The sequence below is a fragment of the Haloferax sulfurifontis ATCC BAA-897 genome (assembly GCF_000337835.1).
Lineage (GTDB): Archaea > Halobacteriota > Halobacteria > Halobacteriales > Haloferacaceae > Haloferax > Haloferax denitrificans.
Genome location: NZ_AOLM01000018.1, coordinates 163,644 through 259,129, shown reverse-complemented (window position 1 = coordinate 259,129; position 95,486 = coordinate 163,644). Strand labels below are relative to the sequence as shown.

At 66.5% G+C, this 95,486-nt stretch carries 94 protein-coding genes and 3 tRNA genes (1 of these 97 only partly in view); 67 read left to right on the top strand and 30 right to left on the bottom strand.

The features are described from left to right. Window positions 1-616: methyltransferase domain-containing protein (locus C441_RS10225; RefSeq protein WP_007275013.1), on the bottom strand; the 616-nt coding region annotated here is incomplete at its 3' end. Between the two features lie 155 nt (window positions 617-771). On the opposite strand from C441_RS10225, the gene ahaH reads away from it, so the two are divergent. The 11 genes from ahaH (at window position 772) to C441_RS10170 (ending at window position 12,266) form a co-directional block, all read left to right on the top strand. After that, the gene (gene ahaH, locus C441_RS10220) at window positions 772-1,104 is read left to right on the top strand and encodes an ATP synthase archaeal subunit H (RefSeq protein ID WP_004969021.1); all 333 of its coding nucleotides are present in this window, start codon (window positions 772-774) and stop codon (window positions 1,102-1,104) included. Continuing rightward, window positions 1,091-3,280, top strand: coding sequence for a V-type ATP synthase subunit I (locus C441_RS10215; protein ID WP_049920534.1), 2,190 nt, complete (start codon window positions 1,091-1,093; stop codon window positions 3,278-3,280). The genes ahaH and C441_RS10215 overlap by 14 nt, the downstream gene beginning before the upstream one ends. A 173-nt stretch (window positions 3,281-3,453) precedes the next feature. Next, the gene (locus tag C441_RS10210; protein WP_007275011.1) at window positions 3,454-3,711 is read left to right on the top strand and encodes a F0F1 ATP synthase subunit C; all 258 of its coding nucleotides are present in this window, start codon (window positions 3,454-3,456) and stop codon (window positions 3,709-3,711) included. A 21-nt stretch (window positions 3,712-3,732) separates the two neighbouring features. Further along, window positions 3,733-4,317, top strand: a complete 585-nt coding sequence (locus tag C441_RS10205) for a V-type ATP synthase subunit E (RefSeq protein ID WP_004969024.1) — start codon at window positions 3,733-3,735, stop codon at window positions 4,315-4,317. Beyond that, window positions 4,314-5,360: a V-type ATP synthase subunit C gene (locus C441_RS10200; RefSeq protein WP_004969025.1), complete on the top strand. Its 1,047-nt coding sequence runs from the start codon at window positions 4,314-4,316 to the stop codon at window positions 5,358-5,360. Before C441_RS10205 ends, C441_RS10200 begins: the two co-directional genes overlap by 4 nt. Then, the gene (locus C441_RS10195; RefSeq protein WP_004044608.1) at window positions 5,357-5,677 is read left to right on the top strand and encodes a V-type ATP synthase subunit F; all 321 of its coding nucleotides are present in this window, start codon (window positions 5,357-5,359) and stop codon (window positions 5,675-5,677) included. Before C441_RS10200 ends, C441_RS10195 begins: the two co-directional genes overlap by 4 nt. 6 nt (window positions 5,678-5,683) lie before the next feature. Beyond that, window positions 5,684-7,444, top strand: coding sequence for an ATP synthase subunit A (locus C441_RS10190; RefSeq protein WP_007275010.1), 1,761 nt, complete (start codon window positions 5,684-5,686; stop codon window positions 7,442-7,444). 4 nt (window positions 7,445-7,448) lie between these two features. Then, complete coding sequence (locus C441_RS10185) at window positions 7,449-8,855, top strand: ATP synthase subunit B (RefSeq protein ID WP_007275009.1); 1,407 nt, start codon at window positions 7,449-7,451, stop codon at window positions 8,853-8,855. A gap of 129 nt (window positions 8,856-8,984) precedes the next feature. Beyond that, complete coding sequence (locus C441_RS10180; protein WP_049920533.1) at window positions 8,985-10,964, top strand: bacterio-opsin activator domain-containing protein; 1,980 nt, start codon at window positions 8,985-8,987, stop codon at window positions 10,962-10,964. 134 nt (window positions 10,965-11,098) lie between these two features. Continuing rightward, the gene (locus C441_RS10175; RefSeq protein ID WP_007275006.1) at window positions 11,099-11,794 is read left to right on the top strand and encodes a V-type ATP synthase subunit D; all 696 of its coding nucleotides are present in this window, start codon (window positions 11,099-11,101) and stop codon (window positions 11,792-11,794) included. 88 nt (window positions 11,795-11,882) lie between these two features. Next, window positions 11,883-12,266, top strand: a complete 384-nt coding sequence (locus tag C441_RS10170) for a DUF6276 family protein (protein WP_007275005.1) — start codon at window positions 11,883-11,885, stop codon at window positions 12,264-12,266. 57 nt (window positions 12,267-12,323) lie between these two features. Here C441_RS10170 and prf1 read toward each other — a convergent pair whose 3' ends face one another. Next, complete coding sequence (prf1, locus tag C441_RS10165) at window positions 12,324-13,577, bottom strand: peptide chain release factor aRF-1 (RefSeq protein ID WP_049920532.1); 1,254 nt, start codon at window positions 13,575-13,577, stop codon at window positions 12,324-12,326. A 9-nt stretch (window positions 13,578-13,586) separates the two neighbouring features. On the opposite strand from prf1, the gene C441_RS10160 reads away from it, so the two are divergent. Both C441_RS10160 and C441_RS10155 read left to right on the top strand, forming a co-directional pair. Further along, entirely contained in the window at window positions 13,587-14,099 is a 513-nt protein-coding gene (locus C441_RS10160) for a hypothetical protein (RefSeq protein ID WP_007275003.1), read from the top strand. Continuing rightward, window positions 14,099-15,067, top strand: a complete 969-nt coding sequence (locus C441_RS10155) for a tyrosine-type recombinase/integrase (RefSeq protein ID WP_007275002.1) — start codon at window positions 14,099-14,101, stop codon at window positions 15,065-15,067. Before C441_RS10160 ends, C441_RS10155 begins: the two co-directional genes overlap by 1 nt. A 129-nt stretch (window positions 15,068-15,196) precedes the next feature. On the opposite strand, the gene C441_RS19525 is transcribed toward C441_RS10155, so the two are convergent. Beyond that, window positions 15,197-15,718 (bottom strand): hypothetical protein, encoded by a 522-nt coding sequence (locus tag C441_RS19525; protein ID WP_152420722.1) that lies wholly within the window; start codon window positions 15,716-15,718, stop codon window positions 15,197-15,199. Window positions 15,719-15,823: 105 nt separating this feature from the next. Continuing rightward, complete coding sequence (locus C441_RS10145) at window positions 15,824-16,633, bottom strand: hypothetical protein (protein WP_007275000.1); 810 nt, start codon at window positions 16,631-16,633, stop codon at window positions 15,824-15,826. Window positions 16,634-17,858: 1,225 nt separating this feature from the next. Between C441_RS10145 and minD the strand changes: the two genes are divergently transcribed. Next, on the top strand, window positions 17,859-19,634 hold the full coding sequence (gene minD, locus C441_RS10140) for a MinD/ParA family ATP-binding protein (protein ID WP_007274999.1): 1,776 nt from the start codon (window positions 17,859-17,861) through the stop codon (window positions 19,632-19,634). A 39-nt stretch (window positions 19,635-19,673) separates the two neighbouring features. Beyond that, window positions 19,674-19,811, top strand: a complete 138-nt coding sequence (locus C441_RS19910) for a hypothetical protein (RefSeq protein WP_004969033.1) — start codon at window positions 19,674-19,676, stop codon at window positions 19,809-19,811. A gap of 45 nt (window positions 19,812-19,856) precedes the next feature. On the opposite strand, the gene argS is transcribed toward C441_RS19910, so the two are convergent. Then, a complete protein-coding gene (gene argS / locus C441_RS10135) occupies window positions 19,857-21,620 on the bottom strand; it encodes an arginine--tRNA ligase (protein ID WP_007274998.1) in 1,764 nt (587 codons plus the stop codon). Window positions 21,621-21,831: 211 nt separating this feature from the next. Between argS and C441_RS20520 the strand changes: the two genes are divergently transcribed. The 3 genes from C441_RS20520 (at window position 21,832) to ribB (ending at window position 23,842) form a co-directional block, all read left to right on the top strand. Further along, entirely contained in the window at window positions 21,832-21,984 is a 153-nt protein-coding gene (locus C441_RS20520; protein WP_198526076.1) for a DUF7563 family protein, read from the top strand. A gap of 431 nt (window positions 21,985-22,415) precedes the next feature. Continuing rightward, complete coding sequence (locus C441_RS10130; RefSeq protein ID WP_007274997.1) at window positions 22,416-23,156, top strand: DUF120 domain-containing protein; 741 nt, start codon at window positions 22,416-22,418, stop codon at window positions 23,154-23,156. Further along, window positions 23,153-23,842 carry a 3,4-dihydroxy-2-butanone-4-phosphate synthase gene (gene ribB, locus C441_RS10125; RefSeq protein WP_007274996.1) on the top strand — a complete coding sequence of 230 codons (690 nt, stop codon included), beginning with the start codon at window positions 23,153-23,155 and terminating at the stop codon, window positions 23,840-23,842. Before C441_RS10130 ends, ribB begins: the two co-directional genes overlap by 4 nt. Window positions 23,843-23,881: 39 nt before the next feature. On the opposite strand, the gene C441_RS10120 is transcribed toward ribB, so the two are convergent. Next, window positions 23,882-24,772 carry an NAD-dependent epimerase/dehydratase family protein gene (locus C441_RS10120; RefSeq protein ID WP_007274995.1) on the bottom strand — a complete coding sequence of 297 codons (891 nt, stop codon included), beginning with the start codon at window positions 24,770-24,772 and terminating at the stop codon, window positions 23,882-23,884. A 90-nt stretch (window positions 24,773-24,862) separates the two neighbouring features. On the opposite strand from C441_RS10120, the gene C441_RS10115 reads away from it, so the two are divergent. Beyond that, window positions 24,863-25,801, top strand: a complete 939-nt coding sequence (locus C441_RS10115; RefSeq protein ID WP_004969041.1) for a branched-chain amino acid transaminase — start codon at window positions 24,863-24,865, stop codon at window positions 25,799-25,801. Between the two features lie 96 nt (window positions 25,802-25,897). On the opposite strand, the gene C441_RS10110 is transcribed toward C441_RS10115, so the two are convergent. Continuing rightward, window positions 25,898-26,545: a DUF502 domain-containing protein gene (locus tag C441_RS10110; RefSeq protein WP_007274994.1), complete on the bottom strand. Its 648-nt coding sequence runs from the start codon at window positions 26,543-26,545 to the stop codon at window positions 25,898-25,900. An 81-nt stretch (window positions 26,546-26,626) separates the two neighbouring features. After that, window positions 26,627-27,466 (bottom strand): proline dehydrogenase family protein, encoded by an 840-nt coding sequence (locus C441_RS10105; RefSeq protein WP_007274993.1) that lies wholly within the window; start codon window positions 27,464-27,466, stop codon window positions 26,627-26,629. Window positions 27,467-27,592: 126 nt separating this feature from the next. On the opposite strand from C441_RS10105, the gene C441_RS10100 reads away from it, so the two are divergent. The 6 genes from C441_RS10100 (at window position 27,593) to C441_RS10075 (ending at window position 33,473) form a co-directional block, all read left to right on the top strand. After that, complete coding sequence (locus C441_RS10100) at window positions 27,593-28,135, top strand: CDP-2,3-bis-(O-geranylgeranyl)-sn-glycerol synthase (protein ID WP_007274992.1); 543 nt, start codon at window positions 27,593-27,595, stop codon at window positions 28,133-28,135. 580 nt (window positions 28,136-28,715) lie between these two features. Continuing rightward, window positions 28,716-29,246, top strand: coding sequence for an orotate phosphoribosyltransferase (gene pyrE, locus C441_RS10095; protein ID WP_007274991.1), 531 nt, complete (start codon window positions 28,716-28,718; stop codon window positions 29,244-29,246). Between the two features lie 74 nt (window positions 29,247-29,320). Further along, window positions 29,321-30,034, top strand: coding sequence for a phosphoribosyltransferase family protein (locus C441_RS10090; protein ID WP_004969046.1), 714 nt, complete (start codon window positions 29,321-29,323; stop codon window positions 30,032-30,034). 186 nt (window positions 30,035-30,220) lie between these two features. Further along, entirely contained in the window at window positions 30,221-31,633 is a 1,413-nt protein-coding gene (locus C441_RS10085; RefSeq protein WP_007274990.1) for an NCS2 family permease, read from the top strand. Window positions 31,634-31,727: 94 nt separating this feature from the next. Then, window positions 31,728-33,116, top strand: a complete 1,389-nt coding sequence (locus C441_RS10080; RefSeq protein WP_007274989.1) for an aryl-sulfate sulfotransferase — start codon at window positions 31,728-31,730, stop codon at window positions 33,114-33,116. Between the two features lie 102 nt (window positions 33,117-33,218). After that, window positions 33,219-33,473 (top strand): glutathione S-transferase N-terminal domain-containing protein, encoded by a 255-nt coding sequence (locus C441_RS10075; protein WP_007274988.1) that lies wholly within the window; start codon window positions 33,219-33,221, stop codon window positions 33,471-33,473. Between the two features lie 58 nt (window positions 33,474-33,531). Here C441_RS10075 and C441_RS10070 read toward each other — a convergent pair whose 3' ends face one another. Next, window positions 33,532-34,506 (bottom strand): transcriptional regulator, encoded by a 975-nt coding sequence (locus C441_RS10070; protein WP_007274987.1) that lies wholly within the window; start codon window positions 34,504-34,506, stop codon window positions 33,532-33,534. Between the two features lie 142 nt (window positions 34,507-34,648). On the opposite strand from C441_RS10070, the gene C441_RS10065 reads away from it, so the two are divergent. Then, window positions 34,649-35,917 carry a tRNA(Ile)(2)-agmatinylcytidine synthase gene (locus C441_RS10065; protein WP_007274986.1) on the top strand — a complete coding sequence of 423 codons (1,269 nt, stop codon included), beginning with the start codon at window positions 34,649-34,651 and terminating at the stop codon, window positions 35,915-35,917. A gap of 24 nt (window positions 35,918-35,941) precedes the next feature. On the opposite strand, the gene C441_RS10060 is transcribed toward C441_RS10065, so the two are convergent. Beyond that, a complete protein-coding gene (locus C441_RS10060) occupies window positions 35,942-36,385 on the bottom strand; it encodes a DUF7382 domain-containing protein (RefSeq protein WP_007274985.1) in 444 nt (147 codons plus the stop codon). Window positions 36,386-36,460: 75 nt separating this feature from the next. Here C441_RS10060 and C441_RS10055 point away from each other — a divergent pair, with 75 nt between their 5' ends. Genes C441_RS10055 through C441_RS10045 form a run of 3 tightly spaced genes read left to right on the top strand, consistent with a single transcriptional unit; the run spans window position 36,461 to window position 38,219 of the window. Continuing rightward, window positions 36,461-37,510 carry an ATP-binding protein gene (locus C441_RS10055; protein ID WP_007274984.1) on the top strand — a complete coding sequence of 350 codons (1,050 nt, stop codon included), beginning with the start codon at window positions 36,461-36,463 and terminating at the stop codon, window positions 37,508-37,510. A gap of 20 nt (window positions 37,511-37,530) precedes the next feature. Continuing rightward, the gene (locus tag C441_RS10050; RefSeq protein ID WP_007274983.1) at window positions 37,531-37,866 is read left to right on the top strand and encodes a CrcB family protein; all 336 of its coding nucleotides are present in this window, start codon (window positions 37,531-37,533) and stop codon (window positions 37,864-37,866) included. After that, window positions 37,863-38,219 (top strand): fluoride efflux transporter FluC, encoded by a 357-nt coding sequence (locus tag C441_RS10045; RefSeq protein WP_007274982.1) that lies wholly within the window; start codon window positions 37,863-37,865, stop codon window positions 38,217-38,219. Before C441_RS10050 ends, C441_RS10045 begins: the two co-directional genes overlap by 4 nt. 260 nt (window positions 38,220-38,479) lie before the next feature. Here the strand turns inward: C441_RS10045 and C441_RS10040 are convergent. Then, window positions 38,480-38,552, bottom strand: a tRNA-Asp gene (locus C441_RS10040). 29 nt (window positions 38,553-38,581) lie between these two features. Then, window positions 38,582-38,654, bottom strand: a tRNA-Asp gene (locus C441_RS10035). Window positions 38,655-38,921: 267 nt separating this feature from the next. Here C441_RS10035 and C441_RS10030 point away from each other — a divergent pair. The 9 genes from C441_RS10030 to C441_RS09990 all read left to right on the top strand — a co-directional run bounded on the left by C441_RS10030 (window position 38,922) and on the right by C441_RS09990 (window position 49,374). Continuing rightward, the gene (locus C441_RS10030; protein ID WP_004044577.1) at window positions 38,922-39,149 is read left to right on the top strand and encodes a DNA-directed RNA polymerase subunit H; all 228 of its coding nucleotides are present in this window, start codon (window positions 38,922-38,924) and stop codon (window positions 39,147-39,149) included. Beyond that, on the top strand, window positions 39,146-40,711 hold the full coding sequence (locus C441_RS10025; RefSeq protein ID WP_004969057.1) for a DNA-directed RNA polymerase subunit B'': 1,566 nt from the start codon (window positions 39,146-39,148) through the stop codon (window positions 40,709-40,711). Before C441_RS10030 ends, C441_RS10025 begins: the two co-directional genes overlap by 4 nt. A 1-nt stretch (window position 40,712) precedes the next feature. Continuing rightward, a complete protein-coding gene (gene rpoB / locus C441_RS10020; protein WP_004044575.1) occupies window positions 40,713-42,542 on the top strand; it encodes a DNA-directed RNA polymerase subunit B in 1,830 nt (609 codons plus the stop codon). Window positions 42,543-42,554: 12 nt separating this feature from the next. Continuing rightward, a complete protein-coding gene (locus C441_RS10015; protein WP_007274981.1) occupies window positions 42,555-45,479 on the top strand; it encodes a DNA-directed RNA polymerase subunit A' in 2,925 nt (974 codons plus the stop codon). Then, window positions 45,472-46,731: a DNA-directed RNA polymerase subunit A'' gene (rpoA2, locus tag C441_RS10010; RefSeq protein WP_007274980.1), complete on the top strand. Its 1,260-nt coding sequence runs from the start codon at window positions 45,472-45,474 to the stop codon at window positions 46,729-46,731. Before C441_RS10015 ends, rpoA2 begins: the two co-directional genes overlap by 8 nt. Window positions 46,732-46,733: 2 nt before the next feature. Continuing rightward, complete coding sequence (locus C441_RS10005; protein ID WP_007274979.1) at window positions 46,734-47,153, top strand: NusA-like transcription termination signal-binding factor; 420 nt, start codon at window positions 46,734-46,736, stop codon at window positions 47,151-47,153. Window positions 47,154-47,207: 54 nt separating this feature from the next. Beyond that, window positions 47,208-48,101: a mechanosensitive ion channel family protein gene (locus tag C441_RS10000; protein WP_007274978.1), complete on the top strand. Its 894-nt coding sequence runs from the start codon at window positions 47,208-47,210 to the stop codon at window positions 48,099-48,101. 227 nt (window positions 48,102-48,328) lie between these two features. After that, window positions 48,329-48,757: a 30S ribosomal protein S12 gene (locus tag C441_RS09995; RefSeq protein WP_004044570.1), complete on the top strand. Its 429-nt coding sequence runs from the start codon at window positions 48,329-48,331 to the stop codon at window positions 48,755-48,757. Window positions 48,758-48,759: 2 nt separating this feature from the next. Continuing rightward, window positions 48,760-49,374 carry a 30S ribosomal protein S7 gene (locus C441_RS09990; RefSeq protein ID WP_004969062.1) on the top strand — a complete coding sequence of 205 codons (615 nt, stop codon included), beginning with the start codon at window positions 48,760-48,762 and terminating at the stop codon, window positions 49,372-49,374. 100 nt (window positions 49,375-49,474) lie between these two features. On the opposite strand, the gene C441_RS09985 is transcribed toward C441_RS09990, so the two are convergent. Next, window positions 49,475-50,230, bottom strand: a complete 756-nt coding sequence (locus C441_RS09985) for a DUF5781 family protein (protein WP_004969063.1) — start codon at window positions 50,228-50,230, stop codon at window positions 49,475-49,477. Between the two features lie 190 nt (window positions 50,231-50,420). On the opposite strand from C441_RS09985, the gene C441_RS09980 reads away from it, so the two are divergent. The 6 genes from C441_RS09980 (at window position 50,421) to C441_RS09955 (ending at window position 56,583) form a co-directional block, all read left to right on the top strand. Continuing rightward, entirely contained in the window at window positions 50,421-52,604 is a 2,184-nt protein-coding gene (locus C441_RS09980; RefSeq protein WP_004969064.1) for an elongation factor EF-2, read from the top strand. A gap of 364 nt (window positions 52,605-52,968) precedes the next feature. Further along, window positions 52,969-53,538 carry a hypothetical protein gene (locus C441_RS09975; RefSeq protein WP_004969065.1) on the top strand — a complete coding sequence of 190 codons (570 nt, stop codon included), beginning with the start codon at window positions 52,969-52,971 and terminating at the stop codon, window positions 53,536-53,538. Beyond that, window positions 53,535-54,488, top strand: coding sequence for a homoserine dehydrogenase (locus C441_RS09970; RefSeq protein ID WP_007274977.1), 954 nt, complete (start codon window positions 53,535-53,537; stop codon window positions 54,486-54,488). The genes C441_RS09975 and C441_RS09970 overlap by 4 nt, the downstream gene beginning before the upstream one ends. Window positions 54,489-54,679: 191 nt before the next feature. After that, a complete protein-coding gene (gene tuf / locus C441_RS09965; RefSeq protein WP_004969067.1) occupies window positions 54,680-55,945 on the top strand; it encodes a translation elongation factor EF-1 subunit alpha in 1,266 nt (421 codons plus the stop codon). A gap of 2 nt (window positions 55,946-55,947) precedes the next feature. Next, a complete protein-coding gene (gene rpsJ / locus C441_RS09960) occupies window positions 55,948-56,256 on the top strand; it encodes a 30S ribosomal protein S10 (protein WP_004044563.1) in 309 nt (102 codons plus the stop codon). 255 nt (window positions 56,257-56,511) lie between these two features. After that, a tRNA-Ala gene (locus C441_RS09955) sits at window positions 56,512-56,583 on the top strand. 406 nt (window positions 56,584-56,989) lie between these two features. On the opposite strand, the gene C441_RS19520 is transcribed toward C441_RS09955, so the two are convergent. Further along, window positions 56,990-57,235, bottom strand: a complete 246-nt coding sequence (locus C441_RS19520; RefSeq protein ID WP_152420721.1) for a hypothetical protein — start codon at window positions 57,233-57,235, stop codon at window positions 56,990-56,992. A 235-nt stretch (window positions 57,236-57,470) separates the two neighbouring features. Between C441_RS19520 and C441_RS09950 the strand changes: the two genes are divergently transcribed. Both C441_RS09950 and C441_RS09945 read left to right on the top strand, forming a co-directional pair. After that, on the top strand, window positions 57,471-57,845 hold the full coding sequence (locus C441_RS09950; RefSeq protein ID WP_007274976.1) for a hypothetical protein: 375 nt from the start codon (window positions 57,471-57,473) through the stop codon (window positions 57,843-57,845). A 96-nt stretch (window positions 57,846-57,941) separates the two neighbouring features. Beyond that, on the top strand, window positions 57,942-58,181 hold the full coding sequence (locus C441_RS09945) for a DUF7385 family protein (RefSeq protein WP_004969070.1): 240 nt from the start codon (window positions 57,942-57,944) through the stop codon (window positions 58,179-58,181). Between the two features lie 137 nt (window positions 58,182-58,318). Here the strand turns inward: C441_RS09945 and C441_RS09940 are convergent, their stop codons facing one another. Then, complete coding sequence (locus tag C441_RS09940) at window positions 58,319-59,638, bottom strand: RNB domain-containing ribonuclease (protein ID WP_007274975.1); 1,320 nt, start codon at window positions 59,636-59,638, stop codon at window positions 58,319-58,321. Window positions 59,639-59,758: 120 nt separating this feature from the next. Then, window positions 59,759-60,061 (bottom strand): DUF7562 family protein, encoded by a 303-nt coding sequence (locus tag C441_RS09935; RefSeq protein WP_004969072.1) that lies wholly within the window; start codon window positions 60,059-60,061, stop codon window positions 59,759-59,761. A gap of 161 nt (window positions 60,062-60,222) precedes the next feature. Between C441_RS09935 and C441_RS09930 the strand changes: the two genes are divergently transcribed. Beyond that, on the top strand, window positions 60,223-60,702 hold the full coding sequence (locus C441_RS09930) for an RNA-binding protein (protein WP_004969073.1): 480 nt from the start codon (window positions 60,223-60,225) through the stop codon (window positions 60,700-60,702). 43 nt (window positions 60,703-60,745) lie between these two features. Here the strand turns inward: C441_RS09930 and C441_RS09925 are convergent, their stop codons facing one another. Beyond that, the gene (locus tag C441_RS09925) at window positions 60,746-61,432 is read right to left on the bottom strand and encodes a DUF1028 domain-containing protein (RefSeq protein WP_007274974.1); all 687 of its coding nucleotides are present in this window, start codon (window positions 61,430-61,432) and stop codon (window positions 60,746-60,748) included. A 219-nt stretch (window positions 61,433-61,651) separates the two neighbouring features. Between C441_RS09925 and C441_RS09920 the strand changes: the two genes are divergently transcribed. The 3 genes from C441_RS09920 (at window position 61,652) to C441_RS09910 (ending at window position 65,627) form a co-directional block, all read left to right on the top strand. After that, window positions 61,652-62,008 carry a cell division protein SepF gene (locus C441_RS09920; protein ID WP_004969075.1) on the top strand — a complete coding sequence of 119 codons (357 nt, stop codon included), beginning with the start codon at window positions 61,652-61,654 and terminating at the stop codon, window positions 62,006-62,008. Between the two features lie 119 nt (window positions 62,009-62,127). Further along, complete coding sequence (uvrA, locus tag C441_RS09915) at window positions 62,128-65,076, top strand: excinuclease ABC subunit UvrA (protein ID WP_007274973.1); 2,949 nt, start codon at window positions 62,128-62,130, stop codon at window positions 65,074-65,076. A gap of 128 nt (window positions 65,077-65,204) precedes the next feature. Beyond that, on the top strand, window positions 65,205-65,627 hold the full coding sequence (locus C441_RS09910) for a hypothetical protein (protein WP_007274972.1): 423 nt from the start codon (window positions 65,205-65,207) through the stop codon (window positions 65,625-65,627). A 64-nt stretch (window positions 65,628-65,691) separates the two neighbouring features. Here C441_RS09910 and C441_RS09905 read toward each other — a convergent pair whose 3' ends face one another. Continuing rightward, window positions 65,692-67,644: a COG1361 S-layer family protein gene (locus C441_RS09905; RefSeq protein WP_007274971.1), complete on the bottom strand. Its 1,953-nt coding sequence runs from the start codon at window positions 67,642-67,644 to the stop codon at window positions 65,692-65,694. Between the two features lie 132 nt (window positions 67,645-67,776). On the opposite strand from C441_RS09905, the gene C441_RS09900 reads away from it, so the two are divergent. The 4 genes from C441_RS09900 (at window position 67,777) to C441_RS09885 (ending at window position 71,836) form a co-directional block, all read left to right on the top strand. Continuing rightward, the gene (locus tag C441_RS09900; protein WP_007274970.1) at window positions 67,777-68,781 is read left to right on the top strand and encodes an ABC transporter ATP-binding protein; all 1,005 of its coding nucleotides are present in this window, start codon (window positions 67,777-67,779) and stop codon (window positions 68,779-68,781) included. Then, window positions 68,774-69,577, top strand: a complete 804-nt coding sequence (locus C441_RS09895; protein WP_007274969.1) for an ABC transporter permease subunit — start codon at window positions 68,774-68,776, stop codon at window positions 69,575-69,577. The genes C441_RS09900 and C441_RS09895 overlap by 8 nt, the downstream gene beginning before the upstream one ends. Window positions 69,578-69,643: 66 nt before the next feature. Then, the gene (locus tag C441_RS09890) at window positions 69,644-70,678 is read left to right on the top strand and encodes a WD40/YVTN/BNR-like repeat-containing protein (RefSeq protein ID WP_007274968.1); all 1,035 of its coding nucleotides are present in this window, start codon (window positions 69,644-69,646) and stop codon (window positions 70,676-70,678) included. Window positions 70,679-70,753: 75 nt separating this feature from the next. Further along, window positions 70,754-71,836 carry a geranylgeranyl reductase family protein gene (locus C441_RS09885; RefSeq protein WP_007274967.1) on the top strand — a complete coding sequence of 361 codons (1,083 nt, stop codon included), beginning with the start codon at window positions 70,754-70,756 and terminating at the stop codon, window positions 71,834-71,836. Window positions 71,837-71,872: 36 nt separating this feature from the next. Here the strand turns inward: C441_RS09885 and ygfZ are convergent, their stop codons facing one another. Together ygfZ and C441_RS09875 are read right to left on the bottom strand one after the other, a co-directional pair. Then, window positions 71,873-72,970 (bottom strand): CAF17-like 4Fe-4S cluster assembly/insertion protein YgfZ, encoded by a 1,098-nt coding sequence (ygfZ, locus tag C441_RS09880; protein WP_007274966.1) that lies wholly within the window; start codon window positions 72,968-72,970, stop codon window positions 71,873-71,875. Between the two features lie 162 nt (window positions 72,971-73,132). Further along, window positions 73,133-73,432 (bottom strand): DUF6432 family protein, encoded by a 300-nt coding sequence (locus C441_RS09875; RefSeq protein ID WP_007274965.1) that lies wholly within the window; start codon window positions 73,430-73,432, stop codon window positions 73,133-73,135. A gap of 104 nt (window positions 73,433-73,536) precedes the next feature. Here C441_RS09875 and C441_RS09870 point away from each other — a divergent pair, with 104 nt between their 5' ends. The 9 genes from C441_RS09870 to C441_RS19025 all read left to right on the top strand — a co-directional run bounded on the left by C441_RS09870 (window position 73,537) and on the right by C441_RS19025 (window position 81,266). Next, window positions 73,537-74,592 carry a DUF7093 family protein gene (locus C441_RS09870; protein ID WP_007274964.1) on the top strand — a complete coding sequence of 352 codons (1,056 nt, stop codon included), beginning with the start codon at window positions 73,537-73,539 and terminating at the stop codon, window positions 74,590-74,592. A gap of 70 nt (window positions 74,593-74,662) precedes the next feature. After that, window positions 74,663-75,043, top strand: coding sequence for a DUF5611 family protein (locus C441_RS09865; RefSeq protein ID WP_007274963.1), 381 nt, complete (start codon window positions 74,663-74,665; stop codon window positions 75,041-75,043). A 192-nt stretch (window positions 75,044-75,235) separates the two neighbouring features. Next, window positions 75,236-75,694, top strand: a complete 459-nt coding sequence (locus tag C441_RS09860) for a universal stress protein (RefSeq protein ID WP_007274962.1) — start codon at window positions 75,236-75,238, stop codon at window positions 75,692-75,694. A gap of 79 nt (window positions 75,695-75,773) precedes the next feature. Next, window positions 75,774-76,451 carry a TIGR00266 family protein gene (locus C441_RS09855; RefSeq protein ID WP_004969088.1) on the top strand — a complete coding sequence of 226 codons (678 nt, stop codon included), beginning with the start codon at window positions 75,774-75,776 and terminating at the stop codon, window positions 76,449-76,451. A gap of 84 nt (window positions 76,452-76,535) precedes the next feature. After that, the gene (locus C441_RS09850) at window positions 76,536-77,504 is read left to right on the top strand and encodes an ROK family protein (RefSeq protein ID WP_007274961.1); all 969 of its coding nucleotides are present in this window, start codon (window positions 76,536-76,538) and stop codon (window positions 77,502-77,504) included. A gap of 430 nt (window positions 77,505-77,934) precedes the next feature. Continuing rightward, window positions 77,935-79,410 (top strand): LVIVD repeat-containing protein, encoded by a 1,476-nt coding sequence (locus C441_RS09845; protein WP_049920530.1) that lies wholly within the window; start codon window positions 77,935-77,937, stop codon window positions 79,408-79,410. A gap of 117 nt (window positions 79,411-79,527) precedes the next feature. After that, entirely contained in the window at window positions 79,528-79,860 is a 333-nt protein-coding gene (locus tag C441_RS20285; RefSeq protein WP_004969091.1) for a NifU family protein, read from the top strand. Between the two features lie 117 nt (window positions 79,861-79,977). Further along, window positions 79,978-80,241 carry a hypothetical protein gene (locus C441_RS09835; RefSeq protein ID WP_049920529.1) on the top strand — a complete coding sequence of 88 codons (264 nt, stop codon included), beginning with the start codon at window positions 79,978-79,980 and terminating at the stop codon, window positions 80,239-80,241. A 191-nt stretch (window positions 80,242-80,432) separates the two neighbouring features. Next, entirely contained in the window at window positions 80,433-81,266 is an 834-nt protein-coding gene (locus C441_RS19025; RefSeq protein ID WP_083874910.1) for a S8 family serine peptidase, read from the top strand. A gap of 25 nt (window positions 81,267-81,291) precedes the next feature. Here the strand turns inward: C441_RS19025 and C441_RS09825 are convergent, their stop codons facing one another. Then, entirely contained in the window at window positions 81,292-82,698 is a 1,407-nt protein-coding gene (locus C441_RS09825) for a DUF402 domain-containing protein (protein WP_007274957.1), read from the bottom strand. After that, on the bottom strand, window positions 82,695-83,069 hold the full coding sequence (locus tag C441_RS09820) for a DUF7532 family protein (RefSeq protein WP_007274956.1): 375 nt from the start codon (window positions 83,067-83,069) through the stop codon (window positions 82,695-82,697). Before C441_RS09820 ends, C441_RS09825 begins: the two co-directional genes overlap by 4 nt. 196 nt (window positions 83,070-83,265) lie before the next feature. Here C441_RS09820 and C441_RS09815 point away from each other — a divergent pair, with 196 nt between their 5' ends. Next, window positions 83,266-84,303, top strand: coding sequence for a PrsW family intramembrane metalloprotease (locus C441_RS09815; RefSeq protein WP_007274955.1), 1,038 nt, complete (start codon window positions 83,266-83,268; stop codon window positions 84,301-84,303). Between the two features lie 53 nt (window positions 84,304-84,356). On the opposite strand, the gene C441_RS09810 is transcribed toward C441_RS09815, so the two are convergent. Then, complete coding sequence (locus C441_RS09810; RefSeq protein ID WP_007274954.1) at window positions 84,357-84,968, bottom strand: riboflavin synthase; 612 nt, start codon at window positions 84,966-84,968, stop codon at window positions 84,357-84,359. A 328-nt stretch (window positions 84,969-85,296) separates the two neighbouring features. Continuing rightward, on the bottom strand, window positions 85,297-85,671 hold the full coding sequence (locus tag C441_RS09805) for a hypothetical protein (RefSeq protein ID WP_239640825.1): 375 nt from the start codon (window positions 85,669-85,671) through the stop codon (window positions 85,297-85,299). 149 nt (window positions 85,672-85,820) lie between these two features. Here C441_RS09805 and C441_RS09800 point away from each other — a divergent pair, with 149 nt between their 5' ends. Beyond that, window positions 85,821-86,555, top strand: a complete 735-nt coding sequence (locus tag C441_RS09800; protein WP_007274952.1) for a DUF502 domain-containing protein — start codon at window positions 85,821-85,823, stop codon at window positions 86,553-86,555. Between the two features lies 1 nt (window position 86,556). On the opposite strand, the gene C441_RS09795 is transcribed toward C441_RS09800, so the two are convergent. Then, the gene (locus tag C441_RS09795; RefSeq protein ID WP_007274951.1) at window positions 86,557-88,383 is read right to left on the bottom strand and encodes an SLC13 family permease; all 1,827 of its coding nucleotides are present in this window, start codon (window positions 88,381-88,383) and stop codon (window positions 86,557-86,559) included. 148 nt (window positions 88,384-88,531) lie between these two features. On the opposite strand from C441_RS09795, the gene C441_RS09790 reads away from it, so the two are divergent. Beyond that, the gene (locus tag C441_RS09790) at window positions 88,532-88,774 is read left to right on the top strand and encodes a DUF7533 family protein (RefSeq protein ID WP_007274950.1); all 243 of its coding nucleotides are present in this window, start codon (window positions 88,532-88,534) and stop codon (window positions 88,772-88,774) included. Here the strand turns inward: C441_RS09790 and C441_RS09785 are convergent, their stop codons facing one another. The 5 genes from C441_RS09785 to C441_RS09770 all read right to left on the bottom strand — a co-directional run bounded on the left by C441_RS09785 (window position 88,775) and on the right by C441_RS09770 (window position 95,177). After that, complete coding sequence (locus C441_RS09785; RefSeq protein ID WP_007274949.1) at window positions 88,775-89,953, bottom strand: M24 family metallopeptidase; 1,179 nt, start codon at window positions 89,951-89,953, stop codon at window positions 88,775-88,777. Window positions 89,954-89,959: 6 nt separating this feature from the next. Beyond that, on the bottom strand, window positions 89,960-91,810 hold the full coding sequence (locus C441_RS09780) for a UvrD-helicase domain-containing protein (RefSeq protein ID WP_007274948.1): 1,851 nt from the start codon (window positions 91,808-91,810) through the stop codon (window positions 89,960-89,962). Between the two features lie 156 nt (window positions 91,811-91,966). After that, the gene (locus tag C441_RS20570) at window positions 91,967-92,143 is read right to left on the bottom strand and encodes an HVO_0416 family zinc finger protein (RefSeq protein ID WP_007274947.1); all 177 of its coding nucleotides are present in this window, start codon (window positions 92,141-92,143) and stop codon (window positions 91,967-91,969) included. A gap of 91 nt (window positions 92,144-92,234) precedes the next feature. After that, the gene (locus C441_RS09775) at window positions 92,235-93,749 is read right to left on the bottom strand and encodes a carboxypeptidase M32 (RefSeq protein WP_007274946.1); all 1,515 of its coding nucleotides are present in this window, start codon (window positions 93,747-93,749) and stop codon (window positions 92,235-92,237) included. Window positions 93,750-94,082: 333 nt separating this feature from the next. Beyond that, window positions 94,083-95,177: a M20 family metallopeptidase gene (locus tag C441_RS09770; protein WP_007274945.1), complete on the bottom strand. Its 1,095-nt coding sequence runs from the start codon at window positions 95,175-95,177 to the stop codon at window positions 94,083-94,085. 163 nt (window positions 95,178-95,340) lie between these two features. Here C441_RS09770 and C441_RS09765 point away from each other — a divergent pair, with 163 nt between their 5' ends. Then, window positions 95,341-95,486, top strand: the start of a protein-coding gene (locus C441_RS09765) for a methyl-accepting chemotaxis protein (RefSeq protein ID WP_007274944.1). It continues 1,486 nt past the right edge of the window; only the first 146 of its 1,632 coding nucleotides appear in the window; it begins with the start codon at window positions 95,341-95,343; its stop codon lies beyond the right edge, outside the window.

Below are 95,486 nucleotides of genomic sequence, written 5' to 3'. Positions count from 1 at the left end.
CCGGCGCGCGCGCGATAGTCACGATGGCCCGCGGACTACCGGGTTGGCGCTGGAGGATGTGGTGTTCGATGTCGACGAAGCCGGCGGCCTCGAACATCCGGTCGGCCTCCTCCTCGTCGTAGAACAGCATGATGGCGTCCGCCAGCTTCTGGAAGACGCCGGACTTCGGGTCGTCGGGGCCGACGACGAGCACCTTGTTCCCCGGTTTCACCACGCGGCGGAACTCTTCGAGCGCGGTGACCGGGTTCGGCCAGTACTCGATGGAGCCGGACGACCAGATGACGTCGAAGGCGTCGTCCGCGAAGGGGAGCCGCTCGGCGTCCCCGCGGTAGAACCGGACCTCGTCGTTCTTGCCGAACTTCTCCCACGCCTTCTGCATCTGGTGGATGCTCTGGTCGAGGCCGTGGACGTCGTCGGTGTAGTGGAGCAGTCCCTCGGTTCCGAAGCCGGTGCCACAGCCCACGTCGAGGACGCGGTCGCCCTGCTGGATGTCGAGCATCTCCAGCGCCTCGTCGCGCATCTCCTCGTTCCAGATGAACGGGTTCACCCGGTCGTACACCTTCGAGAGGTACTTGTAGAACAGGCGGGCCCGCGCTTTGTTTTCGAGGACTCCCATCGCGCCGGGATTAGAACTCGCCGATGATAACGGTGCGGATTCGCCGCGCCGGTCGGCGTTCGAGGGGGGTAAACCGCCGCGTTTTCCGAGCGACTGTCACAGACTTTCCGCAAACACCTTATACAGCGCTTGTGCAACGTTCCTGTGATACGAGTATGCCGAGACAAGAGGTTCTCGAACGAATCAAAACGGCCGAGCAGGAGGCCGACGACATCGTTGAAGAGGCCGAGGCCGAACGTGAGGAGCTCGTCGCGGAGGCGCGTGAGGAAGCCGATGAGATTCGCTCCGAGGCCGAAGAAGAGGCCGCAGAGCTCGAATCCGAGCGTCTACAGGAGGGACGCACGGAGATAGAGACGGAGCGGGAACGCATCCTCGAAGAAGGCGAGGACGCCCGCGACGAACTGGTTGCCGAGGCGGAAGACCACATCGACGACGCGGTCGAGTTCGCCATCGGCAAATTCGAGGAGGCGGTGGATGCTCAGACCTGAGCAGATGAGCAAGGTCTCGGTGACCGGTTCCAGGGGCGTCATGCCCGAGGTCATCGAGGCCGTCCACGACCTCCGACTGCTGCACGTCACCGAATACGACGGCTCGTGGCAGGAGGAGTTCGGATTCGAGACGGGGTCGCCCATCGAAGGCGCCGAGAGCGCCTCCGATAAGCTCGTCACCGTCCGCTCGCTCAAGAGCATCCTCGGGGTCGAAGACACCGACTCCGGCCGACAGCGCATCGTCCCCGACGACGCGCTCGGCGAGCCCCTCGAAGAGATCCAAGCCGAGGTCAACGAACTGGACGACCGCCGCGCCGAGCTCGAAAACGAGCTTCGCGCGGTGGACGAAGAAATCGACGCGATGGAGCCGTTCGTCGACCTCGGACTCGACCTCGACCTGCTTTCGGGGTACGAGACCCTGCAGGTCGTCGTCGGACAGGGGAAGGTCGACCCCGTCGAGCGCGCCGTCGTCGACGCCGACGACATCAGCGCCTACGAGATCTTCTCGGGCGAGCGCACGCACGCCGTCTTCGGCCGCCCGGTCGATGGCGCCGACGAGATGGCGCTCGCCGACGCGCTCGTCGGCGTCGAGTTCGCCACGCTCGAAGTCCCGGACGCCTCGGGAAGCCCCGAAGAGCACATCCGCGACCTCGAACAGCAGAAACGCGAAGTCGAGTCGAAGCTCGAGACCGTCGAGTCCGAGCTCCACGACATCGCCGTCGAGGAGGGCGAGTTCCTCCTCGCCGCCGAAGAGCGCCTCGCAATCGACGTCCAGAAGACGGAAGCGCCGCTTTCGTTCGCGACGACGGAGAACGCCTTCGTCGCCGAGGGCTGGATTCCCAGCGAGCGCTACAACACGTTTGCGGGAACGCTCAAAGACGAGGTCGGCGAGCACGTCGCCGTCGAAGAGCTCGAACGCGCCGAGTTCTCGCGTGACGGGCACGACCACGCGCGCGAGGACGTCGCCGAGAGCGGCGGTACGGTCGCCGCCACCGACGGCGGCACGGTCTCGATAGCCAACGACGACCCGCCGGTCGTCCAGAAGAACAGCGGCGCGGTCAAGCCGTTCGAACTCCTCGTGCAGGCGGTCAACCGCCCGAGCTACTACGAGTTCGACCCGACCATCATCCTGTTCCTGACGTTCCCGACGTTCTTCGGGTTCATGATCGGTGACTTCGGGTACGGTGTCATCTACACCGCCATCGGCTTCTTCCTCTACTCGAAGTTCGACGACGGCGCGCTCAAGAGCATGGGTGGCGTCACCATCGCCGCGGGGCTGTTCACGACGTTGTTCGGCATCCTCTACGGCGAGATATTCGGCTTCCACCTCATCACCCAGTACTTCTGGGAAGGCTTGCTCGGGCTGTCGCACCCGCCCATCGAGAAGGGACTGTCGCCGGCCACCGCTGAGTGGGCCCTCGGTTGGCTCACCGTGAGCGTCGCCGTCGGTATCATCCACGTCAACGTGGGCTACGTTTTCGACTTCTTCGAGAACTACCAGCTCCACGGTCCGAAGGACGCGGTCCTCGAAAGCGGTTCGTGGATCCTCATGCTGAACGGGCTGTGGATCTGGATCTTCAGCGACGCGCTCGGTGGCGTGCCGCCGGAGTTCCTGTTCACCACGTTCGCGGCTGACGGGCTCATCCCGCTCGGTTTCTCCGGCTTCTCGTTCATCGTCGGCTGGGGTGGCTTCGGGCTGTACATCCTCGGCGCGGTGCTCCTCGGGATGGGCGAACTGGCCGAACTCGTCGAGTTCGCCGCCCCGCTTTCGAACGTCCTGTCGTACACGCGTCTCGGCGCGGTCCTCATCGCGAAGGCGTCGATGGCGTTCGCCGTCAACCTGCTCGTCTTCGGCGTGTTCGTCACGGGCGAAGGGAGCGAGGCGGAGTGGCACTTCGGCCTCGGCCACATGTACCACGTCGGTGACATGTACCACGGCCACGAGGTGACCGACGTCCTGTTCGGCGGCATCTTCCACTCGGGTGCCGCGGGCGTCGTGGGCGGACTGCTCGTCCTCGTCGTCGGTCACTTGGTCGTCCTCGCGCTCGGCGTCACGAGCGCCGGCCTGCAGGCCGTGCGTCTCGAGTACGTCGAGTTCTTCAACAAGTTCTTCGAGGGAGGCGGCCGCGCGTACAACCCGTTCGGCTACGACCGCGAGTTCACGACCGAAGACTAACGCTCGTCGCCGATTCTTTTTTGACTATTGTCCGCTCGGAGCGACTGCTTTTGCAATGACGACGATTCCGCCGTCGTAGACAGACCGCTCCAGACGTTTTGGGAACCTTTATGATACGGCTGACGCCACATGCAGACGTTCGGAGACGACAATCCGGTACTCAGGAACACACAATGATTGAAGCAATCGAACCCCTCATGACTGCACTGCAGAGTGAAGCCGCTTCCTCGCCCGCTATCACCGCCGACGCCGCGGCGGCCCTCTCCGTCGGTATCGCCGCCTTCGCCGCAGGCTACGCGGAGCGTGGCATCGGTTCCGCCGCGATGGGTGCCATCGCGGAAGACGAGGACCTCTTCGTCAACGGGCTGGTCCTTACGGTTCTCCCCGAGACCCTCGTTATCCTCGCACTGGTCGTTGTCTTCGCGGCCTAAGCACCCCCTCTCTTTCCCATTATGAGTTTGGACAACGTCGTTGAGGACATCCGAGACGAAGCCCGCGCACGCGCAGAGGACATCAGGCAGGACGGCCAGGAACAGGCAGACGACATCGTCGCCGAGGCCGAGGCCGACGCCGAAGAGCTCCTCGAATCGCGGAAGGCGGACGTCGAGCAACAGCTCGAACGGGAGCGCGAACAGGCGCTCTCCAGCGCGAAGCTCGAAGCCAAGCAGGCTCGACTCAGCGCCCGTCGTGACGTGCTCCAGCGCGTCCGCGAGCAGGTCGAACACGAACTCGCCGAGCTGGAAGGCGACCGCCGCGAGGAGCTGACCCGCTCGCTTCTCGACGCGGCGTCGGTCGAGTTCGAAGACGAAGACGAGGTCTTCGTCCACGGCCGCGCCGACGACGAGGAGTTGCTTTCGAGCATCCTCGAAGACTACGACGGCTACGAGTTCGCCGGCGAGCGCGACTGCCTCGGTGGCGTCGTGGTCGAGGGCTCGAACTCGCGCGTCCGGGTGAACAACACCTTCGACTCGGTCCTCGACACAGTCTGGGAGGACAACCTGAAGGAAGTGAGTGCGCGACTGTTCGACGACCAATGAGCACTACAGGCGGCTCGAATCCCGAATACGTCATCGCTCGTGTTCGAGCGCGACGTAGTGCCCTGTTCGGCGACGAGGAGTACCGCAAACTGGTCCGCATGGGACCGGCCGAAATCGCTCGGTTCATGGAGGAATCGGAGTACGAGACCGAGGTCAACGCGCTCGGGAGCCGTTTTTCCGGCGTCGACCTCATCGAGTACGCGCTGAACCGGAATCTGGCGAAGCAGTTCAACGATATCCTCGACTGGGCAGACGGCCGCCTCTACGACCTCATCGCGCGGTACCTTCGCAAGTTCGACGCGTGGAACGTGAAGACGATTATCCGCGGCGTCTACTCCGGCGCGCCACGCGATGAGGTCGAATCCGACCTCATCCGCGCCGGCGAGTTCGACGACCGCCTCATCTCGCGGCTTCTCGACGCGGGCGAGATGGAGGAGGTCGTCGACCTCCTCTCCGGTACCATCTTCGGAGACGGCCTCGCGGCCGCCTACGAGGAGTTCGAGGACGTCGGCGTCCTCGTCCCGCTGGAGAACGCGGTCGACCGCGCCTTCTACGAGCAGTTGCTCGACGGCCTGGTCGTCGGCGAAGAGGCAAAGCAGTACCGCGAGTTCCTCGAAGCCGAAATCGACTTCCGAAACGCCCGCAACGCGCTCCGCATCGCCCGAAGCGGTGCCGACCTCGACCCCGTCGACTACTTCATCGAGGGCGGTACGCTGTTCCGAGCGTCGGAGCTCGCGTCGCTGGCGGCCAGTCCGGACGAACTGGTGTCGAAGATTCGTGACAGCCGGTACGGCGACCGCCTCTCGACGGCCCTTTCGGACCTCGAAGAGGCCGACAGCCTCATCGGCTTCGAGCGCGCCCTCGACGCGGCGCTCTTGGAGTACGCGGACACGCTCGGTTACGTGTTCCCGCTTTCTGTCACGCCAATCGTCTCGTACATCCTCGCCAAGGAGCGCGAGGTCGACAACATCCGGGCCATCGCCCGCGGCCGCGAAGCCGGGCTGGACCCCGATGCAATAGAAGCGGAGCTGGTCATCCTATGAGCCAGGAAATCGCAGTTATCGGCAGTCCGGACTTCACCACGGGATTCCGGCTTGCGGGCGTCCGCAAGTTCGAGAACGTCCCGGACGAAGCGAAGGACGACGAACTCGACGAGGCCGTGACGCGGACGCTGGAGGACGAGGACGTCGGCATCATCGTGATGCACGAAGACGACCTCGACCACCTCTCGCGCAACGCGCGGCAGTCGGTCGAGCGAAGCATCGAGCCGACGCTCGTGACGCTCGGCGGTTCCGGCGGCGCGAGCGGCCTCCGTGACCAGATCAAGAGAGCAATCGGTATCGATCTGATGGACGAATAACCAAACATGAGTCAGGCAACACAAGATTCCGTTCGCGAGGACGGTGTCATCGCAAGCGTGAGTGGTCCGGTCGTGACCGCCCGTGGCCTCGACGCCCGCATGAACGACGTCGTCTACGTCGGCGACGAAGGGCTGATGGGCGAGGTCATCGAAATCGAGGGCGACCTCACGACTATTCAGGTGTACGAAGAGACCTCCGGCGTCGGCCCCAGCGAACCCGTCGAGAGTACGGGCGAACCGCTGACCGTCGACCTCGGTCCCGGGATGATGGACGCCATCTACGACGGCGTTCAGCGCCCCCTGGACGTGCTGGAGGAGAAGATGAACTCGGCGTTCCTCGACCGCGGTGTCGACGCGCCGGGTATCGACCTCGAAAAGAAGTGGGAGTTCGAACCCACCGTCTCCGTTGGCGACGAGGTCGCCTCCGGCGACGTCGTGGGCACGGTCCCCGAGACCGTGACCATCGAACACAAGGTCATGGTCCCGCCGGACTTCGAGGGCGGCGAGGTCGTCGCCATCGAGGACGGCGAGTTCTCCGTCACCGAGACGGTCGCCGAACTCGACAACGGCGAGGAGATCACGATGCACCAGGAGTGGCCGGTGCGTCAGGCTCGCCCCGCCGCCGAGAAGAAGACCCCGCGCGAACCGCTCGTGTCGGGACAGCGCATCCTCGACGGGCTGTTCCCCATCGCGAAGGGCGGTACGGCCGCGATTCCGGGACCGTTCGGCTCCGGAAAGACCGTCACGCAACACCAGCTCGCCAAGTGGGCCGACGCGGACATCGTCGTCTACGTCGGCTGTGGCGAGCGCGGTAACGAGATGACCGAGGTCATCGAGGACTTCCCGGAACTCGACGACCCGAAGACGGGCAACCCGCTCATGGCCCGGACGTGCCTCATCGCGAACACGTCCAATATGCCCGTGGCGGCCCGCGAGTCCTGTATCTACACCGGCATCACCATCGCGGAGTACTACCGCGACATGGGATACGACGTTGCGCTCATGGCCGACTCCACCTCCCGGTGGGCCGAGGCCATGCGCGAGATTTCGTCGCGTCTCGAAGAGATGCCCGGCGAAGAGGGGTACCCCGCGTACCTCGCCGCGCGTCTCTCCGAGTTCTACGAGCGCGCCGGCTACTTCACGACCGTCAACGGCGAGGAAGGCTCCGTCTCCGTCATCGGCGCGGTTTCGCCGCCGGGCGGCGACTTCTCCGAGCCGGTCACGCAGAACACCCTGCGTATCGTCAAGACGTTCTGGGCGCTCGACGCGGACCTCGCAGAGCGCCGTCACTTCCCGGCGATTAACTGGAACGAGTCGTACTCGCTCTACCAAGAGCAGCTCGACCCGTGGTTCGTCGAGAACGTCGAGGACGACTGGGCCGAAGAGCGCCAGTGGGCCGTCGACGTGCTCGACGAGGAGAACGAACTGCAGGAAATCGTTCAGCTCGTCGGTAAGGACGCCCTGCCGGAGGACCAGCAGTTGACCCTCGAAATCGCTCGCTACCTCCGTGAGGCGTACCTCCAGCAGAACGCGTTCCACCCGACGGACACGTACTGCTCCCCCGAGAAGACGTACGGTATCCTCACCGCCATCCACGCGTTCAACGACGAGGCGTTCAAGGCGCTCGAAGCCGGCGTCCCCGTCGAAGAGATTCAGGCCATCGAGGCGGCTCCCCGGCTGAACCGCATCGGTGTGCAGGAAGACTGGGAGGCGTACATCGAGGACCTCAAAGCAGAGATCACCGAGCAGCTCCGCGAGCTGTACTGAGACCATGAAGGAATACCAGACCATCACCGAAATCAGCGGCCCGCTGGTGTTCGCCGAGGTCGACGAGCCGATCGGTTACGACGAAATCGTCGAAATCGAGACGCCCCAAGGCGAAACCAAGCGCGGACAGGTTCTCGAATCCTCCGAGGGCCTCGTCGCGATTCAGGTGTTCGAAGGCACGAGCGGTATCGACAGGAACGCGTCCGTCAGGTTCCTCGGCGAGACCCTCAAGATGCCCGTGACCGAGGACCTCCTCGGGCGCGTGCTCGACGGGTCCGGCCAGCCAATCGACGGCGGCCCCGAAATCGTTCCCGACGAGCGTCGGGACATCGTCGGCGCGGCAATCAACCCCTACTCCCGCGAGTACCCCGAGGAGTTCATCCAGACCGGCGTCTCCGCCATCGACGGCATGAACACCCTCGTCCGCGGCCAGAAGCTCCCAATCTTCTCCGCGTCGGGGCTTCCCCACAACAACCTCGCGCTCCAGATCGCCCGTCAGGCGACGGTGCCCGAGGACGAAGAAAGCGGCGAGGAGTCCGAGTTCGCAGTCGTCTTCGGCGCGATGGGTATCACGCAGGAAGAGGCGAACGAGTTCATGGAGGACTTCGAGCGCACGGGCGCACTCGAGCGCTCCGTCGTCTTCACGAACCTCGCGGACGACCCCGCAGTCGAGCGGACGGTCACGCCGCGTCTCGCGCTGACGACCGCCGAGTACCTCGCGTTCGACAAGGACTACCACGTCCTCGTCATCCTGACCGACATGACCAACTACTGCGAGGCGCTCCGCGAGATCGGTGCGGCTCGCGAAGAGGTCCCCGGTCGCCGTGGCTACCCGGGTTACATGTACACCGACCTCGCACAGCTCTACGAGCGCGCAGGTCGCATCCAAGGTCGCGACGGGTCCGTCACGCAGATTCCCATCCTCACGATGCCGGGTGACGACGACACGCACCCGATTCCTGACCTGACCGGCTACATCACGGAAGGCCAGATATACATCGACCGCGACCTCAACTCGCAGGGCATCCGCCCGCCGATCAACCCGCTTCCGTCCCTGTCGCGTCTCATGGACGACGGTATCGGCGAGGGGCTCACCCGCGAGGACCACGCCGACGTGTCCGACCAGATGTACGCGGCGTACGCGGAGGGTGAAGACCTGCGCGACCTCGTGAACATCGTCGGCCGCGAGGCGCTGTCGGAGCGCGACAACAAGTACCTCGACTTCGCCGAGCGCTTCGAAGCCGAGTTCGTCAATCAGGGCTTCGACACGGACCGGTCCATCGAGGACACCCTCGACATCGGCTGGGACCTCCTGTCGACGCTCCCGAAGTCCGAGCTCAACCGCATCGACGAAGAGCTCATCGAGGACTACTACCGCGAAGACGCCGAGTCGGTCGAAGCGGAAGCCTAGACCGCGGCGAACGCCGCGTTCGTCCCTCGGTTCGATTCTCCTCTTCTATTCGCACTCCGAATCCTCCGAGCCGCGCGGCCGCGCGTCGCCCGCGAGAACTTCCTTACGTCTCGCCGTCTACGTCTCGGCATGGACGCCACTTCGTCTCCCGCCCGTGTTCTCGCGGTCGTCGGTCCCGCCGTCGACCGGGAGCGACTCGTGGACGTACTCTCGTCGCTTTCGGTGTCGGTCGCCGAGTCCGCCGCGGCCGTGGTTCGACGCGCCGAGGCCGAACGGGTCGACTGCGTCGTGCTCGCGACCGACCACCTCGCGGACATCGAGGCGGTCCACGGTGCAATCGCGGTCCCGCTCGTCGTCGTCGTCCCGCCCGACGGCGACCTCTCGGCGGCGGCCGCCCGCGACGCCGGCGCGGCCGACGTGGTCCCGGTCGTCGGTTCGAACCTCTTCGAGCGACTCCCCGAGCGCATCGAGAGCGCCGTCGCGTGGCGTCGCCGCGGCGCGGCGGCCGCGAGAAAGATAACGGAGGACCTGAAGGAACAGGCGATAGACGAGGCCCCCGTGGGTATCACCGTCGCCGACTGCTCGTTGCCCGACCGACCGCTCGTCTACGTCAACGAGGCGTTCGAGACGATGACCGGCTACTCGGCCGACGCGGCGCTGGGGCGGAACTGCCGATATCTTCAGGGACCGAACACCGACCCCGCGCGCGTCGCCGAACTCCGCCGCGCCATCGAGGCCGAGGAGTCGGCGTCGGTCGAACTGCTGAACTACCGCGCGAACGGCGAGACGTTCTGGAACCGGGTCGACGTCGCGCCGCTGAGCGGGCCGGACGGCGAGGTGACTCACTACGTCGGCTTCCAGACCGATATCACGGAGCGCGTGCGCGCCGAGGCGGCCGCCGAGCGGTACGCCGCCGGAGTCGACGAGGAGCGCGCGCGCCTCCAGACGCTCGTCGAGCACATCGAGGGGCTGTTGGGTGACGTGACGAGCGCACTCGTCCGCGCCGAGAGCAGACGGGAGCTCGAAGCCGCCGTCTGCGACCGGGTCACCGCCACCGGCTCGTTCGACTGCGCGTGGGTCGGTCACTGCGACCTCTCGCCGGCGGTCATCGTCCCGAACGAGTGGGCCGGAGCCGACGCGGGATTCCTCGACGACCTCGAAATCGACCGGTCGGACCCCGACGACCCAACCGCTCGCGCCGCCGAGACGCGGACCGTCCAGTCGGCGGCGGTCGGCGAGGGGGGCGCCGACGCCGAGCCGGTCGTCCCGTTCGACTCGGTCATCGCGGTTCCGTTGGTCCACCGAGAGACGCTCTACGGCGTGTTGACCGTCTACACCGACGCCGCGGAACTCGACGACGAAGTACGGGTGGTGTTCGGGACGCTCGGGCGGGCCGTCGGCGCGGCCATCGACGCCTTCGAGAGCCGGCGGTCGTTGCTGTCCGACGAGCGACTCGAACTCGAAATCGAGGTGCGCGACGAGACGCAACCGCTGGTCCGACTCGCCGTCGCGGGGGCGTGCGCGCTCGACTACGAGGGCGCGATTTCTCACGACGACGGGACGCTCAGCCTGTTCGTCTCGACGGACCCACCGACAGACGGACTCGCAGACGATGAGTTGAAATCGACCGGCGTGGCCGACGTGACTCGGCTCCCCCGCGGCGACGGCGTCGGGCTCTACGAGGTCGTCTTCGACGCGGGGTCGCTGACGCACCTCGTTGCCGACGCGGGCGGGCGGCTTCGCGGCCTCGAAGCCGACCGCGACGGCTGTCGGTTCACCGCGGTCGTCCCGGACCGCGGTGCGGGGCGGGCGCTACTCGACGACCTCTCGGCGGCGGCCGCCGGGGTCGAACTCCGGGCGGTCAGAGAGCGGTCGGCCCCGCCGCGGACGGGGCGGGGGTTCACCGCCGAGGTGAACGCGGCGCTCACCGACAGACAGCAGACCGCGCTCCAGCTCGCGCATCTCGGCGGCTTCTTCGAGTGGCCCCACGCCGTGACCGGCGACGAGCTCGCGGCGGCGATGGACGTCTCGCGGGCGACGTTTCACCAGCACCTCCGCGCGGCCCAGCGAAAGCTCGTCGCCGGCTTTTTCGAGGAGGGGACGCGGTAGCGCCGCGCCGACCGTCGGGAGGTGGCTCGACCACCCGGTGCTATCAGCGGACCGAGCGTTCCGACCGATTTCGGGCGGTCCGGCCGGCCAGACAGTAAAAGATTAACACCCCAGGCGAACAACCCCCGGCAACGATGGCCGAAGACGTCAAGCCGACCCGCAAGAACTTGATGGCGATCGAAGATCGCATCGAACTCTCCGAGCGGGGCCACGACACGCTCGAACAGAAGCGTGACGGGCTCATCATGGAGTTCATGGACATCCTCGACCAGGCCCAGGACGTGCGGGCCAACCTCAATCAGGACTACGTGCGCGCGCAGAACAAAATCAACATGGCCCGCGCCATGGAGGGAGACGTGGCGGTCCGCGGCGCGGCCGCCGCGCTGAAGGAGTACCCGGAAATCACGACGCAGTCGAAGAACATCATGGGCGTCGTCGTCCCGCAGATCGAGTCCTCGCGCGTGAAAAAGAGCCTCGACCAGCGCGGTTACGGCCTGCTCGGCTCCTCGGCCCGCATCGACGAGGCCGCGGACGCCTACGAGGAGCTCCTCGAATCCATCATCCTCGCCGCGGAGGTCGAGACGGCGATGAAGAAGATGCTCGAAGAGATCGAGACGACGAAGCGCCGCGTCAACGCGCTCGAGTTCAAACTGCTCCCGGAGCTGTACGAGAACCAGGAGTACATCGAGCAGAAGCTCGAAGAACAGGAGCGCGAGGAGATTTTCCGCCTGAAGAAGATCAAGGCGAAGAAGGAAGAAGAAGAAAAGGAAGAACGCGCCGCGGAGAAGGCGGCGGCCGAAGCGGAAGCGGAAGCGGCGACGGCCGACTGACCGGACTCGCCCGGTTTCTCTCTCGATTCCGTTTTCTCTCGGTCGGGTCTCCGACCGCTTTTCATCGCACCGGCGCGTAGGGACTCCCATGTCCTGTCCCGACTGCGACGGCGAGCTCGCCGTCTTCGCGGTGCCCGAACCGCTCGAAGCCCACGCGCCCGAGGCGGCGTTGACCGTCGGACTGTGCGCCGACTGTCTCGGGCTCCACCCGACCGACGAGCCGGTGACGGAGGGTGATTCGCGGCCGCTCGCGGGCGCGTTTCCCGAGGGCGACACGGGCGCGGCGGTCGCGCTCCTCGTCGGTATGCTCGACTCGCTGGCGCTCAACCGCGCCGGCATCGTCGACTGCGTGGAGTTCGCCGAGCGGTCCGGTACCGACGTGCATCTCACCCTCGACCGGCTCCAGCGGGCGGCGACAGACCCCCACTTCGACGTCGCCCGCCGGCAGAGCCAGTTGGACGCGTTCCTCTGAGCGCCGCCGCTCTGTGCTGTCGAAACCGTGGCGTGAAGACGCCGAGGAGGAGGTCGCTTAGACGCCGGTGGAGTACCGGAGGATGCCGGCGATGCCGCCGAACGCGTCGTAGAGCTGTTCGCCTTTCTCGAAGTCGGTGCTGATGAACTTCGTCTCGGTGCCGCGCTGGTCCGCGAGGTCCATGAGCCACTCGATGACGTCCTCGCGTTCTTTCAGTTCGGCCTCCGAGCCGCCTTCGCACTCGTGGGTGGGCGTGTCGCGACGGTGGTCGACGATTTCGTACTCCTCTTGGCCGTCGCAGTCGTAGATGGCGATGTCCTTTCGGAGGTCCTCGGAGATGAGGAGGCGGTCGACCGACCCCATCACGAGGTTCTTCCGGGTCGCCTCGAACCCGTAGGTGGACTCGTTGCCGCGGTGGAGCTTCTCGAAGAACTCCTCCATCTGCTTTTTGTCCTTGATGACCTCTTGGTCGGCCAGCGCGTCCTGACCGGCGTCGACGAGGTCGTAGAGGCCGGACTCGTCGGTGTAGGCCACGTCGAACTTCCCGACGACGAGGTCCTGCAGTTCGTGGTGGAGGTAGTCGCCGTCGAGGAACTCGTCTTTCGTCGGCGAGGGACCGCCCACGAGGATGCCGTCCATCTCGTGTCGCTTGGGGACGAACAGGTCGTTGGCCATGCCGGCGACCTCCTGATAGAAGTTGTCGATGGCTTCGAGGCGGAGGCGGGCGAAACGCTGGGCGGACTGACCACCTTTGCGCTGTTTGCCGGGGACGAGCGACGAGGCGCTCTTGACCGGCTCGACGCGCTTGCCCTTGAGCCAGCCGACGTTGGCCTCGCGGCGGTCGAGGACGATGAGGCCGAACAGGCCCTTGTCCATGAGCATGTCCTCGAGCGGCCCGGTGAGGAAGTTCGAGTCGCAGTGGTACCGGAACGACTGAATCGGCTCCGGCGGGCTTTCGAGTACCTTGGTGACCATCGTCGTCTGGCCGCCGCCGGCGTCGACCGCGCCGGAGAACATCACGATGCCGTTGTCCGGCGGGAAGTTCCCGTAGTACCGGAGCCGGTCCTTGATGCTCGTCAGGGCGTCTTGGACGTTCGTTCGCGTCTGCTTCGATTTGATGTTAGACGCTTCGCTGTGCTCCGTGATGACGTGTTCGACCACGTCGGAAATCTGCTTGTCTTCGGGGATGTAGATGGTGACGAGCTGAGTTCCCGACCCTTCGTACTCTCGCAGGTCCTCGATGACCTTCTTGAACTCGTACTTCCTCCTGTCTGAGTCTTCCATCGTATTACTTTTATCGTCGGAACTCATAGCAGTCTTATGGGCAAATCGGTGACGAAGACAGTTAAGGTACCGGAGTCAATGGCGGAGGAATGGGAAAGATACGTCGAGGAGAATCCTGAAGCAGATTCTATCAGCCACCTAATCCGCCAATCCGTCGAACTCAAGTTACAGGGGAAATTCTCGGAGCCTCAGACACGTTCCGACGACGGCGACGACGCCGCCGCTTCCGGTGAGATACTGACGGTCTTGAGGCAACTCCAGACAGGGATAAACGACTTAGAGGAGCGGATGAACGCGCTTGAGAGAGTCGGGGAAGCGGAAGCCAGTTACGACTTGCGGAAGGCTGTGTTCTCATTCCTTCCCGAAGAACGTCGCTCCTCGAAGTATGCGGATTGGGCAATCACCTGCGAGGAGTTGGCGCAAAAACTTGGGGCAGACGAACCAGCCGTTCAAGACACTCTCGACGATCTCGCGGAAGAGACGGGACAAGTGGCGAGTGTCTCGGGAGGGCCTGACGGGGAAACGTACTGGTTCAAGCGAGGGAAGTGATGAACGACGACGACTTTCAGCAGGTGCTTTCCCGAGTTGAACGGAACAAGTCTGATTCGACGGCGACTCAGTACCTCTCGAAAATCAAGAAGTTCCGCGATTGGATTCAGGAGCAGGGGAAGGACTTCGAGGAAGCCGACGCCATCGACGTCGAGGATTGGCTTGCGGAGTTGGACGAGTTTTACAGCAACGCCTCAAGTGTCGGGAAGGCGTCTGCCGCACTCGTAGCCGCCTATGAGGAGTTGAACAAACTGATTGAGGCAGGGAGAGTTGACGGTAGGGGCTGGGTTGGCGATACTCCTCCGCAGAGGGCGAGTTATACGCCGAAGGACACAGACACGCAGAAGGCGCGGGAGTCGAAAGAGGATTTGCACTTCCTCAAGCCGGAGCAGGTGGACGCTATGGCGAAGAAAGCCGAGAAGTTGCGAGACGAGTTGATAATCCGGCTCCTCTTTCAGACGGGGATGCGCGTCTCTGAGTTATGCGAAATTCGGGAGAAAGACGTAGATACTGACGACAGGAGCATCAAGATTCGAGGCAAGGGGCGGAAGAATCGCACCGTATACTACCAACCCTCTCTTGATTTATTGATCGACGTTTGGCAGAATGAGCGACGGCCTGCCGTCTTTCACGCAGAGGATTCCCCATACCTCTTTCCAACGTCACACTCGGTGAACATTACGAAGTATACCGTTGGTGAGATTGTACGTGAAGCCGCAGATGCCGCAGGGTTCCAAGAGGTATATGGGACGAACACGGAGGGCGTAGAACTTCACTCAGTTACGCCACACGTCCTACGGCATTCCTTTGCAATGGCGGCTATCTCGAACGATTGGGACGTATACACACTCTCGCAAGCCCTTGGACACGAATCCACGGAAATCACCACTTCGACGTACCTTCACGACGACGCCGATTCGGTGAGGGCGGCTTATCACGACCGAGGGCCTGCTGAATCTGCCGATTGAACCAGTTTATGGGAAGTGAATCCCCTAATAAGGCTATTCTCGGCAGTTTCAAGTGCCATACTCCCGTATTACCATATGTCGAGTAGTTCGGGTGAGTACGGGAATCATCTCGTTAGTTAGCCACGGGTATCAGTAGCACATCGTATCGTCATACTCACTCACATCAACGTCGATCCCATTTGGATTCACGTAGATACTTTCCACTTCCCACGAATCCGTACCGAGGTTGTAGCCATCCTCATCCGTGAATTTCTCAAGTACGAATGACTGCGTCTCTCCACCGTCGAGGACTACATCACTATATCGAGAGGCTTCCAGTATCTCCCCGTCATACGTTGAGCGAATGTCTGCCGCGTAGGACTCGACTTCGATTTGTCGAGCCGTCATATTCTTCACGGAGAAATACAGCACGTCTTCCTCAGTATCTGCTTCGACAGAAGTAATCTTGAAGATATATCGCCCGCCGTCACAAGATTCAGCACCCCACTTTTCCGAGGCCTCCGAAGTACTGGTTTCGGTAGGACTGGCTTCCTCCGTCGAGGTTTCCGAAGATTCCGTTTCGTCAGCAGTACCGTTGCCACCCGTACAGCCTGCCAAGCCACCGACGAAAGAGACAACCCCAACTTGCTTGAGGAGTGAACGTCTATCCATTATGCCAACCAATTCACCACCTCCGCTTAAACAGTTGGGAAATTAGATATTCATACTTCCCAGACTCGACTGATGACATACGGGTGGATCGTAACAGGATTTTGATTACTCCTCTACCCGCCCGACTCCGAATTTCCATTCACCTTCCGGCTTTGCTTCTTCGGCTATATCCCCGAATTTCCCCAATTCGTACTGCCGGATCCTGTCGTCGTACCAGTAGAAGGCGCACCAGATTCGAGCGAAGGCCCATTCCTGCGTCAGATTCCGCACGTCAGTAGCCGGTCCCACTTCTGGCAGGTTGTGGGCTATTTCTCCCGGCAAGGTGCGACACTCCTCACCTTCCCGTACCTGAATCGCCTTGTCGTAGGGATTCCCGTCAGAGGTAGCGGTAGGGTGATTCCGAACGTGAGCATCAATCACGGGATGAAAGGCTCCCTGCAACTTTCGACACCCGTAATCCGGAACGTCTAACCAGAAGGCGTAGTGCTTGTGCGAGTAGCCGGTTTTGCGAGGTGTCATTAGCCACATTCCGGCCCAATCCTCCACGTCGAGACGCTTCCTCACTCGATAGAGGGCTTGCTTGACGGAGTTAGAACGAAAGCCGTCATCGTGTCTCCTCGGATGCACCCATTTTCCGCCTACCTTCTCCTTTGCCGTGAGGGACAACCAGACGGTTGCGAGATTGTCGTACTCCTCTTCGCAGTACGTCTGTACGGCCTTGAGACGAGCGTAGAGGTATTCGCCGTGCGGTTGGGTGAATCTGGGCGTACTGTCTCCTAAGTGCTTGTGAGGGGCAGTCTCGGACAATTCTCGACTAAACGAAAGCTCAATTTCGTCCCAACGCTTGTCGTCGATCTCGATAGCGTCTCGGTCTTGATAGAGAGGTATCTCATCAGTCTGTGAACCTCGTACCATCGACCAAATACCTCGTTACTTCGAGGAACCGATAAATGGGTTGTCTTCGCCTTGAAGCGAGACACCGAGGTGAACGTCGTAATCCTTCGATTCGCTGGATTCTCGAACTTCACGTCCAGCGAGTTGATTTGCACGCTCTCGCCTCTGGCTCAACTCCTCCTGTTGCTCTGCGTGATATTCGAGATATGCATTTGCCAAGTACCGAAGGACCTCGTTTCGAGGAGTGTCTTCGTCCAACTCCTCGGAAGTACGTCGAACTCGTTTAAGCAGACTCCCCATCGACTCAGTCACGGACGTCCACCTCGTCAAGGAGTCGACCGATTACGAACCCGAGAGGGATTCCGTCGTCATAGTGGTTTGCTCGGTACTTCTTCAACGATTCAAGTTCTTCCGGGGATACCCGGACTGCTTTAGTTCTGTTCATTTCTTGTTAACCTCATATATACATAATGTGCGTCGGCACTTATAAAGGAAATAAATTACTTAAATTCGAGTATGTTCATGGACTATATCCCATATAGGACTATATGGAGAAATCGCATTTGCGTCCACTATTTTCACCCCATATTTTCAATAGGTGGTAGGCGAGGGTGAGGGACGCAAATATGTGATAGATTTTTAAAATAATACTTCCGGGATTGTACGTGATGACGAGGCGTCCTTGGTGCCGCAGGAATCCCCTCCCGAGTCTGTGGTTGTTCTAAATCAAGATTACCCATACCGGAATCCCAAATAACTGAATAAACCGATAGCAAGCAAGCCACCTCCAAGAATCACGTTCATTTGGAGTGTGCCAAGAACGGGAAGGGTCCGTTGTGCTACCATAATGGAGGTATCAAATTGGGAGTTAAGTACAGGAACGCCCACCCAAATGAAGATACCCGAGAGGAATATCAAGGAGTAACCAGTATCCCATTGAAGTGATGCCGACATTTAGGAAATGATTAGAGGGCGGTAATGAGTATCTTTCGTCAGTAGATCTCGGCAATGGGTATTACTATAGATTACTGAGTGAACAAGAACTCGTACTTTCGGCGGTCTTCGCTCGCCTCCTCGGCGTCGCTACTCATCACTCCACCTAGTCCCTCCAGCGGCTAAGTAACCTTTGACTGGGCACGCGCCGCGGTATCTCGCCGCACGAGGGACCGTATGACCCGACTGCGGAGACGGGCGCGGTCGGAGAACATTTATGTGGCTGTCACGGGTGGACTTCGACGTTGGAATTATGGCCCGGGTGTACGCAGTTGCCAGCGCGAAAGGCGGGGTTGGAAAGACGACGACCACGGCCAACCTCGGGACGACGCTCGCGATGGCCGGTCACGACGTCGTCGTCGTCGACGGTGACCTCGGGATGCCGAATCTCGCCGGCGCGCTCGGCGTCGACCCCGACGGGGCGACGCTCCACGACGTGTTGACAGGCGAGGCGGCGGTCGAGGCGGCCGTCTACGACGGACCGGCGGGACTCTCGGTGGTCCCCGGTTCGAACGCCCTCGAAGCGTTCGCGACGGCGAACGTGCGGGAACTCGACGCCGTCGTCTCGGCGCTCGAAGCCACCCACGACATCGTCATCATCGACACCGGCGCGGGGCTGAGCGACGACACCTTCGTCCCGCTGAAGCTCGCCGACGAGGTCGTCTTGGTCTCCACGACGGAGCGCGAGGCGCTCGGCGACACCGAAAAGACCCGACAGCTCGGCGACCGCATCGGTGCTGACATCGTCGGCGTCGTCCTCACGCGGGTCGACCAGTCGAACCCGAACGCCGAGGTGGTCGCCTCGCTCCTCGACGCCGGGGTCATCGCCGTCGTCCCGGAGGACCCGGCCATCCGCGAGGCGCTCAACACGCAGATTCCGGTCGTCGCCCGCTCGCCCGACAGCATCGCCGCCGCGGGCTACCGCGCGCTCGCCGAGGCGCTCACCGGCCAGCCGGTCCCGATTCCGGACGCCGCGGGGGACGCCGCCGAGTCGGAGACGGACGCGGCCGACGGCGACGCCGCCGAGCCGGAGACGGACGAACACGTCTCGGTCGTGCAGGCCGACGACGACCCCGCAGACCCCGCGGGCGAGTCGGCGTCGGCTCCGGCTCCCGAGACAGACCCGGATTTGGACCCGGACCCCGCCCCTGCACAGGTGTCGGCCCCCGAGGCCGTCCCCGACGACGTCGCCGCCGCGGTCGCGGACGAAGACCGGGTCACGGCGGAGCCGGAAGCCGAACCGGAACCGGAAGCCGAACCAGAAGCCGAGGAACGTGTGGAAGCTGACGCCGGCTCCGACGACGAGTCCGTGACCGACGACGAGCTCGCGGCGTCGGTCCCGTTCTCCGGAGGGTCAGTCGCGGACTCGGACGCGTCCGTCACGGAACCCGACTCGTCCCCCGCCGAAGGCGTGGACGACTCCGGCGCGGTCGAGGAAGTCGACCCCGCCGACCCCGTCGCCCCCGGTCAGGACGACGCGACGGACGCGCCGGCCGACCCGCTGGCCGCCGACGCGACCGACGATTCGGTGGTCGCCGCCCCCGAGCCGGTCGGCGACGACGAACCCGACACCGACCCGCTGGCGGCGGACCTCGAAGCGGTCACTCGCGGGACTTCGACGGCCGAAGAGGAGTCGGTCGGCGACGCCGACGGCGAACCCGTCTCGGATATCGACGCCACTCCCGGTCCGGATGTCGACGCCGACGCCGGCTCGACGGGTGCGGACCCGCTCGCGGAAGGGGCGGCCGAACCCGACTCGGGAGACGACGCACCCGCCCGCTCTGACGAGCCGTCCGAGGCGGCGGAACCGGAGGTAGACGCGCCCGACGCGGCCGAACCGCTCGTCGCCGAGGCCGAGCCGAGCGCGTCCGGGACCGACGCCGAAGCGGACGCGGACGACGAGGCCGACGAGGCCGACGACGGCGACGAGGAGGGCGTCTACACCACCTCGCTCGTCGAGGAGGTCGAGTCGTTCGACGACGACGGCGACGAGAAGAAAAAGGGCTTTTTCAGACGCTTCCTCGGCTAAACGGGAAGGCCTTTTACTCGCGTCTGCGGAATGGCCTCTATGGCAGAATCTGAGTCCGTTCCCTTCTGGTGGATAGTGCTGTTTCTCGTCCTTGCGCTCGGCAGTGGTGCCGCCGTCGTCTTCTCGGTCGGCGGGTCGCTCATCTCCGGGACCGCGGCGCTCCCGCTTTTCTTCTGAATCGCTCGAAAAAAGCCGTCGCCGAAGAACTCGCTTAGCCCGCGGTCACATCGACTCGGGCGCTTCCACGCCCACGATGGAGAGCGCGTTCGCCACCGCGTTCCGCGAGGCCTCGACGAGCGCGAGTCGGGCCGCGCCGATCTCCTCGTCGGCGTCGAGCACGGGGCACTCGCGGTAGAAGGTGTTGAACACCTCGGCGAGTTCGCGGGCGAACGTCGCCACGGTGTGCGGTTCGAGGTCGTCGGCCGCGGTCTCGACGACCGCGGGGAACCGCGCGATGGTCGCCAGCAGGTCGCGCTCGGCGTCGGTCGTCAGCACGGCGGGGTCGGCCTCGCTCGCGTCGAGACCGGCGGCGGCCGCCTCGTCGGCGATACCGCAACAGCGCGCGTGGACGTACTGGATGTACGGCGCGGACTGGGCCTCGAAGTTGAGCGCCTGGTCCCACTCGAAGGTGATGGTCTTCGTGGGCTGTTTGGAGACGATGTCGTAGCGGACCGCGCCGATGCCGACCTGCCGGGCGATGCGGTCGATGTCGGCCTCGCCGAGGTCGTCGTCGCGGGTGCGGCCTTCGAGTCGGGTCTCGACCTCGTCGCGGGCGCGGTCGATAGCCTCGTCGAGGAGGTCGTCGAGCATGACGCCCGTCCCCTTGCGGGTGGACATCGTCTCGCCGCCGGGGAGGTTGACCCACGAGTAGATGACGTTCTCCAGTTTGTCCACGTCGTTGCCGAGGATGTCGAGCGCGGCGCGGAGCTGGCCGGACTGGAGCTTGTGGTCCTCGCCGAGGACGGTCACGGCGCGGTCGTAGTTGTCGAACTTCCACTCGTGGTGGGCGAGGTCGCGCGTCGTGTACAGCGAGGTGTCGTCCGAGCGGAGGAACACGAGGTTCTTCTCGAAGCCGTAGTCGTCGAGTTCGAGTTGCCACGCGTCTTCCTCGTAGACGGCGTGGTCGGTCTCCTTGAGGCGCTCCGCGAGGTCGCGGGTGCTCCCGTCGAACATGAACCGCGTCTCCTTGACGAACTCGTCGAACTCCGCGGGGAGGCGTTCGAGGCACTCGCGCATGCCGCCGAGCACCTGGTCGACCACGGTCTCGACGCGGGCGTAGGTCTCCTCGTCGCCCTCCTCGATGCCCTGGAGGATCTCGGTGATTTCGGCTTCGGCCTGTTCGACTTCCTCGGGGTCGGCCGCTTCGAGGAAGGCGTTGCCCTTGCGGTAGTAGCGAACGAGGTCGTATTCGACGCGCTCGCGGGCGGGTTCGCTTTCGAGGTCGTCCTCGTCGAACGTCTCGTAGGCCCACGTGAAAACGGCCATCTGGCGGCCGGCGTCGTTCACGTAGTAGTGGCGCTCGACGTCGTTGCCGGCGAAGTCGAGCAGGTTGGCGACGGCGTCGCCGATGACCGGGTTGCGGGTGCGGCCGACGTGGACCGGACCGGTCGGGTTCGCGCTCGTGTGCTCGACGACGACGCTGTCGCCGGTCGCGGGCAGGCGGCCGTACGCCTCGTCAGTCGCGGCCGATTCGAGGGTGTCGTCGTAGTAGGCGTCCGAGACGTGGAAGTTGACGTACGGCCCCTGCGTGTCGACCGCGGCGAGGTAGTCGTAGCCCTCGACGGAGAGCTCCTCGGCGATGTCGGCGGCGATTTTCGGCGGCGGCGCGCCGACGACTCCGGCGAGTCGGAAGGCGACGCTGGAGGCGAGCGTCGCGGGTACGTCCTCCGGCGGCTCCTCGACCCCGAGGTCGTCGGTGGGCAGGTCGAGCGACGAAAGCGCCGCGGAGAGCGCCGTCTCGACCTCCTCACGGAACTGTCTGAACATGTACGCGGATTCTCGATAGGCGGCTAAAGGCCTTTCCGAACCGTCCGAGCGACCGCGGACCACGACGGGAAGGGACGTTCGTTTCCCCCGGTTCTGGGGGCGGTGTTAGCGCCAACCGCACCGATACCTTACCAGTTAGGTAATAGTGGTATATCGTACGCGGACGACTGTCAAACCACGGGCGGCGACCCGCCGCTCTCACCACCCACCCATGAGTCAATGCAACCACTGCGATGCGTTCGTGTCGAACAACTTCGTCCGCGTCTTCGGCGACGAGGACGGCAACGTCTACGCGTGTCCCAGTTGCTCGGCGAACGCGGGTATCTCACAGGTCAGCACCGAGCGGCGAGCGTCGTCTCTCTGAGGTCGCCGTTCGGTCGTCGACCCCGACGGATTCGGACGCGCGGAATCGCACGCACGGCGTCACGCCGTCACTCCCCCCACAGCGCCCCCCTGCCGTCCCTCACCGTCCCACGCGCTTCCGGCCCGTCCCACTTTGCCCCCAACTCGGCCCGACGCGCCCCGATTCGGTCCCGGTCTATCGCCCCCCGACCGCGGACCGCCACCTCGGCCATGAGCCGCACCCCGTCGATTTCAGCGGCTGACGCCCGCTCGTGGAATCGCGCGGTACGACCGCGTTTCCCCCCGGAACGACCCCTTCTCGCCGCGGTAGACTGACCGACGGACTTACCCGTCCGCGATTGGAACTATCGCGTATCTGTGGGGCCCCGCCTCGCCACCTCACTTCTCGCCAACCACCTCACTTTTGGAACGCATTCCACTTACGATACGCTTATGGGGCGCGCGTTCGAAGCCGAGGGTATGTCAGAATCGGCAGTCGCCGCGGCGGTCGGGTACGACGAGTTGGCCACGCTCAAGCTCGTCGCGCTCGACGGCGGGCGCTCCGGCCCGGTCAAGCTCTCCTGTTCCGGCGTCGCGAATCGGCTCGACGTGTCGAACCAGACGGCCTCGCGCCGCCTCCAACGCCTCGAAGAGGCCGACTTCGTCGACCGCGAGGTCGTCGCCGACGGCCAGTGGATAACCATCACCGACGCGGGTGAGTCCGCGCTCAGACAGGAGTACGCCGACTACCGGCGCATCTTCGAGACGCCTTCCGTGGTCGTCCTCGACGGCGAGGTCACCGGGGGGATGGGCGAGGGCCGCCACTACATCTCGCTTTCGGGGTACATGAAGCAGTTCAAAGACCGACTCGGCTACGAGCCGTTCCCCGGCACGCTGAACGTCCGCCTCGGCGACGACGCGGTCCGCGCCCGCGCCGGGATGACCGCCCTCGACGCGGTCCCGATAGACGGCTGGGAAGACGACGAGCGCACCTTCGGCCCGGCGACGTGCTACGCCGCCTCCGTCGCGGTCGGCGGCGACTCCTACGAGCCGGTCCACATCATCGTCCCCGAGCGGACCCACCACGACGAGTCGCAACTGGAGATAATCGCGCCCGACAAGCTCCGCGACGAACTCGACCTCGACGACGGCGACGCGGTCACGGTCCGCGTCGAGGAGGCGGCGTACGAATGAGCCGAACCGCCGAGTCGACCGGCGACTTCGACGCCGTCTCGCGCGTCCTCGACGCCTTCCGCGCCGGCGAGCCGGTGCTCGTCCACGACTTCGACGACCGCGAGGGCGAGACGGACCTCGTCTACCCCGCGGGGGCGGTCGGCCCCGCCGACGTGGCCCGGATGCGCAACGACGCCGGCGGCCTCGTCTGCGTCGCCCTCCCGAACGACGTGTCAGAGTCCCTCGGCCTCCCGTTCATCGACGACGTGCTCGACCACCCGGCGGCGTCCTCCCACGACCTCGCCTACGACTCGCGGTCGTCGTTTTCCTTCACGGTGAACCACCGCGAGTCGTTTACGGGCATCACCGACCGCGACCGCGCGATGACCATCTCGCGGCTCGCGCCCGTCGCCGAGGCCGCCCGTACCGGCGAGTACGACGCCGACGACTTCGGCGGCGAGTTCCGCGCGCCCGGCCACGTCCACCTGCTCCGCGGCGCGCCGAACCTGCTTTCGGACCGGCAGGGCCACACCGAACTCGGCCTCGCCTTGGCCGACGAGGCGGGCATCCCGCCCGCGGTCGTCGTCTGCGAGATGCTGGACGACGAGACCGGCGCGGCGCTCCCGAAGGACGCCGCCCGCGACTACGCCGACCGACACGGCTTCGCCTTCGTCGACGGCGACGGCCTCATCGACGAACTCGTCTGAGCGACCGAAGGGGTCGCCGGTCGCCCCCAACTTATCTTCTCACGCGCGCCCGTCGCGCCACGACCACGTCGGCTCCCACCCCAGCAGTCGCTCCGCCTTCTCGGTCGAGACGAGCGCCTCGTGGCCCGAAAGCGGCCCTTTGGTCTCCGCGCCGGGGTAGACCTCGCTGGCGAGCGTCGCCGACTTGACGGTCGTCGAGGTGTCGGCGGCCGCGGCCCAGAACACCTCGTGGCCCGTGAAGTCGGCTTCGAGTGCCCGCCGGACGAGTCGCGCCGCGTCCTCCCGACCCAGATACGCAAAGAGCGTGTTGCGCGCGGTGTGGAAGTGCCCGGCGTCCCGCAGTCCCGACAGCGAGCGGTCGGCCTCGGCGAACGTCTGTCTCGCCTCCTCCTCGCTCGGCATCCACGGGAACCGGAGGCTGGCGACCGCCTCCGGGGCGTCGTCGCGGCGGACCACCCCCGCGGCGGTCCGTTCGGCGACGTACTTCCCGAGGCCGTAGGGGTTCGAGGGCGTCGCGCGGTGGGTCTCGTCCACCGGGAGGAAGTCGATTCGGGCCGGGTCGGGCTCGAAGCTCCCGCCGATGGCGCTCATGCTGGAGGCGACGACCACGCGGTCGATGCCGAGCGCGGCGGCGACTTCGAGGACGACGTAGGTCGATTGGACGTTGCTCTCGAAGACGCGGTGGCCGGGGTCGTTCGTCGGCGTCGAGATGGCTCCGAGGTGGACGATGGCGTCGGCGTCGACGTCGCTGAGCGCCGCGGTGAGGTCGCCCGGGTCGAGCGCGCTCACGCGGTAGTCGTGGTCCGCGAGCGACGACTCGCTGTGCCGCGAGAGGTTCGTGACGGTGTAGCCGCTCGCGCGGAGGTGGGCGACGACGGTCGGCCCGAGATTCCCGGTCCCGCCCGTGACGGCGACGGATTCGAGGCTCATACCCCGTCATGGCGGCCCGCGGACAAAACCGCGGGGGCCGCGGTAGTCGGGTCGTCATGATTTTAGAGGGGGGCCGCCGAAGGCCACTACATGGGATTTGACGAGATGGATGTCTCGACGATCTGGATGAGTGGAGAATATACGGACTGGGAGGACGCGACGGTGCACGTCCTCACCCACGGTCTCCACTACGGAACGGGCGTCTTTGAGGGGGTCCGCGCTTACGACACCGACCGCGGCCCGGCCATCTTCCGCTGGGAGGAACACCTCGAACGGCTCTACAACTCCACGAAGCCCTACGACATGGAGATTCCGTACACGCGCGAGGAACTCACCGAGGCGACGCTGGAGGTCATCCGCCGCAACGACCTCGACGGCGGCTACATCCGCCCCATCGCCTTCTACGGCTACGACTCGCTCGGCGTCAGCCCCAAGGACAACCCGACCGAGGTCGCCATCGCGGCGTGGCCGTGGGGGACCTACCTCGGCGAGGACGCGCTCGAAAACGGCGTCGACGTGATGGTCTCGTCGTGGCGCAAGCACGCCTCCAGCCAGATTCCGACGAACGCGAAGACGACCGGGCTGTACGTGAACTCCATGCTCGCGGGAGAGGAAGCCCGCCGCAACGGTTACGTCGAGGCTATCGTCCTGAACAAGGAGGGCAACGTCGCCGAGGGCCCCGGCGAGAACATCTTCATGGTCCGCGACGGGAAGCTCTACACGCCCGGCCTCTCCCAGAGCATCCTCGACGGCATCACCCGCGACACCGTCATCACGCTCGCCCGCGAGCGCGGCTACGAGGTCGACGACAGCGCGACCATCAGCCGCGGCGAACTCAACACGGCCGACGAGCTGTTCTTCACGGGGAGCGCCGCCGAAGTGACCCCCATCCGCAAGGTCGACAACGTCGTCATCGGCGAGGGAACCCGCGGCCCTGTCACGGAGGAACTCCAGACCGCCTTCTTCGACCTCGTGGAGCGCCGCACCGACGACCACGAAGAGTGGTTCACCTACGTCGACGAGCAGTAACCGGAGACGGCCGCGAAAACGAGCTTTCTTTCTGTCGTCGCCCCGCCGCGAGCGATGGCGACGGCCGCGGGCGACGACCCGGTGGGAGCGCCTTCCTTACTCGTCGGCGACGACCCGCCTGTCGCCGGACTCCTCGGTCACTTCGATGTCGAACTCGTCGACGCCTTCCTGTTCGGCGAACCCGGCCGAGAGGACGCGCGTGAGGGCTTCTTCGACCTTCTCACCGGTCTCTTCGATGTCTTCGGGGTCGACCTCCATCACGAACCCGGTGGTGATGTTCGGCGCGGTCGGCATGAAGATAATCTCCCTCCCGTCTTTCGTCGTCTTCCCCGTCTTGAACGCGGTCATGCGGATGCCCGGCCACGTCTCCAGACGGACCGGCTTCTGGAGGTCTTCGGTGCCGGTGAGCGCGGTTTCGACCGCGAGCTTAGAAGCGTTGTAGACGATTCGGACGAGCGGGACCTTGTTCATCGCCGCGTCGATGCCCGATTCGAGCACGCGGCCGACGGTGGTCCGCATGAGATAGCCCACCGAGAGGACGAGAAGGAGAAAGATGATGATCGCAATGAAGAACCCGAGCACCTGCGATTCGGTGGTCGGCTCCTGCCCCGGCTCTAACAGGACCGTCGAAACGAACGGCAGCTGTGTGATGCCATTGTAAAATATCGAAAATATGTATATGATGACAATGAGCGGGACGAGGACCACGAGGCCGCTGGCGAAATCGCGTCTCCACGAGGACATTGATATCGGGTATGTGAACCCGCGGACATAAGGGGATTTCTAGTGGGAGACGAGAGGCACGCGCCGCGTTCCGGCGCTCGCTCAGACACCGACGACGGCGCGGAGCGCGAACAGCGCGTTTTCCTTGCGCTCGCGGACGCGCCGGTAGAAGTAGGAGAACCACTTGTCACCGTAGGGCGCGTACTGCCACACCTCGACGCCGTCGGCGGCGAGTTCGCGCTGGGCGACCTCGCGCACGCCCATGAGCATCTGCACCTCGTAGTCGCGGTCGTACTCCGCGCCGAGGTCCCGGGCGTAGGCTATCATCTCGGGGTCGTGGCTCCCGACGGCGATGCCGCCGTCGTACTCCCGGAACAGGTACGCCAGAAGCTCCTTGTACGCCTCGTTGACCGCCGATTTCTGCTTGTGGGCGACCGCGGCGGGCTCGTCGTACGCGCCCTTGACGAGGCGAAGCTTTCCCGGCACGTCGGCGAGGCGTTCGAGGTCGTCGGGCGTGCGCTTGAGGTTCGCCTGCACGCACAGCCCCATTCCGCCGTCGAACTCGCGGGCGAGTTCCTCGAAGGCGTCGAGGGTCACGTCGGTCGTCTCGTGGTCCTCCATGTCGCACCACAGGAAGACGCCGTGTTCGTCCGCCGCCTCGGCGATGCGCCGGTAGTTCTCCTCGAACACGCGGTCGCCCGCGTCGAGGCCGATTTGGGAGGGCTTGACCGACACGCAGGCGTCGATGCCGGTCGAGGCGATGTCCTCGACGAGTTCGACGTACGCCGCCGCGTCCTCGTCGGCGGGCGCGCGCTCGTCGTAGTGCTCTCCGAGGAGGTTGAGGATGACCGCCACGCCGTCGTCGTTCATCCGTCGGGCGTGGTCGAGCGCTCCCGCCGCGGACTCTCCGGCGACGAACCTGCTCGCGATGGGCGGAATCATAACGAACGATTGCGACCGTCAGCTATTGAGGGTTATCATCGATTCGGACGCGAAATCGAACGACTCCGGCGCGTCGAGCGGCGACGAACCGTCGGAACTTACATTCCTCGCCGCGGACGGGTCGGTATGGTCGTCTCTCTCGTCGCCACCGCCTTCTGGGCGATGTTGCCCGCGTACGTGCCGAACAACGCCGCCGTCCTCGCGGGCGGCGGTCGCCCTATCGACGGCGGGCGCACGTGGGGCGGGCGGCGCGTCCTCGGGGACGGAAAGACGTGGCGCGGTACCGCCGCCGGGACGCTGGCCGGGACGTTCCTCGCCGTCGTCCTCAACGCCGTCGGGCCCGCGGTCTCGGACCCGCTCGGCGTCGCGCTTCCGACGTTCCCGCTCGCCGCCGGGTTCGGTCTCGCGCTCGGCGCGATGCTCGGCGACATCGGCGCGTCGTTCCTCAAGCGCCGGTCGGGCCGGGAGCGCGGGGCCGCCTTCCCCGGTCTCGACCAACTCGACTTCGTCGTGGGCGCGCTCGCCCTCGCGTTCGTCGCCGCGCCCGGGTGGTTCTCGGCGACGTTCACCCTCCCCGTGCTCGCGGTCGTGCTCGTGATGACGCCCGTGCTTCACGTCGTCACCAACGTCGGCGCGTACCTGCTGGGACTGAAAAACGAGCCGTGGTGACCCACTTTTTTCTGCGTCGGGGTCGCCTCCGGCGACCCACTCCTTGAAAAACCTGGAGGAAAAAAGGCGGCGGGACTCGGCCTTCGGCCTCGCTCGCGGTACAGTAACAGAACGATTGCTGAACCGGTTCAACCGGACCTCGCCACGTCAGTTCTCCACGAAATGTCGAATATCGTCGGCAACGTCTCTCCTGTTCCTCAGGAACTCCTGCAAACCAGCTAAGCACCCGGTCTTCCTGTTTCTGTGTCTCCTCAATAACTACATCATCAGATACTGAAGCACGAAAGATCGCGTTGTGCATCGTGGTGCGTCCGTCGTCCTCGTCCGCGGATTGAAACTCGATACAGCGGACGAACTCAACCATCTCTAAGACGACTGAGGTATCGAGAAGTGACTCGGTTTCCTGTCGAGCCACAGCCAGCCAGTCTTTGCCGTGTTCCGCAGGTGGTCCGGGTCGGAGAACGAATTCATATCTTCTCTCACAGGTAGGATGATATATCTCTCGGGTACGGCCGACTATTTGTGCCGCTCACCCCGAACCAACCCGCTTAAGCGCCTCCCTGAACCCTCTCGAAACAAGATGGCGAACACAGCACTCATCGAGGCGCTCCGAGCCGCCGACGCGGTCCAGTTCGGCGAGTTCGAGCTCTCTCACGGCGGCACGTCGAGCTACTACGTGGACAAGTACCTCTTCGAGACCGACCCCCGGTGTCTGAAGCTCATCGCCGAGGCGTTCGCGGAGCGCGTCGCGGACGACGACAAACTGGCCGGCGTCGCGCTCGGCGCGGTCCCGCTCGTGGCCGCGACCGCGGTCGAGACGAACAAGCCGTACGTCATCGCCCGGAAGAAGGCTAAAGAGTACGGCACGGCCAAGCGAATCGAAGGCGCACTGGAGGAGGGCGAGGAGGTCGTCGTCCTCGAAGACATCGCGACGACGGGCCAGAGCGCCGTCGACGCCGTAGAGGCACTCCGCGAGGCGGGTGCGGTCGTCAACCGCGTCATCGTCGTCGTGGACCGACAGGAGGGCGCGGCGGAACTGCTGGCCGACCACGACATCGAACTGGAGTCGCTTCTCACCGCCGAGGACCTGCTGGCTGACGCCGACAGCTAATACACGCTTGTGACTAATTCACTCGGAATCGGTAATCGAAGTATTCATTTTTGTGCAAGTACGAAGGCGGAGGCATGAACAGAGCAGAGAAGGCCGCACTCCAGTTACAGGCTGTCTCCGTGCTCCGGATGCTCAAAGAGACCCGGACGTACGACGAGCTGGCCGAACTCACGGGACTGCCGGCCGGCGACCTCAACCGCTACGTCAACGGGCACGTCCTGCCCGGGGTCGAACGCGCCCGCGAGGTCGTCGAGGGCGTCGGCCGCGACGCGCTCGCCGACGAACTCGAAGCCCGCGTCCGATTCGACGACGAGGGCTACGTCGACAACTCCGGCGTCGTCTTCGACCAGTCGTTCCTCGACCTCGTCGCGCCCGTCGCGGCGAACACGCTGAACCTCGAACGCCCCGACGTGATTCTGACCGCGGCGACGGACGGCATCACTCTCGGCGCGGCGATGGCGAGCTACTTCGGCGCGCGCCTCGCGTACGCGAAGAAGTCGAAAGAGACCGCCGTCGAGGACTTCATCGAGTCGCGCCAGCGCCTCGCGTCCGGCATCGAACTCACCTACTACCTCCCCGCCAGCGCCATCGACGACGGCGAGCGCGTCCTCGTCGTGGACGACCTCATCCGCTCGGGCGAGACCCAGGAACTCCTCTTGGACATCGCCTTGCAGGCCGACGCCGACATCGCCGGCGTCTTCGCGCTCATCGCCGTCGGCGACGAGGGGACGAACCGCGCCCGCGAACTCACCGACGCGCCGGTCGGCGCGCTGAGCAGTTTCGACTGACGACCCGCGACCGCGCCGGTACACTGTTCTGAACTACTTAGTTCAATTACACGTGGTGTGAAAATGGGCACTTCTGTGCCGTTCGTTCACGTCGAACGAGTCGTTTAACCCACGTTTGTGGGTTAATTTCTCCGTCAGGATGGTAATGCTTATGTGTGGAATCATGGGTATGCTTAGTCGTGCATCATGGGGCTCTCTGAAACCCTCGCAAACTACTTCGACGTGCATAAACACGGGTCCACGGTCAGGACCGAGATTCTCGCGGGCTTGACGACGTTCCTCACGATGTCGTACATCGTGGTCGTCAACCCGTCGCTTCTCACAGACCAACCGTACATCGAGGGCGTCGACGGCATCGCCATCGCCGGCTACACGCCGGGTGAGGTCCAGTCGATGCTCGCCGTCGTCACTATCCTCGCGGCCGCAATCGCGACCACGGTCATGGCGTTCTACGCCAACCGACCCTTCGCGCAAGCGCCGGGGCTCGGCCTGAACGCCTTCTTCGCGTTCACCGTCGTCGGCGCGTTGGGCGTCCCGTGGCAGACGGCGCTCGCGGCCGTCTTCGTCGAGGGAATCATCTTCATCGCGCTCACCGCCGTCGGCGCGCGGGAAGCCATCATCAAGGTGTTCCCCGAACCGGTTAAGATGGCCGTCGGGACCGGTATCGGACTGTTCTTGGCGATTATCGGGTTGCAGGCGATGGGCATCGTCGTCGACGACACCGCGACGCTCGTCACGATGGGTAACCTCGCGTCGAACCCCGTCGCCATCGTCTCCATCGTCGGTCTGTTCTTCACGTTCGCCCTCTACGCGGCGAACGTCCCCGGCTCTATCATCATCGGCATCATCGGCACGTCGGTTCTCGGCTGGGGTCTCACCGTCTCGGGCCTCGTCTCGGCTGAGGCCGGTCTCGTCGCCGGTTCCTCGGCGGCCACCTACGACATCACGCCGCTGGCCGGGGCGTTCGTCTCCGGCTTCGGGAACGTCGAGGCGTTCAGCTTCGCCCTCATCGTCATCACGTTCTTCTTCGTCGACTTCTTCGACACCGCCGGCACGCTCGTCGGCGTCGGTCAGGCCGGGGGCTTCCTCGACGAGGACGGCGACCTCCCCGACATCGACAAGCCGCTCATGGCCGACGCGGTCGGCACCACCGCGGGCGCGATGCTCGGCACCTCGACGGTCACGACGTACATCGAGTCCGCCACCGGCGTCGAGGAGGGCGGTCGCACGGGCCTCACCGCGCTCGTCGTCGCGCTCCTCTTTCTCGCGTCGCTCGCAATCGTCCCGCTCGCGACGGCCATCCCGCAGTACGCCTCGCACATCGCGCTCGTCGTCATCGGCGTCGTCATGCTCCGCAACGTCGTCGACATCGAGTGGGACGACCTGACCTTCACCATCCCCGCCGGCATGACCATCCTCGTCATGCCGTTCACGTACTCCATCGCCTACGGCATCGCGGCGGGCATCGTCTCGTACCCGCTCGTGAAGGTCGCCGCCGGCGAGTACGACGAGGTCAGCGCCGGCCAGTGGGCGCTCGCCGTCGCGTTCGTCCTCTACTTCGTCGTCCGCACCTCGGGGATGTTGCAAGCGCAGGTCTGACTCCGGCTTCGACGACGCTCTCTCCGCGCTGATTTTCTCACGACCCGATGGGATTCATAAAGTATTGGGCAACCACGGTTCTAAGTCACTCCGTATGAACATTCCTACCGAGCGGCTCGCCCTCCGCGGAGCCGTTCTCCTCCTCATTATCGGCCTTCTCACGCCGTCTGCGGTCTCCGCGTTGACGTACGACCCCTCCCAGCAGACGAGCCTCGAACCCGGGACCGTCACCAGCTCCGCCAACGGCTCGACGCTGGTGAGCGTCCAAGGCTACACCTTCCAGGGCAACACGAACCCGAAGAAACCCGCTCGGGTCGTCTCGGTCGGCGAACGCGGGAGCCTCCAGTGGACGTACGACGACTCGGTCAACGGGAACGCGTGGTTCTTCGACGTCGACCCGCTTCCGAACGGGAACCTGCTGGTCTCGTCGCCCCGCGGGACCGACACCGTCGTCTTCGAACTCGACCCGGACACCCGCGAACGCGTCTGGGAACAGCGGTTCGACATGGAAGACACCCACGACGTCGACGCCTTCGGCGAGGACGAACTCCTCATCGCCAACATGCGCGAGTGGAACGACTCCGCCGGCGTCAGCGAGGACCGAATCGTCGTGTACAACCGGACCACCGACGAAATCACGTGGGAGTGGTACTTCAAGAACCACTTCCCCGCCGACACCGACGGCGGCTACAACGCCGACTGGAGCCACGTCAACGACGTGGACTACATCGGCGACGGCCGGCTCCTGTTGTCGCCGCGGAACTTCGACCAGGCAATCGTCGTCGACATGGAGTCGAAAGAGATCGTCGAACGGCTCGGGACCGACGACGACCACGGCGTGCTCAACGAACAGCACAACCCCGACTGGCTGGTCAGCGAGAACGGCACGCCGACCGTGCTCGTCGCCGACAGCGGGAACAACCGCGTCGTCGAGTACGCGAAGGAAGACGGCGAGTGGGTCCGAACGTGGTCCGTCGGGTCGAACACGCTCAGTTGGCCGCGCGACGCCGACCGACTCCCCAACGGGAACACGCTCGTCGTCGACACGCTCAACCACCGCGTAATCGAAATCACGCCGACCGGCGAGGTCGTCTGGGAGTACTACGCGACGTGGGGGCCGTACGACGCCGAGCGCGTCGCTCACGGCGACGAGTCCTCCGGGCCGACGATCCGGGACCTCAACGCCAGCGGGTCGTACCCAATCACCGGGAGCGCGAACCTCACCGCGGGCGGAAACGAGAGCGTCGGCTTCGCCGCGCGGGTCGAATCGACGTTCGCCGGGACGCCGCTCGAAGAGCCGATGAGCGGGCTTTCGACGCGACTGTCGCACGTCCTGCCGTGGCTCCGCCCGGTGTGGATGACGCCGTGGGACCTCTTTTCGGCGGCGTGCGCCGTCGGCGTCGGTCTCACCGCGACCGGCGGCGAACTCTATCTGATGCGCCGGCGGCTCCTCGACGCGCTCCGCGGGCTGTTCGAGTCGTAACCCGCTAACTCGCCCGCGACCCCCGGCGCTCCCGTCGGGGTCGTGTGGCGCGATTGCATAAGACCATGGCACTCATTAGCCGCGGCTCCATACCTCGGCGTGATGTCCGAGCTCATCCTCTACGAACTGCAAGGCTGTCCGTACTGCGCGAAAGTGAAAGACAAACTCGCCGAACTCGACCTCGAATACGAGTCGCAGATGGTCCCCAGCGCCCACGCCGAACGCACGGAGGTCGAAGAGGTAAGCGGCCAGACCGGCGTCCCCGTCCTCGTCGACGAGGAACACGGCATCGAGGGGATGGCCGAGAGCGACGATATCGTCGACTACCTCGAAGAGACCTACGGCTCGGCGGCGTAATCGCGCTCGTCACTGACTTTTCGACCGGCGGTACAGATAGCCGCGCACCCCGCGACGATTAGCTCTCGGCGGGGTCGCGGGTCCGCTCGCGAATCAGGTCGCGAATCTCGTCGGGGTCGTCGATGGCGGCGAGTTCCTCACAGCTGACGATGCCGGTGCCGTCGACCGACTCGCGCTTCTGCTGTTCCTCGACGAAGTACACCGAGCGCGTCCGCGTGATTTCGCCGAGCGACGACATGATTTGGGCGCGCTTTTCGGCGCTCCGGGTAAACGGCGAGTGTCCGGTGAGGACGTTCGTCTCCTTCTTACGTCCGGCGTCCTCGCTGACGGCCTTGAACGGCGCGCGGGCGGTCGGGTGGACGGTGAAGCCGGCGCGCGTCAGCACCGACAGGACGTGTTCGTCGTCGGGGTCCACGTCCGGGTCGTCCGGCGTCGGCTCGGCGTCGCGCACGTCCTCCGCGCCCGTGAGCACGTCGACCGGGTTCGAGAAGGGGCGGTCGAACAGCTCTTCGAGGTGAATCGCCACCTCGATGCTCGCGTTCATGCCGTTTTCGTACTTCGAGACGGTGCGCCGCGAGACGCCGAGCTCGGTCGCGAGCTGTCCGAGGCTCCATCCGCGTTCCTGCCGCTCTTCGGCGAGCACGTCGCCGTCGAGACTCACGTACAGCCCGCCGGGGGCGGCGTAGATGAGCGGGGGAACCTCCTCGACGAACAGGTCCATGGCGGTGTCGGGGTTCAACACCGGCACGCCGTGGCGGAAGTAGACGACGCCGGGTTTGAGGTCCTCGTCTCGGGTCCGAAGCCCGACGACCAACGGCGTGGCGTTGAGGTACGAGCCGAGGCGCCGCATCTCGGAGCCGGTGACGCCGTCGAACGCGTCGATGTTCCCCAGAATCTTGAGGAGCAACAGGTCCTCGCCCCTGCGAGCGGCGAGGTCGAAGCTCTTCGGCCGGATGGCGATGCGGTCGCTCACGACGAAGCCCGCGTCTTGGAGCATCGCGGCGACATTACCAACCAGCGCTGACCGGGACATAGGGGGCAATAAGCGATTCGGCCCATAAAGCGTTTTCCCCGATACCGCCGCCCTCGCCGTGATATATCCGTTCTCGATGCCGCATTTATATAGTCGCGACCGACCCGAAAGGCGTTACTGCGCCCTCCGGCAATCTCCGCCGATGACCGTCATCGGCCTCGACGACACCGACTCCCGCACCCTCGGGATGTGTACGACCTATCTGGCGACGCTCGTCGCCGAGGCCGTCGAGGCGCGCGGCGGGACCGTCGAGCGTCGGCTCCTCGTCCGCCTGAACCCCGCGGTCGAGCACAAGACCCGCGGGAACGCCGCGCTGGCGATTCACACCGACCTCCCCGCGGGCGCGGCGTTCGACGTCGCCCGCGAGGAACTCGACCGCTGGGCCGTCCTCGACGACGACCGAACCAGCCCGGGCGTCGTCGTCGCGCCGGGGTCTGCCGACACGGTTTCGACCGCCGTCGCCGAGTTCGCCCGCGACGCCGTCCGCGACTTCCACGACCTCGACGCCGCGGCCGACCTCGCCGAGCGCTCCGGGTTCCTGACCGAGGGCTGGCACGGCGGTCGCGGCCGCATCGGCGCGCTCGCGGCCGTCGGCGCGTGGGCCGCCTTCGACGAGTGGACCTACGAACACATCTCCTATCGAGAGTTCCACCGCTGTGGGACGCCCCGCGAGGTCGACTTCGACTCCGTCTTCGACGCCGCGGACGCGGCGTACCCCGAGGCGTGGGACACGGTGGACCGCGAGGAGGGCGAGGCCGTCTGCGTGCCGAACGCGCCGGGACCGATTCTCCACGGCATCCGCGGCGACGACGCCGACACCGTTCGCGAGGTCGCCGCCGCCATCGACTCGGAACCCGTCGACCGCTCGGCGACGTTTCTCACGAATCAGGGGACCGACGCGCACCTCCGCGACGGCGTCGTCTCGGACCTCCGCGACGGCCGCGCCTACCGCGTCGCCGGCACCGTCGCCACCGAACCGGAGACGCGCCCCGGCGGCCACGTCTTTTTCGACCTCGAAGCCGACGGCTCTGCGGTCTCCGTCGCCGCCTTCGAACCGACGAAGCGGTTCCGAGACCGAGTGCGTGCGCTCCGCGTCGGCGACGCCCTCACCGCCTGCGGCGAGGTCGGCGACGGGACGCTCAAACTGGAGAAGTTCGCGGTCCGCGACCTCGTGCGGACGGAGCCCGCGACGCCCGTCTGTCCCGACTGCGGGCGGACGATGAAAAGCGCCGGGAGAAATCAGGGGTATCGGTGCCGCGACTGCGGGACCGACGCGCCCGGGAAAGTCGAGCGAGCGGTCGACCGCGACCTCGAACTCGGCTGGTACGAGGTGCCGCCGTGCGCCCGCCGGCACATCGCCAAGCCGCTGGTCCGCGGGGGCTTCGACGCGGCGACGCACCCCGAACGCTGAGGCCGCGGCTCGGGCCTTCGGCGCTCAGTCTTGGACCACGAGGATGTTCGTGTTCTCGCGGCGGTCCACGAACGACCCCTCGGCGGGCGGTTTCACGTCCACGACGAGCGTTCCGTCTTCGCGGTTCGCGCCGAGTTCGGCGTCGACGCGAACGGTCGCGGACCCGCCGTCACCGCTTTTCGCCGTCGCCACGCCGTCGATTTCGGCGGTCCCCGATTTCACGATGACCGTCGCGCCCTCCACGGGGTTGCCCTCGTGGTCGACGACGGTGAAATCCAGCGCCTGTTCGCCCGGGCCGACCACGTCCGGCGTCGGCTTCACGTCGAGTTCCGAGGTGGCGAGTCCCTGCACGCCCGAGAGCATGTTGAGCATGACGCTCATGCTGGCGACGCCGACCACGAGGGCGATGACGAGGCGGACGGGGAGACCTTCGATAGCGCGCGTGTCTGACCGGAACATATCGAGCATGGACCGTCTGGCCGCGGGTTCGTATATAAACCCTCGTCCGGGGGTTCAAGTCGCATCGCGCGGCCAGTCCGCGCCATGCACACTATCGGCCGCAAGTCGGACGAGGACGGCCCAGTCTGTCGGTTCGGATGCTACCGTGCCCGCGACGGGAGCGACGGTGCGGCCGTCGGCCTCGACGTGAACCGCCCGCACGCGGCCGTCGTCGTCGGCAAGCGCGGGAGCGGGAAGTCCCACACGCTCGGCGTCGTGGCCGAGGGGCTGGCGCGGGCTGGCGGCGTCGCGCCGGTCGTACTCGACCCGATGGGCGTCTTCGGCGGTCTCGCCGAGTCGCCGATAGACGCGACGGTTCACGACTCGCCGAGCGTCCGCGCCGACGCACTCCCGCCGAGCGCGTGGCCGGACCTGCTCGGACTCGACCCGACGGCCCCCGCGGGGTCGCTCGTCTGGCGTCTCGCGGCCGCGGAAGAATCGCTCTCGGCGATGCGCGGAGCGGTCGCCGACGCCGACGCCGCGCCCGAGGCGCGCAGAGCCGCGGCGAATCACCTCGCGCTCGCCGACTCGTGGGACGTGTTCTCCCCCGACGGCCTCGACCCGCGGTCGCTCTGCGGCCCTGCGCCCGACGTGCTCGACCTCTCGGGACTGGACGCGACTCCCGCGAACGCCGTCGCCCGCGTCGTCGCCCGCGGCCTCTACGACGCCCGCGTCGCGGGCTCGGTCTCCCGCATCCCGTGGTTGCTTCTCGACGAGGCCCACGCGTTCGCCGGCGGACTCGCCGAGCCGGCGCTTCGAACGATTCTCACGCGCGGGCGAGCCCCCGGCGTCGGCGTCGTCCTCGCGACCCAGCGCCCCTCGGCGCTCCCCGAGGTCGCCGTCTCGCAGGCCGACCTTCGGGTCGTCCACCGGCTCACCGCCGGCCCCGACGTGTCGGCGATGGCCGCCGCCGACCCGACGTACTTCGACGAGTCGCTCCGCGCTCGGCTCCCGCGGGAACGCGGCTGTGCGCTCGTCGTCGACGACACCACGGAGACCGTCCACGACGTTCGAGTCCGTCCCCGCGAGACGCCCGACTGCGGCGCGACGCCGAGGGCGGTCCCCGAGCGCGACCGTTCCGAAACCGTGGAGTAGTCTGGCCGGAGAAGAGCCGTATGGACCGCTCGGAACTGGCGCTTGTCGCCCTCGGTGGCTTCGCCGGCGCGACACTGCGCTACGCCGTCTCCGTCGCGATTCCCGGCGCGGCCGGCACGCTCGCGGTGAACGTCCTCGGGAGCTTTCTCCTCGGGACGTTCATCACGTCGGTCTCCTCCCGCCGGGCGCAGTTGTTCTTCGGGACCGGCCTGCTCTCGTCGCTCACGACGTACAGCACGTTCGCCGTCCAGACCGCGTCGCTGTCGCCGATGGGCGGCGCGCTCAACGTCGGCGCGAACTACGCGCTCGGCTTCGCCGCCGCCGCGGTCGGCCTCGCGGTCGGAGGGCGGCGATGACTCCCTCACTTCTCTCGGCCGTCCTCGTCGGCGTCGGCGGGATGGCCGGCGCTGTCTCCCGGCACACCGTCGACCAGCGAATCGTCGGCAAGTGGAGCACCGTCACCGTCAACGTCCTCGGGAGCGTCGCGCTGGGTTTTCTCGCCACCGCGCCCGTCGGCGACGCGGCCGCGACGCTCGCCGGAACCGGCTTCTGCGGGGCCTTCACGACCTTTTCGTCGTTCGCGGTCGGCGTCGCGGAACTCGCCGAGACGGGCGACTACGACACGGCCGCCCGGTACGCCTTCGGGACGCTCGTGGCGGCGTTGGTCGGCGTGGCTGTCGGCGGGGCGCTCGGCGGGCTGGTTGGCTGAGTGGGTGACTCGGCGCTCAGTGAGTAATTCGTCGAAACGTACGCCCGAGGCGGGAGTTCACCGAACAGCGTGAGGTGAACTCAGGAACTCCCGTGAGTGAACGACGTGAACGAACGGGTGTGACGGGATTTGAACCTCAGTCGCTCCGCACGCTGACGCTCGCTTCACTCCTTGGTTCAAATCCCTCTGTCTGGCGGTTACAGCACGTAGGGGTCGCGACGCGACAAGACGCGTCGCTTGGCTTGTAACGTTCGGAAAAGCGCCCGAGGCGGGATTTGAACCCGCGTCACGACCGTGACAGGGTCGTATGATGGGCCACTACACCACCCGGGCTTACTGAAGTGAGTTTGCGGTACGGAGAGCGCCCGAGGCGGGATTTGAACCCGCGTCACGACCGTGACAGGGTCGTATGATGGGCCACTACACCACCCGGGCTCTCCGTCTGCACTCATTCGTAGCCGAGGTTTATAGATAAGACTTACCATCTGGGTTGCCCTTGGCCCGCGGTACCGCGATTCCTGCCCCGAAGACATTTATACTGCGATACCCCATGCCAAGGTGTGACGATTCGCGCATCTCCGGTGCGTGACTGCCGATAGCGTCGCCTTTCTTCGACGCAGTTGGCAAGTGTTAAATGGGTGCGTCCCAAAATCAGCCGTAGTATCCCGTGACAGCTTCTTCCAGCACCCAGCAGCACCATACATGGTAGACGTAAGCCAACACAAACTGGTTCCGGAACACACGAAACTCGACGACGAGGCCGTCGAGGACGTGTTACAGGAGTACAACGTCGAGAAGACGAACCTCCCGAAGATCAAGCTGAAGGACCCGGCGCTTCCCGAGGACGCAGAGCCCGGCGACGTCATCAAGATCGTTCGGAACTCTCGAACGACAGACAAAGCAGTCGTATACCGACTGGTGATTGAATGAACCGACAAGCGCGACGCGAGGTCTCTCGCAAGTACTTCTCCGAAGAACGGCTCGCTGAACACCACTTCCGCTCGTTTAACGCGTTCCTCGAACGCGGCATGATGGACGTCGTCGAAGAGAAGGCGACCATCGAGACCGACATCGGCGACAAGGAGGGCGAGGAACCCGTCTACGTCGAACTCGGTGGCGTCCGCGTGGAGACGCCCCGCGTCCGCGAGGCCGACGGCTCCGAGGAACTGCTCTTCCCGCAGGAAGCGCGCCTGCGCAACATCACCTACTCCGCCCCCGTGTTCATGGAGATGTCCATCGTCCGCGGCGGCGAGGAAGAAGAGGAAGTCGTCGTCGACACCGCCGAGACGAAGGTCGGCCGGATGCCCATCATGGTCGGCTCCTCGAAGTGCAACATCGCGGAGCTCTCCGACGAGGACCTCGTCGAAATCGGCGAGGACCCCGTCGACCCCGGCGGCTACTTCATCGTCAACGGCTCCGAGCGCGTGCTCATGACCTCGGAGGACCTGGCGCCGAACAAGATTCTCGCCGAGTACGACACGAAGTACGGCGACGAGATTCAGGTCGCGAAGACGTTCAGCCAGCGCCGCGGCTACCGCGCGCTCGTGCTCTGTGAGCGCAACCGCGAGGGGCTCCTCGAAGTGTCGTTCCCGTCGGTCTCCGGGAGCGTCAACTTCGTGACGCTCGTCCGCGCGCTCGGCCTCGAATCCGACGAGGAGATCGTCCACCGCGTCTCCGACGACCCGGAGATTGTGAAGTTCATGCTCGAAAACCTCGAAGAGGCCGAGGTGCAGACCCAAGAGCAGGCCATCGAGGCGCTCGGCAAGCGCGTCGCCGGCGGACAGGGCAAGAACTACCAGCTCAAGCGCGCCAACTACGTCATCGACCGCTACCTGCTCCCGCACCTCCACGAGGAGGGCGCGGAAGAAGAGGAAGTGCGCATGAACAAGGCGTACTACCTCTGTCGCATGGCCGAGGCGTGTTTCGAACTCGCACTCCAGCGCCGCGACTCCGACGACAAGGACCACTACGCCAACAAGCGCCTGAAGGTCTCCGGCGACCTCATGAAGGACCTCTTCCGGACGGCGCTCAACAAGCTGGCGCGCGACGTGAAGTACCAGCTCGAACGCGCCAACATGCGGAACCGGAACCTGACGGTCAACACCGTCGTCCGGTCCGACGTGCTCACAGAGCGGCTCGAACACCCCATCGCGACGGGCAACTGGGTCGGCGGCCGCTCCGGCGTCTCCCAGCTCGTCGACCGCACCGACTACATGGGTGTGCTGTCGCACCTGCGTCGCCTCCGGAGTCCGCTGTCGCGGTCCCAGCCGCACTTCGAGGCGCGCGACCTGCACGCGACCCAGTGGGGTCGCATCTGTCCCTCCGAGACTCCTGAGGGACCGAACTGCGGTCTGGTGAAGAACTTCGCGCAGGCGATGGAGCTCTCCCAGAACGTCGAAGACGAACAGTCGCTGAAACGAGAACTCGCGTCGATGGGTGTCGAGGGTATCCCCGGCATCGACAGCGTCGACGCCACACCCGCGGACGACTAACATGGCTCAGGCACAGCGAGAAGCGAAAGTATACGTCAACGGTAGTCTCGTCGGGACCCACCCGGACCCCAACCAACTCGCGGCACAGATTCGAGAGGCGCGCCGCCGCGGCGACGTGAGCCAGATGGTGAACGTCTCCGTCAAAGAGCGCACCCGCGAAGTCATCATCAACGCGGACGCGGGCCGCGCCCGCCGTCCGCTCATCGTCGTCGAAGACGGCGAGCCGCTCCTCGACGACGACCACGTCGAGGCGCTCGACAACGACGAACTCGACTTCGACGACCTCGTCGAGCGCGGGCTCGTCGAGTTCATCGACGCCGAGGAGGAAGAAGACATCTACGTCGCGGTCGACGAGGACGAACTCAACGAGGACCACACGCACCTCGAAATCGACCCACAGCTCATCTTCGGCATCGGCGCCGGGATGATTCCGTACCCGGAACACAACGCCTCGCCCCGCATTACGATGGGTGCAGGGATGATGAAGCAGTCCCTCGGGCTCCCCGCGGCGAACTACCGCATCCGCCCGGACACCCGCCAGCACCTCATGCACTACCCACAGCTCTCGATGGTCAAGACGCAGACCACGGAGCAGATCGGGTTCGACGAGCGACCGGCGGCCCAGAACTTCGTCGTGGCCGTCATGTCCTACGAGGGCTTCAACATCGAGGACGCGCTCGTCATGAACAAGGGCTCCGTCGAACGCGCCCTCGCACGCTCGCACTTCTTCCGCACCTACGAGGGCGAAGAGCGCCGCTACCCCGGCGGTCAGGAAGACCGCTTCGAGATTCCGTCGCAGGACGTGCGCGGCGCGCGCGGTGAAGACGCCTACTCGCACCTCGACGAGGACGGCCTCGTCAACCCCGAGACGGTCGTCGACGAGAACTCCGTCCTGCTCGGCAAGACCTCGCCGCCGCGGTTCCTCGAGGAACCCGACGACATGGCCGGTCTCTCGCCGCAGAAGCGCCGCGAGACCTCCGTCACGATGCGCTCGGGGGAATCCGGCGTCGTGGACACGGTCACGCTCATGGAGGGCGAAGACGGCTCGAAGCTCGCCAAGGTGTCCGTCCGCGACCAGCGCGTTCCGGAACTCGGCGACAAGTTCGCGTCCCGTCACGGACAGAAGGGCGTCGTGGGCCACCTGGCTCCCCAGGAGGACATGCCCTTCACCGCCGACGGCGTCGTTCCCGACCTCGTGCTCAACCCGCACGCCCTGCCGTCGCGCATGACGGTCGGCCACGTGCTGGAGATGCTCGGCGGGAAGGTCGGCGCGCTCGAAGGCCGACGCGTCGACGGCACCGCCTTCCAGGGCGAAAACGAAGAGGAACTCCGCTCGGCGCTCGAAGAGCGCGGGTTCATGTCCTCCGGCAAGGAGGTCATGTACTCCGGCGTCACCGGCGAGAAGATCGAGGCCGAAATCTTCGTCGGCATCATCTTCTACCACAAGCTGTACCACATGGTGAGCAACAAACTGCACGCCCGCTCGCGCGGTCCCGTGCAGGTGCTCACCCGCCAGCCGACGGAGGGTCGCGCCCGCGAGGGTGGCCTCCGTCTCGGGGAGATGGAGCGCGACACCGTCATCGGACACGGTGCCGCGATGGTGCTCCAGGAGCGCCTGCTCGACTCCTCCGACAAGGAGAAGGTCTACATCTCCGCCGACACCGGCATGGTCGCCGTCGAGGACCGCGACCAGCGCCGCATCTACGACCCGGTCACCGGCGACGAGGACAACATCCACGAAATCGAGATCAGCTACGCGTTCAAACTGCTTCTCGACGAGATGGTCGCGCTCGGCGTCCGCCCGCGAATCGAACTGAAGGACGCGGTCTAACCACTCATGTCAATGCAGACACCCAAAGAAATCGGCAGTATCCAGTTCGGGTTGATGGACCCGGAGACGTACCGAGACATGTCCGCGACGAAGGTCATCACCGCGGACACCTACGACGACGACGGCTACCCAATCGACATGGGTCTCATGGACCCGCGGCTGGGCGTCATCGACCCCGGTCTGCAGTGCCGCACCTGCGGCCAGCACTCCGGGTCGTGTAACGGGCACTTCGGCCACATCGAACTGGCCGCGCCCGTCATCCACGTCGGCTTCACGAAGCTCATCCGTCGCCTGCTCCGCTCGACGTGTCGAGAGTGCGGTCGCCTCTCGCTCACGCAGGAGGAGGCAGACGAGTACCGCGACAAGCTCGGTCGCACGAAGGAACTCGGCGACGACTGGAGCGACGTGATGAAGTCGGCGGTCCGGCAGGCCCGCAAGGCCCACCGCTGTCCCCACTGCGGCTCGCCCCAGCACGACATCAAACACGAGAAGCCGACGACCTACTACGAGGTCCAGAACGTGCTCGCCGGGGACTACTCCGAGCGCATCGCCGAAGCGATGCAACCCGACCCCGACGACGAGGACGACGAGGGCGTCGACCCCGTCACCCTCGCCAACGAGACCGGTCTCGACGCCGAGCGAGTCAATCAGGTGCTCGCCGGCGAGTTCCGCCCGGTCGGCGACGACCGCAAGGCGCTCGAAAAGGCGCTCGACCTCGACCTCACGGAAGAGGACATGAACAAGCTGATGCCCTCGGACATCCGCGACTGGTTCGAGGACATCCCGGACGATGACCTCGTCACGCTCGGCATCGACCCCGACCGGTCGCGCCCCGAGTGGATGATTCTGACCGTCCTCCCCGTCCCGCCGGTCACGGCGCGTCCCTCCATCACGCTGGACAACGGCCAGCGCTCCGAGGACGACCTGACTCACAAGCTCGTGGACATCATCCGCATCAACCAGCGGTTCATGGAGAACCGCGAGGCGGGTGCGCCACAGCTGATTATCGAGGACCTGTGGGAACTGCTCCAGTACCACGTCACCACGTTCATCGACAACGAGATTTCGGGCACGCCGCCGGCGCGCCACCGCTCCGGCCGCCCGCTGAAGACGCTCAGCCAGCGCCTGAAAGGCAAGGAAGGTCGCTTCCGCGGCTCCCTGTCCGGCAAGCGCGTCAACTTCTCGGCGCGTACCGTCATCTCGCCGGACCCGACGCTCTCGCTCAACGAGGTCGGCGTCCCGGACCGCGTCGCGTCCGAGATGACCCAGACGATGAACGTCACCGAGCGCAACATCGACGAGGCTCGGCAGTACGTCCGTAACGGCCCCGAGAGCCACCCCGGCGCGAACTACGTCCGCCGCCCGGACGGCCGCCGCCTGAAGGTGACAGAGAAGAACTGCGAGGAGCTCGCGGAGAAAGTCGAACTCGGCTGGGAGGTCAACCGCCACCTCGTCGACGGCGACATCGTCATCTTCAACCGACAGCCGTCGCTCCACCGGATGTCCATCATGGCGCACGAAGTCGTCGTGATGCCGTACAAGACGTTCCGCCTGAACACCGTCGTCTGTCCGCCGTACAACGCCGACTTCGACGGCGACGAGATGAACATGCACGCCCTCCAGAACGAGGAGGCCCGTGCCGAGGCGCGCGTCCTCATGCGCGTCCAAGAGCAGATTCTCTCGCCGCGCTTCGGCGAGAACATCATCGGCGCGATTCAGGACCACATCTCGGGCACCTACCTGCTCACCCACGACAACCCCGAGTTCGTCGAGACGCAGGCGCTCGACCTGCTCCGCGCGACGCGCGTGGACACGCTCCCCGAACCCGCGGGCGAAAACGAGGACGGCCAGCCTTACTGGACCGGCCAGCAGATTTTCTCCGAGCTTCTGCCGGACGACCTGAACATGGAGTTCACCTCGAAGGTCGGCGACACGGTCACCATCGAGGACGGCCAGCTCACGCAGGGCACCATCGACGAGGACGCCGTCGGCGCGTTCGGCGGCGAAATCGTCGACGCCCTCGCCAAGGACTACTCGAAGACGCGCTCGCGCATCTTCATCAACGAGATCGCCTCGCTCGCGATGCGCGCCATCATGCACTTCGGGCTGTCTATCGGTATCGACGACGAGTCCATCCCGGACGAGGCGACGGCGCAGGTCGACGAGGCCATCGACGCCGCCTACGACAAGATTCAGGAGCTCATCGAAATCTACGAGGCGGGCGAACTCGAGTCCCTGCCGGGCCGCTCCGTCGACGAGACGCTGGAGATGAAGATCATGCAGCGCCTCGGCAAGGCGCGCGACTCCGCCGGCGAAATCGCCGAAGACCACTTCGAGGAGGACAACCCCGCGGTCGTGATGTCGAAGTCCGGCGCGCGTGCGTCCATGCTCAACCTGACCCAGATGGCCGGCTGTGTCGGCCAGCAGGCGGTTCGGGGCGAGCGTATCAACCGCGGCTACGAAGGCCGCACCCTGAGCCACTACCAACCGGGTGACCTCTCGGCAGAGGCCCACGGCTTCGTCGAGAACTCCTACCGCGCCGGCCTCACGCCGCGCGAGTTCTTCTTCCACGCGATGGGTGGCCGCGAGGGGCTTGTCGACACGGCAGTCCGGACCTCGAAGTCCGGTTACCTCCAGCGTCGGCTCATCAACGCCCTCTCCGAGCTCGAGGCGCAGTACGACGGCTCCGTCCGCGACACGTCGGGGACCATCGTCCAGTTCGAGTTCGGCGAGGACGGCACGAGCCCGGTGAAGGTCTCGTCCGACGACGAGACGCCTATCGACGTCGAGAACATCGCCGACCGCGTCCTCACCTCGGAGTTCAGCTCCGCGGAGGAGAAAGAACGCTTCCTCGGCGAGCGCGAACCGCCGACCAACCTCTCCGAGCACGCCGAACCGCGTGTCGACGCCCGTGCGGGGGTCGAATCCGATGACTGAACACGACGCAACCGCCGACTACGAGTTCGTCGACGACGCCGTCGTCGACATCGTCGAGACCAAAGAGCTGTCTCGACGACTGAAGGACCGCATCTACCAGACCATCGAAGAGCGCGAGGGCGTCACCCTCGACCAGGCCGGCGAAATCGCGCAGGCCGTCGAGGCGCGCTACCTCGACACCCGCGTCGACCCGCTCGACCCCGTCGGGACGGTCTCGGCGCAGTCCATCGGTGAGCCGGGGACGCAGATGACGATGAACACCTTCCACTACGCGGGCGTCGCCGAAATCGACGTCACGCAGGGACTGCCGCGGCTCATCGAACTGGTGGACGCGCGGAAGACCCCCGACACGCCGATGATGACGGTGTACCTCGACGACGAGTACGCGAACAACCGCGAACTCGCCCACCAGGTCGTCTGGAACATCGAGTCCACGAAGATTCTGGCGCTCGGCGACATCTCGACGAACGTCGCCGACATGGTCGTGCAGGTCAACCTCAACGACGAGACGCTCCTCGAACGCTGGCCGACCTACGACGACGAGGGCGTCATCGCGAGCGAAATCGCCGAGACCATCGAGGACGCGCTCGGCATCAAGACCCGCCGCGAGGGGACGCTCATCGAGTTCGGCCCCGAGAGCCCGAGCTACCGCCGGCTCCTCCAACTCGTCGAGGAACTGCGCGACATCGTGTTCAAGGGCATCGAGGAGGTCTCCCGCGTCGTCATCCGCAAGGAGGACAACGAGAACACCGACGGCGAGGAGTTCGTCCTCTACACCGAGGGCTCGGCGTTCGGCGACGCGCTCGCCATCGAGGGCGTCGACGCCTCCCGGACCACCTCGAACAACATCCACGAGGTGCACAAACAGCTCGGCATCGAGGCCGCCCGCGAGGCCATCATCGACGAGACGATGAACACGCTCCGCGAGCAGGGTCTCGACGACGTGAACATCCGCCACCTGATGCTCGTCGCGGACATCATGACGAACGACGGGACCATCGAGTCCATCGGCCGTCACGGCATCTCCGGGTCGAAGGACTCCGTCCTCGCCCGCGCCGCGTTCGAGGTCACGGTCAACCACCTGCTCGACGCCGCCATCCACGGCGAGGAAGACGACCTCGACGGCGTCATCGAGAACGTCATCGTCGGCAAGCCGATTGCTATCGGCACCGGCGACGTGGACCTCCGCATGGGCTCGCTCGACGTCGAGGACGCGGACGCCAACGCGGCACCCGAACCGTCCGACGACTGACGATGAAAGTTACGCTGTCGGATACGGCCCGGCGCTTCATCGCGCTCTTCGAGGAGGAGACGGAGGCGACCGCCCACGACTGTCTCGTCTTCGACGACCGGGTCGTCTTCCTCGTCGCCGCGGGCGACATGGCGACCGCCATCGGCCCCGGCGGGCGGACCGTCCAGTCGGTCGAACGCCAACTCGGCCGGACGGTTGAACTGGTCGAGGACGCCGACACGCCCGAGGCGTTCGTCGCGAGCGCGCTCGCGCCGGCGGCCGTCCGACACGTGACTCTCTCGCGGCAGAACGACACCGTCGCGTACGTCGAGGTCGCCGAGGCCGACCGCGGCGTCGCCATCGGCGCGAGCGGGAAGACCATCGACACCGCCCGCAAGCTGGCGCGTCGCCACTACGACATCGACGACATCCAGTTGACGTAACGCGGCGGTCGACTCGACCACACGTTTTTGTCCCCGCCGAACGGCGAGCTACGCATGTCGCCGATACGACAGTCGTTGGGGGTCGCGGTCGGGCAACTCGACCCGACGCAGTTCTCGGAGTACGAGGAGCTCGCGAGCGCGACCGCGGGGTTCGCCGCCGCGGCGGTCGCGGTCTATCTCGTCGGCCGACTCCTGGTCGTCCCCGGCGTGACGCGACTCGTCAGCGCCCGGAACCGGAACAACCCGACGCTGAAGTCGGCGACGGAGACCTACGCGCACGCCTTCGTCATCGTCGTCGCCGCGCTCGCGGGCGTCGTCGGCGCGGGGTACGTCTCGGTGCTCACGGACACGGCGCTCGTCGTCGCGGCGCTGACGCTCGTCGTCGGCGTCGCCGGGCAGGAGGTCATCGGCGCGCTCATCAGCGGCCTCTTTCTCGTGGCCGACCCGGATTTCAACGTCGGCGACTGGATATCGTGGCCCGGCGGCGAGGGCGTCGTCGAGGCGGTCGACTTCCGGGTCACGCGCGTGCGGACGGTGAACAACGAGACCATCTCCGTGCCGAACACGGAGCTCACGACGAACGCGCTCACCCGGCCGTACGGCCGCGAACGGTACCGAATCACCGAGCGCGTCGACGTCGCGTACGCCGACGACACGGAGCTGGCGCTCCGCGAACTCGTCGAGACGGCGCGGGAGGACGACCGCGTGCTGGACGAGCCGGAGCCGACCGCGCGCATCCTCGAATTCGCCGGGAGCTCGATCGGACTGCAGGCGGAGTTCTGGGTCGCCTCGCCGATGGACGTGAGCCTCGTCGACGTTCGCTCGGGGTACCGACGGCGCGTCAAGCGGCGGTTCGACGAGGAGGGACTGACGCTCGGGCCGGCGTCGGGACGGGAGGTCAGCGGCCGCCTCGACGTGGACCTCGTCGGGGAGCGCGGCGGCGAGTGAGCCGGCGAACGGGGGCGAAAACGCCCAGTGTGACGACCGTTCACACGGAGGGGCGAAACGACACTATCTCCGGGCGGTTTAGTCGCTCTTCGACGCGGAGGGGCCGTCGTTCGAATCGGCGAAACGACCTCAGATTCCTCCTTAGGGGCCGCTAATCGCTCCTGAAGCCGTCTCGTCGGATTCGAAAAGGGAGGCTTAAGTAGCTCCATCTGGAACTGTTGTTCACTATGGCGAACGGCAAATACGCCGCGCGCAAGCTCAAGCAGGACCGGCAGAAGCGCCGCTGGTCCGACTCTGAGTACGCGCGCCGTGAGCGCGGTCTCGGCAAGAAGTCCGACCCGCTCGAGGGTGCCCCGCAGGGTCGCGGCATCGTCCTCGAGAAGGTCGGTATCGAAGCGAAACAGCCGAACTCGGCGATTCGGAAATGCGTCCGTGTTCAGCTCATCAAGAACGGAAAGCAGGTCACCGCTTTCTGTCCGGGTGACGGCGCGATTTCGTTCATCGACGAGCACGACGAAGTCACCATCGCCGGTATCGGTGGCGCGAAGGGTCGCGCGATGGGCGACCTTTCGGGTGTCAACTACAAGGTCGAGAAGGTCAACGGCGTCTCGATGATCGAACTCGTCCGCGGAAACGCCGAAAAGCCGGTGCGCTAACCATGTCGGAAAGCGACGCACCCGAGCCCGAGTCCCCCGCGAGTAGCGAGGAAGCAAAGGAGAACGCGCTTCTGTTCGGCGTCTGGGACGTCTCCGAGATGGAGTACACCGACCCCAGCATGAGCCGGTACATCAAGGCGACGCCCATCGCCCACACGATGGGTCGTCACGCCTCGAAGCAGTTCCAGAAGTCCGAAATCAGCATCGTCGAGCGGCTCATCAACCGCCTGATGCAGACCGAGGACAACACGGGACACAAACAGAAGACGAGCAAAATCGTCAAGGAAGCGTTCGAAATCGTCAACGAGCGCACCGAGGAGAACCCCGTGCAGGTGCTCATCCGCGCGGTCGAGAACGCCGGTCCCCGCGAGGAGACCGTCCGCCTCAAGTACGGCGGCATCTCGGTCCCGCAGGCCGTCGACGTCGCGCCCCAGCGCCGCGTCGACGAGGCGCTGAAGTTCATCGCGCAGGGAACCCTCAGCGGATCCTACAAGACGACGACCACCGCCGCCGAGTCGCTCGCACAACAGCTCATCGGCGCGGCCGACTACGACGTCCAGACGTACGCTATCTCCCAGAAAGAGGAGAAAGAGCGCGTCGCCGAAGCGGCCCGGTAATCTCTCCGCTCTCTTTCGTTTTTCACCGCGACGAGTGGCGACGCCGGACGGCGGGGTCGTTGGTTCGTTCGCCCGCCCTCCCGCGGTCGGCGCGCGGCGTTCAGTCGGCGGCCATCCCCGGGTTGACGACGTAGTGTTTCACCACGTCGACGAGCGTCCGGCGGTAGTCGCTTTTCGAGGGGTCGTCGGCGAGCGTTCGGAACCGCTCTTTGAACGTGTCGAGCGACACCGACGGCGCGTCGTCGGCCGCGGCGTGCGCGAGGTCGTACAGCCGGTGGTCCGGTTCGACGAGGTCGTGCCGTTCGACGAGCGCGAGGGCGAACGCGGCGTTCACGGCCGTAATCTCGGGGTCCGACCCGGCGGTGACGAGCCGGGACCCCGGCCGCCCGGACGCCTGCGGTCGGTCGGCGAGCGCCGCGGCCAGTTGCGATTCGAGGAACTGGACGAGTTTGTCCGCGGGCGCGACAGACAGCGTCAGGTCGTCGGCGTAGATGTCCTTGCAGTGGTTAGCGATCTGGTAGCAGTGCGCGAGCTTTCGGCGCTCGACGGTGCGCCCCGCGAGCGCGAGAAAGACCGCCTCGCGCGTGGACTGGTAGTGCGAGACGTGACCCTCCTCGTTTCGGGCCATGTGCGATAGCTCGTGGAGCGCAAGCTCGCGGGCCATCGCGCTGGTGGCGGCCTGCCGGGAGATGTTGAGGACGTGGCGGTCCTGATAGTGGCCGGCCCACGTGCGGGAGTCGGGGTCGTCGCGCACGCGCACGAACACGGGGTACGAAAGCTCGAACTCGGTTTCGAACAGGTCGGCGGCGCTCAAGAACGGGTCTGCCGGTGCGCCCCCGACGACTCGGAGGTCCATTCAACTTGAGAAATGTTATCAACCAACATGACTCTTGCGCCGAGCGCGGCGACGAGATTCGCGTCCGGCGGACAGTCGCGCCTATCGTGACAAAAATGCTCATACCCCGGCGGTAGGACGGCTGAAAATGGGAAATCCGCTCGGCAAAAACACTACTCTTTTGACCCTCCTGCCGGTAGACCCCTGTATAATGGGCCGACGAAAGAAGATCGTCCAGGAATGTGAGAAACTGATGGACAAGCCGGAGCAGATCCGGAACATCGCCATCGCCGCTCACGTCGACCACGGTAAGACGACCCTCTCCGACAACCTCCTCGCGGGTGCGGGCATGATCTCCGACGAGACTGCCGGCCAGCAGCTCGCGATGGACACGAAGGAAGACGAACAGGAACGCGGCATCACCATCGACGCCGCAAACGTCTCGATGACCCACGAATGGGAAGGCGAGAACCACCTCATCAACCTCATCGACACGCCGGGCCACGTCGACTTCGGTGGCGACGTGACGCGCGCGATGCGCGCCGTCGACGGTGCGCTCGTCGTCGTCGACGCCGTCGAGGGTGCCATGCCGCAGACCGAGACGGTCCTGCGTCAGGCGCTCCGCGAGGGCGTCAAGCCGGCGCTTTTCATCAACAAGGTTGACCGCCTCATCAACGAACTGCAGGAAGGTCCCGAGGAGATGCAGAAGCGCCTCGTCGACGTCATCTCCGACGTCAACGAGCTCATCCGCGGGATGACCGAGGAGAAGGACTACGACTGGACGGTCTCCGTCGAAGACGGGACCGTCGCCTTCGGGTCCGCCCTCTACAAGTGGGGCGTCTCCATGCCGTCGATGGAGGAGACCGGCATCTCCTTCGGCGACATCATGGAACTCGAGCGCGGTGGCGACCGCCAGGAACTCCACGAGCGCACGCCGCTTTCGGACGTCGTCCTCGACATGGTCGCGGAGCACTTCCCCGACCCGCTCGACGCCCAGCCCCGTCGTATCCCGACGGTCTGGCGCGGTGACTCCGAGTCCGACCTCGCGCGCCAGATGCGCGAAGTCGACGACGAGGGCGAAGTCGTCTTCATGGCGACCGACATCTCGATGGACCCCCACGCGGGCGAAATCGCCACGGGCCGCCTGTTCTCCGGTACCATCCGCAAGGGTCAGGAGCTCTACGTCTCCGGGACCGCGGGCAAGAACCGCGTCCAGTCCGTCGGTGTCTTCATGGGCGGCGAGCGCGAGGAACTCGACCGCGGCGTCCCCGCGGGGAACATCGCGGCCGTCACGGGTCTCCGTGACGCTATCGCCGGTTCTACCGTCTCCTCCGTCGAGATGACGCCGTTCGAGTCCATCGAGCACATCTCCGAGCCTGTCATCACGAAGTCCGTCGAGGCAGAGCGCATGGACGACCTGCCGAAGCTCATCCAGACGCTCCAGCAGGTCGCGAAGGAAGACCCGACCATCCGCATCGAGATTAACGAGGACACGGGCGAGCACCTCATCTCCGGTCAGGGCGAGCTCCACCTCGAAGTCATCACCCAGCGTATCCGCGACAACCAGGGCATCCCGGTCCGCACCGGTGAGCCGATTGTCGTCTACCGCGAGCAGGTCCAGGGCAAGTCCCACGAGGTCGAGGGCGTCTCCCCGAACCGCCACAACAAGTTCTACATCACGGCGGAACCCCTCTCGCAGGACATCGTCGACTCCATCAAGCTCGGCGAAATCTCGATGGACATGCCCGAACTGGAGCGCCGCGAGGCCCTCCAGGAAGCCGGCATGGACAAGGACACGTCCCAGAACGTCGAACACATCCACGGGACGAACATCCTCATCGACGACACGAAGGGTATCCAGCACCTCAACGAGACGATGGAACTCGTCATCGAGGGCCTCGAAGAGGCGCTCGACGACGGTCCGCTCGCCGCGGAGCCCGTTCAGGGGACGCTCCTGCGCCTCCACGACGCGCGACTCCACGAGGACACCATCCACCGCGGTCCCGCCCAGGTCATCCCTGCGACGCGTGACGCGGTCCACCGCTCGCTCATCGCGGGTCAGGTGAAGCTCCTCGAACCCATCCAGAACGTCCGCATCGACGTCGCCTCCGAATACATGGGCTCGGCCTCCGGCGAGATTCAGGGTCGCCGCGGCCGCGTCGACGACATGTATCAGGAAGGTGACCTCATGGTCATCGAGGGCATCGCGCCCGTCGAAGAGATGATCGGCTTCTCGTCGGACATCCGTTCGGCCACGGAAGGCCGCGCCTCCTGGAACACGGAGAACGCCGGCTTCCGCGTGCTCTCGGACAACCTCCAGCGCGAGAAGATCATGGAGATTCGCGAGCGCAAGGGCATGAAGCTCGAACTCTCGCAGGCTATCGACTACATCTAAGCGCGTCTCTCCGCGCCTTCTTTCGATTTTTCACCCGGACAGCGATAGCCCCGGTTCGTCGGCCCCTCCCCGCGCCGCCGGGTGTCCCTCCGTTTCGCCTCCGCCTCCATTACGGCTCAGTTCGCTTCGGCGGAGCAACCACGGCGTGCCGCCTCGACTCGCGGGCGTCACCGCCTGTGACATATGCCAGCACGCTCTCGGCGTCGGCAAACCGTGTCGCCTGCGAAGGCTTATACCGCGTGGCCGAATCACGGGTAGATATGCGTAAGGGCACGTCTCTCGACTCCTGGCGCGACGACGCGAAACCACGACAAAGCCGCGCGTCGCGGACAACAGCGTCGGGACGGCCCGCGGGGGTGGGGCGATGAGCGCACAGGACCTCGACGGCGGGAGCGACGCCGAGGCCGACGGGAGCGGCGAGATGCCGAAGCCGCACACGATTCGGCTCGAACTCGCCGACGAGCCCGGACAGTTGCTGGCCGCGCTCGCGCCGATCTCCGACAACGGCGGCAATCTCCTGTCTATCTTCCACGAGCGCGGGAATCTGACCCCGCGCGGACACATCCCCGTGGAGGTCGACCTCGAATGCCCGCCCGACCGCTTCGAGCGAATCGTCGACGCGCTCCGCGACGCCGGCGTCAACGTCATCCGCGCCGGCGCGGAGCACTTCGGCGAGGAGGTGATGGTCATCCTCGTCGGCGACACCGTCGACTCCGACCTCTCGGACACGCTCCATCGCATCGAGTCCTCGGCGGACGCGACGCTTCAGGACCTGTCGCTGTCCGCCCGCGAGGGGACCGACGAGGCGTCGAGCGCCCGGCTCCGACTCGCGGTCCGCTCGGGTCGCGTCGACGAGACGCTCGCGGTCGTTCGCGACCTCGCGGCCGAGAAGGGACTGCACGTCGTCGAGCCGCTCGCGGAGGGCTCCCAATGAGCCTCAGACTCGCCGTGCTCGGCGCGGGCGCGGTCGGCGGCTCCGTCCTCGACCTCGCGGGCGATTACGGCCACGAGGTCGTCGCGTTCGCGGACTCGTCTTCCTCCGCGGTCGACCCCGCCGGACTCGACCCGAGCGCGGTCCACGACCGCAAAGAGCGCGACGGCGCGGTCGGCGACGCGGACCCCGAGTCGGTGTTCGACGCCGACTACGACGTGTTGGTGGAAGCGACGCCGACGACGCTCGGCGACGCCGAACCCGGCTTCTCGCACGTCGAGCGCGCGCTGGCCGACGACCGCCACGTCGTGCTCGCGAACAAGGGTCCGGTCGCGGAACGGTACGCCGACCTGCGCGCGCTCGAAGCCGAAAGCGAGGGGACCGTCCAGTTCGAGGCGGCCGTCGGCGGCGCGATTCCCATCCTCTCGACCATCTCGGACCTCGGCGCGCCGCACGTGACCGCCGCGCGCGGCGTGCTGAACGGGACGGCGAACTTCATCCTCTCGCGGATGGCCGCCGAGGGTCTCGACTACGAGCACGTGCTCGCGGAAGCCCAAGACCTCGGCGTCGCCGAGGCCGACCCGACCTTCGACGTGGACGGCATCGACGCCGCGCTGAAGTTCGTCATCCTCGCCAACGTCCTCTCGGACGGCGAGACGGAGTACGCGCTCGACGACGCCGAGGTCGAGGGCATCCGCAACGTTCCGGGGACGGCGCTCGACCTCGCCGCCGAGGACGGCCGGACGGTCCGCCTCATCGGCGAGGCGACCGCCGACGGCGTCCGCGTGGCTCCGCGGCTGATTCCGCAGGGCTCCGCGCTGTCGGTCACGGGCACGCAGAACATCGTCCAGTTGGAGACCAAACACGCGGGGCAACTGAACATCAGCGGCCGCGGAGCGGGCGGTCCCGAGACGGCGACGGCCGTCCTGTCCGACGTGTCTCGTCTCGAATAGCCACACAGACGGCCCGTACCGCTCGTTTTCTTCGACTGTCGACTTCGACCGAGCGTCCCACTCCCGAGACCGTGGTATGGTTCCGCAAATCGCAGTACGGCGGTTAGACGGCCCGTAGCGCGTATCGAAATCGTTTTAGGGGTTTCAGCAAAAACATTCCCCACAGAGCGCCTTAGCGCGTGAACACACCAATGAGCGACAAACCCCACCAGAACCTGGCCATTATCGGCCACGTCGACCACGGTAAGAGTACGCTCGTCGGCCGACTCCTGTTCGAGACCGGCTCCGTCCCGGAGCACGTCATCGAGCAGCACCGAGAGGAAGCCGAGGAGAAGGGCAAGGGCGGATTCGAATTCGCCTACGTCATGGACAACCTCGCCGAAGAGCGCGAGCGCGGCGTCACCATCGACATCGCCCACCAGGAGTTCGACACGGACGAGTTCTACTTCACCATCGTCGACTGTCCTGGCCACCGCGACTTCGTCAAGAACATGATCACCGGTGCCTCGCAGGCTGACAACGCGGTCCTCGTCGTCGCCGCCGACGACGGTGTCGCACCTCAGACCCGCGAGCACGTCTTCCTCGCCCGCACCCTGGGCATCGGCGAACTCATCATCGCGGTCAACAAGATGGACGTCGTCGACTACAGCGAAGACAAGTACAAGGACGTCAAGGAGCAGGTCAACAAGCTTCTCAAGCAGGTCCGCTTCAACTCCGACGACGCGACCTACGTCCCGATTTCGGCCTTCGAAGGCGACAACATCGCCGAGCGCTCCGACAACACGCCGTGGTACGACGGCGACATTCTCCTCGAAGCGCTCAACAACCTGCCGGCACCGCAGCCGCCGACGGACGCGCCGCTGCGCCTGCCCATCCAGGACGTCTACACCATCTCCGGCATCGGTACGGTCCCGGTCGGCCGTATCGAGACGGGTACCCTCAACCCCGGCGACAACGTGAGCTTCCAGCCCTCTGACGTCGGCGGCGAGGTCAAGACCGTCGAGATGCACCACGAGGAAGTCGACCAGGCCGGACCTGGCGACAACGTTGGTTTCAACGTCCGTGGCGTCGGCAAGGACGACATCCGCCGCGGCGACGTCTGTGGCCCGGCTGACGACCCGCCGAAGGTCGCCGAGACCTTCAAGGCGCAGGTCGTCGTCATGCAGCACCCCTCGGTCATCACCGCTGGCTACACGCCGGTCTTCCACGCCCACACGGCGCAGGTCGCGTGTACCATCGAGTCGATCGACCAGAAGCTCGACCCCGCGTCGGGCGAGGTTGCTGAGGAGAACCCGGACTTCATCAAGTCCGGCGACGCCGCTATCGTGACCGTCCGTCCGCAGAAGCCGCTCAGCATCGAGCCGTCCTCCGAGATTCCGGAGCTCGGCAGCTTCGCTGTCCGTGACATGGGTCAGACCATCGCGGCCGGCAAAGTGCTCGAAGTCAACGAGCGATAACGATGCAACAGGCACGCGTTCGGCTCGCCGGCACGAGTCCGGAAGACCTCGACGATATCTGCGACGACGTCCGCGAGATCGCGAACAAGACGGGCGTCAACCTCAGCGGGCCGATCCCGCTGCCCACGAAGACGCTCGAAGTCCCCGCCCGCAAATCGCCTGACGGCGAGGGGACGGCGACGTGGGAGCACTGGGAGATGCGCGTCCACAAGCGTCTCATCGACCTCGACGCTGACGAACGCGCTCTGCGCCAGCTGATGCGCGTTCAGGTTCCGAACGACGTCAGCATCGAGATCGTCCTCGAAGACTAACGACGGCGCTGTCCGGGCTCTCCCGGACCGCCCGTTCGTGACGGCCCGCCCGTCACACTCGCGGCTGTCGAGGCGCGCGTCCGGAGGACTCTGCCTCCGAGCTGACCTTCAGCGCTAAGGCGCGTGTCATCTCACCTTCCGTTCGACACGCGAGCAGATGCCCGCAGAATCGCCCGACGGAACGGGATGCTATCGCATGCCCGACCGCGGACAAAACATAGGGTATAAGTGTATCCCACGACTCCGTGGGAATGAGGGCTCGTAGATCAGTGGCAGATCGCTTCCTTCGCAAGGAAGAGGCCCGGGGTTCAAATCCCCGCGAGTCCACTACCATTTTCGCGACGCAACTCAGCGAGTCGTGACTCCGCGAGGAGTCAGACGAGTACCTTCTGCGTCGCGTGATGTAGTGTCTGTTCGAGCGGGGATTTGAATCAGGGAGCGAGAGGTGAGCGAGCGTCGCGAGCGAACGGGAGCGACCGTGGTTCAAATCCCCGCGAGTCCATTTCCTTCGGTCGTTTCACTCCCTTAGTCAATGGACTCGCTTGCCCCCACTCGCTTCGTCTGCGGGCGACCCGTAAGTCGCCCGCAGGGCTAGCGAGACGACACGGTCGTCTCGCACTGCTCGTGGGGACCCCGCGAGTCCACTACTATTTTCGCGACGCAAGACTATGAGTCGTAACTTTAGGAGTCCGGCGATCACTACTGCGTTGCGGACAGATGCACGTCCAGTTTCTCATTTCTGTCCCATGCCGAGTTGATATGCCACGAAGTACGTACTGAACATTGATATAAGAAGTACGGTGCAGAACGTGCTTAGAAAATAGAAGAGTTCAACGATTGAATTTGGTGAGTTGACACCAAGAAACCGTGATACGACCGCAGAGAATCCAATAGGGGGTAGCGAAACAACCACCAGTACAAATTTACTGGACCATGCGCTGGACCGCCCCAGCATGAAGTCTTTTGCAGGGGTATCCATACTATAATCACACGCAAACAAATGTTTTTAAATCATCAATTTGTCTCACGGCCTGGGCTACTGCTATTTTCGTGACGCCACTCAACGTGGCGACCCCCGAGTTTAGCGCTCGCGGGGGACGCGTCGTCGCCGCGGAGTCGGTTGGCTTGCTGACACGCCTTCACTTCCGCCGAACCCGACACTTTCACTCCGCTCATGGCGGACTCTCTTACCATCTCGCTCCGAGGCCGTCGGTATGGAAACACGACGAGGCGAACCCCCGTCAGATCCGACGGCCCTCTTTCGAGCCATCGTCTCGAAACTCCGCGAGACGCGCGGTGGTGTCCACCAACACCGCATGGCGCAGGCGCTCCTCCAGCGGGACGCCAACGGCTCGCGGCTGGTCGGACTCGACGAGGCCACCGAGCGGGCGGTCTTCTTCAACCCCGCGTCGCGGACGCTCGAACTGATACCGTTCGACCGGGAGGGGACCCACGAGGAGCGCGCGGAGGTGCTGTCGCGTCGGCTGAGCGACCCGTCGTCGTGGGTCGAAGCCAACGCCGCGGGGCTGTCGTGGGTTCACCCGCACTTTCGGTGGGTCTGTGGGTTGGACGACGCCGGGCCACCGTGAGTCGGCAGTCGTGCGCCGACAATCCGTCGTCACGTCCGACCGCGGTCGGTGTCCGACCGTGAAGAATTATACGCACGCCCCGCGCACAACACGTCCATGAACGACGAGGAACTCGACGAACTCCGGTCGTCGCTCACGCCCTACGAGTCCAGCGGGGGCGTCACCACCTACCAGAACACCGTCTCCATCGCCTGTCCGGCGTGCGAGAAACCGTTCGACGACTTGGTCGTCTGCGAGAACGACTACAACAGTCTCGAACTGAGCATGATGCTCGACCTCTGTGTGACCCAGCACGACGGTGACGTGTTGCTGTTCACGCACAAACAGGAGGACTAGGCGGTCGCGGCGGGAGCGCAGTCGGCCGCTTCGCTCTCTCATTCGGTCGACTCCGTAGCTCCGCGGTCGTCTCGCCAGTCGCGGCTGGTGATTTTGTCGGTCGAAAGCGAGTCGGTCGAACGGGAGCGACCGCCCGGTTATTCGCGCGGCGGGAGGCCGTTTTCGTCGATGACCTCGCCGTCGTCGTCGACGGTGACGATGCCGCGGTTGTTGACGGCGTAGGGGTCCAAGCCGACTTCTTGGAGGAACTGCTTGTAGAGTCGCTCGGCCGTCTCGGCGTCCTTCTGGCGGTCGGAGGCGCGGTCACAGAGTTCCACGAGGTCTTCGGGCACGTCGTTTTCGTGGACGATCCAGTGGTTGATGAGGTCCGACAGCCGCCGGATGGGAGAGGTGAAGTGGCCGTAGATGTCGAAGTTGAGCGCGTAGTGGCCGCCGAAGGGGTCGTTCATGTACTTCGCGCGGGGCATGACCTTCAGCACGGCGCGCTGAATCTTGTTGAGCGTGCGGGAGTTCGCGCTCTCCAAGGCGTCGTTGACGGCCTTCCGGGGCTCGTCCCACGACGTGGACTTGATGCTCACGCCGTCGAGTTCGGTGATTTCGCGGAGCGCCTTGTCCCACTGGTCGGGAGTGGGTTGCGGGTGGACGCGGTACATCGCCTCGACGCCGCGGTTCCACATGAGTTCGTGCGTGACGGCCTTGTTCGCCTTCAGCATGCACTCCTCGATGATGGTGTGGGCGCGGTCGCGGCTCGGGTTGAGGACGAGCGAGCCGTCTTCCTTGCGCTGTTCGTGGAGTTGGTCGGCGAGGTCGAAGACCAGCGCGTTCTCCTCGTGGAGGGGGAGGTCGGGGTCTTCCAGCCGGTTTTCACACTGCGTGTAGGTGAGGCGTTCGTCGGAGTGGATGACGGACTTGTAGATGTCGATAGACTCGAACGAGAGCGTGTCCTTCTTGATCTCCATCTCGACGGTGTGGGCGAGGCGGTCTTCCTCGGGGACGAGGGAACACACTGTCTCGGCCAGCGCCGGCGGGAGCATGTGGATAGTGTAGGCGGGGAGGTAGACGGTGTTGCCGCGCTTGACGGCCTCGGCCCACATCTCCGAGCCGGGGTGGACGTAGTGGGTCACGTCGGCGATGTGGACCCACAGCGTGTACGTCTCCTCGTTCTCGCGGATGCTCAGGGCGTCGTCGAAGTCCTGGGCGTCGACGGGGTCGGTCGTCCACGTCGTGAGGTCTCGAAGGTCTTTGCGGTGTTCGAGCTCGTCTTCGATTTCCTCGTGGACGCCGTCGGTGCGCGCACGCGCCTCCGAGAGGACTTCCGGCGGGAACTTGTCTCGAATCTCGAACTCCTCGAACAGGTCCTCGCGCTTGTTCTGGAGGTGTCGCGCGAGTTCGGCGTCTATCTCCACCGGTCCTTGCCCTTCGGCGGTCCCGGCGTACGCCTGCGCGTCGTCTGACATAGCCCCGACTAGACGGGGCAGGGAGAAATGAGTGTCGGGCACGAGCCGCGACGTGCGAGAATCGATATCACTCGTCAGCGCGCGTTTGCGCGGTTCGGTGACGGACTGGTGGAGCCGACCTCAGCGACCGCGCTCGCCGGGCGATTCGTACCGCTCTTTGACCGCGTCGAAGTACCGAAGCAGGAACTCCTCGTTGGAGATGCCGTGTTCTTCGATGTCGACGAGGAGGCCTTCGAGCTCCTCGCGGGGCTGGTGACAGAGTCCCCGGTAACAGGCCTTACAGAGGTGTTCGAACCGCTTGCCGTGTCGTTCCCAGCGGTTCCCCTCTTTGTCGTACTCGCGCGCCGCCGACCGGAGGACTGCGTCACCGCATGCGATGCACACGACACGCTTCCGGTCCCGGTTCGTCCGGGAGCGCCACATATCGTTGGTGTGGACCCAATCGTACTTAGCAGTTTACCCCGATACAGTCTGCCGCGCGTCAGACGCCGGTCGGCCGCCGGTCGTCAGTCGCCGCGGTCGCCACCGTCGACCACTCGACGCGGAGCGGTCGATTTATCGGCCGTGAGCGTCCACGACCCGGTATGAAGGTCAAGTCCCGCCACCACCTCCGAAGCGACGAGATCGACGCGCTGTGCGACTCCATCGAATCGTCTCTCGGCGTCGCCCTCGACGGCGACGCGTTCGAGGCGGTCGAGTTCGCCGACGCCGACTACGAGGTCGTCCTCGTCGACGGCGAGCCGGCGGTCATGTACGTCGACGACCAGCCGTTCCTCACGGTCAAGGGCGCGAACCAGTTCCCGCCGACGACGAACGTCGTCACGGTCGACGCGGGCGCGGTCTCGTTCGTCTCCAGCGGCGCCGACGTGATGCGCCCCGGCATCACCGAGGCCGACGACACCATCGAGGCGGGCGACCTCGTCGTCATCGCCGAAGAGACTCACGGCAAGGTGCTCGCCGTGGGGCGCGCGCTCGAAGACGGGGCCGACCTCGTCGGCGACTCCGGCAAGGTCGTCGAGTCAATCCACCACGTCGGCGACGACCTCTTCGAGTTCTCGGTCTGAGCCCGCGGTCCAAGGCACGGCGCGCGCGGCGCGCTCCGCTCGGCTACTCTTCTGCGTACTTCTCCAGCGCCGCCTCGTACCCCTCCCGCGCCATCGAGAACGTCTCGCGGAGGTCGCGAAGGGGCGTCTCCGTCGCGTCGACGCGGAGGTCGTTGTAGTACGGCTCCGTCTCGCGGTCCTCGGTGGAGGTCACGACGACCGCCGCGCTCTGGATGGCGAGGTCGTCGCGCTTGTCGCCGCCCGCGGCGTGTCCCGCGCCGAGCGCGTCGATGAGCCGTTTCGCGAGCGGTTCGTCGGCGTCGGCGTCGGCGTTCCGCTCGTAGGCGTCGGCGGTGGCCTCGACGACGCCCTCGCCCGCGAGGAGGTTGCCAGCGACGGTGTAGTCGTCGCCCTCGCGGTGGCCCGCCCAGCCGAGGCAGTCGTCGCCGGTGAAGGCGAACGTCGCCTCGGAGCCGACGCCGTGGAGCTGTCGTTCCGCCCGGCCGTCGTCGGCGTTCAACAGCGCCCGCAGGGCGTCGTCGACGGCGAGGCCGTCTTCGAGGTAGTCCATGCCCTTCTCCCCGAGTTCGACGTTCGTCAGCGCCTGTGTCGCCACCGCGCCGTGTTCGCTTGCAAACGGGCAGAGCGCGCCGACGCCCGGCAGGCGGGTCGTCACGGCGACGCCGAAGCGGTGCTGGTCGTCGCCGTCGGCGTCGACGTACGGCTCGCGGACGCAGATGCTGAAGGTCATCGTGTTCGTCTCCCCCCGCGCGCCGCGAGGTAAAAACACCCGGCGAAACGCCGCGGCCGGCGCGCGCGTCGGGTGTCCGCCGGAATCGACGCCTCCCGCGACACCACCCTCGTGTGACGGTACTGCCGCCGATTCGGCGGGCCGCCGGGGGGAGAAATGTCTGAAAACCGATAGTCGTCTGACGTAAGAACTAACCCCGTTGTGGCCTCTCTACGTCCTATGGGTATCATGAGTAAGATTCTCGGTGGTGGTGGTTCCCGAACGACCGAGGACTACGTCGAACTCGACCTCGACGACTTCGACACCGCTCGCGGCGACGCCGGTCTCTCGGTTCACATCGCCGAAATCGGCGGCCAGCAGGACGTTATCGCCATCAAGGACGCCGTCTACGACGGCAATCTGGTCATCGCGGACATCACCCGCCACACGACCTCCGACAACACGATGGAACACATCATCGACGACCTCCGACAGGTCGCGCGCGAGGTCGACGGCGACATCGTCCAGAAGGGCGACGACCAGATCGTCATCACGCCCACGGGCATCTCCATCTCGCGGCAGAAGCTCAACGGCTGACGCCGGCGGACGACACCTCCCTTCCGCTCCGATTTCTCCCGACTCGCAGACGCGAGCGATGCGGTTCGAACGGCCCGAACCGATGGCTATTCGGTCCTCTCGTTCCTAGAGTCGTCCGAATGAGCAAGGACTACATCGAGGTTCGCGGTGCCGAAGAGCACAACCTCAGGAACCTCGACGTTCGCATCCCCCGCGAGACGTTTACCGTCGTCACCGGCCTGTCGGGGTCAGGCAAGTCCTCCCTCGCGTTCGACACCGTCTACGCGGAGGGCCAGCGGCGGTACATCGAGTCGCTTTCGGCCTACGCGCGGAACTTCCTCGGCCAGATGGACAAGCCGAAAGTCGAGGCCGTCGAGGGCCTCTCGCCCGCCATCTCCATCGACCAGAAGAACGGGGCCAACAACCCCCGGTCGACCGTCGGGACCGTCACCGAACTCCACGACTACCTCCGCCTGTTGTACGCCCGCGTGGGCACCCAGTACGACCCCATCACGGGCGAGGAGGTCGGCGAGCAGTCCGCACAGGACATGGTCGACCAGATTCTCGAACTCCCCGAGGGAACCCGCGCGAAGGTCGTCGCGCCGGTCGTCCGCGACCAGAAAGGCGAGTTCAAAGACCTGTTTTCGGAGCTCGTCTCCGAGGGCTACGCCCGCGTCGAGGTCGACGGCGAGGAGTTCGACCTCTCGTTCGAGACGCCCGAACTCGACAAGAACTACGACCACACCATCGACGTGGTGGTCGACCGCGTGAAGGTCGCCCCAGAGGCGCGCTCGCGCATCGCCGACTCCGTCGAGACCGCCCTCGAAGAGGCCGGCGGCGTCCTCAAACTCATCGTCCCCGACCCGCCCGAGGACCTCCCCTTCGCCTCCAACACCCGGTCGACCGGGTCGCTCGCGGGCGAGGGCGACGACCGCCTCGTCGTCGAGTTCTCCGAGGAGCTCGGCAATCCGAACTCGTCGTTCCGCTTTTCCGAAATCGAGACGCGGTCGTTCTCGTTCAACAGCCCCCACGGGGCCTGCCCGGAGTGCGAGGGCCTCGGCAAGGCCAAGGAGGTCGACCCCGACCTCGTCGTCACCGAGCCGTCGAAGCCGCTCAAGCACGTCTTCGAGCCGTGGAGCTACAACCGGACGTACTACCGCCGCCAGCTCGACAACGTCGCCGACCACTTCGGGGTCAGCGTGGACACGCCGTTCGAGGAGCTCTCCGACGAGGTGCAGGACGCCTTCCTGTTCGGGACCTCCGAGGACGTGGTGTTCGAGTGGACGACGAAAAACGGCACGCGCCACAAGGAACACCCCTTCGAGGGCGTCGTCGGCAACCTCGAACGCCGCCACGTCGAGACCGACTCCGACCGGACGCGCGACCACATCGAGGAGTTCATGGCCGTCACGACCTGCCCCGACTGCGGCGGCTCGCGGCTCAAAGAGCAGTCCCGCCACGTCCGCGTCGGCGGCACGACGCTCCCCGAGGTCAACCGCATGACCATCGCGGGCGCGCTCGAACACTTCGAGGGCCTCGAACGCGACCTCTCGGAGCGCGACCGCACCATCGCACAGGAGATTCTCAAGGAGATTCGCGCCCGCCTCGGCTTCATGACCGAGGTCGGCCTCGAATACCTCACCTTGGACCGCGAGGCCGCAACGCTCTCGGGCGGCGAGTCCCAGCGCATCCGCCTCGCCACGCAGGTCGGCTCCGGCCTCGTGGGCGTCCTCTACGTCCTCGACGAGCCGTCCATCGGCCTCCACCAGCGCGACAACGACAAACTGCTCAACACGCTCGAAGGCCTCCGCGACCTCGGGAACACCCTCATCGTCGTCGAACACGACGAGGAGACGATGCGCCGGGCCGACGAGATTATCGACATGGGCCCCGGCCCGGGCAAGCGCGGCGGCGAGGTCGTCGCGCAGGGCGACTTCGACGACATCGTCGCGGCCGACGACTCCATCACGGCCGACTACCTCTCGGGCCGCAAGGACATCGACGTGCCCGACACGCGGCGCGACGGCGAGGGCGAACTCGTCGTCCGCGGCGCGCGCCAGCACAATCTCGCCGACCTCGACGTGCCGATTCCCCTCGGGACGTTCACGGCCGTCACCGGCGTCTCGGGGTCGGGCAAGTCCACCCTGATGCACGAGATTCTCTACAAGGGACTGGCCCGCCGGATGAACGACAACACCTCCGTCGACCCCGGGGAGCACGACGCCATCGAGGGCTACGACGAAATCGAGACGGTGCGGCTCATCGACCAGTCGCCCATCGGCCGCACCCCGCGGTCGAACCCGGCGACGTACACCGGCGTCTTCGACTACGTCCGCGAGCTGTTCGCCGAGACGAAGCTCTCGAAACAGCGCGGCTACGAGAAGGGCCGCTTTTCCTTCAACGTCAAGGGCGGCCGCTGTGAGGCCTGCAAGGGACAGGGCAACGTCAAAATCGAGATGAACTTCCTCTCGGACGTGTACGTCCCCTGCGAGGAGTGTAACGGCGCGCGCTACAACGCCGAGACGCTCGACGTGACGTACAAGGACAAGACCATCGCCGACGTGCTCGACATGGAGGTCGACGAGGCGCTCGACTTTTTCGAGGCGAACTCGCAGATTCGTCGCCGCCTCCAACTGCTCCACGACGTGGGCCTCGGCTACATGCAGCTCGGCCAGCCGTCGACCACCCTCTCCGGCGGCGAGGCCCAGCGCGTCAAACTCGCGGAAGAACTCGGCAAGAAGCAGACCGGTGACACGCTCTACCTGCTCGACGAGCCGACGACGGGTCTCCACAAGGAAGACGAGCGGAAGCTCATCGAGGTGCTCCAGCGCCTCGTCGACAACGGCAACACCGTCCTCGTGGTCGAACACGAACTCGACCTCGTGAAGAACGCCGACCACATCGTCGACCTCGGCCCCGAGGGCGGCGCGGGCGGCGGAACTATCGTCGCCAGCGGCACGCCCGAGGAAGTCGCCGAGAACCCCGACTCCCACACGGGCCGGTACCTCCGCGACTACCTCCCCGACGTGGACGAAGAGGGCCCGCGTTCGGACCGCCGCAAGCCCGCGAAAGTGGCGAACGACGACTGAGACGGCCGCACTGCGGAGTTCTGTTTTTTCGACGCCCGTCTCGCACTAACGGTCGCTCGCAGGCGGCTTGCTTTCGCCAATCAAACTACTCTGGGAAAAGACATTTCCGACCGTTTCACATCAGGACCATGTGTATGTCTCGCATACTCAAAACGTCGGGGTTCCTCGGGCTCGCGACGATGATGGTGGTGGGGCTGTACCAGTACACGCTACTGGAATCGGGAGGCGTGCCGTCGTGGCTGGTGGGCGGCCACGCGCACTTGGGCGTGCTCTCGATTCTCGCGGTCGTGATGGGCTTTGCGGTCGACGCGTTCGCGCTGACGGGGCGACTCCGGGCGGCGGTGAGCGGGCTGTTCGTCGTCGGCCAGTGGCTGTTGCCGCTCACTATCTGGGTCGGCGTCGGCTTCGGACTGCTCTTTTTGATTCCGACGACGTTCCTGTGGGGGCTCTGTCTCATCGTCTCCATGCTCATCATGGCGTGGCAGGCGTGGGTCAGCGAGCCGACGACGCCCGGCGGGATGTCCGGTCCCGCGACGCCGGCCGACGACTGAACGCGCGCTTCGGCTTTTTTCGGCGACGACATCCTCAGCGCCGCCAGAAGCGTCACCGCTGGCCTCAGCGCCTCCGGTACCACCAGTAGCCGACGCCCGCGAGCGCGAGCGCCACGACGAGCGCCGGGAGGACGGGGAACGTCGTCGCCGGTTGGACCACCTCGACGGCGACCTGCTGGGTACCCGTCGAGAGCCGTCTGCCGGCGTCGTCCTCGTAGCTCACGTTGACGCCGACGACCTGCGTCTTCGGGACGGCGTCGCCGCTCACTTCGAGGTCGAAGACGACGAGCCGCGTCTCGCCGGCGTCGAGCCGGGGGACGAACGCCACGGCGTCCTCGCTCGAAAGCGGCTCCTCGACGACGAGTCTGACCGTCACGTCGGTCTGCGGCGTCGACTCGGTGTTCGTCACCGCGAGGACGAGCCGACCGGTCGAGTCCACCTCGAACGTCGCGTTCCGCGGTTCGACCGCGACGGCGGGGTCGTCGGTGCGCACCGCCGCGAGCACGTCGGTCCGGTCGGCCGCGCGCAGTTCGTCGCCCGGCGGTCGGTACTCGACGACGAACGGGAGTCGGCGCGTCCCCGGCGTCGACCCCTCGGCGATGCCGATGGCGTACTCGAACTCGGCCGACTCGCCGGGCGCGAGCGTGCCGACGGTCACGTCGACGTCCGTCGGCGTCAGCGCCGGGTCCTCGGTTTCGAGGCGGAGCACCACGTCGCGGGCCTCGGTCCCGCCGACGTTCTCGACGGTGCCGACGACCCGACCGACGCCGCCGACTCTGAGCGTGCTCTCGTCGACCGTCACGGCGAACGCCGGGCCGGCACCGGGGTCGAGACCGGCGACGAGCGACTGGGTCTTCCGGTCGCCGCCGGGGTTGCGGAACGAGACGGTCACGTCGAGCGAGTAGGGCCGGTCGAGGGCGTCGTCGGCGACGCGGGTGCGGAAGCTCACGCGCCTCGTCTCGCCGGGTTCCCACGCGCCGACGTAGGCCTCCGCGGCGGGCGCGCCGGCCCCGAAGGTCACCTCGGAGTCGGAAGACGCTACGCCGACGGTCGTCGCCGCGGCGGTCGCGTCGCCGACGTTCACGAGTTCGAGCGTCAGCGTGCCGGTGTCGCCGACGGCGACCGCGGCGTCCACGTCCGCGAGTTCGAAGTCGGCCCCGCGGGTCGGCCGAACCCCGGCGACGAACGCCCGCGAGGTCCGCGTTTGGCCGTCCTCGTCGCGGTAGCTCACGGTCAATTCGACCGAGTAGTCGCGGACGATGGCGTCGTCGGCGACGCGGGTGCGGAACTCGACGCGCTCTGTCGCGCCCGCGTCCCACTCGCCGACGAAGGTCTCCGCGGAGGCGACGCCGCTCCCGAACGTTATCTCCGGGTCCGTCGAGGCGACGGTCACGGTCGCGTCCGCGGCCCCGACGGGGCCGACGTTCTCGATGTCGATTGCGAGGGTCCCGCTGTCGCCGACCGCGAGGGCGGCGTCGACCGCCCGGACCTCGAACGCGGGGCGGCGCTCGACGACGACTTCGAGGTCCCGCGTGACGGTTCGGCTCCGGTGGGTGGCGTCGACGTCGTCGCCGTCCACGAACACCGAGGCGGTGTAGTCGTAGCTGAACGTGACGGGTATGTCGTAGGTTCCGGGGCGAGCGCCCTCGGCGACGCGGAGGCGGAGCGACACCGGCCCGGCGACGCCCTCGGGGACGGTCCCGACGGGAACCTCGCCGCTGAGGACCGTAATCGGCCCGCTCGAATCCGCGCTGATGGTCAGCGCGCGGGCCGTCTGGACGAGCGCCTCGTACTCCTCGGGGCCGTCGTCCGTGACCGTCCCGCTGTTGACGACGAACACCTCGACCGCGGTCTCGGTGCCCGCGACGAGTCGGTTCTCCGGCGCGATAATCGTGAGGTCGGGACTTCCGGCCACCTGACTGACGGCCGCGGCGCTCCCCGTTGCACCGAGGAGGGCGGACAGGACCAGTAGGGTGGCGAGGAGCGCCGCGCTCGCGCGCCGGCCGCGGGGAGTCATGGTGAGGAGACGGGCGGGCGACCCCGCTTCAGTCACCATAGATACGCGGTATGTAATCTTAACAACACGCTCGACTCTCGGCCGGCGGTAACGTCACGCAAGGGATACGTTCGGGGCGCGCCTACGTGTAGTATGTCCGTCCCCGCCATCGACATCGACGGTCTGACGAAGTTCTACGGGGACGTTCGCGGGGTCGAAGAGCTCTCGTTTTCGGTCCCGGAGGGCGAGCTGTTCGGCTTTCTCGGCCCCAACGGCGCGGGGAAGTCCACGACGATTCGCCTGCTTCTCGGCCTGCTCAAACCGACCGACGGCACGGCGCGCATTCTCGGCGTCCCGGTGGACGACCGGGACAGCTTCCTCGACGTGCTCGCGCGCGTCGGCCACATCCCCGGCGACCCGCGGTTTTACGACGACGTGAGCGGCCGCAAGACGCTCGACTACTTCGCCGGGCTCTCCGGCGACGCCCGGCGCGACGAACTCCTCGACCGCTTTCCGGTGCCGCTCGACCGGCCGGTCAGGGCCTACTCGCGCGGGAACCGCCAGAAACTCGCCATCGTGCAGGCGTTCATGCACGACCCGCGGGTGGTCGTGATGGACGAGCCGACCTCGGGGCTGGACCCGCTCGTCCAACAGGAGTTCTACGAGTTCCTCCGCGAGGAGCGCGACCGCGGGGTGACGGTGTTCTTCTCGACGCACATCCTCGGGGAGGTCCGCGAGGTCTGCGACCGGGTCGCCATCATCCGCGGCGGTCGGCTCGTCGCCGTCGAGGACATCGACGACCTGCTCGCCCGAAGCGGGAAGGTCGTCACGGTCCGGTCGCCCGACGCCATCGACCTCGCGGACTTCGAGTTCCCCGAGACCATCGACGCGCGCATCGAACCCGATGGCTCGCTCCGACTCGTCACCTCGGGCAACTACGACGCCCTCGTGGACGCCCTCGACGGCTACCGCGTCGACGACCTCGAAGTCCGCGAGACGGCCATCGAAGACGTGTTCATGCACTTCTACGACGAGAGCGAGGCGGAACGCGAGGACGACGCCGATGCCGACGCCGCCGACGCTGATTCCCGCGACGGCGAGAGCGATGCCGCCGCAGAGCCGTCGCCCGCGGACGCCGAGGAGTCCGCGGATGCGTGAACTCGACATCGCGGCCTTCGAGTTCGCCCGGCGACGGCGCGGCCTCCTCGTCGTCTGCGTGCTCCTCGTGGCGACCGCCGGGCTCACCATCGCCGTCTACCCGTCGTTCGGCGAGTCCGACATCGACTTCGCCGAACTGCTGGAGTCGTATCCCGAGGAGTTGCAGTCGGCGTTCGTCGGGAGCATCACCGACATCTCCTCGCTGGAAGGCTACCTCGTGGTCGAACTCTACCAGCTCGTCTGGCTCCTCATCGTCGGGAGCTACTTCGCCTACGCCGCGGGGTCGCTCGTCGCCGGCGAGGTCGACCGTCAGTCGGTCGAACTCGTCCTCGTGCGGCCCGTCTCGCGCACCCGGTTCGTCGTCGGCAAGTTCCTCGCGATGCTCCCGGCGGTCGCCGTCGTCGACCTCGCGCTCCTCGCGGCCGTCGTCGTCGGCGCGGGCCTCATCGACGAGGAGATTCACCTCGGCCGCCTCCTCGCGGTCCACGCCGTCGGCGGCCTCTACCTCGTCGCCTGCGTCGCCGTCGGCCTCCTCGCGTCGGCGTTCTTCGGGCGCGTCCGCCGGGCGCAGGGCGCGGCCATCGGCGTCGTCTTCGGGACGTTCCTCCTCGACTCCCTGACGGTCGACACCGACTACGAGTTCCTCGGAGCCCTGTCGCTCACGCGCTATCTCGACCCCGGCGAACTCCTCGTCGCCGGCGACGTGGACTGGGGCGGCGTCGCCGTGCTCGTCGCCGTGACGTGCGCCCTCGTCGTCCTCGCGGCCGAGCTGTTCGAGCGACGCGACCTGTCGTAGTCGTCATCCCGTCGCCCCGGACGCGGCCCGCGCCCGCTTTTTCACCGTGGAACGCCTACGTCCCCCATGCATCTCTACGCCGCCGCCAACGGCGCGGCGCTCGCGGTCTCGGGTTCGCCCGACGACTTCACCGCCCGCCGGCGACTCGACGAGCACCGAATCGAGTGCGTCGCGGCCGACCCGGGCGCGCCGGGCCGGGCGTTCTGCGGAACGTTCGACGCCGGCGTCTTCCGAACGACTGACGGCGGGGCGTCGTGGTCCGCGGTCGGCACCGACGCGCTCCCCGAGTCGGTGACGAGCCTCGCCGTCTCCCCGGCCGACCCCGACGTGGTCTACGCCGGCACCGAGCCCTCGGCGGTCTTCCGCTCGCTCGACGGCGGGGAGACGTGGGCAGAACTCGCGCCGCTTTCGGACCTCGACTCGGCGTCGTCGTGGGCGTTTCCGCCCCGCCCGCACACCCACCACGTCCGCTGGATAGAGCCGGACCCGACCGACCCCGACCGGCTGTTCGTCGCGGTCGAAGCCGGGGCGCTCGTCCGCTCTTTCGACGGCGGCGAGACGTGGCAAGACCGCGTGCCGTCCGGGAAGCGAGACACGCACTCGATGGCGACGCACCCGGACCGACCGGGCCGCGTCTGGGTCGCCGCGGGCGACGGCTACGCCGAGACCGACGACGCGGGCGAGACGTGGACGTCGCCGACCGCGGGGCTCGGACACGGCTACTGCTGGAGCGTCGTCGTCGACCCCGCGGACCCGGAGTCGGTGCTCCTGACGGCCGCCTCCGGCCCGATGCGAGCCCACCGGGTCGAGTCGGCGGAGGCGTATCTCTACCGCCGGGCGTCGCGGGACGGTGGCGGCGATGGTGACGGTGACAGCAACGACGACAGCGAGTCGTGGGAACGCCTCGACGAGACCGGCCTGCCGACCGGGCCGGGCGCGACCCGCGCGGTCTTGGCCGCCGGACGAACCGGCGGCGAGTGCTACGCCGCGAACGACCGCGGGCTCTACCGGACGACCGACTTCGGCGACTCGTGGGACCGAATCGTCGTCCCGTGGGACGGGACGCGGCGGACCGCGGCGGGGCTGGCGGTCGTCGCGTAGCCGGGCGGTTTCCGTCGGGGCGGTCCCCTCGTCCGAAGCGAGAAGATTCATTGGTCGGCGCGGCGACGCCCAACCATGTACGATTTCGCCGTCGTCGGCGTCGGTCCCGCCGGCGCGCGGTTCGCCCGCCGCGCGGCCGACGCGGGCTACGACGTGCTCGCGCTGGAGAAAGGCGAGGTCGGGACGCCCCTCGCGTGCTCCGGCCACGTCAGCACCGACATCTGGGAGTACGTCCCCGACGAGGCGCGCGACCGCCTGTTTCAGAACCGCATCTACGGGGCGAACTTCCGCGTCGGCGGGCCGAACTCGAAGGCCTACCCGTTCTACAAGCAAAGCGAGGTCTCGAACGTCATCGACCGCGTCGAACTCGACCGCACCCTCGCCGACTGCGCCCGCGAGGCCGGCGCGGACGTGCGCGAGGGCCACACCGTCACCGCCGTCGAGGAACTCGACGACCGGGTCCGACTGACCGTGAGCGTCGCCGGCGAGGCCGGCACCGTCCAGTTCGAGGCGAAGATGGTCGCCGGCTGTGACGGCCCGACCTCGCGGGTTCGCCGGGCGCTTTCCCTCCCCGAACCGTCGGAGACGCTCCACGGCGTCCTCGCGTTCGACCCCGAGCCGGACGACGGCGACTTCGTGGACGTGCACCTCACGGTCCCGCGTTTTTTCGCGTGGCGCATCCCCCGCGGCGACGCCGGCGTCGAGTACGGCCTCGCGGCCCCGCCGGGCGCGGAGGTCACCGAGCTGTTCGACGCGCTCACGAACACCTACGACGTGGAGACAGAGCACTTCTGTTCGGGAGCCATCCCCATCGGCCCGCCGGACCGGACGACGACCCGGCGGGCGTTCCTCGTCGGCGACGCGGCCGCGCAGACCAAGCCGTTCACCGGCGGGGGCATCCTCTACGGGATGACCGCGGCCGACATCGCCGCCGAGACCATCGACCCCGACGACCCCGAGACCTTGTCGGCCTACGAGTCGGCGTGGCGCGACGAGCTCTCCCGGGAGATTCGGTTGGGCCACCTCGTGCGCCGGTGTTACTCCTTTCCCGAGTGGCTCCAGCGGGTCGGCCTCCGGTCGCTGTCGGGCGAAATCGGCGTCCACATGGACAAGCCGAGCTCGTTTTTCTCGCGCGAGCACCTGAAGAAACTGCTCTGAGACGGTCGGGAGCCGCCCAACTCTCCGCTCTCGTTCCTATTCCGCGCCCGGATACGTCGGAATCCGCGCCGAAACCGCGCTCCCCTCGACGAACGGGAGGGACTCGCGGGTCGCGCCGACGCGGTCGCCGTCGACCGCGACTTCGAGGGCGTCGGTATCGAGGCCGTAGTCGACGAGCGCGAAGCCGATGGGCGCGTCGAGCACCGGGCTCTCTACGGCGCGGGTGACGGTGCCGACCGACCCGCCGTCAGCGGAGACCTCGGCACCGGAGTCGGGGAGGGCGTCGGCGCGGAAGCCGACGAGTCGGCGCGAGGGCCGCCCGCGGTTTTCTATCTTCGAGACGAGTTCCTGACCGACGAAACAGCCCTTGTCGAAGTCCAGCGCGTTGCGGACGCCGACGACGTTCGGGACGTTGCCGCGGAGTTCCGACTCGAAAAGCGGCGTACCGGCCTCGGCGGTGAGGCTGTCCCACGTCTGATAGCCGACGGGAACCGAGGGGTTGCCGTAGAACAGGAGCGCGTCGAGCACGTCTTCGGCGTCCTTCGCGCGGCAGATGACGTCGTAGCCCTCCTCGCCGGTCGGGTTGTCGGAGGCGACGACCGTGACGCCGAGTTCGCCGCCGATGGAGCCGCGGACGAACGAGAGTTCCGGTTCCGGCGCGCCCGCTCCCGAGAGGACGCTCGCCACTTTCTCGGTCGACTGCGGGCCGTGGACGCCGAAGACGCCGAACTCGTCGGAGGCGTCGCGTATCTTGACGCGCTGGAGGAACGTCTTCGAGCGCCACTCCTCGACGAGCGGTTCGGCGCGGTCCCGCGGGGTGAAAATCAGCAGTCGCTCGCCCGCGTTGTAGACGTACATCTCCGTCTCGATGCGGCCGTCGGGGTCTAAAAGCAGGGCGTAGACGCCCTCGCCGTCCTCGTCGGGGACGGTGTTGGTCACCGCGTTGTCGACGTAGTCGACTCTGTCTTCGCCCTCGACGACGACCACGCCGTAGCCGTGTTCGATGACGCCGACGCCGTTTCTGACGGCGCGGTGAGTCCGTTCGGGGCGGCCGTAGTGGCTCACGACCTCGATTCCGCCGCGCGTCTCGAACGTCGCACCGTGTGCCTCGTGGATGTCGGCGACGAGTGTCATTGCCCCCCGTTTCGGTTTCAGCGCGTAAAACCCTCCCACTCCCGGACGACTCGCCCGGCTTTTGGTACGGAACCGTTCGGTCTTCGGCGCGGGACCGGCCCGGCGTCTCACGACCCGGCTGACGGGGTAGTCAAAACGAGTCTGTGGTCCGCGTCGCCGCGCTCAGAGTCCGAACCGCTCGCGGAGTCTCTCGAACAGCGACGCGTCTTCTTCGACGGCTTCGCTCGGGTCCGGAACGACGCGCTCGTCGGCGTGGATGAGTACCCGCGTGTCGGCCTCTTCGATCACGATGAGACTCTCGTCTTTGAGCGCTGACAGCGCCTCTTCGATGGTGTCGATGTCGGCGTCCACGGCGGCACGGAGTTCGAACACCGTCATCCCCTCGTCGTGGCGGTCGACGAGCGCGTCGAGCACCGCGACCTCGATGTCGCGGCGGTTCCGAAACTCCCGCCTCGCTCTCATAGCGGGTACATCGTTGGCCTCCTGTTTACTTGTACCGCCCGTCTGACGGGCGTCGGACGGGCAGGGGGTACCTTTTTGTTTCCGAACCCCGGAATCCTCGCGTAATGGGACTTACTTGCCGTCTTCTCGGGCACTCCTACGGAGACCCCGAGACGGAACGGGAGCGCGAGGAACGCGGCGACGAGGTGGTCGTCTCGATTCGGGAGATACAGGTCTGTTCGCGGTGCGGAAACGAACAGGTAATCAGCGAGAACAAGGAGGTCACGGCCATCCGAACGCCCGAAGAGGTCGGGATGACGGAGGGCGAAGTCGAGACCGCGGCCGCGGGCTTCGAACCGGCGAAGCCGCAACCCGGCGTCTCCGAGGCCGAAGACGCCGCCATCGAGACGGCACCGGACGCGGAGACGCGGGCCGACGCCGCCAACGCCGAGGCCAACGCCGCCGCCAGCGACGCTGAGACGGGTGCGGGCGCGGACGCTGACCCCGCGGCGCAACAGCCGAGCGAGGCCGAGACTGCGGACGCGCCCGACGCCCGGCCGGCCGACCAGCCGGACGCGAGCGCCGACGCCGGTGGCGCTGACACCGGGAGCGCCGAACGCGCCGACGCCCCGCCGGTGACCGACGACGGCATCATCCTCGGCGACGACGAGTCGCAGTCGGAACCCCGCGACCGGACGCAGTGGCCCGACGAGGTCGACGAGGTGGAGACCGACGACCCGACGCCGCCGGCCGACGGCGACGACGCGGAGTTCATCGACGCGGACGCCGAGGCGGGCGTCGAGGCCGACGCCGAGGCGGAGGCCGAACAGGGCCAGACCCGCGAACGCGGGGCGTGGCCCGACGCGCCGGGCGACGACGAGGGCTGGAACGCCCAGCCGGACGACGGCGAGCCCGTCTCGGTCTCGTTCGGCGGCGGGCTGACGCCGGAGGAGAGCGCACCGCAGAGCCAGCGGTCCAACGGCCAGTACGTCGAGGCGGAAGACGAAGACGAGTTCGTCCGCGCCGACGATTCGAACGTCGGAAACGAGGCCCCCGACGACGCCGTCGAGTACTACTGCCCGAACTGCGGGCACGCCCGCGGCGCGTCCTCGTCGTCGATGCGGGCCGGCGACATCTGCCCCGAGTGTAAAAAGGGCTACATCGCCGAGCGGGAATCCTGACCGCGGCACGCCCTCGCAGGCGTCGCAGAGTCGCGAAACAGGTAAACCATCCCCTGTCGAAAAGGCGTCCATGAAGGAGTACAAGATGCGTCGTGGGGAGACGCTCGAAGAGCGAATTCCGGACATGAAAGCGACGGTCGAAGACTACTTCGGCCCCATCACGGACACCGAGGAGTTCAAGGGAAGCGACCTCTACGTCGTCGGCGAACCCGACAATCCCGTGTTCACCCGCATCGTCGCCGGCGCGGTCAAGTACAGCGGCAAGAAGGACAAGCTCGCGGTCAACTTCGAGGAGGCCGACCCGGCCGACCTCGCTCCCGAAGACCTCGAAGCCGCGGGCGAGGCCGTCAGCGCGAAAAACGACTTCCTGCTGGAGGCGACGGGCCGCGACGCGAAGTCCCGCCGCGACTCGATGAAGCGCGCGGTCGAAGACGACGCGCCCGACGTCTGAGCCGTCCGTCGCAGTTTGGTTTTCTTGCACACCTCGTCCGCCGAGCGGCCGCGCCACCGGCGAAACGTACATAGTGTTACCGCGTGACACTCTACCCGTCTGCGACCGCGACACGCCCGAACACGAATTTTTATTTCGGTTGTGAGTAAAAACCCCCGGCACGGTTAAGTGCCGACGGGGTGAACTGACCATATGGCCATCGAGACTATCCTGCTCGCGATCGGCGCGGGCGACGCCGACCGAATCGACAGACTCGCCGAAGAGACCATCGACGTGGCCGGACCGACCGGCGCGACGGTCGTCATCGGGCACGTCTTCACGAGAGACGAGTACGACGACGCGCTCGACAACCTCGATTTCGACATCACGGCCGAGGAGGTTTCGGCGGACGACGTGGCCCGACGACACGCCACCGTCCGCGAACTCACGCGCCGCTTCGACGACGCCGACCTCGACTACGTCGTCCACGGCCGGGTCGGCCACCACGGCGAGAAACTCGTCGAACTCGCGGGCGAGGTCGACGCCGACCGGCTCGTCGTCGGCGGTCGGAAGCGCTCGCCGGCCGGCAAGGCCGTCTTCGGGAGCGTCGCACAGGAGGTCATGCTCGAAGCGCCGTGCCCCGTGACGTTCGTCCGCGCGGACACCAAGTGACGGTCTGCGGGCGGCTCGACCCCCGGTATCCGCGATTTTCGGAGGCAACTACATATCTTAGCGCGCCGTCAACTTCCGCATGGACCACTCCATCGACTACCGCCCGTCGTTCGCTCTCCTCACCGTCTCGCTCGACGAGGGCGAGTCGCTCCGGTCGGAGGCCGGCGCGATGGTCAGCTACTCCGACGGCATCGACATCGAGACGAACGCGAAAGGCGGCCTCTTCGGGTCGCTCAAGCGGAGCGTCCTCGGCGGCGAGTCGTTCTTCCAGAACACGTTCAGCGCGCGACAGGCGGGCGAGATTTCGTTAGCGCCCCCGCTTCCGGGCGACATCGTCCACCACGGTCTCGCCGACGAGACGCTGTACGTCCAGTCCGGGTCGTACCTCGCTTCGGACCCCGCGCTCGACCTCGATACCTCCTTCGGCGGGGCGAAGACGTTCTTCGGAAGCGAGGGGCTGTTCCTGCTCAAACTGACCGGTACCGGCGACAGCTTCCTGTCGAGCTACGGGGCCATCCACGAGGTCGAACTCGACGACGGCGAGCGCTACACGGTCGACACCGGCCACATCGTCGCCTTCGACGAGACGACGGACTTCTCCGTCGAGCGCGTCGGCGGCCTGAAGTCCACCCTGTTCAGCGGCGAGGGACTCGTCTGTACCTTCACCGGACCGGGGACCGTCTGGACGCAGTCGCGTAGCATGGACTCGTTCCTCTCGTGGCTCATCCCCAAACTCCCGACCAACAACTCCGCGTGACCTCGAACCGGGACTTACAGTGCCGCGAGTAAATCTGCCGAAAATCCCGCTTAGTTAAGTGGCGGGCGCATCGCTATGGGAACGATGGCGTACTACGTGGGCGTCGACCTGGGGGCGACGAACGTCCGTTCCGTGGTGGGCGACGACGATGGAACGATCCTCGGAGAGGCCCGTGACAGCACTCCGCGCGGTCCGACCGGAATCGCGGTCACCGAGGCGGTCCTCGGCGTCGTCCGCGAGGCGTGTGCCGAGGCGGGCATCGACCCGAGCGACGCGGTCGCGGCCGGCATCGGCGCTATCGGCCCGCTCGACCTGGCCGAGGGCGCGGTCGAGAACCCGGCGAACCTGCCGGACACCATCGACCGCATCCCGCTGACCGGCCCCCTCTCGGTGCTCTTGGAGACGGACGAGGTGTATTTGCACAACGACACGAACGCCGGCGTCATCGGCGAGCGGTTCCACTCCGACCGCAACCCCGACGACATGGTGTATCTCACCATCTCGTCGGGTATCGGCGCGGGCGTCTGCGTCGACGGGCACGTCCTCGCCGGCTGGGACGGCAACGCCGGTGAGGTCGGCCACCTGACGCTCGACCCGCACGGCTTCATGACGTGCGGGTGCGGCCACAACGGTCACTGGGAGGGCTACTGCTCGGGGAACAACATCCCGAAGTACGCCCGCGAACTCCACGAGGAGGACCCGGTCGACACCGCGCTTCCCGTCTCCGACCCCGACTTCTCCGCGGTCGACGTGTTCGAACACGCCGGCGAGGACGAGTTCGCCGACCACATCATCAGCCAGCTGGGCCACTGGAACGCGATGGGCGTCGCGAACATCGTCCACGCGTACGCGCCGCTCATCATCTACGTCGGCGGCGCGGTCGCGCTCAACAACCCGGACCTCGTGTTAGACCCCATCCGCGAACAGATGAGCGAGATGGTCATGTCGAACATCCCCGAGATTCAACTGACGACGCTCGGCGACGAGGTCGTGGTCGAGGGGGCGTTGGCGAGCGCGATGACCGGTGGCACCGGTGACCGGTCTCGGCTGTGAGAGACGACTCGCCGGTGGTAGCGCAGGCGGAACTGGCGACCGCCCGCGATTACAAGACGGCAGTTCGCGCCTCCGTCAGCGAATTATCCCGATTGATACTCGGTGGCGCAGTCTTATAACCCCGGTCGAGAAACGCGATGACGTGCACCCGACGACGCCGAGTCATTCGGCGCACCGGTCGGCGCGTTCCCGTTCTCGTCGAACCGCGCGGTGCACGGGCGTTCCACCGGAAGCCTAGAACGGGACCGGTCGACACCCCCCACCACCATCGTCGACCGACCGACGCCGGCGGGGATATCCCACACCCACCCACCCATCCCCGCCGGCGTCGCTTCAGTTCTCACGCAACCCAGTGCAGACTGAGCGGTCCCCGCTCAGCCCGGTTCCGGTCCTCCGTCCGATTTTTCTCCTCGGCACCCGCAGACTCACCGTGGACCGCCGCCAGTTCCTCCGCACCGTCAGTGCGAGCGCGCTCGCCGCCTCGACCGCCGTCGTCGTCGGCTCCCCGCTCGCCACCGCCCATCCCGGCCCGTTCGAGCCGCTGGGCCGCATCGAAATCGACGGCGCGAAAGAGGCCGTCGTCTCGGCCGACGGCGAGACCGTCTTCGTCGCCGCGACCGATGGCTACGCCGTCGTCGACGTCTCCGCGCCCGACCGTCCCGAACTCCTCGCCGAGCGCCGCGACCTGCGTTCCGACCGCGAGGACGGTCCCTTCCGCGGCCTCTACGACGTGAAACTCGACGGGGACACGCTTCTGGTCGTCGGCCCGGCCAACCCGATTCCGGGCGCGCCGGCGGGCGTCCTCGTCGTCGACGTGTCCGACCCCGCGACCCCCGAAGAAATCGCGTTCCACGAGACGGGCTTTCCCATCCACAACTGCTTCGCCGCCGACGGCCGGGCGTATCTGACCGCCAACGACGGCGACCGGAACCCGCTCGTCGTCCTCGACGTCGACTCCGGCGACGAACTCGGCCGCTGGTCGGTCGTCTCTACCGACGACCGGTGGGCCGACGTGCCGCCCTCGATGCGGTCCGTCCACGACGTGTGGGTCCGCGACCGCGTCGCGCACGTCGCGCTCTGGGACGCCGGCACGTGGTTCGTCGACCTTTCTGACCCCGCCTCGCCGTCGGTCCTCGGCGCGGTCTCGCCCGGTGACCCCGAGGAACTCGCCGCGCTGACCCCTCGCGACCGCCACCGCGAGCGACGGACGCCGCCCGGGAACCACCACTACGTCGCAACCGACGACGCCGGCGACCTCCTCGGCGTCGGCGTCGAGTCGTGGGCCGTCGAGGTCGACCGCGACGACGGGACGACCGAACTCGTCGGCGGGCCGAGCGGCGTCGAACTCTGGGACGTGTCGAACCCCGCGAATCCGGTGCGGCTCTCGACCATCGAGCCGCCGGCCGGCCCGGACCCGACGCTCGGCGGCGTCTGGACCACGGCGCACAACTTCGACTTCCGCGACGACAGGCTCTACACCTCGTGGTACCGCGGCGGCGTCAAGCGCCACGACGTGTCGGACCCGACCGACCCCGTCGAACTCGCGTGGTGGCGCGACCCCGAGCGCGCGAGTTTCTGGACCGCGCAGTACGCCTACCCCTTCGCCGACGAGGGCGTCTTCGTCGCGTCGAGCCGCGGCGTCGACGACGCGTCGCCCGCGCTCTACACGTTCCCCGACCACGCCGGCGACCAGCGCGACCCGCCGACGCTCGGTCCGGAGACGACCACCGAATCTCTCGTCAACACGCCGCCGACGACGCCGACCGGGGACGGCGCGACTCCGTCCGCGTCCGACAACAGCCCTTCGACTTCTGCGACCGACGCGCCGGGCTTCGGGCTCGGCGTCGGCGCGGCGGCGCTCGGCGTCGCCGGCTGGCTGGCCCGCCGTCGCGGGCGGCGCGACTGAGAGAGCGCCCGGAGCGCACCGAATCTATCACGAACGACCGAGACAGCCTTTCTCTCGTCGCCCGGCGCGGTGGGAGAACCGTTTCATTCTAATCCGTGGGGTTCGAAGCGTCGGGGTATGAGCGACGAGTCGGAGAGCCTCAAAGAGCGCGTCGAGACGTGGATGGTCGGCCAGATGCCCATCATCCAGATGCACGGCGGCAACAGCGTCGTGCGCAAGGCCGATGCGGAATCGGGGGAAGTCGTCGTCGAACTCGGGGGCGCGTGCGCCGGGTGCGGCATCTCGAACATCACCGCCCAGAACATCCAGTCGGACCTCATCATGACGTTCGACGAGGTGACCGACGTGCAGGTCAAGGTCCCCAGTTCGGGCGACCACGGAAGCAGTACCGTCGAAGGCGGCCGCGGCGGCGAACTGCAGTACGGCGACGAGGGACCGGGGCACTTTTAGCGACCGTTCGGTCTCTGTCGGGTGGTCTGGCTAGTACACTTCGTTCAAATCAGAACCGCCCGAAACTCATTTTTCCGGTGGATTGATATATTGCATGCGCCTATTCACGGCTGAGCAATGGCCCAACAGATTCATCCGAAAGTCGAAGCGATGATTGAGGGCTTCGACAGTTCGAAGACCGTGGATCTGGTCTTCGTTTGCGAGGACAATCGGGCCGAAGATGTCTCCAGAGCTATTGAAGAACTCGGCGACGAGGTCTCTTCTGAACTCCCCGGTGACGTCGTCGTGGCTACGGTTACAGTTGAGAACCTCCCTGCGCTCGTTCGTCCCGACTATATCCTGTCGGTCTCTCCCGACCGGGAAGCACGTGCCCTCGCCTAACTGTGTCGGGGTACGATAATGTTCGGGCATTTCGAGAACGCATCTTTCACGCCGTCTGTGAGAGTGTCGACCACAGCCCGGTCGATTGCTCTGGAGACGGTGTTCACATCGGAATCGTCGATTCGTGCAAATCTCCTCCAGCCGCATTCGCTCGGTCGGCTTACATCGAACATCGAAGAAATTTCTTAGAGGTGGACGACGACGTCACTCACATCCACGGTGTCGCCATCTTTGAACTGCTGAGTGCCGTTGCGCCACAGGCAACCTTCAGCTTCTATCAGGCGATGGACTCCGACAAGCGCCTCCCGACGGATTCGTTCACCCGGGCAATCCATCAGGCCGTTGACGATGGTGTCGATATTCTCAACCTCTCGTGGGGTGCACCAAACGAGATTCCGGTGGAATGCTCTCCACAGCATCCCCCGGTCAAGTACGCCGTCGAAAACGACGTAATCGTCGTTACTGCTGCGGGAAATCGAGAGGTCGATGAGGGCCCGAAACAGTACGTGTTTAGCCCCGCCCTTGCTGAGGAAGCGGTCGCAGTCGGTGGTTTTGAGGCGCTGTGTCCAGTCGTCCCGTCACCGGTTGATAATACGATGGACGAAGGACCGTACTGTTTCGAGGGCGACGCGAGGGAGCGGAGTTTTTGCGGCCATCACGGTTGTGATGATTCGCCCTCGTGCGTACGGAGTAAGACACTGCGCGAGTGGCCAGATAACACACGGCCGCTTGATGGAAAGCCCGATATTCTTGCGCCCGCACACATGCCTAGCCCTCGCGATACGGCTGATATCAGCGACGTTGAACTGTACGAAGGTAGCAGTTACGCGGCACCTGTCGTCGCAGGTGCCCTCGCCGGGGTGTTCAGCAAAGCAGACGTCGACACCGAAACCACGGCTATCAATGTGCACGAACTTGTAACCGCCGGCTCGCGGACCGTCTCAGGTGCACCTGCACCGGCACTCAACTCATTTGGTATGTTCAAACGGCTGGAGTCGCAAGTCGAAACCAACTCTCAACAGTAACTACCATCTCTCTGAGTGCTCCTGATTACCCCGACAGCGCCGACTCCAGACTCGACGCCACCGACCGCGCCTTCTCGGCCAGTTCTTCCGAGATGTGGCCGGCCTCGACGGCCGCGTCGAGTTCGTCGTCGTCGACCCGCTCGACCGTCCCGTCGGCGTGTTTCACCACGTCCACGTGGAGGTCGATATATCGAATCTCGTCGGGGAAGCATTCGACGGGCGTGCAGATGTTGACGTAGGTTCCCTTGACGCCGCCGTCGGCATCGCGGTACACCGTCGGGTACCACCACCGGCCTTCCCGGAACTTCGTGACCGCCACGTCGCCTGACTCGCGGTCGACGCCGAGGGCGTCGTAGGTGCCGCCGCCGGTCATGCTCCGCCGGAGTTCGACGGTTCCCTCGGAGTCGCGTTCCGTCACCTCGCCGGAGCCGAGCGTGATGAGCCGACCGTCAGGTTTCCCGTGGCCGATTTCCACGTCGTCGCCTTCGAGCGGGCCGAACTGCGCGGTCACCACGTCGAAGGGGAACTCGCCGTCGGCGACCGACTCGCAGAGCGCCTCCGCGAGGTCGACGCCGGCGGAGGCCTTCGGCGAGGCGGCCTTCGTCCGGTGGTGGCCGGGCATCGTCGTCTCGACGGCCCGGCGCTGGGCGTCGAGTTCGAAGCGGGTCTCGCGGCCGAACCAGACCCACGTCGTCGCGGTGGGCGCGGCGACCGCCCGCGGGGCGTCGACGGGTTCAGAGAGCGCGTCGTCGAGTTCCGCGGCCACCTCGGCGGCCCGGTCGAGCGCGTCGTTCAGGGCGCTCATGTCGGCGTCGACGGCGTCGCGGTGCCAGCGGATGCCCCAGCCATCGGGCGGGTCGCCGCCGAGGAGGTCCGTCATGCCGGCCAGTTCGCGGGCGGCGGCCTCGTCGCGGGTGTCGACGCGGACGCCCTCCGAGTCGGGGTCGAGCGTCGCCAGCCCCGCGACGGCGCGGACGTCGCCGGTCAGGTCGGCGCGGTGGGAGGCCCACGGGGGGGCCGACTCGGCGACCTGCACGCGGACCTCGTCGCCGACCTCCACGCGGCCGTCGACGTCGCCGTACGAGAGGTAGCCCTCGGTCTCGCCGAGGTCGCAGACCGCGCCGCCGCCGAGGGTGTCGGTCACGCGGGCGTCGAACACCGCGCCGGTCGGCGCGGGGTCGTCCCACGCGAAGGTGTCGATGCCGAGGTCGGTGAGTCGCTCGGTGGCCGTTTCGACCGCCTCGGGCGCGCCGGTCGCGCCGACGCCCTGTCGGTTCCGGGTCGTCTCGACCGACACGTCGTGGTCCGACGAGTCGAACTCGGCGTCGAAGCGCTCGCGAATCGGGCCGGACGCCTGCACCACGTCGTGGCCGGCGTCGAGGAAGACGCCCGTGAGCGCGGTGGCGTAGATGCCGCGGACGCGGACCCTCATAGCTTGTCGGCGTCGCGGGCGAAGGTGACGCGGGCGTCGACCGTCGGCCCGAGCGTGAGTTCGACTTTCTCCTCCGAGAGGACGCGGCCGCCCTCGATGGGGACGCCCCACGAGTCGAACTTGAGGTAGCCGCGGAGGTCCGCGCCGTGGGTGTAGAGGTCGACGTGGTCGACCGCGTGTTCCTGCACGTCGGTGGCGCTGTGGGCCATCTCCATGTCCGAGTAAACCGTCCCGCCGTCGCCGAAGAACGCGGCGATGGCGTCTGCGTCCGATTCGACTGCGTCGCTCACGAGGTCCGACGCGGCCCGGAGGTCGTCGGTGTCGAGGCCGACCTCGCGGAGCGCCGCCTGTTCGCGGGGGTCGAAGTGCATACCCGCCCTTCGGAGCGGAGGCATTAACGTCGTACGGTCGGTCGTCGGCCGCTGGGCCGGGCGGCTGGTCGTCAGTCAGTCGGTTAGTCGGTCGCCAGTCAGTCGCTCGCCGGCCATCCGACTGTCAGCCCTTCGGCCGGTCGCGGGATGCCGTGGCCGAAGCTATTACCAGATGCAATACCCTTTGTGCTACGTGATGGACCAGCAGGACCCAGTCGAGCAGGCGTCCGACGGCTCGGACGACCTCTACGACATCGCGACGTGGGAGGAACGAACCTCGGTTGACGGGCTCGCGGTCGCGCTCTACCGGGTGTTGCTCGCGTCGACCCGCGCGCTGGTCGTTCTCGCCGCGCTCCTCATCCTCGTCGGTATCGGCGGCCTGTCGGCGCTCACCGACCCGCAGGTCGGCGCGCTCACCATGCTTTCGGCGCTCCCGGCGCTCGCGCTCGCGGGCTACGTCTACTACTCCGACGTGACCCAAAACGAGCCGCTGTCGATGCTCGTGGTGACGTTCCTCCTCGGCGTCCTCACCGCCACGTTCGCCGCGATTCTCAACTCGATTCTGAGCAACGTCGGCCAGACCATCGCGGCCGAGTTCCAGTTGGCGCTCGGCTTCCTCGGAAGCGCCGTGTTCTACTACCTCGTCGTCGGCCCGGTCGAAGAGACCGTCAAGCTCCTCGCGGTCAGGCTGTACGCCTACTCCCACGACAGCTTCAACGCTGTCATCGACGGGGCCGTCTACGGCGCGATGGCCGGCCTCGGCTTCGCCACTATCGAAAACGCCCTGTACATCACCCGCAACCTCACGTCTTCGGGGCTCGACGTCGGCTCCGGCGGCGTCGGCATCATCGCCGCCGGCGGGACGATTACCGCGGTCCGGGCGCTCGCCGGACCGGGCCACGTCATCTACTCGGCCATCGCGGGCTACTACCTCGGCCTCGCCAAGTTCAACAAGGAGAACGCCGGTCCCATCGTCATCAAGGGCCTCGTCCTCGCGGCGCTGGTCCACGCGACGTACAACACGACGGTCGGCCTCGGCTCGACCGTCATCGCGGGGATAACCGGACTCGGCGGTCTCGCGGCCTTCCTCGTCTACGTCATCATCTACGACGGCGTCTTCGGGCTCTACCTCATCGGGAAGCTCCGCCGCTACAGTCAGGCGTACCACCGCGCCCACGCGCCCGGCCCGAGCGCGGCGTCGTTCAGCTCCGAACGGACGGAGTTCGAGGACTGAGGCGGCGACGACGGCAGAACACGACCCGAGACGAACCGCGGCGTCCCCTTTCCCTACTCGGCGACCAACCGCTCGGCGTAGCCGTCGAGCATCGATTCGACGTACTTCGCCACCACGTCGACCTCGACGTGAACCGGGTCGCCGACCGCCTTTTCTGAGAGCGTCGTCAGGTCGTAGGTCGTCGGGATGATGGCCACGGCGAAGGAGTCCCCGTGGCGGTCGGCCACGGTGAGGCTGATGCCGTCGAGACAGACCGAGCCCTTCTGGACGACGTACCGCGCCAGCGACTCGGGGAGGTCGAACTCGAAGAACCAGTCGTCGCCGACGCGCTCGACGTTCGCGACCGTCGTCGTGCCGTCGACGTGGCCCTGGACGATGTGGCCGTCGAAGCGGTCGTCGGCCGCGAGGGCGCGTTCGAGGTTGACGCGGTCGCCCTCGACGACGTCGCCGAGGTAGGTCTTCTCGACGGTCTCGGCCGCGAGGAACACCTCGAACCAGTCGTCGCCGAACGCCTCGACGGTCAGACAGACGCCCGAGACCGCTATCGACTGGCCGTGGTGGAGGTCGTCGAACGTGAGGTCGGTGCGGATGCGGAGGCGGCGACCGCCGTCGGCGTCGGTCACGTCGACGATTTCGCCCGGCCCCTCCACGATTCCCGTGAACATACCCGCGGCTTCGGTCGGCTGAACTTAATGCCTACCGTTTCCGTTTCTCATCACGGTTTCGTGACTGCCGGACTGCCCGCCGGGACGGTCGGCGCTTCCTCCGAGCCGCGTTCGACGAGAGAGCGCGACGGGCTACCCCAAATTGTAGTAAATCTTCTTTCCGCAGTTCTTACACGCCGACTGGTTGTTCCGACCGAGACTGTTGGTGCCGATGCGCATTATGTCGTCGCTTTTCGAATTGACCGTGATATTCGCGATTTCTCCGCAGTTCGGACAGGCGACTTTCGTGACTGGCATCCGTGGTATCCTCGTGATTAGTGACCGGTGTCTACTCCTCGTAGCCGTCGACGTAGTCGTCGACGACGCCTCCCTCGTAGCCATCGACGTACTCCTCGTCCCCGCTCGACGGCTTCCGTCCGGAACTGTCACTGCCGCCGGAACTAGGCATCGAACCGGACGACGGGTCATCGTTGGTGCGACGATTCCGCAACTCGCGCCGCACGGCGTCGACTGCGGGGCTCCCGAGGAGTTCGTTTCGGAGCGTCTCCAACTCGACATCGGTGTACGAGGATAACTCCGCGGTACCGGCCATCGCATCCGCTTCGAGTTCTTCGACGTACTCGTACCCCCCGACCTTGTCCATAACTGGTGCTTCGAGCGGTGTCCGCCCGCCGTGTGGGTCTTCCGGTGGTCCTTGGTTCATGTCGAATTAATGCCGAGACGCGGTATTGAAACTATGGTGTGCGGTAGCACGATACCGACTCGACTCCTCGCGGGCGCTCTGTCGTTTCGACAGCCACCGTGTGCTCATTGATACCATACAATTTTACCGTCGTCGGCCGGAGAGTCGGTATGGACGTTCTGGCCCGACTGCGGAGCAGTTTCGTCACCGGTCTCATTCTCGTCACTCCGCTGGCCGTGACCGTGTTCGTCCTCCAGTTCGCGTTCAACCGCATCACCGCCGCGCTCCGCCCGGTCGTCCGTCAGGTGACGCCCTTCCTCGCCGACGCGCTCAACTACTCCGGCGACATCGTCCTCATCTCGCAGGTGCTGTCGGCGCTCATCATCGCCGTGGCCGTCTCGCTTCTCGGCTACCTCGCGTCGATGAGCCTCGGCCAGCGGCTCTTCGGGAGCTTCGAGCGCGGCGTTCGGCTCCTGCCGCTCGTCCGCACCATCTACTTCGGCGTCCGGCAGGTGTCGGAGTCGCTCACCGAACCGACCGCCGGCTACGACCGCGTGGTGCTGGTCGAATACCCGCGCGAGGGGCTGTTCTCCATCGGCTTCGTCACCAACGAGGCCCCGCCGTCGGTCTCCGAGGTCTCCGACGACGACCTGTTTACCGTGTTCGTCCCGCACAGCCCGAACCCGACCGCCGGCGCGCTCATCATGGTCTCGCCCGACGAGATTCGCGAACTCGACATGCCGGTCCGACGCGGCCTCCGGCTTCTCGTCACCACGGGCCTGAGCGTCGACGACCCGGAGACGCTCCCGTCGGGGCCGGCGGGCTACGACCCCTCGAACGGCGAGGACGGCGTCCGGGCGGAGACTGACCAGCGTCGCAACGCGGGCGAGAGCCGAGCCGAGTGACCTAGACCCCCCACAAGAGGACGATACCGGCCGTCGTGACGACCGTGAGAAGAAGCTGGAGCGGCGCGCCCACGCGGAGATAGTCGGTGAAGCGGTAGCCGCCCGGCCCGTACACCATCAGGTTCGTCTGGTAGCCGATGGGCGTCATGAACGCCGTGCTCCCGCCGAAGGTGACCGCGAGGGCGAAGCCGAAGGGGTCGGCACCGAGGCCGAACGCGGTGTCGATGGCGACCGGGAGCATGAGGACGACGCTCGCGACCGGCGTGATGACGTTCGCCAACAGCCCCGTGAGCAGGTAGAACGCGGCGAGCACGACGACGACGGGCAGGTAGGTCGCGGCGACGCCGACGAACTCCGAGAGGAGCGCGACGCCGCCGGTCAGCTGGAGCGCCTGCCCGAGCGGAATGACGCCCGCGAGGAGGAAGATGACGTTCCAGCTCACCGCGCCGTAGGCGTCGCTCGCCGAGAGACAGCCGAGCGTGACCATCGCGGCGACGCCGCCGAGCGCGGCGATGGCGATGGGCACGACGCCGAGCGCGGCCAGTCCGATGACCGCCGCGATGACGGCGAACGCGCGGAACGACGTCGGTGACAGTCCGCCGTTGTCCTCGATGAACTCGTCTGCGACCTCGCTGGTCACGACGAAGTCGCCGCTGTCGCGGAGGTATCGCGCCGTCTCGTTCGTCGTCTGGAGGAGCAGTGAGTCGCCGACTTGGAGTTCCACGTCTCTGAAGTGCTCGCGGATGAGGTCGCCGCCGCGCCGACGGACCGCGAGCACCGTCGCGTCGTAGCGCTCGCGGAGTCGCGCGCCGCCGATGGTCTCGCCGACGAGGCCGGACTCGCGGGGGACGACGAGTTCGACGAGCGCCACGCGCTCGGGGCGGTCGAGTTCGGCGTCGGTGACCGACGCGCGCGGGAGGAACCGCAGGTCCGCGAGGTCGCAGAAGCGCCGAATCGTCGCCGGGTCGCCCCGGATGGTCAGGATGTCCCGCGACTCGACCTCGCGGTCGGAGTCGGCCGCGATGAAGTGCTCACCGCCGCGGAGCACGTCGAGGATGTCCACGTTGAGGTCGCGGTAGGTGTCGTCGGAGACCTCGCCCGCCGGGATGCCGACGAGCGGCGACCGCGCGGGGACGAGCACGCGGGCGAGAAACGGCTCGACGCCGTAGTTCCCGGTTCGGTTTCCGGGCTCGATTCGCTCGGGAAGGAGCCGCGGCGCGACCGTCAGGAGGTAGCCCGCGCCGACGACGAACACCACCGCACCGAGGGGCGTGAACGTGAACATCGAAAACGGCGGCAACCCGGTCGCCGCGGCGTAGGCCTCGCTGGCGACGAGGTTCGTCGCCGTCCCGACGAGCGTGAGCGTGCCGCCGAGCATCGAGGCGTACGAGAGGGGAATGAGGAGCTTCGACGGCGAGACGTTCGCCTGGTCGGCGAGGTCCGAGACCATCGGCACGAACACCGCCACGACCGGCGTGTTGTTGACGACGCCCGCGACGGGGCCGGTGAGGCCGACGACCGCGGCGAGCAGTCGGGACTCGCTCCCGTTCGTAAACGAGGCGACCGCGTCGCCGAGGACGCGAATCGCGCCGGTCTGTCGCACCCCCTCGCTGAGGGCGTACATCGAGAGGACGGTGATGGTCGCGGCGCTCGAAAACCCCGACAGCCCCGTCTGGAGGTCCACCCGCGTCCACGGTTCGAGGACGACGAGCGCGACGATGACGCCGATGGCCGTCACGTCCGGCGGGGCCGCCTCCGTCACGAAAAGCGCCATCGTGACGACGACGAGCGCGAAGACGACGAGCATCCCGGAGGTGACGGCGACCATGCTGGCAGTCGATTCGGAGGCGGCTTAATGCTACCCCGCGTGACCGTCGGCCGCGGCGACGGGTCGCCCCGCTCCCACCGCCCGAACGACGCGCTCGCCCGCCCGCCGGTCGCGACGCTTTTACTCGCCCGTGGTGTAGCCTCGGGCGATGCGACTCGGAATCCTGGAGATGGTCGGTCTCGCGGCGACCCTCATCTTCGCCATCCCCGTCGGCGGCTTCGGCCTCACACTCCTCGCCGACGGGCGGACCGTCTTCGGCGGCGCGATGCTCCTTCTCGCGGTGCTCATGGTCGCGCTCCCGAAGTTCCTCACCATGCCGCAGGACGTCCCCTCGCTCGCGGCCGAGAAAGTCATCGGCGGCGTCGCGAAAGAGCCGGACGACGACGAGTAACTACCAGCGACTCGGGCCGAGGCCGGTCGGCGCGTCGCCCAGCAGTCGCGGGCCGTCTTCGCCGACGACCAGCACGTCGGTCAGTTCGACCCGGCCGTGGTCCGGGTGCGTGACCGCGGAGCGGACCCGGAGGACGTTGCCGGCGACGAGTTCGCGGTCGCCGTCGAGCGGCGGGTCCTCGCGGGCCGCGAGGCCGATGCCGCCGCCCACGTCTCTCGTCACCTCGTCGGCCATCGAGAAGCCGAACGCGGCGGTCTCCGCGCGGAGTTCGCTCCCGAGGAAGCCGGCGTCGTCGCCGGGGTCCGCCTCGACCAGACTGACCTTTCTGGCGGCGTCGCAGGCGACGTGCGCCCGGCGCTCCCACCCGCCGTCTGGGTCGACGACGAAGGTGCGGGCCAGCGCGCCGCGGTAGCCCGCCGGGCCGCGCGGGCCGACCGAGACGACGATGGGTTCGCCCGGCGGGAGTTCGACCGGCTCGCCCCCGTCGCCGCGGGTTCCCGCGAGAACCGTCGTCGCGCCCGCGGAGTCGACGCCCTCGGCCGCGAGCGTCGCGTTCACCTGCCGGCGGAGTCGCTCGGTCGAAAGCGGCGCGCCGTCCCAGTGGAGGGCGGGCCGTCCGTCGTCACCGTCGCCGCCGTCGCCCTCACGGCCGCTGTCGCCGTCGCCGCTGTCGCCGTCGTCGGCGTCCTCGACCGTCGCCGCCGACAGTATCGCGGCCGCGCGACCGACGCCGCGAGTCGCCGCGCGCTGGGCGGCCTCGATGGCGTCGCGCTCGGCGTCGTCTTTCACCGCGCGGGCGGCTTCCACCGCCGCGGTCGACGCGAGGTCGTAGCCCGCCGATTCGAGGTGGAGCGCGGCGTCGTGCGGAATCGTCCGCGGCGCGAGGACGGTCCCTTCGGGAGCGCCGTGTTCCGCGAGGACGGCCGCGGCGGCCTTCCCCGGCGGCCTGTCGTCGACGCGGACCGAGGCGACCGACAGCGCCGGCGGTTCGACGGTCGAGGGGACCCGGAGATGCGTCTCGCCGTCGACGCGGACGAAGGCGAGGTCGCAGTCGAACTCGCGGCCGGTGAGGTAGCGACTCGTGGGGTCGGAGCCGCCGGAGACGGCGACGAAGCCGACGGCGTCTCGCTCGGAAACGGCGGCGTCGATGGCGTCGCCGCCGCGCGGACCGCTCCGCACGGGACGTTACGCCTCGGGTTCGGGCGCGGGCGGTTCCTGCGCGTCGTCGACGAGTTCCTGCGCGGGAGCCTCGCGAATCTCGTTGTGGAGCAGGACGCTGATGGGAAGCGTCGGCGCGCCGGTGACGAGGTTCTCGAGGACGATGAGGCGCTCACGGGCGCGGGACATCCCGACGTAGAAGACGCGGCGCTCGTTGTCGGTGATGAGCGGGACGGGGCTCGTCGTCGCGGTGAACTCCTCGATGCCGCGGGCTTCGAGCTCCTCGTCGGAGACGGAGGCGGCCATCTGCTCGACGACCTTCTCGGTCAGGTCGGTCGCCATGAACACGTGGTCGGCCTCGCGACCCTTCGCCGAGTGGATGGTGCCGACGCGGACGCGACTGGGGTCCATCCCCTCGTAGCCGCCGCCGAAGTACGCGTTGACGGACTTGCGCTGGAAGCTCGTCACCTTGCGGACCATGTCGCTGGCGGACGAACTGTCCGGGGCGAAGGGCGCGAAGTTCTTGATTTCCTTCGGCGTGAACTCGATGTTCGTGATGTCGTCGACGCCGGCCTCTTCCTGTCTGTCGTCGATGGCGTCGAAGAGGTCGTCGCGGTCGTTCGTGCCGAACGCGGAGTCCTGGAGCATGTCGGCGAGGCGGCGCGCCTGCAAGCCGTCGACGGGTTCCTCGGCGTCGAGCGCCTCGACCGCGCGGACGTACTGCGTGAGTCGGTCGGTCCACATGCGCTGGTCGGTCAGCGTCGAGAAGGGGATGCCCGACGGGAGGAACTCGTCGATGAACTGGAACATCTGGTAGCGCGCGCGGAACAGCACCATCACGGTGCCCTCGTCTTTCTCGACGGTGTAGCGGACGTTCCGGGCGAGTTCGAGCATCGACGGGCTCTCGACGGCCTCGACCGCACCGCCTTCCTTGCGGGGTTTGAGGTCCTTCTCCTGTCGCTTGTCGATGTGGCGAATCTCCCGGTTGACGACGTTGAGGACGTTCGACGGGAGCCGGTAGGAGTTCGGGAGAATCTCGTCGTTGTCGCGTTCGGCGTCGAGAAGCAGGTTCGGGTCCGCTCCCTGCCACGCGTAGACGACCTGGTCGTCGTCGCCGGCGATGAGGACGCCCCGCATGTGGGGCTTCCACTCCTCGTACACGTCGTACTGGAGGGTCGTGATGTCCTGGAACTCGTCGATGACGAGGTAGTCGACGTTGGGGACGAGCGCGCGCTGTTTGACGCGTTCGAGCATGTCGGCGAAGCCGACCAGCCCGTGTTCGCCCTTGTAGGCGCGCCACGCGCGGATGGCCTCGGGGATGTCGATGCGGTCGTCGTCGGAGGGCCACGTCGGCGTGTACTTGTTGCCCTCCTGGGCGTTCGGGTCGACCTCCGGCGGGAGGCGGACCTCCTCGACGTTCCACTGGAACGGCACGTCGTACCAGTCGGAGACGTCGCGGCGGGTGCGCTGGAGCCACTGGCTCGTGGCGATGACCTTGTTCCCGATGGTGGTCGAGCGGGCGGTCCGGCGGCCCGCGCCGCCGTACTCGTCTTCGAACTCGATGCCGTAGTCCTCGCAGAACTCCTGTTTGTCGCTCTCGCCGACCACGTCGTTCCGCGAGAGGCTCAAGAGTTCGTACGCCTTCGCGTGCATCGTCGAGACGTTCCCCTTCAGCGACCGCGGGTTGATGTCGAGTCGCTCCGCGAGCCGGTCGCGGACCTCGGCCGCCGCGGCTCGGGTGTAAGAGACAACGAGAATGTCGCGGATGGTGACGCCGTCTTGTTCGAGAATCTCCTCGACCTTGTCGAGCAAGGCCGTGGTCTTCCCGCTTCCCGGGCCGCCGAACAGCCGGGTGACGGTCACGTCGGATTCGCTCATTGTGCACGTTCACGGCCTTATCGGTGATAAGCGACGTGCTTCGGACGAGGGCGAACGCGCCCGGAGTTGCGTACTCGCCGGGCGTTCGCGAACGGCTCACCGAGCGGGTGAAAACCGTCGAGAACAGGTGCTCGTGGCTTGGTCAGTTCGGACGCGTCAGGCCTCCGGCACCCACCCGCAGACGGAGCAGGTCGCCGCGCCCATGTCGTGCAGGGCCCCGCAATCGGGGCACTGCAGTTTGTTATAGGATCGGTCCCAGCGTACCGGTTCTGTCTCGTGACCGCGGTCGGCCAAGAACTGGTCGAACAAGTCGTCACTGGGTGCTGAGGCCATACGTGGTATGATATGGCATACCCCTATTTAGTTCCTGCGCCGACTCCGAGCCGTCGGAAATCGGGGGACTGCGGCGGACTGTCTGTCTCGCCTACAGGTCGTACAGCGACCCGTACTTCGACTCGACGTAGTCGAGGAAGTCGTCGGCGGCGAAGTCCTCGCCGGTCGCCCGCTTTACGAGGTCGTTAGTCTCGTAGCGCCGGCCGTGGCGGTGGATGTTCTCGCGGAGCCACTCGCGGAGGTCGCCGAACTCGCCGTCGGCCAGCTTCCCGTCGAGGTCGTCGATGTCCGCCTCGGCGGCCGCAAACAACTGGGCGGCCATGACGGAGCCGAGCGAGTACGTCGGGAAGTAGCCGAAGTTCCCGTACGCCCAGTGGATGTCCTGCAGACAGCCCTCGGAGTCGGTGTCCGGCCGGATGCCGAGGTACTCCTCGTACTTGTCGTTCCACGCCTCCGGCACGTCCTCGACGGCGAGGTCGCCGGCGATGAGGTCGCGTTCGAGTTCGAACCGGATGACGATGTGCAGGTGGTAGGTCAGTTCGTCCGCCTCGACGCGGATGAGGTTGTCGTCGTACACCTGATTAGCCGCCTCGTAGGCCTCCTCAACCGTCGCGTCGACCTCGGGGAACCGCTCTTCGAGCGTGGGCAGGAAGTGCCGCCAGAAGGCCCGCGAGCGCCCGACGTGGTTCTCCCAGAGCCGCGACTGCGACTCGTGGACCGAGAGGTTGCGGTTCTCGCCGAGCGGCGTCGCGTAGTGCTCGTCGGGCAGGCCGAGGGTGTACAGCGCGTGGCCGAACTCGTGGACGGTCGAGAACAGCGACCCGAGCACGTCGGAGTCGTCGTAGCGGGTCGTCACGCGGGCGTCGAACTGCGTCCCCGACGAAAACGGGTGCGGCGCGGTGTCGAGGCGGCCGCGCTCCCACGGGTAGCCGAGCGTCGTGAGCGCGTCGCGGACGAGTTCCTCCTGTTCGTCTTCGGGGAACTCGCCCTCGAAGGCGTCAACCGCGAGGTCCGCGTCGGACTCGCGGATGTCCTCTATCATCGGGACGAGCACCTCGCGCACCTCGGCGAGAATCTCCTCGGCCTGTTCGAGGGGCAGACACGGCTCGTAGTCCTCGAACAGCACCTCGTAGGGGTCGCGGTCGGGGTCGATGTGCTCGGCGTACTCCCGCTTCAGTTCGACGTGCTTCTCCAGATGCGGCGCGAACGTCTCGAAGTCGTCTTCGGCCTTCGCCTGCTTCCACGCCGGGATGGCCTCCGACGACGCCGCGGAAATCTTCTCGACGAGGTCGTTCGGCACGCGGGCCGCCCGCTCGTAGTCGCGGCGGAGTTCGCGCAGGACGTCGGCCTGCTCGTCGGTCGGGTCGTCGGCCCCGGCCGCGTCGAGGAGGTCGCCGAACTCGTCGTCGGTCAGGAGTTCGTGGCTCAAGGCGGAGAGCGCGGACATCTGCTGGGAGCGCGCGGGCGTCCCCTCGTCGGGCATCATGACCTGCTGGTCCCACGAGAGGATGCCGCCGGCGTTCTCGACGTTGGCGATTCGCTTGTACTTCGTGAGGAGTCGGTCGTACGCCGATTCCGAGTCGGATTCCGCGGAGGACTGTGCCATGGTACGACGGTGGTCTCGGAGGCGTATTAAATCGCAGGAGGCGGGTATTCGTGGTGGGGTTTTGCTACTCACTTGGTCGCTCCCGACTCCGACGCGACAGCCGATGCCGCCGACGCCGCAATCGACGACGGGACAGCCGCGACCGACGACACCGCGAAAGCCCCCGCGAGCGACGGCTCCCGCGGCGACGCGCGCTCCTCGGCCTCCGGCCTGCGGTGCTCACGCCGCCGGGGTTCGCCCTCGCTCGCGGCCCCTTTCAGTCCCGCCCGGTGGCTGTTCGGGCGTCGTCGCGTGTGGGTGTTCAGGCGTCGTCGCGGGCGGGGTTGGCGGCTTTCACCAGCCTTCAACGAGCGCACGATACGTCTCGTAACACCGCGCCAGCACGTCGAGCGACACGCTCTCGTCTTTCGTGTGCGCCTCGCCGGGCTCCGAGGGGCCGTAGACGACGCAGGTCGTGCCCGCCTGCGCCAACCACCCGGCGTCGGTCGCGTGGGGCTTCGTCGTCTGTTCCGGCTCCGCGTCGCCGCGGGCCTCGTGGACCGACCGCGCGGCGTCGAGGACGCGCTCGGCGAAGTCGGCGTCGTCGCACGCCATCGGGGGGAGGTCCTGTTCGACGACCCACTCGACCCCCTCGATTGCCTCTGTCCGCGCGAGGTCGGCGAAGCCGCCGGGGACGGTCCGCTCGTCGATGGTCACCGCACAGCGGTCGGGGATGACGTTCCACGCGCTCCCGCCGTCGATTTCGGTGACGGCGATGCTCCCGGAGACGGGGTGGCCGAGGACCTCGGCGTCCGGCACCGAGAGGCCGCGGACCACGTCCACGGCGTCGGTCGCGCGGTAGACGGCGTTCTCGCCGCGCTCGGGTTCGCTGGCGTGGCAGGCGGTCCCGGACGCGACGAGGGTGCTCGCCCGGCGGCCGCGGTGGGCGACGGCCACGTCGGTCCGGTTCGGTCCCGAGTAGTTCGTCGACCCCTCGGCGACGACGGCGTAGTCGAGTTCGAGGCCGTCGTCGAGCGCCGCGCGGACGCCCTCCCCGCCGATTTCCTCGCCGACGAACGAGGCGAGGACGACCTCCGAGTCGGCCTCGGCGGCCGCGTCGCGGAAGGCGAGCATCGACGCGGCGACGGCCCCTTTCATGTCCGCCGCCCCGCGGCCGTAGAGGCGGCCGTCGCGGGTCTCGACCACGTAGTCGCCGCCGTCTGTGGTCTGGCGGTCGGCCGGCGGGACCACGTCGTGGTGGCCGACGAGCGCGAGCGATTCGCCGACGCCGGGATTGACGCGGGCGACGACGTTCCCCGCGCCGTCTCTGGTCACGTCGGCGTCGGTCTCCCCGCGGAGCCACGATTCGATGCGGTCGCCGGCGGCGGTCTCGTCCTCGTGGCTCGGCACCGACACGAGGGTCGCCGTGAGGTCGCGGAGTTCGTCCATGCCGGCCCGTCGGCGGGTCGCCCCAAAAGCGTGTGGCGTCCGGCAGTCCGCGCGCGCCGGGCCCGCCGCGACTGCGGTCGGTCCCCCTCTCGCGGTCGGACCCCGTTATCAGATTTCGAGAATGCGCGGCCCGGCTTATTGTGCGTTCCCCGCACGTCCGAGTATGGGACTCGTCTCGACGTACGAACGGTTGCTCTGGGGAAGCATGGACGCGCTCGGTATCTCGGATTCGGTCGAGAGAAAGGTCGTCGCCGCCGTTGCAATCCAGTTCGCGGTCTCGCTCGCGCAGGCCGCGCTCCCGTGGGTCGC

What these genes read in the sequence shown, in the direction of transcription:
- ahaH (WP_004969021.1), top strand. Translation starts at nt 772, where the DNA reads ATGCCGAGACAAGAGGTTCTCGAACGAATCAAAACGGCCGAGCAGGAG.
- C441_RS10215 (WP_049920534.1), top strand. Translation starts at nt 1,091, where the DNA reads ATGCTCAGACCTGAGCAGATGAGCAAGGTCTCGGTGACCGGTTCCAGG.
- C441_RS10210 (WP_007275011.1), top strand. Translation starts at nt 3,454, where the DNA reads ATGATTGAAGCAATCGAACCCCTCATGACTGCACTGCAGAGTGAAGCC.
- C441_RS10205 (WP_004969024.1), top strand. Translation starts at nt 3,733, where the DNA reads ATGAGTTTGGACAACGTCGTTGAGGACATCCGAGACGAAGCCCGCGCA.
- C441_RS10200 (WP_004969025.1), top strand. Translation starts at nt 4,314, where the DNA reads ATGAGCACTACAGGCGGCTCGAATCCCGAATACGTCATCGCTCGTGTT.
- C441_RS10195 (WP_004044608.1), top strand. Translation starts at nt 5,357, where the DNA reads ATGAGCCAGGAAATCGCAGTTATCGGCAGTCCGGACTTCACCACGGGA.
- C441_RS10190 (WP_007275010.1), top strand. Translation starts at nt 5,684, where the DNA reads ATGAGTCAGGCAACACAAGATTCCGTTCGCGAGGACGGTGTCATCGCA.
- C441_RS10185 (WP_007275009.1), top strand. Translation starts at nt 7,449, where the DNA reads ATGAAGGAATACCAGACCATCACCGAAATCAGCGGCCCGCTGGTGTTC.
- C441_RS10180 (WP_049920533.1), top strand. Translation starts at nt 8,985, where the DNA reads ATGGACGCCACTTCGTCTCCCGCCCGTGTTCTCGCGGTCGTCGGTCCC.
- C441_RS10175 (WP_007275006.1), top strand. Translation starts at nt 11,099, where the DNA reads ATGGCCGAAGACGTCAAGCCGACCCGCAAGAACTTGATGGCGATCGAA.
- C441_RS10170 (WP_007275005.1), top strand. Translation starts at nt 11,883, where the DNA reads ATGTCCTGTCCCGACTGCGACGGCGAGCTCGCCGTCTTCGCGGTGCCC.
- prf1 (WP_049920532.1), bottom strand. Translation starts at nt 13,577, where the DNA reads ATGAGTTCCGACGATAAAAGTAATACGATGGAAGACTCAGACAGGAGG.
- C441_RS10160 (WP_007275003.1), top strand. Translation starts at nt 13,587, where the DNA reads ATGGGCAAATCGGTGACGAAGACAGTTAAGGTACCGGAGTCAATGGCG.
- C441_RS10155 (WP_007275002.1), top strand. Translation starts at nt 14,099, where the DNA reads ATGAACGACGACGACTTTCAGCAGGTGCTTTCCCGAGTTGAACGGAAC.
- C441_RS19525 (WP_152420722.1), bottom strand. Translation starts at nt 15,718, where the DNA reads ATGGATAGACGTTCACTCCTCAAGCAAGTTGGGGTTGTCTCTTTCGTC.
- C441_RS10145 (WP_007275000.1), bottom strand. Translation starts at nt 16,633, where the DNA reads ATGGTACGAGGTTCACAGACTGATGAGATACCTCTCTATCAAGACCGA.
- minD (WP_007274999.1), top strand. Translation starts at nt 17,859, where the DNA reads ATGGCCCGGGTGTACGCAGTTGCCAGCGCGAAAGGCGGGGTTGGAAAG.
- C441_RS19910 (WP_004969033.1), top strand. Translation starts at nt 19,674, where the DNA reads ATGGCAGAATCTGAGTCCGTTCCCTTCTGGTGGATAGTGCTGTTTCTC.
- argS (WP_007274998.1), bottom strand. Translation starts at nt 21,620, where the DNA reads ATGTTCAGACAGTTCCGTGAGGAGGTCGAGACGGCGCTCTCCGCGGCG.
- C441_RS20520 (WP_198526076.1), top strand. Translation starts at nt 21,832, where the DNA reads ATGAGTCAATGCAACCACTGCGATGCGTTCGTGTCGAACAACTTCGTC.
- C441_RS10130 (WP_007274997.1), top strand. Translation starts at nt 22,416, where the DNA reads ATGGGGCGCGCGTTCGAAGCCGAGGGTATGTCAGAATCGGCAGTCGCC.
- ribB (WP_007274996.1), top strand. Translation starts at nt 23,153, where the DNA reads ATGAGCCGAACCGCCGAGTCGACCGGCGACTTCGACGCCGTCTCGCGC.
- C441_RS10120 (WP_007274995.1), bottom strand. Translation starts at nt 24,772, where the DNA reads ATGAGCCTCGAATCCGTCGCCGTCACGGGCGGGACCGGGAATCTCGGG.
- C441_RS10115 (WP_004969041.1), top strand. Translation starts at nt 24,863, where the DNA reads ATGGGATTTGACGAGATGGATGTCTCGACGATCTGGATGAGTGGAGAA.
- C441_RS10110 (WP_007274994.1), bottom strand. Translation starts at nt 26,545, where the DNA reads ATGTCCTCGTGGAGACGCGATTTCGCCAGCGGCCTCGTGGTCCTCGTC.
- C441_RS10105 (WP_007274993.1), bottom strand. Translation starts at nt 27,466, where the DNA reads ATGATTCCGCCCATCGCGAGCAGGTTCGTCGCCGGAGAGTCCGCGGCG.
- C441_RS10100 (WP_007274992.1), top strand. Translation starts at nt 27,593, where the DNA reads ATGGTCGTCTCTCTCGTCGCCACCGCCTTCTGGGCGATGTTGCCCGCG.
- pyrE (WP_007274991.1), top strand. Translation starts at nt 28,716, where the DNA reads ATGGCGAACACAGCACTCATCGAGGCGCTCCGAGCCGCCGACGCGGTC.
- C441_RS10090 (WP_004969046.1), top strand. Translation starts at nt 29,321, where the DNA reads ATGAACAGAGCAGAGAAGGCCGCACTCCAGTTACAGGCTGTCTCCGTG.
- C441_RS10085 (WP_007274990.1), top strand. Translation starts at nt 30,221, where the DNA reads ATGGGGCTCTCTGAAACCCTCGCAAACTACTTCGACGTGCATAAACAC.
- C441_RS10080 (WP_007274989.1), top strand. Translation starts at nt 31,728, where the DNA reads ATGAACATTCCTACCGAGCGGCTCGCCCTCCGCGGAGCCGTTCTCCTC.
- C441_RS10075 (WP_007274988.1), top strand. Translation starts at nt 33,219, where the DNA reads ATGTCCGAGCTCATCCTCTACGAACTGCAAGGCTGTCCGTACTGCGCG.
- C441_RS10070 (WP_007274987.1), bottom strand. Translation starts at nt 34,506, where the DNA reads ATGTCCCGGTCAGCGCTGGTTGGTAATGTCGCCGCGATGCTCCAAGAC.
- C441_RS10065 (WP_007274986.1), top strand. Translation starts at nt 34,649, where the DNA reads ATGACCGTCATCGGCCTCGACGACACCGACTCCCGCACCCTCGGGATG.
- C441_RS10060 (WP_007274985.1), bottom strand. Translation starts at nt 36,385, where the DNA reads ATGCTCGATATGTTCCGGTCAGACACGCGCGCTATCGAAGGTCTCCCC.
- C441_RS10055 (WP_007274984.1), top strand. Translation starts at nt 36,461, where the DNA reads ATGCACACTATCGGCCGCAAGTCGGACGAGGACGGCCCAGTCTGTCGG.
- C441_RS10050 (WP_007274983.1), top strand. Translation starts at nt 37,531, where the DNA reads ATGGACCGCTCGGAACTGGCGCTTGTCGCCCTCGGTGGCTTCGCCGGC.
- C441_RS10045 (WP_007274982.1), top strand. Translation starts at nt 37,863, where the DNA reads ATGACTCCCTCACTTCTCTCGGCCGTCCTCGTCGGCGTCGGCGGGATG.
- C441_RS10030 (WP_004044577.1), top strand. Translation starts at nt 38,922, where the DNA reads ATGGTAGACGTAAGCCAACACAAACTGGTTCCGGAACACACGAAACTC.
- C441_RS10025 (WP_004969057.1), top strand. Translation starts at nt 39,146, where the DNA reads ATGAACCGACAAGCGCGACGCGAGGTCTCTCGCAAGTACTTCTCCGAA.
- rpoB (WP_004044575.1), top strand. Translation starts at nt 40,713, where the DNA reads ATGGCTCAGGCACAGCGAGAAGCGAAAGTATACGTCAACGGTAGTCTC.
- C441_RS10015 (WP_007274981.1), top strand. Translation starts at nt 42,555, where the DNA reads ATGCAGACACCCAAAGAAATCGGCAGTATCCAGTTCGGGTTGATGGAC.
- rpoA2 (WP_007274980.1), top strand. Translation starts at nt 45,472, where the DNA reads ATGACTGAACACGACGCAACCGCCGACTACGAGTTCGTCGACGACGCC.
- C441_RS10005 (WP_007274979.1), top strand. Translation starts at nt 46,734, where the DNA reads ATGAAAGTTACGCTGTCGGATACGGCCCGGCGCTTCATCGCGCTCTTC.
- C441_RS10000 (WP_007274978.1), top strand. Translation starts at nt 47,208, where the DNA reads ATGTCGCCGATACGACAGTCGTTGGGGGTCGCGGTCGGGCAACTCGAC.
- C441_RS09995 (WP_004044570.1), top strand. Translation starts at nt 48,329, where the DNA reads ATGGCGAACGGCAAATACGCCGCGCGCAAGCTCAAGCAGGACCGGCAG.
- C441_RS09990 (WP_004969062.1), top strand. Translation starts at nt 48,760, where the DNA reads ATGTCGGAAAGCGACGCACCCGAGCCCGAGTCCCCCGCGAGTAGCGAG.
- C441_RS09985 (WP_004969063.1), bottom strand. Translation starts at nt 50,230, where the DNA reads ATGGACCTCCGAGTCGTCGGGGGCGCACCGGCAGACCCGTTCTTGAGC.
- C441_RS09980 (WP_004969064.1), top strand. Translation starts at nt 50,421, where the DNA reads ATGGGCCGACGAAAGAAGATCGTCCAGGAATGTGAGAAACTGATGGAC.
- C441_RS09975 (WP_004969065.1), top strand. Translation starts at nt 52,969, where the DNA reads ATGAGCGCACAGGACCTCGACGGCGGGAGCGACGCCGAGGCCGACGGG.
- C441_RS09970 (WP_007274977.1), top strand. Translation starts at nt 53,535, where the DNA reads ATGAGCCTCAGACTCGCCGTGCTCGGCGCGGGCGCGGTCGGCGGCTCC.
- tuf (WP_004969067.1), top strand. Translation starts at nt 54,680, where the DNA reads ATGAGCGACAAACCCCACCAGAACCTGGCCATTATCGGCCACGTCGAC.
- rpsJ (WP_004044563.1), top strand. Translation starts at nt 55,948, where the DNA reads ATGCAACAGGCACGCGTTCGGCTCGCCGGCACGAGTCCGGAAGACCTC.
- C441_RS19520 (WP_152420721.1), bottom strand. Translation starts at nt 57,235, where the DNA reads ATGGATACCCCTGCAAAAGACTTCATGCTGGGGCGGTCCAGCGCATGG.
- C441_RS09950 (WP_007274976.1), top strand. Translation starts at nt 57,471, where the DNA reads ATGGAAACACGACGAGGCGAACCCCCGTCAGATCCGACGGCCCTCTTT.
- C441_RS09945 (WP_004969070.1), top strand. Translation starts at nt 57,942, where the DNA reads ATGAACGACGAGGAACTCGACGAACTCCGGTCGTCGCTCACGCCCTAC.
- C441_RS09940 (WP_007274975.1), bottom strand. Translation starts at nt 59,638, where the DNA reads ATGTCAGACGACGCGCAGGCGTACGCCGGGACCGCCGAAGGGCAAGGA.
- C441_RS09935 (WP_004969072.1), bottom strand. Translation starts at nt 60,061, where the DNA reads ATGTGGCGCTCCCGGACGAACCGGGACCGGAAGCGTGTCGTGTGCATC.
- C441_RS09930 (WP_004969073.1), top strand. Translation starts at nt 60,223, where the DNA reads ATGAAGGTCAAGTCCCGCCACCACCTCCGAAGCGACGAGATCGACGCG.
- C441_RS09925 (WP_007274974.1), bottom strand. Translation starts at nt 61,432, where the DNA reads ATGACCTTCAGCATCTGCGTCCGCGAGCCGTACGTCGACGCCGACGGC.
- C441_RS09920 (WP_004969075.1), top strand. Translation starts at nt 61,652, where the DNA reads ATGGGTATCATGAGTAAGATTCTCGGTGGTGGTGGTTCCCGAACGACC.
- uvrA (WP_007274973.1), top strand. Translation starts at nt 62,128, where the DNA reads ATGAGCAAGGACTACATCGAGGTTCGCGGTGCCGAAGAGCACAACCTC.
- C441_RS09910 (WP_007274972.1), top strand. Translation starts at nt 65,205, where the DNA reads ATGTGTATGTCTCGCATACTCAAAACGTCGGGGTTCCTCGGGCTCGCG.
- C441_RS09905 (WP_007274971.1), bottom strand. Translation starts at nt 67,644, where the DNA reads ATGACTCCCCGCGGCCGGCGCGCGAGCGCGGCGCTCCTCGCCACCCTA.
- C441_RS09900 (WP_007274970.1), top strand. Translation starts at nt 67,777, where the DNA reads ATGTCCGTCCCCGCCATCGACATCGACGGTCTGACGAAGTTCTACGGG.
- C441_RS09895 (WP_007274969.1), top strand. Translation starts at nt 68,774, where the DNA reads ATGCGTGAACTCGACATCGCGGCCTTCGAGTTCGCCCGGCGACGGCGC.
- C441_RS09890 (WP_007274968.1), top strand. Translation starts at nt 69,644, where the DNA reads ATGCATCTCTACGCCGCCGCCAACGGCGCGGCGCTCGCGGTCTCGGGT.
- C441_RS09885 (WP_007274967.1), top strand. Translation starts at nt 70,754, where the DNA reads ATGTACGATTTCGCCGTCGTCGGCGTCGGTCCCGCCGGCGCGCGGTTC.
- ygfZ (WP_007274966.1), bottom strand. Translation starts at nt 72,970, where the DNA reads ATGACACTCGTCGCCGACATCCACGAGGCACACGGTGCGACGTTCGAG.
- C441_RS09875 (WP_007274965.1), bottom strand. Translation starts at nt 73,432, where the DNA reads ATGAGAGCGAGGCGGGAGTTTCGGAACCGCCGCGACATCGAGGTCGCG.
- C441_RS09870 (WP_007274964.1), top strand. Translation starts at nt 73,537, where the DNA reads ATGGGACTTACTTGCCGTCTTCTCGGGCACTCCTACGGAGACCCCGAG.
- C441_RS09865 (WP_007274963.1), top strand. Translation starts at nt 74,663, where the DNA reads ATGAAGGAGTACAAGATGCGTCGTGGGGAGACGCTCGAAGAGCGAATT.
- C441_RS09860 (WP_007274962.1), top strand. Translation starts at nt 75,236, where the DNA reads ATGGCCATCGAGACTATCCTGCTCGCGATCGGCGCGGGCGACGCCGAC.
- C441_RS09855 (WP_004969088.1), top strand. Translation starts at nt 75,774, where the DNA reads ATGGACCACTCCATCGACTACCGCCCGTCGTTCGCTCTCCTCACCGTC.
- C441_RS09850 (WP_007274961.1), top strand. Translation starts at nt 76,536, where the DNA reads ATGGCGTACTACGTGGGCGTCGACCTGGGGGCGACGAACGTCCGTTCC.
- C441_RS20285 (WP_004969091.1), top strand. Translation starts at nt 79,528, where the DNA reads ATGAGCGACGAGTCGGAGAGCCTCAAAGAGCGCGTCGAGACGTGGATG.
- C441_RS09835 (WP_049920529.1), top strand. Translation starts at nt 79,978, where the DNA reads ATGGCCCAACAGATTCATCCGAAAGTCGAAGCGATGATTGAGGGCTTC.
- C441_RS09825 (WP_007274957.1), bottom strand. Translation starts at nt 82,698, where the DNA reads ATGAGGGTCCGCGTCCGCGGCATCTACGCCACCGCGCTCACGGGCGTC.
- C441_RS09820 (WP_007274956.1), bottom strand. Translation starts at nt 83,069, where the DNA reads ATGCACTTCGACCCCCGCGAACAGGCGGCGCTCCGCGAGGTCGGCCTC.
- C441_RS09815 (WP_007274955.1), top strand. Translation starts at nt 83,266, where the DNA reads ATGGACCAGCAGGACCCAGTCGAGCAGGCGTCCGACGGCTCGGACGAC.
- C441_RS09810 (WP_007274954.1), bottom strand. Translation starts at nt 84,968, where the DNA reads ATGTTCACGGGAATCGTGGAGGGGCCGGGCGAAATCGTCGACGTGACC.
- C441_RS09805 (WP_239640825.1), bottom strand. Translation starts at nt 85,671, where the DNA reads ATGAACCAAGGACCACCGGAAGACCCACACGGCGGGCGGACACCGCTC.
- C441_RS09800 (WP_007274952.1), top strand. Translation starts at nt 85,821, where the DNA reads ATGGACGTTCTGGCCCGACTGCGGAGCAGTTTCGTCACCGGTCTCATT.
- C441_RS09795 (WP_007274951.1), bottom strand. Translation starts at nt 88,383, where the DNA reads ATGGTCGCCGTCACCTCCGGGATGCTCGTCGTCTTCGCGCTCGTCGTC.
- C441_RS09790 (WP_007274950.1), top strand. Translation starts at nt 88,532, where the DNA reads ATGCGACTCGGAATCCTGGAGATGGTCGGTCTCGCGGCGACCCTCATC.
- C441_RS09780 (WP_007274948.1), bottom strand. Translation starts at nt 91,810, where the DNA reads ATGAGCGAATCCGACGTGACCGTCACCCGGCTGTTCGGCGGCCCGGGA.
- C441_RS20570 (WP_007274947.1), bottom strand. Translation starts at nt 92,143, where the DNA reads ATGGCCTCAGCACCCAGTGACGACTTGTTCGACCAGTTCTTGGCCGAC.
- C441_RS09775 (WP_007274946.1), bottom strand. Translation starts at nt 93,749, where the DNA reads ATGGCACAGTCCTCCGCGGAATCCGACTCGGAATCGGCGTACGACCGA.
- C441_RS09770 (WP_007274945.1), bottom strand. Translation starts at nt 95,177, where the DNA reads ATGGACGAACTCCGCGACCTCACGGCGACCCTCGTGTCGGTGCCGAGC.